The organism is Pedobacter nutrimenti, from assembly GCF_003208655.1.
Taxonomy (GTDB): domain Bacteria; phylum Bacteroidota; class Bacteroidia; order Sphingobacteriales; family Sphingobacteriaceae; genus Pedobacter; species Pedobacter nutrimenti.
The window spans coordinates 126285-241627 of sequence record NZ_QKLU01000002.1; the positions used below are offsets into that span (position 1 = coordinate 126285).

Consider the following 115343-nt stretch of genomic DNA (forward strand, 5'->3'; position numbering starts at 1 on the left):
CGCAGGTTTCATGGTTCGTCTATTGTTTTTTAATTGCTATGAAGCCGCTTACGGCTTAACCCCTATTTTAAAAAGCCATGAAGCTACAAAAAAACTTCATGAATCAAAATAAATATATAATTCAGTTTCAATTCTTTAAATTGAAATCCCTCGATACAATTTTATGTGGCCCCAATCCAGACTTCAGTACAATTAATTGTCCGCGCTGGCTTACCAACCAATTTGCAAAACCTGTGCCTAAACCCTCTTTACCCTCTGCATTTATAATATAAATATTCCGGAGAAAAGGATAAACGCCACTGATCAGGTTTTCCTGTACAGGTTTGTAATAAGCATCATCCCCTTTTTTTCCTTTCACATTCTTTACGCCCAGCATCTTTATGTTTTCTGTATGGTCAGCTGGTTCACTGTAACGTTTAATCAGCCAGTTGATGCCCACTACCCCGATATAACCTTTATTTTCCGAAACATACTTAATTACATCCTTATTGGTATTCAAGGTATACACCCCTTTCTTAGGAATCTCCTTTACCTGGGCCAGATCTTTAAAGTACCGGATGGTGCTCGAGTAAGCATTATCAAAGACCAGGTTCTTTACACCTGTGGAATTTCCCTTCATAATGGAGATAATCTCATCAGCTGTAATGGTGGAGTCTGCATTTTCCTTACTTGTAATCAAGGCAATCCCGTCTATGGCAAACCTGGACGTGTAAACCGGAATACTTTTTTTGGTATAGACCTTTTCTTCATCTGCCGTTAACATCCTTGACAACACCATGACCCGCACACTATCTTTTAAAAAGGTAGGGAGTATCTTATTCTCATTACCCGGGATTACCGTAAAATGGGCATCCGGATAATCAGAAGTAAAGATCTCAATCTGGTCTGCAATAATGTTATTGAAAGATTCATCCACCAGGATATCTGTATGCCCGGTTGTCCTGGACTGAACGGATTCAGCCTGCGGCGTTTTTTTATTTTTGCAGGAAGCAAAAACGACCAGCAACATCAATATAAACCCCAGGTGTTTCATGTAGATCTCTTAATTGTCTTTTTGATTAATTAAACGGTAAAAGCGGATTACGGCATAAACCATAAGTAATAATCCAAGTAATATTCTGTACTTACGGGATATTACTTCCTCGTTGATTGGAAATTCTTTCCAGAAAATCAGGGAGGCTCCTAAAATGATGTAGAACAGGAACATAACCAGCCCTAAAATAAACAGAAATCGCTGTTGAGGCGATTTCTGTTTAAAAAAATTGAAGTCAATCATTTATAAATACTATTGACCTGATAAAGTAAAGCTGATTGGAATGTTGTATTTAACACGAACCGGTTTACCATTCTGAATACCAGGAGTCCAACGTGGACTTGCCTTTAATACCCTTACGGCTTCCTCATCCGTACCACCGCCTAATTTACGGTCAACATGGATGTCAGTTAAATCACCATTTTTTTCTACCACAAAAGATAAGAATACTTTACCCTGAATGTTGTTTTCAGCAGCCATCGGAGGATATTTTACCGCTTTACGCAGATAAGCGTAAAACTTGTCCATACCGCCCGGGAAGCCTGGCTGAGTTTCAATACTTACGAAGTCATAAACTTTAGTATCTTCTACTACAGCTGCTTGTTTCGGACCATTTCCAACAGGGGCTGCAACAACGATGTCTGCATCCGGATCTCCGGCTATGGTTTTCTGACCAGGGTCAGCTTTTTTCAAATCTTCAATCTGAGGTGGTTGTTCATCACGCACCAGGTTATCCGGCTTTACAATAGGAGGAGGAAACTTAACCTGATCCTGTTTTGGCGGCGGAGGCTCTACCGGTGGCGGCGGAGGGGTATCCGGGTTTACCGGTGGTGGTGGAGCAACTGTTACCTCTACTTGTTTAACAACCTCTTCCTCAGGAAGCGCACCTTTTATCAAAGAGATAATTTTAGGCGACACGAACAGTAAGATAAATACTGCTGAGGCATAGAATAAAGACTTGGTTGTGTTTGAAGAGTTTTGCCTGCGAAGCTGGTAAGCCCCGTAGCTTTTGTTTTTCTGATCAAAAACAACATCAAGCCATTCCTTCCTGAATAAATCTATTTTAGAACCGAACATTGCTTTAATGTTTTAATGTTAAAATTATATTATAAAATTCCATTTTTCTTCATGAAATCTTTTTCTGCATCCGTGATGTTTTCATCATCAATTGCTGGTGCTGCAGTAATCTTGGTGATGTTTAACTCATCCATAATATTAACAAAGTTTTCATAACTCGCACCTGATGTAGGTTTAATTACGACAACCAGTGTTTTCTTAGGATCGTTATTATTCATATCCGCTACTTTCTTTTTATTGGCAAGTATGGATTTTCTAATGTCACCATAACCTTCAATATTAGGTTGGCTTTTTCCAGCCTCCCCCATATACCAGGCCACTTTGTTGTTTTTACCCAGCAGGATGGTCATGGTCTGGGAAGCACGCAGTTCAAGCCTGTTCTCATCCTTAACATCCTTATCCGGCTTTGCAATGTCCATTGCAATTGGCTTCGAAAGGGAAGTGGTAAGCATGAAGAAGGTAATCAGCAGGAAGGCAAGATCCACCATCGCAGTTAAATCTACTTTGGTACTGGCTTTCTTACTTCTGACTTTACCGCTTCCTTTTTTACCGCCCCCGCTGGAGGTATCTAATTCTGCCATTGTCTATTTTATTTAGCACCGCCTGCGGCAGTTGTAATTAAACTAAATTTGTTAATTTTTTGTTTTTGAAGAATATCAACAATTTTTTTGATTACTGGATACTCTTCTTTAGCATCACCTTTGATACTCACACGCATTGCAGTGGAATGCAATTCCGCTACCGCTTTACGGGAGTTCAGGATCCAGTCAGCCAGCTGATTGTTCAGGGAATCCGTAGGGATACCTGTTTGCAGACCTGATTTATCCCTGGTGGCCTGATCGTTCATCATGATGAACTGTTTAAGGTTCTGGATTGGAACACCAAAGGATTGGATAACGCCAAAACGTTCTCTTTCCTGTGGGGTAAAGCTGATTTTATACTGCTCTCCCATTTTGTCCAGCGTAAGCATTTTTACGTCTTTTCCAGCGACCTCATAAAAGACCTTGCCTCTACCGATCGACAGCTTTGCAATGTCCACATCCGGAACCGGGATCTTATAGCTCGAAGCCGGAAGTTTTATATCCAAAGGATCAGGCTGGCGTGCTGTTGCTGTTAATATAAAGAAAGTCAGTAATAGGAAAGCTACGTCGCACATGGCGGTCATATCAATCGAAGTACTCTTTCTTTTAACCTTTGCTCTTGGCATAATTTTTAAAATTACTTATGTTTTATACTAATGATGTTAATTCTTCCGGTTTTCCATAAAGCCGGTAAAAAAAAATTCATTATTTCTTATTTATGCGTAGAAGCATAAGTTTGGATGATGCTGAAACCGGCTTCATCAATTGCATAAGTCAATTTATCAATTTTAGAAGTTAAGATATTGTACATGATGATCGCAATAGTAGAAGTACAGATACCAGTGGCCGTGTTGATAAGGGCCTCAGAGATACCACTTGCTAATGCTGCCTGATCCGGAGCTCCAGATGTAGCCAAACCACCGAAGGCCTTGATCATACCTGTTACTGTACCCAACAGACCTGTTAATGTACCTACAGAAACTAATGTTGCAACTACTGTTAAGTTTTGCTCTAACATAGGCATCTCTAAAGTTGTTGCTTCTTCAATGTCTTTCTGAATTGCTAAACATTTCTGATCTGTATCCATGTTCGCTTCAACTTCCATCTCACGGTATTTTTTCAAACCAGATTTGATTACGTTGGCAACTGAACCTTTTTGTTTATCACACTCAGCCATAGCAGCTTCGATGTTGTTACCGCTTAAAAGGCTTTGGATTTTTTTGATGAAAGCATCAAGGCTACCTGATCCTGTCGCTTTGCTGATCACAATAAAACGTTCTACAGAGAATACAAATACCATTAAAAGCATACCCATAAGGATCGGTACGATAACCCCACCTTTGTATGCCATACCTGCGTAATTACCTACTTTAGGAACAGTGGTGTGCAAATCAGGATCTGCTCCGTCAACGAAATTTCCCCTATCACCCAATACAAATTTGTAAAGGCATATCCCGATAATAATACAAATAGGGATCACTAAAGTCGCGAATAAATTAGAAGCTGAAGAGCTTTCTTTTGTAACTGTTGTTGGTTTTGGTGCGTTTGCCATTTTTTGTTAGTTTTTTAGTTCTTAGTACTTTGTTTTTTTTTAAAATTAGATAATTATTCTATAATACACACAACGACTAATATACACAATTGTTGCTGTAGCAAATTTATAACTTTGAATCTTAATTCAACATTAAATTATCAATACCTATAAATTCGTTACGCTTGCGTATTTCCCCTTTAGCAGAAGCATATATTAAAAAAGATTGCCCCTATTAAGAGACAATCTTTCACAATTAAAACTAAAAAAAAAATCAAATGCAAATTTTTAACTAAAAAAAATGCTTTAAACCGTTATTTCAGTGATTTTTGGTAGCGAACTACGCATTTCTTCATTTGCATCCTTTTCAAACTGCTTAAAATTATCAATAAAAGCCTGGGCAAGTTCATTGGCTTTTACATCATAATTTTGTCCGTTCCGCCAGGTATTTCTTGGATTTAAAATTTCTGCAGGAACGCCGGGACAGTTCAATGGCATTTTTAACCCAAAGACCGGATGTTCAGCAAATTCGGCCTGTTCCAATTGGCCATTCAGGGCAGCAGTGATCATTGCTCTGGTATAAGCCAGTTTCATTCTTTTTCCGGTACCATAAGCGCCACCGCTCCATCCGGTGTTCACCAACCATACATTAACCTTGTGCTGCTTCATCTTTTCACCCAGCAATGCCGCATAACGGGTCGGGTGTAATGGAAGAAAGGCTTTACCAAAACAAGCAGAAAAAGTAAGCTGAGGCTCTGTTACCCCTGCCTCTGTTCCTGCAACTTTTGCCGTATAGCCTGAAATAAAATGGAACATCGCCTGTCCGGTATTCAGTTTTGAAATCGGAGGCAATACCCCAAAAGCATCTGCAGTCAGGAAAAATATATTTTTGGGTGTACCTGCAATAGATGGAAGCACCGCATTATCTATATAATGTATAGGATAGGCCACCCGGGTATTTTCGGTTTTATCAATATTGGCAAAATCAACTTCCCGTCCGCCTGGAAAATAGTTGATGTTCTCCAGAAGAGAACCAAATTTAATCGCATTAAAAATCTGAGGTTCTTTTTCTGCGGTAAGGTCCACGCATTTGGCATAACAGCCGCCTTCAAAGTTAAAAACGCTGTCTTTACCCCAGCCATGTTCATCATCTCCGATCAGGCCCCTGTTGGGATCTGCGGATAAAGTGGTCTTTCCAGTTCCGGAAAGCCCAAAGAAAATTGCGGTATCCCCTTCTTTGCCCACATTGGCAGAGCAATGCATTGACAAGGTTTGGCGCTGCTGAGGCAACACAAAGTTCAGTACAGAAAAGATTCCTTTTTTAATCTCTCCGGTGTACGCGGTACCACCAATCAGAATGATTTTTTTTGTAAAATTCAGGATTGAAAAATTAGACTGCCTGGTCCCGTCCCTTTCAGGATCTGCTAAAAAACCCGGTGCGGCTATAATGGTCCACTCCGGTTGTTCTCCCAGCGCTTCTTTCCCGGGCCGGAGGAAAAGATTGTTTGCAAATAAATTCTGAAAAGCTTTTTCTGTGACCACCCGAATACTGGTTTTATAGGTTTCGTCTGCACAGGCATAAGCATCTCTGACATAAATTTGTTTACCATGAAGATAGCTGGTCACTCTATCATATAAAGCGTTGAAATTTTCTTCACTGAACTGGATATTAATGTCTCCCCACCAAACCGCATCCCTGGTTACCTCATCACAAACGATAAATCTGTCTTTAGGAGAACGACCGGTAAATTTTCCGGTATCAATGGCCAGTGCGCCGGTATCGGCAAGGGTTCCTTCCCCATTTTTCAGGGCTTCTTCAACCAATTCTGCTACCTCAAGTTGGTAGAAGGCATTATCGGAACTTAGGTTCAAATAGCTTAAGTCCGGTTTTTGCAAAAAAGCTTTGCTCATAAATAAATAAAGTTAGTTCGACAAAGTTAGTCAGATAAAAAGGGATTAGGTACCCTTTTTACGGAAAAATTTTACTTATTGTTCCGCTTACACTAACAACCAACAAACTGAATTACAGCAAGTTAAAAAGAAAATAAAAGGTTTTTTAACCCCCAGATTTTTTCGCCTTAAATCCCTCTTTGAGCAAGATATCCAGCACTTTATCTCTAAAATCTCCCTGGATCAGAATCTCCCCCTCTTTAGAGGCTCCGCCAACACCACATTTGGTTTTTAGCATTTTTGTCAGTTTTTCCAGCTCTTGTTCAGGTCCTGAAAAACCGGTAATCAACGTAACGGCTTTCCCCCCCCGGTTTTTCCGGTCGAGCATCACCCGAAGGTTCTGTTGATTTGCAGGAAGGCTTTCGCTGGCGACCTCTTCCTGGGGATAGACAAAAGAAGGGTCTGTAGAATACATGATCCCTCCAAAATCATTCAGTGTTTTCTTTTTACTCTTCATTTTTCGTCTGATTTAATTCTTTGGGAACCGGCTTCCTTATATACCGGCAGGCACAATAATATTTAAAGATAAGGGCTTCACAGAAATATCAATATCCTTGCCCATAAAAAAGGGTTCACCATCTATATGAATGGCATCTTCTTTGGGCCTGCTGATGTGAATCTGTTTTCCCTGTATAATTTCAACCATATCCGTTCGGTGGGTATTGGCGGTCATCATATGATAAGCCAGCAAAGGCAGTTTGTATAAAGGAAAATTTCTGACCACACAAACATCCAGCAAGCCATCGCTTACTGAAGCAAGAGGTGAAATATGCGCATTGTTTCCGTATTGTGAAGAATTTGCGATGCTGACCACAAAGGCGGTTCTGGTAAAGACTTTTCCATCTACAGTGATGGTATAAGTTGCCGGTTTGTAACTGAGCATTTCCTGCAGCCCAAGCTTTACATAACCCGAAAGGCCCCTGGTTTTATGACCAGCAAAGATGGAACTGATGTGCGCATCGAACCCCATTCCAGCCATATTAAAGTAGACCTTATCGTTAAAGGTTGCCGTATCAATCTGTTTAATATTTAGTTCATTGATCACTTTTATGGCTTTTACCGGGCTCATTGGTATTTTGAGAAACCTGGCCAGGCCATTTCCTGAGCCAAAAGGAATAATGCCCAAAACCTTATTTTGAAGGATCACCTTAGAGCCGATCTCATTAATGGTGCCATCCCCTCCTACTGCAACGATAATATCAAAATTTTTGTTTGCAGCCTCTTCCGCTATTTCTGCCGCATGCCCAACATATTCTGTGACAGAATAGTTAGGGTTAAACTTAGATCGGTCCAGATTTGCATCGATCAGTGCCGGTATTTTTAATTTATCCTTACCTCCCGAAATCGGATTGATAATAAATAATATATTAGATTTTGCCAAAAGTCATGTATTAATGATTCTACAAAATAATCGATATTTTTTGACTATTTTAAATATATGTAGTAATTTTGCAGCATTAAAGTGGACTGATTTGCGATGTTACACCAAAAGTAACGGGATTGCAACCACGTAAAAAAAAGTGCTAACCTATTATACACTTCCTTTTACTGTCTGTCAGCAGGATCATATTCCATTTTACATAATTGTTAAGTATTTAAATTAATTATTTAAAATGTCTTATTTATTTACATCCGAATCTGTTTCTGAGGGTCACCCGGATAAAATAGCAGATCAAATTTCTGATGCTCTAATTGATAACTTCCTTGCCTTTGATGCCGATTCAAAAGTAGCATGTGAAACTTTAGTGACTACTGGACAGGTGATCCTGGCTGGTGAAGTAAAATCCAAAACCTATCTGGATGTACAGCAAATTGCCCGTGATGTCATTAAAAGAATTGGCTATACAAAAAGTGAATATATGTTTGAAGCGAATTCCTGTGGAATTCTTTCTGCAATTCATGAACAGTCACAGGACATCAACCAGGGTGTAGACCGTTCCAGTAAGGAAGAGCAAGGCGCAGGAGATCAGGGAATGATGTTCGGTTATGCCACCAGCGAAACTGAAAACTATATGCCACTGGCACTGGACCTGTCCCATACCCTGTTACAGGAACTGGCCATTTTAAGAAGAGAGAACAAGGAGATCACCTACCTGCGTCCAGATGCAAAATCGCAGGTCACCCTGGAATACGATGACAACAACAAGCCTGTGCGTATTGATGCCATTGTAATTTCCACACAACATGACGATTTTGATGAGGAAGGCAAAATGCTGGCAAAAATCAAAAAAGATCTGGTAGACATCCTGGTACCAAGAATCATTACCAAATATCCTCAGTATGCCCATTTGTTTAATGACAAAATCCAATACCACATTAACCCAACCGGTAAATTTGTTATTGGCGGACCCCACGGAGACACCGGCCTGACCGGCAGAAAGATCATTGTGGATACTTATGGTGGTAAAGGTGCTCACGGTGGTGGTGCATTTTCAGGAAAAGATCCAAGCAAGGTAGACCGCAGCGCAGCTTATGCGACCCGTCACATTGCAAAAAACCTGGTTGCTGCCGGTGTTGCAGATGAAATCCTGGTACAGGTAAGTTACGCCATTGGTGTAGCTCAGCCAATGGGTATTTATATCAATACTTACGGAACCGCAAAAGTGAACAAAACAGACGGTGAGATTGCAAAAATCGTAGAAAGCATTTTTGATATGCGTCCTTACTTCATTGAGCAAAGATTAAAACTAAGAAATCCTATTTATAGCGAAACTGCAGCTTATGGCCATATGGGCCGTAAACCAGAAACCGTAACTAAAACCTTCAGAACACCTAATGGTGAAGAAAAAGTGGTTACCGTAGAGCTGTTTACCTGGGAAAAACTAGACTTTGTTGATCAGGTAAAAAAAGCCTTCTCTTTGTAAGGCAGTTCACCATAAACAGCTGCTTGCTGTACGAAAAAGGGCTGAGTGTAATCATTCAGCCCTTTTTCTTTGTCCATAATTTATGTGCAGTTTTATTATTGTTCAGGGAATACCCAAAAATTACAGGAAGGTCTCCCGGTTTTTACCCGGACATTACTCGAATATCCTCCGGGTAATGTCCGTGCCAAGTCCCTGTAATGTCCCTGTAAAGTCCCTGTTATCTGTAAAGAATTCCATGGCTATCCCTGCTTCTGGAGATAGGTTATTTCTTCCTTAAAAAATTGAGTATCTTCTATCGCATAAGATCTGATTCCCGAAATATTCATTTCATCGAGAACATTGACCAGGTTTTCATATTTCGACCCTGCAGCGGGCTTCAGGATCACAATCATAAATTTTCCGGGATCCTGGTGGTGCAATGCAAAAACAGCTTTCTGTTGCTGCATCAGCAATTTGCGGATGGTTTTAAAATCGGCGGTCCGCAGTACTGCTTTTGAAGCCTCTCCCATGTACCAGAAAATCTGATCATTTTTCCCCAGCAGCAGTGTCATAGTCCTGGAAGCCGGATAAGCCGCCGGGACCGGACTTTCAACAGGCTTTGCGACTTCCATCTGGTTGAATTTAGACAAGGAGGTCGTGAGCATAAAAAAAGTAATCAGTAAAAAGGCCAGGTCTACCATTGCGGTCAAATCTACTGAAGGGGCTGCCTGCCTGGTTCTCCCATATCTGGCCTTGCCATTTTGGGGAAGATTGAGTGTTGCCATATGCTTGTCTGTTTACATCAGGATGTAAAAAACCTGCTGAATCCATAAGCTTTGAAAAACTCCTTTTAATTTTTAGTTTTTTTCTGTTGAAACCATTTCCTGCTGGTACTGTTTTATAAGTATAAAATCGACCAGTTATGAAAACGCATGTAGATATGAACACCCTGAGCCAGATTCTGGAAAAGTTAAGACAGAAAGGGCTGGACAACGAAATAAAAATGACTGACCATGGCAAAATGCAGGGGGTTGGCCAAAACAAGATTTATAACCCTGATGACCTGACCATCATTAAAACTTATCGCTTCGAAGGAGATTCAGATCCGGCCGATAACTCGGTCCTCTATCTTCTTGAAGACAAAGAGGGGCAGATTGGCTATATCCTGGATGCTTATGGAATGTACAGCTCTCAGGAAATCGCCGGATTTGATGATTTTCTAAAAAAAATCCCTACCGCCGACAGGGATATGCAGGAATTATTCAGTTAAAAATGAGGCCCATAAATTACGGGCCTCATTTTTTTTGACACGCTCCGCCCTTCAAAGGCCCATCCGTTTAAGCAGATATTTTTTTAGTAAAAGTATTCATCAATGCAAACCTAATTGATTAATTTTTTATTAAATTCGTTTTAAATATCTAACCAATTGTGAACGCTGATCATTCGAAACAGGACGAAGAACTCATCTGTCTCCTTAAAACAGGGAATGAATCTGCTTTTACAGAAATTTACAACCGCTATTGGGATAAGCTTTACTACATTGCCCATAAGCTACTCAAAGACACGGAAGCCTCAGAAGAAATTGTCCAGGAGGTTTTCCTGGTCCTTTGGAAAAAAAGGCAAAACTTAAACATCCTTTCTTTAACGCAGTACCTGTCGGCCATGACCAGGTATGCCGTTTACCGGCACATCGCCAAAGAGAAAAAATACAGTAAACAGGAGAATTCAGAAAACCTCCTGCAGACCGAGGCTGCAGATGAAATAGACCTGGACAATAAAATACTGCTGGAAATTATTACCAAATTATCCAATAAGTTACCGGAAAAATGCAGGCTTGTATTCCAGTACAATAAAATCCAGGACCAATCCTTGCAGGAAGTTGCCCAGCAGCTAAACATTACTCAAAAGACAGCAGAGGCACATCTGACCAAGGCCCTAAGGGTCATTCGGGCAAATTTTGGTGATGTAACCCACTTGGGCTATGTCCTGATTTCCTTTCTGTTCCTAAAAAAATAAGCTTTCCAATCTTTTTAAAAAAATCTTCCTTTTACACTAAGGGTATTCTGTCCTGCTTTGACTCTATAGAGATATACGGCCAAATAAAACATGAACAAACAAGAACTGCAGCTTTTAGCGCAAAAGTACCTGGAAGGAAAAGCCTCTGAAGAAGAAAAGCGTTTGCTGAATCAATGGTACGACACCACAAATGATGGTTGGGTAGAATATGTAAACACCAATACGCCGGAAACAGAAGAAGAGGTCAGACAACGTATTCTAAACAGCATAAAGCAACAAATGCCGGTGGGGGAAGCAAAGAAATCTTTTGTTGCTTTTAAAAGGCTATTCACCGGCAGCATTTCTGCAGCCGCTGCGGTGTTACTTGTTTTTTTTGGCTGGCAGCTGTTTCTTAAAGAGAAGAGCAGTACACCTCAACTGGTCGAGGTACCTTCGAGTAAAATTGTAGAAATTATTTTGCCAGACAGCTCTAAAGTTTGGCTCAATGAAGGCTCTGTTTTTAAATATCCTAAAAAATTCCATGCTCAGAACCGTACGGTTGAATTACTGGAGGGCAGGGCTTATTTTGAAATCAAGCATCAGGCAAAACAACCCTTTATTGTAAAAACCAATACGTTAAATGTAACTGTATTGGGCACCTCCTTTGATGTCAGGGCCTATCATAATGAAGGCAAAACCAAAGTCAGTGTAGTTACAGGGAAGGTAGGCATCACCCTTAAAGAAGACGCCAAAACTCCGGCAGTAATGCTCCTTCCGCGTCAGGAAGCCACGCTGAACAAATTAAGCAATCAATTAATAAAAGCCCCTGTTAAAGAAATAGCCGTTAACGCATGGTGTAAAAGTCAGCTGGTGTTTGAACAGGAAGATTTAGGAAATATTTTTAAAGTCCTGGAAAAAAAATACAATACCAAAATATCCGTCAACAATAAAAAACTGCTTAATGAACACATTTCCATTACCCTGGGCAACCAACCCCTGGATTCGGTCATGCGCATCTTAAGTTTCACCAAACATTTTAAATATCAAATGGCCAATGACAGCATTTCTGTAATAAGATAACCTAAACCCGACTTAGCAGCTAAGGGAGGAAAATAACCGGGAACACCAGGTGCCCCCGGAAATGATTTAGCCACTGTGTATATGCTTGAGACCCATAAACAGCAGGCTACAGTTTAACCGAATTAAACCTATAACAAATATGATAAATTTTTACGGCAAAGCATTGCCTATATTCCGAAAATGCATGCGCATTTCTACAATTATAATTGGCATACAGATGTGTTTTACAACACTATTGGCAGCTAAGGCTACAAAAGCCCAGGAAATGAACTTTAGATTAACCAAGGCAAGTGTTAAACAAATTTTTAAAAAAATTGAACAACAGGCCAATGTTACCTTTGTTTATGATGAGCAGGTCATTAATGAATTGCCATCCCTTAGTTTAAATGTAAGAAAACAACCCCTTTCTGAAGTACTCAGCCAACTGCAGGGCAAAACCTCGCTGCAGTTTAAATTGGTAGGGAATTATATTGGTGTTGCACAAAATAATGAAAGTATGCCTTCGTTAACGGCTAATGTTAATTTCATCAGCATTAACGGAACGGTTAACGATGCCAGTGGCAAATCGCTTCCTGGAGTAACCATATTTGTCAAGGGAACAAAAGTTGGCACACAAACAGATGCAAACGGCCGTTTCAGCTTACAGGCAAACATAGGCGATATTTTAGTCCTTACCTATATTGGCTACGCGACAAAAGAAGTTCCTGTAAGTTCTTCTAGTATGAGCATTACACTTACCGAAGACTCCAAATTACTTGGTGAGGTTGTCGTTACCGCATTAGGCATAAAAAAATCAGAGAAATCCATTACCTATTCCACCCAGCAAATCTCCGGATCAGAACTGACCCGCGCTAAAAGTGATAACCTGATGAATTCTTTAAACGGTAAAATTGCCGGGGTCACTATTTCTCCAAGTGCATCAGGCGTAGGTGGCTCAGCAAAAGTAATCCTCAGGGGTAATAAATCTGCGGGGGGAAACAACCAACCCCTATACGTTATTGACGGGGTTCCAATTTCGAATGGCTCCAATGCCAATGGTCAGCCCAACACCACTTTTGGAAGTAATGTTGGCCAGGGCCCCATTAACGGTCAGGTCAGTCCAAGCCAGGATGGTGGAGATGGGATATCTAACCTAAACCCGGACGACATCGAAAGCATTACAGTGTTAAAAGGAGCTTCTGCAGCGGCACTTTATGGTAGTCAGGCGCAAAACGGGGTTATTTTAATCACTACAAAAAAAGGAAAGGCCGGAAAAACCCAAATTAACTTTTCCTCCTCTTTAACCATAGATAAAATTGCCTACAAACCCGCTTTTCAAAACAGTTACGGACAAACCCCAAAAGGAGCGGATTCCTGGGGAGCCAACATAAATTCCCCTCAGGATAATGTTTCCAATTTTTTCCAGACCGGAAGAAATTTTACCAATTCCATTAATCTTTCCGGCGGTACCGAGATTGCCCAGTCTTATTTCTCCTATGCAAATACGACTGCCAGAGGTGTGCAGCCAGGCAATAAATTATCACGCCACAATGTAAACTTCCGGGAAACCGGGCATTTTCTGGACAATAAATTAACCGTTGATGCCAACGTCAATTACATTACACAAAAAATAGATAACAGTCCGGGCCTGGGATTTTATTTAAATCCACTGACCGGGTTATATTTATTTCCAAGAGGAAGAGACATTAGCCCATACAAAGATCAGTTTGAACTTCCTCCTGTAAAATTTGGGAACGGGGCACCTATACAGAACTGGCCATTCAATGAAGACATCCAACAAAATCCATGGTGGGTGACCAATAGAAATGTCAACCAGGCAAAACGCAACCGGATCTTATTAAATGCGAGCATTAAATATGAAATCACCCCGTGGCTGAATGTTCAGGCAAGGGGAAATATCGATCGTTTTACAGATGTATATGAGCAAGACCTCTATGCAAGTACCAGCGCTGTTCTGGCAAAAGCAAACGGGCAATTGCTGCTGAGCAACCAGACCACGGAACAAAAATATGCAGATTTGTTGTTAACCTTTACCGTTCCCAATAAATCAGATATAAAAATTGACGGTGTCCTGGGAAGCAGCATTACAGATGCCAGCACCTACGGACAGCTCATTGGTCCAGATGCCAGCAATAATTATTCACAACCAGGTTTAACTGTACCAAATGTATTCTTACCGGAAAACATTGCAACTGTTAACGGAGGCCCGCCGATTACGACCCTGCCCAATAATCATAACCAGATCCAGTCTGTATTTGCAAACGGAAATATTTCCTATAAAACCTGGGCTTTTTTAACCCTGACCGCAAGAAATGACTGGTCTTCTAACCTGGCCTTCACTCCGAACAACTCTTATTTCTATCCTTCGGCCGGTTTATCTTTTATTTTAAACCAAATGTTCACCCTTCCTAAAGCCATCTCTTATGCAAAAATCAGAGGTACTTATGCCCAGGTTGGTAACACCGTGCCAAATTATGTGACCAATCCATTGACCCATCTGGGAATTGGCGGAGGGGTTGTTTTAAATTCTGTAGCACCCTTCCCGGAACTAAAACCCGAGAAAACAACTTCTTTTGAGCTCGGAACCGATCTCCGTTTTCTGGAAGATAAACTTAGCCTGAGCTTCACTTATTATAAATCCAACACTAAAAACCAATTTATACAGATCATCCCTTCTACTGTGACCACATTTTCACAGGGCTATGTAAATGCTGGAAATATTCAAAACTCTGGTATTGAATTTATGCTGGGTTATGATGTCATCAAAAATTCGACATTTACCTGGACAAGCTCCATAAACGGTTCTGCAAATAAAAACAAGGTAATTGATGTCGATTCAAAAGATGGCATCAACAAGTTTATCATTACCCCTAACCGGAACAATACCTATGAATCTGTATTAGCGACAGGAGGCTCTTTTGGTGATATTTATGGGGTCACTTTTCAACGGGATGCTCAAAACAGAATTTTAATTGGCAGCAACGGAACACCACTGGTAAATGACGGATACCATTATATTGGAAACCCAAATCCGAAGTTCCAACTCGGCTGGAACAACAGCTTCGAATACAAAGGGTTCAGGTTCAGCTTCCTGGTCGATGGAAAATTTGGAGGACAGGTTTTATCCTTAACTCAGGCAGTGATGGATAAATACGGTGTTTCTAAGGTAACAGGTGAAGCGAGAGACCAGGGAAGTGTGCTCATCAATGGCGTAAATGCAACTACAGGTGAAGCCATCAATAGTGTTGATCCAAAAAAATGGTATACCAGTGTTGGTGGCCGGGATGGAATTACAGAAAATTATATTTATAGTGCAACGGTAGTCCGTTTAAGAGAAGCTTCTTTGGGTTATACTTTTCCAGTAAAAAAAGGAGCCTTTAAAAGTGTAAGACTCTCTTTAATTGGAAGGAACCTTTTATACTTCCACAAGAAAGCACCATTTGATCCTGAAGTAACGATGTCAACAGGAAACGGGCTTTCAGGAGTCGATGTTTTCAGCCAGCCTGCCACACGTAATTTTGGCTTCAATCTGAATGTTACGCTATAAGTATTCACCCTCAAAAAAAAAATCGATGAAAACTCACTATATAATGTCCCTTCAGAATGGATACAAACACCTTCTGATTGTACTAATGGCTTTGTTTATATGTACCTTTACCGCCTGCAAAAAGGACTTTGAAAAATACAATACAGACAATACAGGGCTAAAAAACGGCCAGTTTCAGATTGGCCTGGTTTACCCGAACATCCAGGCTTCAATTTTTGGTCTGGAAGGCCCTTACCAACTTGCGCAAAACCTAAGTGCAGATTGTTATTCAGGCTATATGATGTCTCCAAATCCTTTTCGGGGAAACATTAATAACCTCAATTATAGTCTGGTCGATGGATGGAATTCCAGAAGTTTTATAGATTCCTATACCACAACCCTGTTTTCCATCAACGCCATTGCAAAAGCTGGCACCAGGACTTCAGCTCCTGACTTCTGGGGCATTGCACTTATCTTAAAAGTAGAAGCTTTCCACAGAATGACTGACAAATTTGGCCCCATCGCTTATTCTGCCGCAGGAAATACGATTGTAAATACGCCTTATGATAGCCAGCAAAATGTTTACCAGCAGTTCTTTCTGCAACTGGACACCGCGGTGAACAACCTTAACACTTTTATAAAGGCCAATCCCGGCAAAACACCTTTTGCTGCTTATGATCTGGTTTATAGTGGAGATTATACCAGATGGGTAAAATTCGCCAACTCCCTGAGGCTAAGGCTGGCCATGCATATTGTAAAAGCAGATGCCCCGACCGCACAGGCACAGGCCCAAAAAGCAATTGATCCGACAAATGGTGGTGTAATGACTGTAAATTCAGATAATGCAGGCATTTCAGGCGGAGGTTATCACAATCCGCTGAATGTTATTACCACCAGTTGGACAGACATTAGCGCCGGTGCCGCCCTTGAGTCTTATCTGGTGGGTTATCAGGACCCCAGAACCTCTGCTTATCTGTTGCCCGCAACAGATCCAAAATTTACCGGACAATATAAAGGCATCCGAATTGGGTCTAATGTGACAGCGAAACCTGGTTACAATGGTTTTTCTACGTTAAATTTTAACACCATTGTTGGTTTAAATTCACCAATGATGATGATGAATGCTGCAGAAGTCTGGTTCCTGAAAGCAGAAGCTGCATTGCGCGGATGGACGGGATTTGGGGATCCTCAAAGTAATTACAATACCGGTATACAAACTTCAATGAACCAATGGGGCGCCAGTGGCAGCACTTATATTAATGATGCCAGCAGCCTTCCAACGGGTTATGTAGATCCTTTAAATTCAGACAACAACTCCAATCCGGTATCCACCATTACCATAAAATGGAACAGTGCGGCCACTCCTGAGGTAAACCTGGAACGCATCATCACACAAAAATGGCTCGCTATGTTTCCTGAAGGCCAGGAAGCCTGGACTGAATACCGCAGGACCGGTTACCCTAAATTGTTCCCTGTGGTGAACAACAACAGCAACAACACCATCAGCACTACTATACAGATCCGCAGGTTGCCTTATCCTTCCGATGAGTATTCAACCAATGGTACGGAAGTGAAAAAGGCGGTACAACTGCTGGGAGGAAATGATAATGGAGGAACAAGGGTATGGTGGGATGTCAATAAACCTAATTTTTAATTGTATGACGCTCGAAGATCCCTGCTCCGGCGGGGATTTTTTTTATCTTTCCTAAAATCATTTGTTATGCCCAGGACCTTTTGTTTATTTTTTTTGCTTTTGGCTTTTAAATTCCAAAGTTTTGCCCAGTTTACCGGGAAAACCTTAAACCAACTTCACATCCGATGGGAAATTCTGGAGAATGGCTATAAAAATGAAGCCCAAACCAGGTCTGTACTCCATATCAGTACCTCAAAAAACTGGAAACTCCCTGCAAAGGGTTGGAAAATCTATTTCAATTTTGCCAGACCAATAAAACAGCAGCTGCAAACCTCTGGGCTAAATATCAAACACCTGAACGGTGATTTTTTTGCCCTGGAACCTGGTGCAGATTTTAAAGGGCTGGCCCGGGGTGCTTCTTTAAAAATTGAATTTGTTTCAGGGGATTGGGTGGTTAGTGCCACAGATGCCCCCTCTGGTTTTTATTTAGTCCTGGACAATTGGCCGGAACGGACCTTTAGTATTCCCGATGTAAAAGCCATCCCCTCTGTCCAGAAAAAACAAATTGCACGCACAGCCCAGGACCAGGTCCCTTTTACAAATGCTTCCATCCTTTATGCGCAAAACAGTCAGATCAAAGATCTGGAGCCTGTGGTAAAAATTTTTCCCACACCTGTAAGCTACACCCTGGGCACAGGCGCTTTCAATCTGGATGCTTCAGTAAATATTCATGCCGATCCATCCTTCGGCCTCGAAAAAAAACAGCTGGAAACTTTTATCTCCTCTGCTTTCCTTCCAGGCAAAAAAAAGCAGCCGCATGGCCCGGACATACAACTTCTGCAGAAACAAATGCCTGAAGAAGCCTATGAGCTTCAGGTGAGCAGCACCGGGATCCGGATTTCTGCCGCCTCCGCTACGGGAATCTTTTACGGAATTCAATCCCTGAAAACACTCCTGCCGCCTGTACTTTTTAAAAAGCCACAGAAAAAAGTTCAACTGCAGGCACTAAATGTATATGATGAGCCCCGTTTTGGGCACCGTGCATTTATGCTCGATGTGGCCCGGAACTTTCAGCAGAAAAAACAAGTGCTCAAATTACTGGACCTGATGGCCCTGTACAAACTCAATGTGCTACATTTTCACCTTAATGATGATGAGGGTTGGAGACTCGAAATTCCTGCCTTGCCAGAGCTGACTTCTTATGGAAGCAAAAGAGGCCATGATGTAAAGGAAAAAAATCACCTTCAGCCCAGCTTAGGTTCAGGACCGGATGCAAATAACCCTTATGGAAGTGGTTATTACAGCAAAGCGGACTTCATTGAGATTTTAAAATATGCCAATGAAAGACACATACGGGTTATTCCTGAAATCGAAAGCCCAGGTCATGCCCGGGCAGCAGTTAAGGCGATGGAAGCCAGAAATGACCCAAAATACCTGCTCAGTGAAAAAGACGACCTTTCAGCTTACCGTTCTGTACAGTACTGGAATGACAATGTGATGAATGTTGCCCTACCCTCTGTATATAATTTTATCGAAACCATTACCACCGAAATACAAGCAATGTATAGGACTGCAGGCGCTCCTTTAAAAACCATTCATTATGGTGGGGATGAAGTTCCTACCGGGGTTTGGGAAAAATCACCTGCTGTGAAAGCATTAATGAAACAGGACAGCACAATTAAAACAGCAGATGACCTTTGGGGCTATTACTATGGCAAAGTCAATAACATTCTGCAAAAACATGGCCTCTACCTAAGCGCCTGGGAAGAAGCCGGCACCCGTAAAATAGACAAAGATGGTAAAAAAGAAACCATTTTTAATGAAGCTTTACTGGGCCAGAACCTACACCTGGAGGTTTGGAACAATATGATGGGCTGGGGTGCTGAAGACCTCGCCTACCGTTTGGCCAATAAAGGCTATAAGGTGATTTTTGCCGGGGTTACCAACTTATACTTTGACATGGCTTATTACAAATCTTTTGACGAGCCAGGTTATTACTGGGGTGGTTATGTCGATGTGGACAAACCTTTCAGCCTGATCCCTTACGATTACTACAAAAACACAAGCACTGACCGAATGGGCAATACCCTGCCGGACGGTTTTTTTAAAGACAAGCAGCGGCTGACCGAAGAAGGACGCAAAAACATTGTTGGCTTGCAGGGCGCTCTTTTCAGCGAGGTAAGCAAGGGACCGGTCGTAATGGAATACCTGATTCTGCCAAAAATGCTTGGACTGGCAGAAAGGGCATGGGCAAAAGATCCAGACTGGGCAAAGGAAAAAGATGCAGAAAAATCTTCGAAACTCTACCAGCAAAGCTGGTCTGAATTTCTTGGCATCCTGGGCAAAAGGGAACTGCCAAGACTTGATTATTATGCCGGCGGCTTCCAATACAGGATCCCGCTTCCCGGCGCAATAATAAAAGACGGTGCTGTACAGGCCAATGTACAAATACCGGGCTTACAAATACGCTATACCACTGACGGCTCTGCACCTACCGCAAAAAGCAAGCGTTATACTACACCCCTAAAAGTTAAAGGAAAGATTACACTGGCGGCCTTTAATCAAAATGGAAGGTCAGGAAAAAGCATCAGCATCCTGAACCCTTAAACAAACAAGGCCCCGGATTAGTGGGGCCTTGTTTGTTATCTGTATTCCATCATTAATTTTCTGTTGAGCATTTCCCGAAGTGTCCTTATGGTCGCATCTTTGATCTGACGGACACGTTCCCTGGAAATTTTCATCATTTTTGCAATGTCGTCCATACCCATGGATTCCCTACCATCCAATCCGTAATAAAGACGGATGATCTCTGCCTGACGCGCCTGCAAACGGCCGAGCATCCTGGCCAGTTCCTGGGAAAGGGATCTCCCTTCCACCACTTCATCTGCCGCAGGGCTGTTTTTATTTGCATAAGTATCCATCAGGGTAATTTCACTTTCCTCTGAAGGGCTGCTGTCCAGAGAAAGTGACAAACCCGCATGCTCCAGGTAATCAATCACTTTGTCTACGGTCAGTTCTGTATAATCGGACAACTCTTCCGGGGTCGGAAGGCGTTCAAACTGCTGCTCAAGTGTAGTAATCGCTTTATTGACCAACATAATTCCGTTCACCTGGTTTAAAGGCAGGCGTATAATTCTTTTCTGATCGGCAATAGCCTGTAGCATGGCCTGCCTGATCCACCATACGGCAAAAGAGATAAATTTAAACCCCTTGGTATGATCAAACCGCTGTGCCGCCTTAATCAGCCCAAGGTTTCCTTCGTTGACCAGATCACCAAGGGTCAGCCCCTGGTTCTGGTATTTTTTTGCTACCGAAACCACAAACCTCAGGTTGGCTTTAACCAGTCTTTCCAGTGCAGCCTGATCACCTTCTTTTATTTTGGCTGCAAGTAAAACTTCTTCAGGTACATTGACCAGGTCTATTTTACTGATATCTGTAAAATAGCGGTTTAAAGAATCAGCATCGCGGTTGGTTATTGACCTTTCAATTTTAAGATCTCTCATGTTCAGTTCAGATAATATAGTTCCGGCGGTGATTTGAAGTGCCAGAAGCTACCTGGTTTTATTTGCCTCGTCTAATTAATAACAGAACAAATCTGCAGGGTTTGGAACATATTGCCTAGTAAATCAATAACTTTAGAAAAAATGACTTTTTATGCAAAACAAAACCAAATAATGTTTCTTTTAACATTGGTTAAAGATTAAAGACAAAACATTATTTCCTTGTACTCTAGAGACATTGTCTTATATTTAAGCCGGGAGTACGTACACTATCTGCCAGAAAAAAAGACTGAAATAAAAATGTAAAAAACTTGAAATTTTAAAGGCTTAATCCAAGTTTTTATATATTTGAATGTTCATTATTAACCTGGCATCCTTTGTAAAAATTACACTAACTAAAAAAACAAAATAGGTTTTTATGAATATTCCTGCGCTTGATGAAACCGATAAAGGCATTTTAAACCTGCTTCAGAAAGATGCCCATTTAACGATTGACCAGCTTGCCAAACAGCTCAAAAAGTCAAAAACCCCCATCTTTCAGCGCATCAAAAGGCTGAAAGAACAAGGTTATATTAAAGCCTTTGTTGCCCTGCTGGACCAGCAAAAAATCAGCCCGCTGTTCATTGCCTTTCCGCACATTCACCTGACCAGTCATTCAGAAGCGGTACTCCGTCAGTTCCAGGACCAGGTGAGCCAGTTTCCGGAGGTTATGGAATGTTACCACCTGACCGGAGATGTTGATTTTATGCTAAAGATCGTCCTTCCGGATATGCAGGCCTATAATAATTTTTTGAGGGAAAAACTGGCCAGCCTTCCAAACATAGGCAATGTGCACAGCTACCTGGTTTTATCACAGGCAAAACACGACACCGCCTTAATACTTTGATTTAGCCTTTGGGGGCAATGGTCACTTTGATGCCCCGGTCTTCCAGGATTTCAACCATCGAGGCGCTGATCCCCTCATCGGTAACAATGTGATGGATCTGGTCCAGACCACAAATTTTGCCCAAGCCCCGCTTACCAAACTTGGAACTGTCGGCCAGCACCACAGTAACCTGCGCCGCACCGATCATTTGCTGGTTCAGCCGGGCCTCCATCAGGCTTGTAGTGGTCAATCCAGTTTCCAGATCGATCCCGTCTACGCCCAGAAACAAAATACTGCAGGATACATCTTTTAAAATTTGCTCTGCATAAGGCCCCATCACTGAAGATGAATTCTGTCTGAGCTGCCCCCCTAACTGCAAAACATCCACATGCTGATGTTGTGATAATTCAAGTGCAACATTCAAGGCCGACGTGATCACTGTCAGGTGTTTTTCAGGGTGGATGGACCGGGCCAATGCCAGCATCGTGGTACCAGAAGCGATAATGATAGAGTCGTTATGTCCGATCATTTCCGCAGCCGCTTTGGCCAGTTGCTTTTTTTCCTCGGCATGAAGCTGTTCTTTTTCTGCAACAGGCTTGTCATTGGTATAGGGATTGTTTTTTGAACCACCCCCATGGGTACGGAAAAGCAGACCTTTATCTTCCAGCAATTTCAGATCTTTCCGTATGGTTACTTCCGAAACTTTCATTTGTGCACTGAGTTCCTGCACATTTACATGCCCGGTTTCTCCGAGTTTTTTAAGGATCAGCTGGTGCCTTTGGGTTATGGTTTTCATCTGGGGCTTTTCGTTTTCATCTCAAAATTAAATAAATCAAACCTAATACATTGGTTTTTATTTCATATTTCTTTCGTTTTTATTGTTTTTTATTTCGAATGGAAGTAAACAGCTAAATAAAACGTAACAAAACCGGTGAACAGATCAAAAAAGGTTTTGATTGTTTTTTATTTGTTTTGAATTGTTTTATTTTTAGATTTGATATAAAGAAAACGAAAGCATCTAAAACACCTAAGAAAATCAAAAATGAGCACCAACAGAAAAGAAATCACAGAAAGGATTACCGATCCGGACAAAGTCTGGGATGTAATTGTCGTTGGAGGGGGCGCAACAGGCCTTGGCGCAGCACTGGATGCCGTAAGCCGGGGTTATCAGACCTTGTTACTAGAGCAGGCGGACTTTGCCAAGGGCACTTCCAGCAGGAGTACCAAATTGGTCCATGGTGGGGTCAGGTATCTGGCCCAGGGTGACATCGGACTGGTCAGGGAGGCCCTGCATGAAAGAGGATTGTTGTTAAAAAATGCAGCACACCTGGTTAAAAACGAATCTTTCATTATCCCGAATTACGAGTGGTGGGGAGGTGCTTTTTACACCATAGGGCTTACACTGTACGACCTGCTGGCCGGAAAACTTGGTTTTGGCAGAACAAAACACATTTCCAGAAAAAAGGTTGTGGAAAGGCTTCCGACCATTGAACAAAAAAAATTATATGGCGGGGTGGTTTATCACGATGGTCAGTTTGATGACTCCCGGCTGGCCGTAAACCTTGCACAGACCAGTCTGGAACTTGGGGCCACCATACTGAATTACTTCAAAGTGACCGGCCTAGTCAAAGACCAAAAGGGTAAAATTTCTGGCGTAACTGCCACCGACATAGAAACGGGGCAGACCTATATTTTACAGGGCAAAACCGTTATTAATGCGACGGGTGTATTTGTGGATGACCTTTTACAAATGGATAAACCCGAAAAAAAACCTCTGGTCAGGTCCAGTCAGGGTGTACACCTGGTCCTTGACCGCTCTTTTATGTCTGGTGAAGACGCCATCATGATCCCAAAAACAGATGATGGACGGGTACTTTTTGTTGTACCATGGCACGATAAACTGGTGGTAGGAACAACCGACACGCCACTTGACCAGCACAGTCTGGAACCCGTTGCACTGGAAGAAGAAATTAACTTTATCCTAAACACCGCTTCCAGGTATCTGAGCAAAGCCCCAGAGCGAAAAGATGTCCTGAGCGTTTTTGCCGGCCTGCGTCCCCTGGCAGCCCCAGAAGACGGCTCTTCAAAAACCAAAGAGATTTCCCGAAGTCATAAATTAATCGTTACTGAATCCGGCTTGATCACCATTACCGGGGGGAAATGGACCACCTACAGAAAAATGGGTGAAGATACCATCGATAAAGCGATAGAAATTGGTCAACTAAAAGCTGTTCCAAGCCAGACAAAAAACCTGTCTATACATGGCAATAAAAAGGATGTGGACCGCAGCAACCATTTGTACATTTATGGAAGTGATCAGGATGCCCTTACTGCCCTGGGAAAGGCACATCCGCAGTGGGCTGAAAAGTTGCACCCCCGCCTGCCATTCTTAAAAACCGAAGTCATTTGGGGCATCAGGCAGGAGATGGCCAGAACCGTGGAAGACATTCTGGCCAGAAGGGTCCGTGCGTTATTTCTGGATGCCCGGGCAGCTATAGATGCCGCGCCTGAGGTGGCCCGGCTCATGGCAGCAGAATTGGGCAAAGACCAGACCTGGCAACAAGAACAGGTTCTTCAGTTCAGGACCCTTGCCCAGTCTTATTTACTGGAGCCTTATACCCCTTAAAACAGCTGTTCATTTTTTAACCGATATAAACCTAACACCATGGATGAATATATTTTAGCCTTAGACCAGGGCACAACAAGCTCCAGGGCTATTATCTTTGATCGTAACGGACAAATCAGGTCCATCGCACAAAAAGAATTTAAGCAGATATTTCCAAAGTCAGGCTGGGTTGAACACGACCCGAATGAAATATGGGCAAGCCAGGCCAGCGTTGCCGCTGAAGCCACCGTTAAAATGGGCCTCAATGGCACCAATATCAAGGCCATTGGCATTACCAATCAAAGGGAAACCACCATCGTATGGGACAGAAAGACCGGAGAACCCATATACAATGCGATCGTCTGGCAGGACAGGCGTACAGCTGATTTTTGTGATGAATTAAGAAAAAAAGGCAAAACAGAGCTGATCCGCTCTAAAACAGGGCTGGTTCTGGATGCTTATTTTTCCGGCTCCAAAATAAAATGGATCCTGGATCATGTAAAAGGCGCGCGTGAAAAGGCCAATGCCGGAGAACTGGCCTTTGGAACCGTAGACAGCTGGCTGGTCTGGAAATTTACCAGGGGCCGTGTGCATGTAACCGACATTACCAATGCCAGCCGGACCATGCTCTTTAACATCATTACCCAGCAATGGGACCCGGAGCTGCTCGGCTTACTGGACATCCCTGAAAGTATGCTGCCGGAAGTCAAACAATCGAGTGAAATTTACGGAGAAACCACAACCACCATTTTTGCCTCAAAAATCCCTATTGCGGGCATTGCCGGCGACCAGCATGCCGCCCTGTTTGGGCAGATGTGTACAGAAAAGGCAATGGTGAAAAACACCTACGGAACCGGCTGTTTTATGCTGATGAATATTGGAAAAGAATTTATTGCCTCCAAAAACAACCTGCTCACCACGGTTGCCTGGAAAATCAACGGACAAATTCAATATGCTTTTGAAGGCAGTATATTTATTGCCGGAGCAGCTGTGCAATGGTTACGGGACGGACTTGGTATTATTCAAACCTCTGCCGATGTAGAGCGGCTGGCCTTAAGTGTAGAAGACACGCAAGGCGTGTATTTTGTCCCTGCTTTTGCCGGCCTGGGTGCCCCTTACTGGCAGCCGGATGTCAGGGGAACATTTGTGGGCCTAAGCAGGGGGACCAACAAAGGCCATATTGCCAGGGCAGCCATTGAGGCCATTGCCTATCAAACCATGGATGTTTTAAATGCCATGCAGGCAGATGCCGGAATGGAAATTAAAGAACTCCGGGTAGATGGTGGTGCTACTGCAAATGACTTGCTCATGCAGTTCCAGTCAGATCTTTTGAACTGTAAGGTGATCCGTCCAACCGTGGTGGAAACCACTGCCCTTGGTGCTGCCTACCTTGCCGGACTGGCCACCGGTTACTGGAAAAATGTCGAGGAGATCCAGCAATTGTGGAAAGCTGAAAAAGAATTTATTCCGGCCGGAGACCAGGCGGTGATAAAAAACGGCATAAAAAACTGGAAAAGGGCCATTCACGCTGCCCAGGCCTGGAACGATAAGTTACCTGAGTAAAAACGCTTAACATTTTCAAAATGACACCATTTTTAGCCGAATTTATAGGAACCGCCTTACTCATTTTATTGGGTGATGGTGTGGTAGCCAATGTTGTTTTAAATGAAACCAAAGGAAATAACAGTGGCTGGATGGTCATTACCACCGCCTGGGCCCTTGCTGTTTTTGTTGGGGTTACTGTTGCCGGCCCGGTAAGCGGGGCGCATCTCAATCCAGCGGTAACCCTTGGCCTTGCCCTCACCGGGCAGTTTGCCTGGTCAAAGGTATTGGCCTATATCCTCGCCCAGCTTTTGGGGGCGGCAATGGGTGCCTTTCTGGTTTGGTTGATGTACCGGGACCACTTTAACCGGAACAACCCACCTGCCGCGATACTGGCTGTTTTTAGTACCGGTCCGGCCATCCGGAACTACAGCTCCAATCTAATCAGTGAAATGATCGGAACTTTTGTGCTCGTTTTTACTGTGTTTTATATTTCAGGTGCTGAAATTATTCCTACCAAAACACCCATTGGACTGGGAACAGTAGGGGCTATACCTGTTGCATTTTTAGTATGGGTTATTGGCCTTTCCCTGGGCGGCACTACAGGTTATGCGATTAACCCTGTCAGGGATCTTGGGCCAAGGATTATGCATGCCCTGCTTCCCATTAAAGGAAAAGGAAGCAGCGACTGGGCTTATGCCTGGATACCCATTATAGGCCCGCTTGCGGGAGCTGCATTGGCGGCCTTGGTGTACAACAGCATTCATTAACATCCACCTGGTTACATGGATGTTAAATAAAAAGTGCTCAAACGACAAGAAAATAATCAGGTCAGAAACCATCCGGTTTAAAACCGATTCTTTTTCTTGGTGGGTTAGCTTGTTCTTGCTTTTCCAACAGTTCATCCAGATAACGAAATACGATTTCCATATTCTTATCCTGATTGTCCAGCTTCGTTTTAATTTTCTCAACCTCTAAACGTAAGTCCGTATTATCTGCCAGCATATGGCGCATGCGGGTAAAAATCCGCATAATCTGAATATTGACAGCTATGGCTATATTACTAGACAACACACCCGACAACATAGCCACCCCTTGTTCAGTAAAGGCACTAGGCGCTTGTCGTCTTCCACCCCATCTCGCTATTCCATTTTGGAAGAGCAAGTTTTTAAATTCCTCATCAGTTAAACGAAACATGAAATCGTCAGGGAACCGCTTAATATTCCTGATAACCGCCTTATTTAAGTTACCTGTGGTTATTTGATATAATCTTGCCAAATCTTCATCCAGCATAACCTTATGACCACGAATGAAATAAATCTGGTTCATTATAATTTCGTCCGGGACAATCAGCGTCTTAGTTTCTTCACTCATATTATGATGTGTTATTAAATCCAGCGACAATAAAGCCGCCAGTTAAATTACTTCTGATTTTTAAATAAGTGTTAATTTATTTCTTAATAACGACACGCCCCCTATTCATAACCAGAGATAACTCATTATTTTAGCGGCATTTTGAGTTATACGCTAAAAGACTCGCATATGAGGTCAGAAAAATTAAATATTCAGCCTGACCTGAAAACGAAAAAGCCTTCAAATTGAATAATTTGAAGGCTTTTAGCTTAAAACTTGCGGACCGGACGGGACTCGAACCCGCGACCTCCGCCGTGACAGGGCGGCATTCTAACCAGCTGAACTACCGGTCCGTTTCCCTTTCGGGATTGCAAATATAAAGACTAAATTTACTTTCCTGCTATTCTGAATCATATTTTCAAATAACTATAGCGTAACCCATTGAATTTCATCCAAAATAAATACCATTAAGTAATGTAAGCTCCATTTCGACCATTTACTTCCTAAGCCTTTTCTTGTTTTTTGATCAGATAAACAAACATTTCCTTTCTAACCCTAAAACCAAGTGATCCGTAGATTTCGATGGCCCGTTCATTATCTGCCGCAACATGCAAAAAGGGAATCTCTCCGGCTGCAGTGATCCGCCTAACCTGACTCAACACCAACTGCGCTGCATAACCACGCCCCGTATAACCCGGGAGTGTGCAAACGGCACTGACCTCGGCATAAGGAGCCGCGTGCATGCGCTGACCCGCCATGGCAACCAGGGTTCCGCTGTCAAAAATCCCCTGGTAATGTCCAAAATCTATCGTGCGTTCCCTAAATGGACCAGGCTTGGTGAGTTTGGTCAGGCTCAGCATTTCAGGGATGTGCGCCTCAGAAAGCTCAACAACATCTATTGTTGTGGGGACGCGGAAAACAGGCTGTTCACAAATCATCTGCCGCAGCGGAACACAGCGAAGCAGCGTCCATGGTTTAGGCAGGCTAATTTCTACAGGGGAAACCAGCCAAAAAACATCACCATAGCCTTGGCTAAATTCATACAACTCTGACAAGTTCTCCTTTGAGTTTTCTTTGAGTCCTGCAAAAGGGGCAATGTCCTGCCGATAAAACTTTACGTTGCCGGTTCCCTCCGCAATATTTTTGTTCCCGGTATTAAGCGCATTGTAGACTGGGTTATCAAGTAGATGTTGCATCCTCATTTTTAAAAATTAATACTGTTTTTAATTTAATTCCGCTTTTCCAAAACCTATCGTATCCCTATACATCTGCGGCGAGATGTCGGTATTGATTTTGAAGAATCGGCTAAAGTAATGCTCATCGGCATAACCCAATAGCCATGCAATTTCCTTTACAGATTTATTTGTAAGATAGAGTTCCCTTTTAGCTTCGATAATGATTCTTTCTGTAATCAGACCGGTAAGTGTTTTATTAAAATAGGCTTTCACAATTTTTGCCAATGCATTGGGCGATATATTCAATAGATCTGCATAATCACTTGCAGAGTGCTTCTTCTTGTAATTTTCCTCAATAGCAGCTTTTAACTTCCGCAGGATAAAAGGAATTTGCGTTTCTGTGAATTCCGGAGCCGAAGCTTTTAGCCGGACTTTTTCCCTGGCAATAGTTACTAAAAATATAATCAGGTTCGGTATGAGCAGTTTGTATTCCACATGCCCCTGCTCATCAAATTCTGCTTTCAACTGCTCAATGACCAGATCCAGCTTTCTTGCAGTGCTTGTATCAATAGCAATCGAGGGCTCCTGATAAATATTATTAAAAACCAGTTCGTCGCAGTTGGTTTCCTTTGGAATTTTGTGGATGCAATAAAAATCGGGATGAAACTGAATGGCGACCCCCTTAAATTCCTGATCCGTTGAAAACATAAAGGGCTGATAAGGCGAAAAGGCAAAAATTGTACCTTCATTAAAAAGATATTCTGAACAGTCGACCCTTAAAAGGCCACTGCCATCTTTTATCCAGACGACTGAATAAAAATTATTGTGTTGTAAATGATCAAAACTGCTGTTGTCCTCAAAATAGAATAGTTTAAAGGCCAGATTACCATTCTGCTGATCAATAAGCGTAAAAACATGATCTTTTTTCATAAAGTAAAATTAAAACATTGTTCCCCATATTTAAGCGGCTTGAACTTATGCTTAGTAATGTCCTACCATCCTAGCACTTATCAGCTTTACAAAGGTGTCCAGGCAATTTTTTTCTAAGAATGGAGAATCAGAGCTTTAAGATGGATAATTTTATCTCCGGGCCGGACTGTTATAATGATATAGGAAACGTTGCAATCACGCTGAATTCGCTGATTTACCTCTTATTTTGGTCAATCAAGAATATTCTTTTACAACAAAAAAGCCCTAACTTTTTCAAGTTAAGGCTTTCTGCGGACCGGACGGGACTCGAACCCGCGACCTCCGCCGTGACAGGGCGGCATTCTAACCAGCTGAACTACCGGTCCGTTGTTCCCTTTCTGGATTGCAAATATAGGGTCTTTATTTATATTCGCAAACTATTTTTTAAAATAATTGTAAGTCCTTAAATAACAGAACCTTCCTTCATTTTTTCTGCATTCTCTGCAAACTGAAGCGCATCAATCAGCTCCTGAACACCACCATCCATCACCCCGTTAAGGTTGTAAAGGGTCAAGCCGATGCGGTGATCAGTTACCCTGCCCTGAGGATAATTATAGGTTCTGATCTTTGCAGAACGGTCACCGGTAGATACCATCGTCTTACGTCTGGCTGCAATGTCTCCGTTCTTTTTTTGCAATTCAATGTCATAAAGTTTACTCCGCAGCATTTCCATGGCGATCACCCGGTTACCCAACTGGGAGCGCTCCTGCTGGCAAACCACCACAATACCAGAAGGCTTATGGGTTAACTGTACTTTGGTTTCCACCTTGTTTACGTTCTGTCCACCAGCACCACCAGAACGGGAGGTCTGCAATTCAATATCTGCAGGATTGATGTAAAGATCAATTTCCTCTGCTTCGGGCAATACCGCAACAGAAGCAGCCGAAGTGTGCACACGTCCCTGGGTTTCTGTATCCGGAACACGCTGAACCCGGTGTACACCCGATTCATATTTCAACTGCCCGTAAACGTCTTCTCCGCTCACTTTAAGAATCACCTCCTTATAGCCTCCTGCTGTTCCTTCGGTCACATCCACCGTTTCTACTCTCCACCCCTTTTGCTCAAAGAAGCGGGTATACATCCGGTAAAGGTCTCCGGCAAATAAGGCCGCTTCATCACCACCGGTACCACCCCTGATTTCAAAGACTGCATTTTTACCGTCTTCAGGATCCACAGGGATCAGCATTACACGGACTTTATCTTCCAGCTCTTCCTGTTGTTTCAGCAGCAGGTCCAATTCTTCTTTGGCCATTTCACGCATCTCCTGATCTTTTTCTGTGCTCAGAATTTCTTTATTGGCCTCGATATTACTCATCACGTTTTTGTAGATCTTATATTGCTCTACAATTTTGCTTAAGTCTTTGTACTCTTTGTTTAACTGTGCGAAACGCTTCATATCCTGAACCGTATCAGGATTGCTCAACTGCTCTTCTACATCTTCCCAACGCAGTTTAATTGCTTCTAATTTTTCTAACATATCTTTCTTCAGAAAATTAAATTTCACTTTTCATCAGCAAAACGACCTGTTCTATGCAGGAAAACTGATGTTGTGTTATTTATTTGGACCGCAAAAATACGATTTTTCAGTCAATTATTTGCTTTCAAAATATTTAAGGCTTAGCTCATTGCCATCAAAAACAGCATAGGAATTAAATTTGAGCCATTCCCCAAGGTTTACATAACGGCTTTTATCATTGAGCTGCAGGTCCAGAGGAAGGTGTCTGTGCCCAAAAATAAAATAATCGTAATGCGTTTTTTGAAGCTGCTCTTTTGCATAAATGGCCAGCCATTCTTTGTCTTCACCCCAAAAGGTCTCTTCTGAGCTGTTCGCAGCCCTGCTTCCGGATGACCAGGCATTGGCAATGCCCAAACCTATTCTTGGTGGAACCAGGGAAAACAACCACTGGCAAACCGGGTTCCTGAAGATTTTCCTCAGGAATTTATATTTTTTATCACCAGGCCCAAGTCCGTCACCGTGGTGCAGGTAAAATTTTTTGCCATTTCTTTCCATCACCAGTTCATCGCTGACCACCTGAATGCCCATCTCTTTGGAAAAATAATCCTTTACCCACATGTCGTGGTTACCTTTAAAGAAATAGATTTTTATTCCGTTATCAGACATCTGCGCCAGTTTACCCTGCAGGCGGACAAAACCTTTTGGTACAACAGTATGGTATTCAAACCAGAAATCGAAAATATCGCCCATCAGAAAGAGTTCTGCACAAGAGGGTTCAATTTCATTCAGCCAGCGCAGAATACGTTTTTCACGAATGCTGCTTACCTCCTGATTGGGTGCCCCAAGATGAAAATCAGAGGCAAAATAGATGTTCTTAGCCATGGATATGGACAAAGATAAACAAATTTCAATCGCTCTTTTGTCAAAAAGTACGACAACTTATCTAGATTATTTCTTAATAGCCCTATTATTAAAACAAAAGTTTGTAAATTCGCCACAAATTTTAAATACATGATTTCTACAGATATAGCCATCATTGGCGCCGGCCCCGTAGGTTTATTTGCAATTTTTGAAGCAGGACTACTTAAAATGCGCTGCCATTTAATTGATTATCTTCCACAGGTTGGCGGTCAGTTATCCGAAATATACCCTAAAAAACCAATTTATGACATTCCTGGTTACCCAACTGTTTTGGCTCAGGAGCTGATTGACAATTTAATGGAACAAGGTAAGCCTTTCCATCCTGGTTTTACTTTAGGAGAGCGTATTGAGGGTCTGGAGAAACGTGGGGAAGCAGATTTTGTTCTGACCACCAACATGGGGACCATTATAGAATCAAAAGTTGTGGTGATTGCCGGTGGACTGGGTTGTTTTGAACCCCGTAAACCAGCCGTAGCCGGATTAGAGCAATTTGAAAATGGCCGTGGGGTCAATTATATGATCCTTGATCCGGAACAATATCGTGGTCAGAAAATGGTTATTGCGGGCGGTGGCGACTCTGCCCTGGACTGGACCATCTTTTTGGCAGATGTTGTTGAAGAACTGACCCTGGTTCACCGAAGCGAAAGCTTCCGCGGTGCCCCTGATTCTGTCAACAAAGTAATGGCCCTGGCAGAAAGCGGACGCATTAACCTGATCCTGAACAGCAACTTAAATTCAGTGTCCGGTTCAGGAAAACTGGAAAATGTAGAAATCATTCACAATAAAACATTGGAACCGACAAATGTTGCGGCCGATCACCTGATTCCCTTATTTGGATTGAGCCCGAAATTAGGTCCTATTGAACAATGGAACCTGAACATCAGCAAAAGTGCCATAGAGGTCAATACAGATGATTATTCAACCAACATTCCGGGTATATATGCGATTGGTGACATCAATACCTACACCAATAAATTAAAACTGATTCTTTGCGGTTTCCATGAAGCAGCTTTAATGAGTCACAGCGCTTATCAGTACATGAACCCTGGTGTTAAGTATACCATGAAATATACAACGGTAAATGGTGTAACTGAATTCTAAACATGGATCCGAACAATATCAATATACACGTACAGAACCCCGATGGTTCTTTAACCTCACTTGAAGCCCCTGTAGACATGGGGCTTAGCTTAATGGAATTTCTAAAGGCTTGTGAATACGACATTCTTGCCACCTGTGGTGGTATGGCACTTTGTGCCACCTGCTGCGTGGATGTCCTGGAAGGTGAGGAAAAATTAAACGAGATGTCAGATGACGAATATGCCATGCTCGATACCCTTCCGGATTTGCTGCCCAATTCCAGACTGGCCTGCCAGCTGCAATTAAACCCGGCAATGGAAGGATTAAAAATCAAACTTCACGACGGGATTGCTTAATTGTCCATCGCCGGGCTTTTTTTAGCCGGATCACCGATGGTTTTGTATTCCCCGTCTCCCTTTAAAATTACAAGCATTTTCGCTTTATTGTTCAGGATTGCTTTAGCAGCATCCAGTTCTTTATCGTACTGAAATGCTTGTAATACTTTTCCTTTTTCAAAATAGTAGCGGCTCACAATCTGCGTTTCCAAAAATCTTTTGATCTCCTCCTTATGCGTAAAGAGGTCTTCTTTTTTTGCAGTCAGCATTTTTGCCCTCAGGTCTTCAAGGTCTGCCTTAACAACATCCAGCTTATTTTCTTTTTCTGCTTCTGTTTTTAAGTCCGTCAGCAAACGTTCTGTATTGGAAGTATACTTATAGTCCTTATTGGCAAGAGAGGCCGCAAAACGACTGTAATCGGGATCGGATAGTTTAAATTCAGCAGCCGGGGCAATTTCTTTATGTTCCTTTTTATAGCTGTTGGCAAAATCAAAAAACAACACCTTATTGATCAGTGAAATGGTTACCGGGCTGTACTTTCTGGCTGTCACATAAACATCGGGGTATACACCATTTCCATTATACACATTACGTCCTGCCCTGGTATTGAATTTTGTAATTAAGGAATCTGCAATTTTTATCCGCTTCCCGTTTACACTTTTTTGCGAATAATCAACCGCCTGAATACATCTTCCCGATGGGGTATAGTATTTGGCAACAGTCACTTTAACCAGGCTGTTGTAAGGAAGGTTAAAGGTTTGCTGAACCAGTCCTTTTCCATAACTCCGCTGACCAACAATCACCGCCCTGTCTAAATCCTGTAAGGCACCTGCAACGATCTCCGAGGCAGAGGCAGAAGAACCGCTCACCAAAACCACCAGGGGCAAATCGGGAACCAGGGGATCACTAACGGTTTTGTAGGTAATCGTCTTTTCCGGATTACGACCTTTTTGGGTAACAATTAATACGCCTTTATTGACAAACAGGTTCACAATTTTTACCGCTTCCTGCAAAATACCTCCACCATTATAGCGCAGATCGAGCACAAAGCCTTTAGGCTGGTTTTTTCCCAGACCAACTACCGCATCTTTAACTTCCTGGGCAGAATTCTCCAGAAATTTATCCAGCCGGATGTAGGCAATATCGTTCACCATTCCCGAATAGCTTACGTTTGGAAGTTTGATTTCTTCCCGCACCAGCGTTTTATTTAAAACCGCACCGTCCCGGACAACAACCAGATCAAGGGAAGAGCCTTTGGGTCCGCGCAAAAGTTGGGTAATCTGGCTTCTTTCCTTTCCCTTTACATCTATGCCGGATATCTTCACAAATTGATCCCCAGGCCTGATGTCCTGTTTATTTGCGGGGCAACCTTCTGTTACCTCATTGACAAAAAGCTTGCCTTCAATGAAAACGGTACTTGCTCCTATTCCGCCAAACTGTGTGCTTACATATTTGAGTTTATAGTCTTCTATTTCAGATTCCGGAATGTACTCGGTATAGGGGTCAAGGCTATCCAACATCGCATCTACCCCTGTTTTCATGAGCGTAGAAGGATTGGTTTCATCCACATAGTTGATGCTGATTTCCTTATACAGGGAAGCAAAAATATCCAGGTTTTTGGATACCTGAAAAAGATCTTCTTTAAAGGACCAGGTTAAAGCGGCTGCAGAAAACAGCGCGACAGCAATAAAGGTTTTTTTTATCATAAGCGGTTACCATCTGGATCGGCTAAAGCCTTATTGATGGTAAATTCAACATATTTTCTGTCCCTGTTAGTCAGTTCCATTAAGCGTGTAACCAGTTCTTCTTCATGACCCGGTGTAAAAGGAATTTCTTCCTGTACCAGTTCACGGTATTTTCTTAAAAACTTGATCTTAACTTTTTGCGCAGTTTCAGGGGTCAGTGTAAAATTTGCCATATGCAAAAATATAAATAATTGTAATAAGGTAAATTTATTTGTGGTCCGGAACCCCTTTTATATTTAAATCTTTAATCTTCTCCCTGATGCGCTTCATAAAATCCCTCCCAGGGTCTGTTTTTTCAGTGCGGTAGGAAGAATCTGATTCTTTCCATAAATCTGTCTCCCTGAAAAGATTATACTCATAATGCCCAATGACATACTCAATGGGGTATTTAAGTTTAAGATACCGGATCAATTGCTCATTTGCCAGCAGCTGGGCCTCCGTTAAGGGATATTGATCACTGCCAATGTTTTCTACACCAATAGCACAATAATTAAGTCCTATAACGTGCCGGGCCATTACAGTGTCAGGTAAAAGCTGATAAACCGTTCCATCACGGTCAATCACATATTGCGAGGAAACATTAAGCGCACTTGCGGAAGCAATTTCCTTTCTGGCACCGGGTAAAGTGGATCTGTTAAAGACGTCAAAGGTTTTTTCCAGGCTCATAATGTCTGTCCAATGCAACACGACCATCAATGGATGAATGGTCGGTTCGCTTTGTTTTAAACCATGTCTTTTTTCCAGATAGTCTAAGGTAAGCTGTCTTCTTTCTGCATCAAAAATAATGGGTTTACTCACTATACGAAACGCGGTTTGCGCTTTGAGCGAACACAGGGTAGAAAGCAATAAAAGTGCAAAGAAGAGCAGTTTGGTTGCGAAATTTTTGTACATGATTTAAAATTAAAAGCAGAAGCCCTCCAGGGGCTTCTGCTGCTTACAAATTTATTAGTTTTTATCCCACCACAATGGTGTCAGCAAACGATATTTTTCGGAGTTGTCACCAACATTGTCGGGATTGCGGGTCTGCTCATTTGTTTCGTAGCACATTCCCCTGATCCATTGGTTTGCATTCGCGGCATCAAACACAACTGTATTCAGGTTCAATGGTCTTTGAAGTGATGGCCCGTAAATGGCCTGACTAAAATCTGATCTGCGCATATCTACCCAGGTTTCCGGGTTCAGGCAAAGCGTAATGTACTTTTGTCTCATGATGTGGCTTAAACCTTGGGTCAGGTTTGCAAAATGGGCATTTAAACCATCCGCCAACTGGGCCGTCCAGTAGGTATTAATTTCATTGGTGCTCACGCCAAGCTTACGCATGTTTGCTTTAACCCCTTCTTCATAAGCAGCCAAGGCACCTCCTGTATCCCCTGAACGCAGACGCGCTTCTGCCTCGATGAACTTCACTTCAGAATACGTGATGAAAGGAAAAGGAGACGTTTGTTTGGTGTAAAACCCGCTATTGCTAAACCTGCCATAGTCATTGCCATTGGTTTTGGTTGCATCACCATTCTGACCATTTGCAAGGATTCCCTGTCCACCGGCCAGGCCTCCTCCTGATCTTAAACCACGGTACTGTCCATCGGAAGTTGCGGGTACCATAATCCGGCTAATACGGGGGTCCTGCAGAGCCGTATTGGTGACCGGTAAAGAGGTAAGCATGTTTACAAAAAATTGGCTCCAGGAAAAATATCTTGGATTATACAAAGCGCTGTTTGGATCTGTTGAAGTGACCACGAAGCCCCCCCAGCTGAACCAGGGATTTTCATCAGTTTGCAAGCCTCCGGCCAAATACGGAAACTCGGCATCCATCCCATCGGCATTAAATGCTTTGCTGCAGGCATCCAGAATTTTTGTGGTATTGTACAAGCTTCCTTTTTTGGACAAATGGTTCAGGTACCTCGCTTTTAATGCCCAGGCAAAACGCTTCCATTTGGAAACATCTCCCTGAAATAAAATATCCCCCCCGGCAGCGTTTAATGTTGTTTTGTTTGTCGGATTATCAAATGCCGCAAGAGCCTCATCCAAAAGTTGATCTATACGACTATAAACCGTCTGCTGGTCCTGCATTTTTGGTGTTAGCGACAACTGTACTTTTCCATTGTAAAATTCATCTACGACAATCGCACCATACTGATCGGTCAGCAATCCGAAGTTTAAAGCCATTAAGGTTTTGCCTGCCCCAACAAAACAAGGGCTACCTTCCTCTTCACCGAGATTAATCATATCTATGCTATTGGGCATCGTATACACATAAGTATTTTGCCAAAGAAAATACGAAGCCGTAAAACGCCAGGTCTCTGCATTAAGGTTTGTTCCTGTGGTTAATTTGGTTACCCCATATTGGGTTAATCCGGCAATCTCTCTCGAGCCACGCCATAAAGCTGCCCCGTTAGATGTCGTTATTGCCCCAACCAGCCGGTTGGCCGCGGATACTTTTGTCGGATTATTAGGATCATTATTTACATCCAGAAATTTTTTGCAGGAACTTACGGAAAGCAAGCTGAGCACAGCCATGCAGGTAATTCCTTTTTTGTATATCGTTTTCATAATCAGTCCTTGAGTTAAAATGTTAATTTTAGACCTAAATCAAAGCCTTTTGTAGCCGGAACGCCCAGGTTATCAAAGCCAAAGGACCCAGATCCGCCAACACCTGCACCGCTTCCGGACACCTCAGGATCTACTCCGGAATATTTGGTAATTAAAATCAGGTTACGGCCTGTTGCAGTAAAGGACAATCCTTTTATTTTTATTTTCCCTAAGTAACGGGTTGGCATGTTATAGGTCAGGCTGGCATACCTTAATCTGGTCCAGCCCCCATCTTCTACAAAATCATAACCCTGGTTGGCATAAATGGTCTGATAATAATTTTGATTCAGCGGAACAGCAATCGTATTTACAGCACCTGTAGACTCTATAATGCCATCAAATACTTTTGTTCCCCTGTCCAGGGTTTTTGTACTTAAACCAGAGCGGACCAAAGAATTTTCTGTGGCGTTAAACACCTTTCCACCCACCCGGACATCAACCATAAAAGAAAGTGTAAAAGCTTTATAATTAAACGTATTGGTAATTCCTGCCGTAAATTTTGGATTCCGGTCACCAATATTGGCCAGGGCAGTCTGTACCTGAGGATAGCCGTTATTGGCAAGTAAAAGTTGTCCCTGGGCGTTTCGCTTCCAAACATTCCCATTGATTCCAAACAAGCTGCCCCCTAAAAATGCAGCTCCTTGTGCCACGTTCGCTGCAGCCCATGCGTCTGAAATTTCTATGCGGTCTAGTTTACCTGGTAATTCTTTGACTGTAGAGCTATTGTGTGCAAAGTTCACGTCTACAGACCATTTGAAATGCTCATTTACGATGGGCTTAGCATTAAGGACAACCTCAACTCCTCGGTTTCTGATTGATCCGCCATTCAAATAAGCCAGAAAAGAACCCGAAGAAGGTGGCATCCGTGTGAGCAAAATCTGATTGTCGGATTTACTGCTGTAATAAGTGATGTCCAGTCCAAAACGATTGTTGATGAACCGAAGGTCTGCTCCCATTTCAAAGGCCCTGGTAAACTCTGGTACCAGACCAGGATTTCCAAAAGGGTTATTTGAATTGATGATAAAACCCCTTGGATTAATGGTAAAATCATTGGTCAATGTAGCCAAACTTGTGGTCAGTGAATACGGAGCAGCATCTTTTCCAACATTGGAATATGCAGCCCTGATTTTTCCATACGAGAATATCCGGTCATCTGATTTCAAACCCATTTCTTTAAGCAAGTCTGTTAAAATCACGGCCGTGCTTACAGAAGGATAAAAAAATGACCTGTCTTTAGGCGGTAAAGTTGAAGACCAGTCATTTCTGGCCTTAAAGTTTACGTAGGCAATTCCCTTCCAGTCCAGATTAAAGTCCCCAAACCAGCTAAAAATCCGCCTTCTTTGAAGAAATTCAGATGTGGTCCTGTCTTTAGGCAATGTATTATTAATGCTGGGAAAACTCGGATCTATAAAGTTTGCTGCAGTGGAGCCTTCATTTTGAATAGAAGTCATTTCAATATTATTTCCCACAGACAGGCTTAAGTTAAAATCTTTTGCTATCGTTTTCTTGCCAGTCAAAATAGCGGTAGAAGTGGTAATCTGATTGGTGGCTAAGGATTGTGTAATCGCTCCCTTTGTTGCTCCGACTTCCAAAGTCCCCGGCATTCTAACCGATTTAAAATTTTCGCTGTAGTAATCCGTACCCAATCTATAGGTAAAGTTTAAAAAGCTAAAGGGGTTGTAGTCCAGGTTAACCTGACCAATAAGGCGGTTAACATTACTTGTAAAGGGCTTATTTTGGATAGTCCAATAGGGATTATCTGTTCCACTCGCATTGATGATTTTCTGAGAACCATCTGGATTCAAATAATCTTTCATATCCAGATTGCGGGGCCAGTATAAGGCACCCATAATTCCATTTGCACTTCCCTGAGACAAATAGGTCCGGTCTGTTCTGATGTAATTGGCATTTCCTCCAATCGTTAGCTTATCTCCTACCTTCGTATCTGCATTGATGCGGAACGATTTCTTTTTAAAAGTAGAGTTATCTACAATTGATCCCTGATCAACCATTGAAGCAGAAGTATAGTAATGCGTCAAATCTGAACTTCCACTTACCGAAAGATCATGCGTTTGCGCAAAAGCAGTTTTAAAGAATGTTCCTAGGTTGTCGTAAACCGTTTCACCGGATGCAAATGCAGGCCCAAATGAGTTTAAAGAGCTTGGACTGTATACACCCTGATCTCCTTGCTTATATTGAGATTGTAATTTAGGAAGCTTATTTACCCGGTCAAAAGAAAAACTATTCTGATAGGTTACCCTTGCTGCGCCCCCTGCTCCCTTTTTTGTGGTAATTACAATTGCCCCGGAAGCCGCCCGTATTCCATATAATGCTGCCGCAGCAGGCCCCTTTAATACCGTAATGGTTTCAATATCCTCGGGATTAATGTCTATAGCCCTGTTGGATGCCGGTCCAACTGAGGCGGCCAGGCCTCCCTGTCCAACCGGCGTACTGTTGTCTACAGGAATACCATCAAGGATAAATAAAGGCTGATTACTGCCACTTAAAGAAGTTCCCCCCCGGATCATAATATTTGCAGAAGCTCCTGCTGCCCCACTGGAGTTCGTGATCTGTACTCCGGCAACCTTTCCCTGTAAAGCATTTACAATATTCGGCTGTTGTGAATCTACGATTTCCTGGGCTTTGACATTTTGCGTGGAAAAGCCCAGGCTTCGGACTTCCTGTTTCACTCCAAAAGCTGTTACAGCAACTTCATTAAGGGTTTTACTGTCTTGTTTTAGTTTGACATTGATGACTTTTGCTTCAGCGACCAGCACTTCCTGGGGCGTGGTACCAATAAAGCTAAACACTAAAGTCTCGCCACTTTCTGTTCTGATGGAATAGCGGCCTTCGGCATCTGTACTGATCCCTCCTGCTTTTCCTTTGATTTTAACGGAAACACCGGGTAATGGCAAGCCATCATCTGCCGATGTGACTTTACCTGTTACTGTTATCTGCTGGGCCATGACTTGTGTGGTCAACAAAATCAATGAGCAGAATAACACAAGTAGTTTTCTTTTCATAATGAATTGGTTTAGGTTAAGGTTTGTTTATTATTTTCTTTTTACATAAGCAGGCTATTTTTGGATGGTAATTAAGCCGTAGAGAATTCGAAAAAATTCGCCCGTACTTGCTTTAGATTTCATTAAACACAGCACAACATGCGTTTTTGTGCGTTTTTTCGCCCAAAAATTAGCATTTAGCACATACTAAAATGGGGCACACTTAAAATTATGTAATAAAAATCAAAAATTTGAGGGTTTTCTCAATTTAAAAATGCGGGAATACGCGGGAATTACTGTTTTTCTTTAAAACATACAGCAACTTAAACAACAAAGGCCCTTTAAGGGCCTTTGTAAACTAAAAAGTATTGCTTCTCAAACCAATTAGAAAGTCGGGTCTGTTGGCGTATTGGTATTATTGTCTCTTTCTGCAAATGGATAAGGAAGAAAATTTCTTTTCCTGTCGGTAAGTGGCAGGTTAAAACGCCTCATGTCTTCGAGCTTGAGGCCAGACATAAACAGCTCTATACACCTGTTCTGATAAATCTTGGTCAGCAACTCACTCTGGGTATAGGTTCCTGTCAAAGCAGGGAGGTCTGCCCCTAAACCAAACCTGGTATCGTCTGCTGGTTTTCGGGTTAAAACTTTATTCAACTCTGTTTTTGCATTATCCAGGTCTGGCTGACGGGCATAAACCTCGGCTTTAATGAGCGTAATTTCTCCCGGAAGGTATACCGGAATAGAAACTGTGGTTGCCGTCCAAAAACCCTTTAAACGGGCAACAGGAGCCGTTGCAGCCGGAACAGTATAAAAAGCAAGTCTTTTATCTGCAGGATCTGGTATATAAACCCCTCCCAATCCCAGATTGGCGTTACTTGGCTGAAATACATTGTTCGTTGAGGTTGCGATATCATAAATCGGATTAGGTGTCAGTGCATCATAATCAAAAGTCGAATACTTTGTCAGGTCAACCAGATTCGCTGCAGTCATGGCCAAACCATAGTTTCCAACAAACAAAGCATAACGTGCTTTGAGTGCATACAATGTATTCTGGATATTTATTCCCGCAGGCACATTAGAACTAAAGCTTGCACTAAGCGGATTGGCAGCCAAAACACCAAGGGCATTGTCAATGACCGCAATAGCCTTATTATAGCCCTCTGCCCTGGTTATAAAACTTACATTTTTACCTGTTCCTGATGGGATTTTTTCCCAATATTCTGAAAGATTGCCAATGGCCAGGGCTTTAAAAATGCTCGTATAGGCAATCAGTCCTGAGGCATAGTTTTTATCGGCCAGATTCATTGCGCCATTAATCACATTATCTGCATCAAAAATGATTTTATTGGAACTTGACCATAAAAACCCAAGGGTGGTATTTGTCCCGTCGACACTACTGCCCCCTGTAAAAAACTGCAGTTCAGGAATGTTCCCTGAATTTGAAAGCAAGAGTTCATTGGTCAAAAAGCCATTTGCCTCCACCGCACTAAAATAAACGCTGGCACGGCCAGCAGAATATAGTTTCTGCAAACCTACAGCAACACCGGTCAGTCCTCTTGCCGAGGCAAGTACATCTGTAGACAAAGCGCCATTGGGGTCTTTATATTCCTTTTTACAGGAAACAGCAGTCAGCATCAAACAGACAACTGTTGTCAGTTTAACTATGCAAAACTTATTTATATAATTTTTCATCTGTCTATAATTTGTTTGTTAATCGTAATGAAACGACCAGGATCTCAATCATTTTCATGGTTTGATTTGAAAGATCATGATGGATTCCTATCTGAACTTTTGAAATTAAAATTTAACCTGTAACCCTAAACTAAAGCTGCGCGGAATCGGAACAGAACCGAAATCTATATTTCTTAAAAGTGTAGATTGCCCTCCGGAATTTAGTTCCGGATCGTATCCTTTATATTTATCCCAGGAAATCAGGTTTCTTCCGCTCAGATTAATGGTCAGGTCGTTAAGAAATTTCACCTTTCCAACATTATAACTTAAGGATACTTCCCTAAGTTTAACAAAAGAACCATTATCTATTCTCCATTCTTCTATTGCATAAACGCCTGCAACATATCCCCTTGGCAATTTCCCTTCCTGCTCCTGTTCTGCAACCTTACCATTTCCTACTCCCTGACGCGTACGCCAGTCGGCATTCCAGACATCTCCGCCATGGACCGCATCCAGCTGAATGTGCAGGCTTAATTTTTTATAGGTAAAATCATTGACAAAAGAAGCGGTATATTTAGGGTTGGGGTCACCAAGAACTTTACGCAATGGGGTACCCGTAGGTAAACCATTTGCATCCCTTTGAGGCGTAAAAGTAGTTGCCGAGGTTTGAATACCCCTTTCGGTTAAAGGAATTCCTGCCGAATTGGTCAATAAACTTCCATCTGGATTTCTGGCAAAAAAGGTTCCATAAAAAACACCAATTGGCTGCCCGTCAATAATCGCTACCGGTGCCCCGGCATTGGTTGTAATTAACCTCAAGGCGCCGCTGCCTACAGCCTTATTTCTGTTCCGGTTAAAGATAAAAGTGGTATTCCATTTGAAATCTTTGCTAGAAACAGGCACTCCTGTAAGTAAAAGCTCTATCCCTTTGTTCGATAGTCCTCCATTATTATCCAGTAAACTTGTGTAACCGACCGTTGGTGCGATCACCACTGGCAAAAGCAGGTCTTTAACTTTTTTATGATACCAGTTAAAAGTTAAACCTAAACGATTAGAGAAAAAGGACATGTCTGTACCCAACTCCAATTCACGCTGACGTTCTGGTTTTACATTTTCATTGGCCAGCGTTGAATTTCCGGAAAAGGTTACTTTTCCCAAAAGTGGGTTAGAGTAATATTCGTTAAAACGGTCATAAGCTCCAATTCCTGTTAAGTTTCCAGATTCTCCATAAGCTGCCCTTACCTTAAAGGCACTCCACCAGTTGGATATGGACAACTTTTTCCAGTACTCCGCTGAAGAAAGTACATAACTGACATTTCCTTTCAGGTAAGCCTGGGTTCTGTTGTTGCTTCCAAACACAGAAGACTGGTCTACCCGGAGCGCACCGGTCACAAACAAATGATCCTTATATTTAAAATTCTGCTGCAAATAAGCGCCGCTGATCGTAAATTCTGATCTCCTGTCCATATTTGGCAAAACAGTACTTGCCCCGTTCACGGTTTCAATAAAAGGCGCCAGCCCTCTTCCGTTTAACAGGGAGTACAAATCTTTCTGATATTGAAAAGAACCACCAAGCTGCGTTGTAGAAGCCAGTTTCTCTGATATATGAGCGTCATAAGTCAGGTTCAGTTCATTATTAAACAGGGTTGTTGTTGCATTGGCCGCGCTGGCATAACCATTTTGTCCGGCATCCAGAGTTGGCCCGCCACCATAAAAACCTGTACTTACATTATATGCAAAAGGGGGAATATAAGTCGTCCCGTTCTGAATGGTGTTGTCCACACCCATGGTATAATCTATCGTCAGGTTTTTTACAGGATTTAATTTTAATCCCGTATTGGCCATAATCCGGTTGGTATACTGTCTTTGCTTAATGTCTTCAATGACAGAAACCGGATTTACCCTTCCTCTTTCTCCTACGGCCTTAAGGTTTCCAAGGGCATCTCTTGTAAAAATATCATGAAAATTACCAATAATGGTCACTGAATTCATTGGCGAAAAGAAAGAGTTTCCATCTGGTTTTTCATTCGCGTCACTGTGAACATAATTGAAGCCGGCCGTCACTTTTGCCCAGTCATTAATTTTTTGATCCAGATTGGCCCTGAAATTATACCTTTTAAAGTTGGTGTTTTTAATAATCCCTTCATTAGAGAAATAACCGGCAGAGGTATAGAATTTGGTATTATCACTTCCTCCTGAAACAGAAACATTGTTGTCTGTACCTGTAGCGGTATGAAAAATATAGTCCTGATAATTATAACGGGTAACCGGAGTCGTATTGGTTAACAATACCCCTGGGTTCCCAACCAGCTGAATCACATCCTGGGTAAAGGTATCCGGAGATCCTCCAAATTTAACTGGCGACTGATTTACTTCTACCTGTTTTCTCAGTTTACTCACCATCAGACTGGTTGAAAAACTCACTACCGGTTTTCCGCTGATTCCCCGTTTTGTAAAAATCTGGATTACCCCTGAGTTTGCCCTGGAACCGTAAATAGCCGCAGCAGCTGCGCCATTCAACACCTCAATATGATCAATGTCATTTGGATTGATGTCTACCATTCTGTTCTGCCCTACGCTTCCCACAAAGTTTCCATTTTGTCCAATTGGGCTTCCAGAATTATTACCTCCGTCGTAGTTGGCAGAGGTATTGGTTACCCGGGTGGTTGAATTGTTTACAATTACCCCATCAATAATGTAAAGGGGTTCGGAGGAGGAATTTACTGAACTTACGCCCCTTAATCTTACCGACATCCCTCCTGCCGGATCACCGGAGTTTTGGCTGATTTGCGCGCCAGCCGTTTTACCTTGCAAAGAAGACAACACATTTCCGCTTGGGGCCTTGTTCAGGTCATCGCCTTTAACGGTACTGACATAACTTCCAAGCTGCTTCCGGGTGGTTCCCTGTGAAGTACCGGTCACGATCACTTCGTCCAGGCCCACCGCATCTGTAGTCAGTTCGGCACTGATCTTTACGTTTTCTTCCGTGCCCAGAACGACCGTTTTACTTGCAGTTTTAAAGCCGATATAGGAAAAAGTTACCTGATAGGTACCCGGGGCAATATTGGCCGTAAGGTTAAAATTACCTTCATTATTGGTGGCAATAGCAAAGGTTGTAGATTGGATCTTAACGACAGCTCCCGGAATGGTTTGCTTCGTATTCGCATCCAATACTTTACCACTGAGGATAAAGCGTTTGGTTTGTGCCCTTGCTGCAACCGGGAGCAGGCAAAACAAGAGCGGTATCCACAGGGCCATAATCAGCCCAAAACACCTTGTTGTGTAGGTTTTTCTCATAATGAATGGGTTTAGTTGGATTTTTTGTTTTTGGTAATAATTTACATAAAAAAGCAGTTAAAATAAATTTAATATATACTTTAATCAAAAAAGGCAGCATGGTGATCCTGCTGCCTTTTTTGATTAAAAAAAATGCCTTTATTGTACTTTTAAAGTTACAGTAGATGGCCCTTTTTTACTCAGGGTATTCTTATTGACCACCTCTACTTCCAGAACAATGGAAGTCCCTGCTGCCAATCCTGTGGGTACCTGATATGGAATCAGCAATGAATCCGTACGGCTCACTGTGGAATAAGCTTTTTGATAAGGTGTTGTAGAAACCAATTGCTGGGCGGTACTACCTACGGTAGCCCTTAAATTGATTTTATCAATGGGATCATCCGACCAGTACCTCAGGTCAAGCACCGCCGGGCTTCCTCCTGGGACAGTAGTTGTTGCGGGCGATTTCAAAGTAAAACTGGCAATTACGGGTACTTTCCCGATAATGGTTATGTTATCCTGCAGCCACTGATCTGGAGCATTCTTTTTACAAGCGGATATCAGCAGAGTGACGGCAAAAAGTCCCCCGATTATTTTTGATATGTTCTTTTTCATCATCATTTCTATTAATTAAACAACCAAAGTTTTACAGCCTGATTGGCAACCTGTGGTACATTAGGATTTCTGCCGGGCTCATTGTCCGGATATTTACCTCGCTGTACGTATACGCCTGGTCCCAAAAGATCTTTAAACGGCGCTTTCAGTCCAGGGTAAATGTTTACATCATATTGGTATCTTCTCATATCTGTCCAGGTTTCCATCTGCAGGAAAAGCGCAATATACTTTTGCAGCATAATGTCTGTTAGTGTAATATTACCTCCTTTGGTCACCACAGGATTGGTGGTATAAGTAAGAATATCAGCATCTGCAACACCCAGTTTTTGCATGTTCCCTTTTATGCCGTTTATATAGGCAGTATAGGCAGACGGCTTATCTGTTCCTATTAAGGCTTCTGCCCTGATGAACTGGATTTCAGCATAAGTCAGGATAGGCACAGCCGAGGTACGGGCGCCATAAAAAGTTTTATCTGTTACATCTGCATTGGCCAGATTGGCCCCCTGTTCTGTACTCAAAGCACCCACTGGTCTGCCTACATAAGTTGCCGCACCATTGTTATCAAATATCTTAGGCATTCTTGGATCAATTACCCCATTAAAATAACCGGTACCGTTCATCAGGTTAACCAGAAAATAAGAAGGTCGACCTTGTTTTGCAGTAATTGCCGGCTGACCTAAATTGGTATACCATGGGCTTGGTCTGTCTTGTGTATACTTAAGCTGCAAATCAATTGCCCCTTTCTGATCATCAATGGCCGCACCTGCATCAGCAAGCGCTTTAGCCATATTGGAAGGGTCCTTTTTTGATAAATGAAGATAATAACGTGCCCTGGCTCCATAAGCTACTTTTTGCCAGTTTGCGATTACCCCGCCAAATATCAGGTCCGTAGATGCTCCAACTTTTAAGGAGGCGGCCGCCGGAACCGGCTTGGCCAGGTCTGCAATAGCACCATCCAACAATTGTTTCAGAGCGGTATTGTAAATATCCTGCTGCGCATCATATTTTGGGCTCGGTACACTAGGGCCTTTAAACGCATCGCTATAAGGCAAGTCTCCCCAAATGTCTGTACTCTGCATTAAAGTTAAGGCAAATAACACTTTCCCGATACCGGAATACTGAGGCGCCCCTAATGTTTCGGCTCTGGAAATCATATCCTTTAGATTTGGCAGGGCATCCCGGTAAGCAGATTCCCAAATGTTATCAAATCCATAGGGATTATAAGAATCGATATTTGCTTCATAGGTATTAAAGCCTGCCAGGTATTGAGGATAAGAATTCCCATACTGGCCGGCATTAAAAAATGAGCTTGACGTAAATTGAATCGTAGCAGCCAGCTGGCCTGCAAGATTGACCTGATCGGGTGTTAACCTCGAAGGGTCGTTATTAATGTCCAGGGCCTTTTTACAGGAACCGAAAAGGGTAGCTCCTAAAAGGACCAGGCCAAAGACTTTTATTTTTAAGTTTTTCATAACTAAATTCTAAAAATTAACATTCAGACCAAAATAGATGCTCCTGGTTGAAGGCACGCCCGTTCCGACATAACCCACAGAGTTGGATCCTGCTCCATAGGCGCTTGCTTCAGGGTCAAACCCGATAAAGGAAGTGCTCAACCACAAGTTATTTGCTGTCACTGAAAGAGATGCAGATTTAATAAATGTTCTTGTCAGCCATTTTTTTGGCAGGTCATAAGACAGGGAAACATTCTGTAAGCGAATCCAGGAAGCATCCTGAAAACCATTATTCTCCGGAGCCAGTTTATAAGGGAAACTGTTCGCATAAAAACTTTGGTCAATGAGTGCAGCCTTATCATTTGGTACATATACCGGCTTATCTGCAGTTCCCACATTTTTAACCCCTTTAAAAACAACCATTGCATTTCTAAGCTGGGTTTCAGCACCTACACCCGTAGAGAAACGCTGGGTTTTAGGGATATCAAAAACATCTCCTCCTTTTTTAAAGCTAAACAGGAAAGAGAACGTGAAACCTTTGTAACTCATGGTACTACCCAAGCCACCAACCCAATCCGGGTAAGCATTGCCGATCAGGTAATTATTTGAAAGCGGCTGTGGAATAATCGGATAACCATCTGCCCCGATAACCAGTTGTCCATTGTATTCACTGCTCGGGTCTGTTACCCGGGTATATGGCCAGCCATACCAGTCCCCTGGTCTGCCGCCGGTTTTAATAATTTGTTTTACCCATGGACTTTCCGGATTGAACTGGATTTCACTTACTCCTGGAGGCATGGTCAATACTCTTCCTTTTGTTTGCGACCAGTTCGCATTAAGGTCCAGTTTAAACTCCCTGGAGTTGATCAGATTTGCTGTCAGTAAAAACTCCAGTGATTTATTACGGATTTTTCCGGCATTGGTGACAAAGATATCATAACCAGAGGCATAACTGATTGGAACCGGAACAATCTGATCTATACTGTTCAAGATGGCATAGTTGGCATCTAAAGTAATCTTGTTTTTTAGAAAGTGAAACTCCCCACCGAACTCCAGACCTTTTGTTCTTTCCGGTCTTAGGGATTCTGAGCCAACTTTAATGTCTCTCCTTATGCCACTACCACCGTTAAATGACTGCATTGTGGAATAATACTGACCAATCTGATATGGATCTGCATCCTTACCCACCTCGGCATAAGAAGCCCTTAACTTTCCATAATTAAAAATCGGGTTATCCTGCATACCGAGCGATTCGGTAAAAATATAAGACAAACTGGTTGAAGGATAAAAGAAAGAACGGTTCTGAGCCGGCAAAGTAGAAGACCAGTCATTTCTTCCGGTAACATTAAGGAAGACCGTATTGTCATAACTTACCGTCAAATCACCAAATACACCGATGATGTTTTTCTTACCTGGATACGTTGTGGTGGTGTACACATTGTAATTGTTAATGCTTTCTACATTGGGAACAACCGCCTGCTGACCGTTTAAAGACAAATTAGTACGGTTGATGTGGGTAAAGGAATGTCCCAATAAAAACGTTGCATTCCATTTTTCACCAAACTGTTTGGTTGCCCGGGCAAAAAAGTTTGAGTTGATCTCGTTATAGCTGATGTGTTGTTCGGTCATTGAACCAAGGGGACTGATGAGCAACCCAAACTCGTTATAAATTGACCTGAAATCGGTATAATGGTCCAAACCAGCTTTATAGTTAAAGGTCAGCCAGTCGGTCGCTTTATACTCTACACCCAAATTTCCCAAAAGCCTGTTGACATTATCCTTCATAAATGCATTTTCTGTAAAATAGAAAGGATTATTGATAGAGGCATTATAGGTTTTTTCACTGCCATCCGGGTTCAGGTAATCGCGCGGATCGACTGTATTGGTATGACGCATTAAATAGAAAATCGTTCCCGAGCTGACCCCTGTTCTTGGATTTTTACCACCAGAGTTGATGTAGTTTGCAGAACCTTCAAATTTAACTTTATCAGAAGCCTTTAGGGTTCCGGCAAGTTTAATAGAGGTTTTACCATAATTGGAATTAGGAACTACGCCATTTTGAGTAGAATTTGAAATGGAAGTGAAATAGGTTGCACTTTCGTTCCCTCCACTGAATGTAAAGGAGTTCTGGGCCTGATGACCCGTTTTAAAGAACAGGTCGTAAGGATTATAAGTTGGTAAACCTTCTATTTTTGGCCCCCAGCTATTTATACTTGACACATAAGCACCATTATTACCATTTCCATAAGTAGTTTGGATAGGTGGTTTTTTGGTCACATCATCAAAACTATAAGTTGTTTTAAAGCTAAAAGATGGTTTTCCGCTTTTACCGGATTTTGTGGTAATGATTACCGCCCCATTGGCAGCCCTCAATCCATATAATACCGAAGCAGCAGGACCTTTTAAGATGGTCATTGACTCAATATCGTCCGGATTGATATCGGCCGCACGATTGGTGTTCTGGAAACTGTCACTATTGGTTGCAATCGGATCTGTACTGTTAGAGATCGGGATACCGTCTACCACAAATAAAGGCTGATTATCCGCAGAAGGGTTCAGGGAATTGATTCCTCTGATCTGTATCCTGGAACCTGCACCCGCGGCCCCGCCTGCACTTGTGATCTGCACGCCTGAGGCCTTTCCTTTCAAGGCATTCACAAGGTTGGACTGATTGGTATTTGTAATGTCCGCAGCCTTAATTTCCTGTGTCGCATAGCCCAATGAACGCTTTTGCTGTTTCACACCCAAAGCCGTTACAACCACCTCATTCAGGTTGTTTGAACTTGGTTTAAGTACGACATTAAGCTTTGGGTTAGTCCCCACCGGAACCTCCTGGGAGATCATTCCGATGTAACTGAAAATCAGCACTTCAGAAGAGGCCGCTTTAATCGAATAAATACCATCCGTATTGGTCTGGACCACAGTGGTACTTCCTTTAATTTTTACGGAAACACCCGGAATAGGAAGTCCGTCATCCGAAGATGTGACCTTTCCGGACACTGCAATTTGCTGGGCCACTGCCTGAGCCGCCAGCAAAAAGGTTCCCCACAATAATAGGAGTAGTTTTTTTTTCATAATAACTTGGTTAGAAATAAATTTTCAACTCTCTTTTATGCCCATGAGGGAAATACAGAATGTACCCTACCCTGTGTTTTAATCGTGTGTAATTTATAATGATACTGGATGACTGACCGGTTAGAGAGCGCGAAATAATACCCGGATTTCTGTTTTTCTAATCACATAAACTCAACAATAAAAAAAACGCATTAACACGCACAAAAAAGAATTTCCAAGTAAAGATTGAAAATGTTTTTTACTTAATAAAGAAAAGAATCAACTATTTGTGTTACACCACAAAATAATAGACGCAGAAACCTGCACAAATACGCAGGCCTTTTAGCCTAAAAATCAACACCATTTTAGATACAAAATAAAAGAGGGGGATATCAGAATCTGATATCCCCCTCTTTTTACACCTATACTTTACCTAATAAAAAGTAGTATAGGATGTTGCGGCAAATGGATAAGTCGTATTCCCCATAACCCCACGGAGATATATGGTATAGGCCCTGCCTTTTGAAAAGGAAATAGTCGCTGCCGTAGCCACAATCGGCACCCCTGTTGCAGCGTTGTTAAAGAGAAACTTATTACTTGGCGTAGGGCCGGAACCAGGATTGGGCAACTCCATCCAATTCGACACAGTTCCATAGGCAACATTAGAAACCACCTTAGCTCCGGTTGCGACATCCCTGACCATATCTACATTTGGTCCACCATTATACAAATTTATAAGACGGATAAAGATTTTTGAGGTATCCAGTGCCGGGCTAACATCCTCAATAACCAAGGGAGCTGGTATTTTCTTCGTGGAAGTATACTGCCCGGTTGTAAATATAGTATAGTACTTTCCTGCTGCAGGGGTAATTTGTGCATTGAGCACTTCTAAATTAGGATCTGGCAGCGAAGGTATTATTCTTCCTGTAAATGTATGTGTAGTTGGTGCTGTAATGGCATAACCTAAATCAGGGAATAACCCATTATAAGCATACCCTGCATTCTCAATACCAAGTGTCGAATATCCTGCAGAAAATTTTGTGCCGTCCATATAGAAGTTAAGCGCCGGGCTTCCTGGAGTCAGATTCAAAATTTTAATATAGGCGTATTTCGGATCGCCGGGACTGATCTTTTCATAAGCCGTATTTTCTACAAGCGTCCCTTTTTTACATGCAGCAAATAAGCCTATAAAAGCTGCAATTATATATAGTATCTTTTTCATTCTACTTTAATTAAATGGTCATCTATGGTTGGGAAAACCACATTTTATAGGTGTGGTAATCATTTTTATCTGCACCGATTTTTTTAAGTGCCTCTATATTCCAGACATACTCGGAAGCATATCTTGGACGATAACGCTGGGCAGGTTTCCCTCCATTGTCAGCAAAAAAAGATGTAGGAAACACATATGCCCCCAAATAAGGATTGTTACCTTTAGCATCCCCTTCGTAATAGTTGAACTTGCGCAGGTCACACCAGGTTTCTACGAAACCGTAAGCATACAAGGCAAGGTATTTTTGCAGCATAATATCACGCATAGTCAACAGTGATGCATTTTGTCTTACCGCAGCGCTAGCCATATAGGCATTTTTATCGGTAGCCGATATGGCAGTACCAAGTGCGCTTACAAAATCTATGCTTGCACCAATCCCATTTAGATAGGCCTGATAAGCCAAGGGTGCATTCCCCATTCTAAATGCCGCTTCTGCTTTAATAAACTGCATTTCGGCATAAGTCATAATTGGAAAGCCTGCATTATCTTTAAACAAATACTTACCCTGATTAGGCCCTGGGTTTCCGGAAGCCAGAACTCCCCAAGGATTGGGAATCTGATTTTTAGCCGCAACAGTACCCGGATCACCACTACCAGGGTTGGTTCCTCTAAAAACATTATCCACCGATGGGCTAATCATATTGTTGCGCCGGGGATCAATCACTGATCCGCTTGTTCCCGTAAAATAAGTTCCATCTAATAAGCCAACTATAATTCTGGTTTGGCGATAAGCCCCCAAATTCGCTCTGAGCGGCCCAAAGAAGTTACTGTTGATTGCCGTGGTGCCTGTATTGGGAACGATAAAGTTATCGGCATTACTCGACAACGCCTTATCCACATACACAATAACCTTTGCCGGATCATAACTCGCCTTGTTGACCAGGTTATTTGCATTTCTGGCAAGAATGCCATAGTTAAACTTAATCCACTTTGTGCTGTCACCGGCATAAATCAGGTCTCCAGGAACCAATTTGGCTACCGTACCGTTTCCATCAGTTCTGGAAAAAGATTTAATGGACTCATTTGCCAAACGAACAACTTCAGTATACACATCCTGCTGAGGGTCATAATCATAAACATACCTGCTAATGTCAAAGGCTTGTTTTAAAATGATTTCCCCATGATAGTCAGTAGTAGTTTGCCAGCTCCAGGCTTTGACAGCCTGCGCCAGACCAACATAATTGTACTCTTGCTTTTTATTGGAATCATCAATAATCAGGTTCAGGTTTGGACCCAATGCAAAGTAATTACTTCTCCAAATTTCACCCATAGCGTCACTACCTGCAATCCATCCATGGGTTTCGCCCACATTGACGTTCCCTCCAAAATATTGGATCAATCCTCCAAGATATCGGGCATCATACTGAATTCCCCTCTCCATACCGGCAAACAGCGGCGGAGTTAACGTCCTACTTGCCGGCGTCTGTGGTGTAGCCGGATCAGCGTTCACATCCAAATACTTTTTACAGCCTGAACAAAAGGTGATCAGTGCTATTACTGTACTTAATAAGTATATTTTTTTCATCTCTTTAATTATTAAAAGCCAATTCTCACCCCTAAATTATAACCTCTTGGAAGGCCTACAGAACCGAAATCAATTCCTGTACCTCCTAAACCACCGGAGGCTGCACTCAAACCATTAACAGAAGGATCAACACCTTTATAGTTTGTGATTAACAGCAAATCTGTTCCGGTAAAAAACACATTCATGTTTTTAATCACCCTACTATTGGCAAAAACACTTTTTGGCAAATTGTAACTCAAGGTAATGTCCTTTAATCTGATCCAATTCACATTCTTTTGCAGAAAATCTGCGGTATTATAATAAGTAGAATAATAAGAAGTGGTGATGTATGGAATAACAACAATATTATTTTTAGTCGGATTTGCCGAATTTTCCAGTCCGTCCCTTAAAACCCCTTGAATCACCCGAGGAACTTCCCGGTCAAGGCTCAGTTTTGACAAACCTCTTGCGTACAGATACAATTCTGTTGCATTATAGATATCTCCTCCCTTTCTGATATCCAATAAAAAGGACAAGTTAAAATTTTTGTAGGTAAAACTATTTGTAAGACCCATAGTTACACTGGGCGCCCTGTCGCCCATTGGCGTAAAGTTCACATCCTTTATAGGCATCCCGTTTGTTGGGTTAATGAGCAGCTGTCCGTCTTTATTACGCAGAAAATCAATTCCGGCAAATGAAGAAACCGAGCCACCAAGCGAGTACTGGGCCCTTACGTTGTCATAAAGCCAGGTATCAGAGACATAAAAAGCATCCTGATTTGCAGGAAGAGATAAAATATAGCCTTTAACCCTTGCCACGTTTGCAGAAATATCCCAGCTAAAGTTTTTTGTTTTTACCGGGTTGCCTTTGACCATCAACTCAAATCCTCTGTGGCGAATTTTACCACTATTAATGTATTGAAGTACGGACCCCGAAGCATAACTTAAACGAGGGGCCACAATTTGTTTATCAGAAAGCTGTTGGTAGTATGAAAAATCAAATGATAAGCGATTATTAAAAAAGCCCATCTCCATACCAATTTCTTTAGAGGTTGTAAATTCAGCTTCCAGATCTGGATTCCCGGCAGTCGTATCCATCGCATAACCTCCTCCTGTTGTGGTTTGTGCAATGAGTTTATTGCTTGTAATATAGGCTACTCTTGCATCTTTTCCAGACTGACCCCATGAAGCCCTTAATTTTCCGAAAGACAACCAATTCATTTTCTTAAATGCAGGAAGTTCGGAAAACACAAAACTTAAAGAAGTTGCCGGATAAAAGAAACTATAATTTTTTTGAGGGAGGGTCGAGCTCATATCCTGTCTGCCGGTTAAGGTTAAATAGAGATAGTTATCATAACCAAATTCCGCACTGGCAAAGAAACCCACTTTCCGTTTTAATTCGTCTGTATAGGCAACCCGCTGTGTGGTCGGATCCACATTATTCATACTAAAAAAGTTCGCCTGATAAAACCTCGTTCCAAATTGGGAATTTACCTGATAGGAATCATCTTTTATGTCTCCTCCGATTCTTAAAATAGGCTTGAACTTACCAAAGTCTTTTTTTGCCGTCGCAATAAATGAGGCGTTGATTAAACGTTCGTTCGCATTATAGGTATTAAGCCCGCCTCCGGAGTTGGTCGTAGCGGATTTATTCGCTTCATAAGACTGGATGTCATAAGCCGACAATCCTACTTGTGAAAAAATATCTGCACCAGCCCTTGCCGACATAAATAACCACTCTGCTGGTTTATAATCAATTACGATATTTCCAAGGACACGATTCATTTTATCCCAGTTCGGATTTCTATCAACACCCCAGTAAGGATTATCCAGTTCTCCACCGAAGGAAGTCCCCAGAATTCTCCGTTCCCCGGCCGGAGTCAGGTAGTTCCTCATGTCATCTGTTCTGGGCCAGGACAAAGCACTAAGCATCGGACTGCTCACCCCTTTATATGTTTTATCCGTTTTGGATGAAATTAAATTAAGGGAAGCGTTCATACTGATCTTTTCACTTATTTTAGAAGCCCCACTAATTTTACCATTAAAATTAACATAACCAGTACCAGGCACAACTCCTGTTTGATTGGTATAGCTTACTCCAGTCCTAAACGAAAGTTTTTCCGAGCCTCCTTCTATAGATGCATTATGCTTCTGGGTAAAACCGGTTTTATAAAAGTTAGCAATATTATTATATAAGGTCTTGTTGGCCGGGTATTTTGAGCCAAAGTAAGTACGCGTACGCTGTTCTTCGTCAAATATTCCACCGGCACCGCCAGCATATACAGTCTGGACTTCAGGATACCTGTAGGTCTGTTCAATCCTGAAGGAATTACTATAATTTACCCTCGCTACCCCTGCTTTTGCTTTTTTGGTGGTGATGATTACCGCGCCGGAAGCTCCTTCAGTTCCATACAAAGCCGAGGCCTCTGGTCCTTTCAGGATTGTGATGGACTCAATTTCTTCCGGATTTATATCCATCGCCCTGTTTCCATAATCGTTCTGACGATTAAAAGAACCTTGTCCTACAAGATTATATTCGCTAAACGTCCTGTTCGAAATTGGAAGTCCGTCAACCACAAAAAGAGGCTGGTTATCTCCATCCAAAGACACTGCTCCCCGAATGATCATCGTAGAGGATGCTCCTGGCGTACCTGTGGTTGGGGTAATCGTTGCCCCGGCAACCCGGCCTTGTAAAGCATTCAAAAAATTGTCCCGTTGTGTTTGAGCAATATCACTGCCCTGGAGTGTTTGAGCAGAATATCCAAGCGCTTTTTTATTTCTTGTAATTCCCATGGCCGTTACAACAACTTCATTAAGCGCGTTGTTATTTTCAGCCAGTGCGACATTAATAATCGTATTCTCCCCGACAGTTTTCTCTTGCTCCAACATGCCGATATAGGAATAGACAAGTATGTCCCCTTTTTTAGCCTTAATGGAATAACTTCCTGCAACAGAAGTTTGGGCTCCCGTTTGGCTTCCTTTTATTTTAACAGACACTCCAGGTATTGGTTGTCCGTCCTGTAAAGATGTAACTCTGCCTGTTACACTAATTTGTTGTGCGGCCACATGAGTAGCCAACAAAATAATGCCCCACAGCAACATGAGTATTTTTTTGTTCATAAATGGTTAATTGTTTGGTTTGTTTATTTGTTTATTTATTATTGCATACCGCAATATCCCGCAAATTATACATTGTAATTTAAATATCATAATTATATTTAGCCATTAAACACTAATAAACAAGCATTTATAAAATCGACTTGATTAATTATGCGCAAAAACACGCAAAAACACGCATTATTTTTATCTCTTCATATATTTATTACATTAGCATAAATTTCACAGAATGTTAAAAAAGGAAAGACATGATCTGATCATGAGACAAATTAATCTGCACAACAGGGTCCTTACCTCCGACCTGGTGCAGTTGTTAAACGTATCTGAAGACACCATCCGAAGGGACCTGCAGGAACTGGCGGATAACAACCAGCTGATTAAAGTTCATGGAGGGGCACTCTCCACCTCTTATCAGTCGTCTTTCAATGATCAGAATGTTTATGCCAGGGACGCTAAAATCTGCATTGCCAAGAAAACCATCCCACTGATTAAAGATGGCATGGTTATTCTTACCGGGGGCGGAACAACCATTATTGAGCTGGTTAAACAACTTCCGGAAAACCTCCAGGCCACTTTTTTTACCATCAGCCCCTTTGTAGCCATAGAACTTGCCAAATACGCGAAAATAGAAGTGATCCTTATAGGAGGCCTGTTTTCAAAAAATTCTCAGGTCACCTACGGAGGGCATGTTATTACCCAGTTATCGGAAATCAATGCAGACCTATGCCTGCTCGGAACAAGCGCCATGCACCCGGTAAATGGCCTGACAGATACCGACTGGGAGATCAACCAGCTAAAAAAGACCATGCTGAATTCCTGCAAATTCGCTGCGGTCCTTTGCATTTCTGAAAAACTCAATACCACGCAAAGACTCAAAGTCGCCCCCCTGGAAAACATACATTATCTGGTTACCGAACTCGATGGCACCAGTGCAGAACTTGATCCTTACCGGATAAAAAGCCTCATGATTCTCTAAAAAGGTTAACAGCAGCAACATTATTAACGATCTGGCATTTTTGAACCGCCCTGAGGCTGCTTCTTTAAAGAAACAGCCTTTTTTATGGGTTAAAATTACCAAGTTAACAAAGTTCTGCCAGCCGTACCGGCCAGAAAGCATTCTTCTGCTGACCCCTGACCAAACAAACCTGATTTATCTCTAGAATTTATAAAAACAGAGTCCTATATTTACTGCTCCGTACCAATTTTAACAACCTAATAAATGGCTAGATTAAATCTATTAGAAGAGACGCGCTTTGAAAAATTGCCCGTTTCTGTCTTTGACAATCCGAATGCAGCATCCTTAAGTGTTGCACACCGTATTGCGAACCTTATTAAGAAAAAACAAGAACAAAATGAGATGGCCGTTCTTGGATTAGCAACGGGGGCCACACCAATTGCAGTTTATGCAGAACTTGTGCGTTTGCACAAGGAAGAAGGACTAAGCTTTAAAAATGTAATTACATTTAACCTGGATGAATACTATCCTATGCTGCCAACAGCAGCACAAAGCTATGTTACCTTCATGAATGAAAACCTGTTTGACCACATTGATATCGACAGGAAAAATGTAAACATTCCCGACGGCACACTGAGCCTGGAAGAAATTCCGGCATTTTGTCTCGAATATGAAAAAAAGATCGGGCAGCTGGGAGGACTTGACATACAAATCCTTGGGATTGGCCGGACTGGTCACATTGGGTTCAATGAGCCAGGCTCCGCTCCAAATTCAGGAACAAGACTGGTTACCCTGGACGACCTGACCAGGCGCGATGCGGCAAGAGATTTCGGTGGTAAATCATTTGTTCCGACCAAGGCCATTACAATGGGTATTGGAACCATTTTCAAAGCCCGGGAAATCATCCTGATGGCATGGAACAGAAAAAAGGCATCCATCATTAAAAAAGCAGTTGAAGGGGAAATTTCAAGTGAAGTACCTGCCACCTACCTTCAACTTTCCGATAATGTAGAGTTTATTCTTGACAAAGAAGCCGCTTCTGACCTTACCCGCTTTAACACACCATGGCTGGTAAAAGATTGTGTTTGGGACGAAAGACTAACCCGTAAAGCAGTCATCTGGCTGGCCAACACCTTAAAAAAACCAGTGCTGAAGCTTACAGAGGATGACTTCAACAATAACGGTATGGCACAACTTGCCGTTGAAAAAGGTCCGGTGTATAACATCAACATTAATATTTTCAATAAACTCCAGCATACCATTACCGGATGGCCGGGAGGAAAACCAAATGCAGATGACTCCCAGAGACCAGAACGTGCAGAACCAGCAAAAAAAAGGGTCATTATTTTCTCTCCGCATCCAGATGATGATGTAATCTCTATGGGAGGTACATTTATTCGACTTGTAGATCAGCAGCACGATGTACACGTTGCCTACCAGACTTCAGGGAATACTGCAGTTTGGGATGACGATGCCCTGCGTTTTGTTGAATTCAGCATAGACTTTGCAGAAAAAATGGGTCTGGGACAAGAAGCGCTCCAGGAAAAATACGACAACATGCGTAAATTCATTAGCCAGAAGCGTCCCAACCAGATAGACACGCCTGAAATTCAAACTGTAAAGGGATTGATCAGAAAGGGCGAAGCCATTGCAGGTGCCCGTTATTGCGGACTTCAGGACGACCACATACATTTTATGGCCTTACCTTTTTATGAAACAGGTAAAAACCAAAAAAATCCGGTAACCAGTAAGGATATAGAATTAACGATAGAGCTTTTACAAAAAGTTAAGCCGCAGCAGGTTTTTGCAGCCGGCGACTTTGAAGACCCTCATGGAACGCATATTGTTTGCTTTAACATTATTCTTGCAGCTTTAACAGAACTTCGCAAAACAGAAAGCTGGGCACAGGATTGCTGGTTGTGGATGTACAGGGGTGCATGGCTTGAATTTGAAACATACGAAATTGAAATGGCAGTCCCGTTGAGTCCTCAGGAACTTGAGAAGAAAAAGTACGCCATATTCAAACACCAGTCACAAAAAGACCGCGCAGTTTTCCCTGGAGATGATGCCCGTGAATTCTGGCAACGTGCAGAAGACAGGAACCGGGAGACCGCCAAAGCTTATGACGAATTAGGTCTGGCCGAATACGAAGCCATGGAGGCCTTTGTCCGCTGGAAATTCTAAGACATGGAAAAGAGCCCACAAAGGTTATTATCTCTGGATTTTTTCAGAGGTGCAACCGTAGCAGCAATGATCCTGGTGAATAATCCGGGAGATTGGGGAAACATTTATGCTCCCCTGGAGCATGCAAGCTGGAATGGCTGTACGCCAACAGACCTGATCTTTCCTTTTTTCCTGTTTATTGTTGGGGTCTCTGTTGCTTATGCAATGGGAAGCAAAAAAACAGATCCCGCTCAGCATGGCCAAACCATATTAAGAGCCCTTAAACGGGCTCTTATTCTCTTTGGACTGGGTTTATTCCTTTCAGTGTACCCAAAAATTTTCACAGAGCCACTGGAAGCCTTAAAAATAGTCCGGATTCCTGGGGTATTGCAGCGCATTGCTGTCGTGTTTTTTATATCCTCTGTTATTTTTTTAAAAAATTCCGAGAAGAATATACTGCGGATCCTGCTGGGCCTGCTGGTTGTTTACTGGGCGCTGCTTACTTTTGTGCCCGTTCCTCATGTGGGTTATCCAAACTTAGAAAAAGAGACCAATTTAGGGGCCTGGTTAGACAGGACATTACTGGGTGAGGCCCATTTATGGAAGTCTGCAAAAACCTGGGACCCTGAAGGCATTCTAAGCACAGTTCCAGCCATATCATCTGGCTTGTTTGGTGTCCTGGTTGGCATCTATTTAAAACGGAAGGACCTGGAGGCCGCAACAAAAATAGCCTGGTTATTTTCAATTGGCTTTATGGCTACAGCAACCGGTTTGCTTTGGGACCTGGAATTTCCAATCAACAAGTCCTTGTGGACCAGCTCTTATGTCTTATATGCCGGTGGACTGGCAACCGTTATACTTGCTTTAAGTTATTGGATCATTGATGTCCAGAAATACAGCCGTTTTACAACTCCTTTCGTTGTCTATGGCGTAAATGCAATTACCGTTTTCTTTCTTTCGGGCCTAATTCCCAGAACATTGAACCTGATCCGGGTACATATGCCCGATGGTACGGAGAAAGGTGCCCAATCCTGGCTTTACCAAAGTTATTACAGTCCTCATTTCTCTCCTGTAAATGCTTCACTGGCCTGGGCTGTTACTCAAATTTTATTCTGGTTTGTGATCCTTTGGATTATGTACAAGAAAAAGATTTTTATTAAAGTATAATAAAAAAAGCCCCGGAGAAAATGTTTCCGGGGCTTTTTTATGCAACTCCATAAGGTTTAAACCTAAATTCCCACCTCTTTTTGCTTCATCTCTCCTTTTGAGCATCCCCTTCTGGTTCGATTTTTGCTGTTTTCAGGACATTATTGTTGAGGGAAGCATAAGATCTTATCGTATAAAGCAGAAATCCGGGCTAACACTTATACTACTGGGAATCTGCCGGTTACTGTATCAAGAATCAAAAAAACGCCTCCCGAAGCGGTTTAAACCACTTTTAGCCTCCTTTAATTTGATGCTTTTTTTGCTAGTTATTATATTTTTATCTTATGTTAGATTTTTTTTTAGGATAGCTAAAGAAGAATCAACACATAGAATTGAACTTTAATTTAAAATGTTAGACCAAAGAATCTCCGGGAACAAAGGCGACCATAATAAAATTTATTTTCTCATAGTAGTCATCGCGGCCCTGATAGGAACAAACGCTTATCTTTATTTAAAGGACAAACATGAAAGTGAACGTTTTGTTTCTGTCAATACCGAAAAAGACAGGCTAAAACTGGAGGTTGAAAAAATTGAAGTTGAACTCGACAAAGTGAATGCAATTAACCTTTCACTAAGTGACAAACTGATTAAAGAGCAAAGTCTGGCCAGAGAGAAAATAGCCGCATTGAAATTAGCCCTTCAAAAAGGTGAACTTACTCAACAGGAACTTAATGCCGCCCAGAAAGAAATAAAAAATTTAAGAACTTTTGTTAAAAACTATAATGATGAAATTTCAAAACTTCATCAGGAAAACGAGCTGTTAAAAACGCAACGGGATAGTCTGGCAAAGTCTGCAGACAGGGAAAGCCAGCGCGCCGATAAACTTGCCCTGAAAAACTCAGAACTCAATGATAAGGTAAAAACAGGTGCAGCTTTAAAAGCATTTAATGTCAACGTAAGCGCTTTTAAAGTAAGAAACAATGGCAAACAAATTCAGGTCAGTAGTGCCGGTTCCGCCAAAAAACTGGTCATTTCTTTCGGCATTGCCCCCAACCCTCTTGCCGAAAAGAATTACCACAAAATCTATCTTAGGGTATTTGATCCTGCCGGTAACCTGATTATTTCCGATGAGAACAATTTGTTCGATGCAGATAAACAGCAGATGCAGTTCAGTGAGATGATCACCATCTCTTACAATGACGACAACACCGGATACACCATCCAATGGGTAAATCCAAAAGAGTTCATTAAAGGAACTTACGCTGTAATTTTATATGCAGATGGTTTTACCATGGGCAAGTCATCGATTACGCTTAAATAATCAGGCAAGCGGAAAACTCAGAAAAAACACTGTTCCGGTATCCACTGCAGATTTAAAATCTACGGTTCCGCCTGCATTCTCTACAGCTTGTTTAACAAAAGCAAGGCCCAAACCGGTACCTGAAGATTTAGTGGTAAAATTGGGTGCAAAAATTTTAGTATGCAGGTATTCATCAATACCCTTTCCATTATCAGCCACTTCTACCCAAACCTTTTTCTGATCATTCCAGATCCTGATGTAAACCATACACGCCTCCTGGCCACCAGATGCTTCTATAGCATTTTTCAGCAGGTTATTGAAGGTTCGCAGCAACTGGTCCTTATCACCCATTATAAGGACTTCTAAGCTCGTTTGATCAGAAATACCTATCTCGACATCTTTAGTGTTGGCAAATACGTCCCTGGCCTGCTGAATGATCGGCAACAGCAATAGCTTTTGCAGTTTTGTATCTGGCATTTTTGCAAAATTCGAAAACTCAGAAGCAATAGTCGCCAGGCTGTCAATTTGTTCGATAAATGATTTATTAAATCGATCAAATTTCTTCTCAAAATTGGCATCTTTTTCTTTCCAGGCTTTTTCCAACAGCTGTACACCCAGCTTCAAGGGGGTAAGCGGGTTTTTAATTTCATGAGCGACCTGTTTTGCCATTTCCCTCCATGCACTTTCCCGTTCGGATTTAGCGAGCTTTATAGCACTTTCCTCCAGCGCAGCAATCATTTTATTATATTCCTTGATCAATGAACCGATCTCATCGTGCCGTGACCATAAAATAGGCTGATTTTTTTGTCCCAGTTTTGTTTTCCTTATACTGTCCTGAATAAAGGTAAGCGGGCTTGTAATCTGATTGGCAAGAAAAACAGCAAGTATTCCTATGGCCACAAAAACCAAGGCATAAATATTAATCAAGGTATTAATAAACACACCTATTTTGGATTGATAATCTCCCTCATTTCCATAATAAGGCAGTCCTATGTAGGCTACGGTTTGGTTTTGAGAATTTCTAATGGGTGCATAAGCCGCAGAATAGGAAAAATCACCAATTTTCTCATTTGGATCCAGGTACTCTGAAAGCTGCATTCTGCTCAAATAAATAAAAGCTTTGGTTCCCATTTTTGTACCCAGAAAGCCATAGTCATAAATCTTGGGAATAGAAGTATAAAGTAAATTACCCTGTCTGTCAAACAAATTGAGGTAAGCCCCGTTCATGTCAGAAAACTGATTAAACTCCTCATTAGACTGATCAGAAACCGATGGAATGCCGTTTGTATGGATCATCTTTTCATAAGACAACTGTACCTTTCTTAGTTTGTCTTTGATAAAGTCGTCTTGCTGCCTGCGGTACTCCGAACTAATGTAATAAAATGTGGTCCAGCCTACAATTAGCAAAGTCGCAACAACCGAAAGAACGATAGAAAACTGAATCCGGGTTTTATACAAGATCTTATTTGCATTAATCATTAATGAGCGGTTGATGTTGAACCATCCGCCCCAGGTATCGTCAATATTTTTAACAACCCAGATCAAAATATAGAGAAGAATGGAAAACATGATAAACACCAGGAAGAAAAACGATAAGACAGCAAGCCTGGTTACATAAGAAACCTTTTCCTTACTAACAACAACTGTTTTAAAGCTGCTGGGCATATAAATCATATGATTATAACCCGTCCTGTCGTCATTTACAAATATGGCCTCTCCCTTTCTCCCTTTGAAATCCTGATTATTGAGCTTATAGGTAAATTTTCCCGCCTGCTTAATTAGTTTTCCGTAGTTGTAAAAAGCAAAAGAATAATCTTTAAGATCTTCATCACCTTTTACTTTCAAATCAACCAGAAGGTCCGGAAATTGATTACTATAATCATATTGCTGGGATTTTAATTCTAAAACCAGCGTACCCAATATGTGTTTGTTGTAAAAAACAGGGATAATTCCAAAATAGCTTTGATAACCAAAGGTGTCATTCAGGCGGTAAAAGAAATTGGATACTTTAACAGATCCCGACCTGACCAGGTCTTTATAATGGACCAGATGTACCGCATCATCAGAATTTAATGTCGAATCAAGACTATTAAAAGCATATAAACTATATTCAAACTGGGCAAGATAGCTATCCAGGTATTTCTTATCAATCAGTTTCTCCAGCTCTACGTGCTTATGCAAAGCAGGGGCTTTAAAATAATTTAATACAGAATGATCTGAGGCTATTCCGTTTTCAAGACTTTCAATAGAGCTGATGACCCTGGGGTTATCGGTAGACTGTACTTCTTCAGCAACCCGGTACCTCTTATTTCTTTCCTTTATGTCCTTATATTTTACATACTTTATCGAAGATATTAAAGCCAGTGAGAAAAAAAGCAAAGCATATATCCCTATGGAAAAGCGATGTTTTTGTGTATAAATATTTAAGGCAAGAATGAAGATAAAAAAGGCATAAATGATAAAAAAGGCCGTAAAATCGGTTGTAAGCCTGTAGATAACATATCCTGCGAATGCTGCCAGAAATAAAACAAGGCGCTCTTTATTACTTACATTGAGTTTTATACTCAATAGTAAAGCAACACTACAAAACAAATAAAGGTTAAACCAAACCAGGCACAGAATTACAATACCAACCCAGCTCGCCCAACCCAGGTTAACAATATTGGTGATGTCAAAATTGATTTTAGAATTATAGATCAGACCGGAGAAGACATGGTCCAGCATAAAAGCAAGGCCCCCTAAAAGAACAAGAAGCAACAGATGAAGGGCAATCCCCATTACTTTACTACGGCTTAACCAGGCCGGCAGCGTATACTTATCTTTATAAGTATAAATAAAAAGCAGCAACCAGGTTATTGAAATAACATTTAAGAGAAAATCCCCAAGAGAAGGAAGGAAAAAACTCTCGGCATAAATTTTAGGATCAAAAATATCCAGGTTAAACTGATGATTGAACCAGCCATATTCCAGATCGGTAATCCGAATCAGCAGAAAAAAGCACGCAAGAAGTAATGTCGACAACACGAGCCGGCCCTTTTTTGCCTGCCAGGAACAAAATGCATTAAAAAAAAGAGAAAAACTAAACAGTCCGATGACCCACAACCAGACTTCTATGGTAGAATAGATATTTCTTGGGCTAACCGAGTTTAATTTGACTTCAAACAGCAGCTTTCCATTAATGGATTTAATGCCATAAACCTGGTCATCGGTAAAGGAAGCTAAAGTCAGGGCATTTGAAGAGATCAGTTCCTTTGAGAATTCATTTCTCAGGTACTTATTTTCAATTAAAAATTGATTTTTAACATCTATATAAAATATAAAGCTAAAAGCCCCGGTTGTTTTTTTGATCACTTCATACCAACCGTTAGAAAGGGGTATAAAAGAAACCCCTTCCTTAATCTGGTCGACTTCGGGAGGGGTGATTTTATAAGAACTCCAAAACTTGAGTGTTTTATCCTGATAGGTTAAAATGTTAATCCCTTTTGGCCGGTAAGTATTGATAAAATTTAAAGCGAGATCTTCATTCAGATGAAACTTCTTTGCTTTTTCTACCTCTTCTTTGTGCGCCAAAAAATTGCCAATGAGTTTTTCGCTATTCCAAAGGTTCTGTTGCAATTTAGAGGCTTCATGCCTCAACAGGTCCTTGGAGCTAATGGAATGCTTTAAGGATATGGCTGTAAGAATACAGCATACACCCATTATCAGTAAAAGAAATCTGATTCTGCCCCCTAAGCTCACGACGATTAAATTATGGATTCATTTTAGCCTGTAATTAAAGCTGAACTGGTTTTGACTTCTCTGCTTACTTTTTTTACAAGACCCTGTAAAACATTTCCAGGACCAACCTCGATAAAGTCATTGGCACCGTCTGCAAGCATATTTTCAATAGTTTGCGTCCATCTGACCGCTCCGGTCAATTGCGTGATCAAATTTAACTTGATCTGCTCCGGATTGGTGTTTGCCCTTGGGTCTACATTCTGATAAATAGGACATACAGGTGTCTGGATATTTGTGGCCTCAATAGCCTGCTGTAATTCCAGCCTTGCAGGTTCCATCATCGGAGAATGAAATGCACCTCCAACGTTTAATTTCAAAGCTCTTTTAGCCCCCGCTTCTGTTAATTTCTGACAGGCCTCATCTATTCCTGCAATGCTCCCTGAAATTACCAGTTGGCCTGGACAATTGTAATTGGCAGGCACAACCACTTCCTGGATCTGCGCACAAATTTTCTCTACGACATCATCTCCCAAACCTAAAATAGCGGCCATAGTTGAAGGCTCAATTTCACAAGCTTTTTGCATGGCATTTGCACGGGCAATGACCAGCTTTAAGCCATCTTCAAATGACAGGGCTGAAGCAGCAACCAGGGCCGAGAATTCACCTAAAGAGTGTCCGGCAACCATATCTGGTTTGAATTCGTTACCGAGCGATTTTGCCAGGATAACGGAATGCAAAAAAATTGCAGGCTGGGTCACTTTGGTTTGTTTTAATTCTTCATCAGAACCCGAAAACATGATATCGCTAATGCGGAAACCAATAATTTCGTTTGCCTTTTCAAATAAATCTTTAGCAGCAGCCAGCTGATAAAGTTCTTTTCCCATTCCGGAAAATTGTGCCCCCTGACCGGGAAATATATAAGCTTTCATCTATTCTATTTATTGTTATTCATTTGCCAGATGGATCCTTAGAGGATAAAAACAATCATCGTACCTCTTTTTAATGATTCTTTTTATCCTGTCGGATTCATCTATTCTATTTATTGTTATTCATTTGCCAGATGGATCCTTAGAGGATAAAAACAATCATCGTACCTGTTTTTAATGATTCTTTTTATCCTGTCGGATTCATCTATTCTATTTATTGTTATTCATTTGCCAGATGGATCCTTAGAGGATTCACCGTTGTGATTTGTTTAGTGTAAACTTGCTGTAATTAACCTTAAAAACTCGGCCCTTGTTTTATCCTTGGCAAATTCACCTGTAAACGCCGATGTGGTTGTCACTGAATTTTGCTTTTGTATACCCCGCATGGCCATACACAAATGCTTGCATTCCATAACCACAGCAACCCCTGCCGGATTTAAAGTTTCTTGTATACAATCCCTGATTTCATTGGTCAATCGCTCCTGAACCTGCAGGCGGCGCGCAAAAGCGTCAACAACCCTTGGTATTTTACTTAAGCCAACGATGTGGCCATTAGGAATATAAGCAATATGGGCTTTTCCAAAAAAAGGCAGCATATGGTGTTCGCACATAGAGAAGACCTCTATGTCTTTTACAACAACCATTTGACTGTAGTCTTCTTTAAACATGGCCGACCTCAAAATTTCTTCCGGTTTTGTATCATAACCATGTGTAAGATACTGCAATGCCTTGGCAACACGCTCCGGGGTTTTAAGCAAACCCTCTCTGGCCGGGTTTTCTCCCAGCTGTTCCAGTATGTCTTTATAATGAGTCGCTATGGAAGCAATTTTCCCTTCGTTGTAACGGTCGATCTTAATATATCCTTCGTTTTCTTCCTCGGTAAATTTCTGTGTCTGATTATCCATTTATGTTTAATTATTATCCGAAGTATTCAACAAAGTTATTTTCGGTTTCATAAATTTTTATACTGTGCAATTGTACACCTTCTTTTTCTATGTGTGGTAATAATTCTTCCCATACCGCAATGACAAGATTTTCGGTTGAGGCCAGTTTTCCCTTCATAAAATCCACATCAAGGTTAAGGTTGCGGTGATCGATCTTTTCAACAACATATTCGTTTACAACCTCTTTCAACCACTTCAAATCAACCAAAAAACCGGTTTCCGGATTAACCTCCCCCTTCACGGTAACATACAACTGATAATTGTGTCCATGCCAATTCGGATTAGCACATTTTCCATAAACCTCGGTGTTTTTATCTTCAGACCAATCTGGTCTTGATAATTTATGTGCGGCATTAAAAGATGCCTTGCGTGTTATGTAAATCATTTTTTCTAAATTGATTACAAATATACGCAGAAAGCGCTTTACGAACTTCTTTAAATTTAATTACCTTCGATTAATGAAGATACTTGTTGTTGCAGCGACCATTCCGGAAATAACAGGAATTTATAATCACTTCGGATTAAACCCGCTTACATTTACCTCCTCAGCAAAATTTGACTTGCTGGTCACAGGGGTAGGTATGACTGCCACAGCATATGCCATGGGGCAACATCTCTGCTCCTCTTACGACCTTGTTTTAAATCTTGGAATCGCAGGCTGCTTTGATACTTCAGTTCCTTTGGGAAGCCTGGTTCGTGTGCAGACAGATGAATTTTCCGAATTAGGAGCACAAGATAAAAATGTTTTTCTGCCCATCGACGAGCTCGGCTTTGGAAAAAGCAAACACAACGGATCTTATCTGACTTACGAAAACCCTGCACTAAAGGGTCTGACCTATCAGGGGGCAGGCATCACCGTGAATACCGTTCATGGCAATAAAGAAAGTATTTCAGCAATAAGGGCCCGCTTAAATCCACTCACAGAGAGTATGGAAGGGGCAGCTGTCTTTTATGCTTGTGAACAAGCGTCGGTTTCCTGTATTCAGATCAGAAGTATTTCTAATTATGTAGAAGAACGCAATAAAGCAGCCTGGAAAATCGGGCTGGCCATTGCTAAACTCAACGAGTGGGCGATTGAATTTTTGACAAATGCTTAACCAATGCCCGTAGTTTGTTTGTTAATTTTACTTTCGTAAATCCCATCAGTCAGCTTCAGCTGTCTGTCTGCAGGATAAAAACTTTAAATACAAATCAATGAAACTTAGCTTAGGATTTTCTCCCTGCCCAAATGATACTTTTATTTTTGACGCCCTGATTCATCATAAAATAGACACCGAAGGACTCGATTTTGAAGTTTCCTTTGACGATGTGGAAACACTCAATCAAAAAGCATTAAAGGGAGAACTTGACATCACCAAATTAAGTTTTCATGCAATGGCCTATGTGCTGGACCGTTATGCGCTTTTAGATTCGGGAAGCGCCCTTGGTTTTGGCGTAGGCCCCTTACTGATTTGCAGCAATAAAGAGCTTCTGGAACTACAAAGTCCTGACCCTGGCTTAACTGTGGGCATTCCAGGCAAACTGACCACCGCTAATTTTCTTCTGGGCATTGCCTATCCCGGACTTGTACATAAAAAAGTAATGGTCTTTTCGGAAATAGAAGAGGCCCTGCTTAAAAACGAGATTGATCTGGGGCTGATTATCCATGAAAACCGTTTCACTTATATGGACAAAGGTTTACATAAAATTGTAGATCTTGGGAGCTTCTGGGAAAACCTCACCGGCTGTGCGATTCCTTTAGGAGGAATTGTTATTAACCGCAACCTCTCCCCCCAGGTTCAGCAAAAATTTAACCGGGTCTTAAGAAAATCTGTTGAATATGCCTTTGAAAACCCCAAATCAGGAATTGATTTCATCAGGCAGCATGCTCAGGAAATGGACGAGACCGTTATGTATAAACACATTGAACTGTATGTAAACAAATATTCACTGGAATTAGGTCAGGAAGGCAGAAAAGCGATTGACACCTTATTTGAAATGGCTCAGTCAAAAGGCATCATTCCCGAAATATCACACCCTGTTTATGTAAATACCTATTGATTACAGGGCCCGTCCGGGATCTCTTTAGTAATTTTGATCAGCTTGGTCACCACCAGGGTAGAATCAAAATCTGCAGAAACAGTCAGACTGTCAGATTTTATAATGTGTCCTTCTACTTCAATATATACAGGAAAAGGTTTTTCAAGATTTAATTCACTATAAGCAAGCTCTAATGTTTTAGCGCTATCGGCAACCCAGTATTCACGTCCTTCATCGCAATCGGTAAAAGATTTCAGCTCAGGACCAAAGCTGTAAAGCCCCTTAATTACCCTCACATCACTCTGCTTCTGGTCGGCTGAATTCCGGTTACAAGCCGTGATCGCCAGAGCAAGGATAAAAGAGAGGAGCATTATTTGTTTGATCAGTTTCATGATTAAAAATCTTGATTAATATGGTTTATCTTCTTCACACTTAAATTGGCTGACAAAGCTGATGCCACAAAGGAAAACAGACTAACTGTCACAAATACCAATAAAAAATCTGTCCATTTAAAAGCCACAGGATAGGCATTCATCAGTGTTTCCTGAGACATTTTTACTATATTATATTTTTGCTGGGCCAGACAAAAAACAAATCCGATTAAAATGCCAAAGATACACCCTGACAGGGTAATCATCATGCCTTCAAGTAAAAATATTCTTTTAATTAATTTTTTGCCAGCCCCCAAGCTGCTTAAAATGGCTATATCCTTTTGCTTGTCGAGTACAAGCATAGTTAACGAGCCCATAACATTAAATATAGCGATTATTAATATAAAAGTAAGGATAATATAAACAGCCCATTTCTCAGTGCCCAAAATATTATACAGCACCTTGTTTTGCTGCAGACGGTCCTTTATTTCAAAATTAGGACCAGCGAGTTTTTCTATTTCCTTTTTAAATACTGCCGCATCTGTACCCTTATTCAAATTGATCTCTACATAAGAAATGTTGTGTGCTTCCTGCAGCAGTGTTCTTGCAAAACTAAGGGGTACAATGGTTACATTATCAAAATCCTGCTGCACTTCAAAAACACCCGAAACCGGAATGGACATTACCGTAAAGTCTTCTGCGGGGTTTATGGAGTTCTGTCCGGAACCTTTCTTTGGTGAAAAGACCTGAAGCGGCGTAAAAGGGTCTTCCGTGTTGATCATCAGGTAATTCTGTATCGCAGAACCGGTCACCGCAAGAGGCCCTGTTTCATTTTTAAGTACAAACTTTCCCAGAACAGTAATGCTATCCAGACTTGAATTTTTAAGAAATTCATCACTTACCCCCTTAATGAGCCCTACAGATTGCCGGTCCCGATACCTTAACAGGGCATTTTCAGCAAGGACTTCTGTATAGGAATAGATCCGCTTATCTTTTTTAATCTGCTCAAGAACAGATTGGTCCGGATTAAAAGTCTTACCCTGAGCAGGGGCAATAACGATTTGGGGGGTAAAAGTATTATACATTTTAAGGACCACCTCCTCAAACCCATTAAAAACAGAAAGGATAATCAGCAACGCCGCGCTTCCAACCAATACCCCCAATACAGAAATGGTCGAAATTATATTTATAGCATGAGTCGACTTTTTTGCAAAAAGGTACCTGCGTGCTATATAAAATGGCGTATTCAATGTTTATGTATTAAAAAAATGGATTATTCGCTTTTTCAAAACCGATCAGGGTTGACCTCCCGTGTCCCGGATAAACGGTACAATCATCGGGTAAGGTAAATAATTTTTCCCTAATACTACTGAGCAGTTGTTGATGGTTCCCACCAGGAAGATCCGTCCGGCCAATACTTCCGTAAAACAATGCATCACCCCCAATCACAAAATTTGCTTTTTTGGAATAGAAACACAAATGCGCCGGAGAATGCCCTGGTGTAAACAAAAGTTCAAGGCTGGTATTCCCAAAACTAACAGTTCCGGACTCTCCTAAAAAAATCTCGGGCTCAGGGGACAACTCATAATGAAAGCCCATTTGAGGGGCATAAGAAGGTACTGCCTGCAGGATGTAAAGCTCCCCCTTGTTAAATTGTGGTTTCAAAGACCAGTTGTCAAATACAAATTTATTCCCAAAAACATGATCAAGATGACAATGTGTATTCAGCAAAAGAACCGGTTTAAGCTTATTGTCCCTTATAAAAGCAACCAGTTCATTTTGTTCCTCCCCGCTATACATTCCAGGATCAATAATTGCCGCTTCACCTGTTTGGTCATAAACCACATAAGTGTTTTCCTGATAGGCATTAAATGTAAACTGATGGATTTTAATCATAAAATTCTTATTAATACAAAAAAAGTGGCTAAGGTTTCCAGCGGAAAGACCGGATCATAACATCTATGTCTTTTTTAATAAAGTTAACGACAGGAGCAATAGAATCATATTGCGGCCGCTCATAAAAATACAAAGCCCCCCTAAAGTAATGCTTTGCACTATCTGTTAAGAAAAATTGTACAGAAGAAGCTGTATTTCCCTGTATCAGATAGCAAACACCATAAACCTTTTTATCCGGGAAATTGATGAGTTTCTGATCAATTGAATTCGCTTTGACTGTATGCTTAAAGGCAAGCTCTCTTGCGTACTCTGTTAATTTAACCACTTCATTTTTGGAGTGGACCTCATGATAGGTCAAATGGATTTTACCATTAAAAGCAGGAAAACTTAAATTACTCCAGCAAGGCTGTGCATTTTTTTCTGTATCCGCACTGATGTTGGCATATACCGGATAGTCAAAACTAAATGGACAGGAACTTACATAATGCTGGTATTTTTTCTCCGGAAAATCTATCCTGAAATAGCCTTTTGGTTTAGGAGTGTAACTGTCGTTGTGACAAGCTGTCCCAAGCAGGGCAAGCATCAGAAGAAAAAACAACCTGTACCTCATCACGATTGATTCCAGATAAACCAGGAACGCTCCGCCTGAAGATACAGCATTTCCATCCCATTTTTTGTTGCTGCGCCCATCTCCCTGGATTTTCTTAAAAATTCCGTTTCTTCGGGGTTATAGACCAGGTCATAAACCAAATGCTGCGGTGTTAAAAATCCATAATTTATTCCGGGGCTGGACGAAACATCAGGAGACATTCCCAATGGCGTTGTATTGACCAATACCGTATGTTCCTTCAGAAGATCCGCCGTCACATCTTCATACAGAATGTTATCCTTAGCCATTTTTCTGCTGACAGACAAAAAGCTGATCCCCAATTTTCCCAGAACATATTTCACTGCTTTAGCAGCCCCTCCGTCACCAAAAATCAAGGCCTTTTGGTGATGTTCTCCAAGCAGGGGTTTCAAAGACTCCTCGAAACCATAGGCATCTGTATTGTATCCTTTCAGATGGCGCTGTCCATCTTTATGGCTAATGTCAATGCAATTTACAGCACCTATAAAAGCGGCGGCCTCATCAATTTCATTTAAAAAAGGAAGCACCTGAACTTTATAAGGGATGGTCACATTTAAGCCAGAAATACCGGGGCCTTCTTCCAAAAGTTTTTCAAGAAGGTTAATTTCAGCAATAGGGAACAATTCATATACGCAGTCGCCAATATGATCCCGTTCAAACTGTTCTGTAAAATATTTCTTTGAAAAAGAATGTGACAGCGGATAACCTATCAGTCCAAATGTTCTCATTCTGCAGAAATTAGGAATGTAAACCGTTTTTCCTCATCATAAGGTTTCTGCTTACTTATTTAAATTAAGAAAATGATCAAAAGTATCCCCTCTAAGGCCAAGTCTGATGGTTTCCAGTGGAATTACTTCTGCTGGCGCAATGTTCCCTAAATTCACATTGGTTCCGATGAGTTTAATAAACCAAACCTGTTGCTCTTTTTGCGGGGCTTCCCAAATGATCGTTTCTTCCGGTATCTGGGTCAGGATCTCATCCACCAATCCTTCACGTACCTCTCCTGAATCCCTGTAAATCCCCACATTTCCACCTTCTCTTGCTTCTGCAATCACTTTCCATGATCCGGCTTCAATTTCCGCATTCATGAGTTTGATCCATTTATAAGGGGCAAATATTTTTTTTGCGTCCTTTGAACCAACTTCAGAGATGACAGTAACTTGTTTTGCTAATTTATTGATGAACTCGCATTTCTCTTCATGTTCTATCGTGATAGAGCCATCCGAAACTTCCGCGTATTCCATTCCAAACTGATCGAGCACCCTGCAGTAATCATCAAACTGATTTCTGATCACAAAAGCTTCAAACAAAGTTCCTCCAAAATAAGTAGGAATTCCTGCGCTTTTATAAATTGCCAGTTTCTCTTTCAGGTTGGGTGTAACAAAAGAAGTAGCCCAGCCCAGTTTAACGATATCAGTATGCACACCGGCAACCTCAATAAAATCTTCCGTTTGCCTTAAGCTTAAACCTTTGTCCATTACCATCGTTATGCCTTTTTGACGGGGCTTAACAGGACGCTCAGGTATGTTATTTAAAGGATAGTTCATATATCTTGCAAAGGTTAAAAAAAATTAGACTGCTTTTATCAGCTTTATCTAATAAAAGGGTATTTTTTTTAACGGGATATTACTTTACGTATTTACTAATGACTTCAAGTATCATTCCATTGTCCTGTAACTGGGGCAGATACTCAAATAAGATATAATGTTTTTCGGGGTCGGTATTTAAAGCTGTTTCAAGATACACCAAAGCCTCTTTATGCTGGCCCAATGCAAAAAGATAAGCCACCATTCTATAGTAAAGTTCAGCGGCATCCGGATTATTTTTAATGCCTTCAGAAATCGTTTCTGATGCCTCGTACAACTTGCCTTGTTCATAAAGTACCGTAGAAAAATCAAGCCAGGCCTCTACATCCAGCGGATTATATTCTAAAACTTTATCGTAGGCATCAATCGAATTGTCAATCTGACCAAGTTTATAATAAGCATCTGCCATGGCAAACCAGAAATCCGGATTTTCCTCATCCAATTCCAGGGCTTTTTTATAAAAATGCAGCGATTCGAAATACCGTTCCTCAAAGTTCAGGGTAACCCCAATTCCAAACCAGGCATCAGCCATCTTCATGTCCATTTTCACAGACTTTTTGTAATAAGACCTTGCCTCGTCCATACGTTCCAGCTTCTCGTAGCACTCTCCTATTGCACAATAGGTATCTGCATTAGGTTTTTCGTACTCAAAAGTCTGTTTGTATACTTCAATTGCTTCCGCATACCGATCGACCTGCACAAGGGCATTTCCCTTATTGTAATAAGCCGAAGCAAAATTATCCTTGATCAATATCGCATAGTCATAGGCATCAATGGCTTTTTCGAACAAGTCCAGTTTATGATAAGAGTTCGCAAGATTGTACCAGGCCGCATAAGAATAAGGGTCATTATCAATATATTCCTTATAAAACTGGATACTCTCTTCCTGTTTATCTAAAATATCGTAGCAAAAGGCCAGTTCATATAAACCGTCTTTATTTTCCATATTTTGCTCCAGGCTTTGCTTGATGTAAACAATTGCATGCTCATAATCCAGCATGTTCTGATATACGTAAGCAATCTGCAACAGAATTTCATCGGTGGTTTCTGCAAAATCCAGGGCTTTTTGAAAATTCTCCAAAGCTTCATGGTAACGTTCCAGACTGTTGTAGATATTCCCCCGAAGAATATAAATTTCTGCTTCCGAGGCCTCCAGCATTTCTGCCTTTTCCAAAGCAAGAAAAGCCCGCTCTATCTGATCGGTAATAAAAAGCAGTTGGGCCTGTTTCACAAGAAAAACGGCGGCATAAGGATGCTGGTTTAAGGCGTATTCTATGACCTGAAGTGCTTTAACCGGGTCACTCTTCTCTATATAATAATCAATGATGTTTTCAAAAGCCTGGGCATCAAAAAAATACTGATCCTGGTTCCGTATCATCTCCTCGTAACGCTCAACCGAACGTTGTGCGTCGTCGCTAAAATCAAAGTAAAATTCCTCTTCCATGTATTGAATAATTAAAGAACAGATCCCTTTTTTTTAAATACATTATAAGTTTACGCTATTTAAACGTAGATAAAGCGAAATAATTTTCAACATTCACACACTTAAATGTATAATCCACTGATAAATTTACAGTTAGCAACAGATTGGGAGGATGGACAAAAAGCATTAAATTTCTTTTTGTTTGTTCAGAAGTTCAATGCAAAGGAACAAAACAAAATTTTAAAGCCCGTAATCCTGCTGTCAAGAAATAAGCATTTCTCTATTTTTTTATAAAGCGCAAAAGAGCATCTTTGTTCTGGGCCATTCAAGGCTTGACATTATTTTTATACAAACCATTATTCATTAAACATGCAAAAAGATATCAGTATTGTATTAAAAAATTTAGGCATCCTGGACATCAACCCGGCTTACAGCACCGGAAAAATATGGGGACCTGATTCAGGAGCCGCAACGATAGAGAGCTTTTCACCTGTTAACGGAAAAAAAATTGCTTCAGTCCAGGTCGCAACTGCTGATGATTATGAAAATGTAATGAAAACCGCCGAGCAGGCTTTTTTGACCTGGAGAAACATCCCCGCCCCCAAAAGAGGTGATGTGGTCAGGCAATTAGGTGATGCTTTACGGGCAAACAAAGAAGATCTTGGAACCCTTGTTTCCTACGAAATGGGTAAAAGCCTGCAGGAAGGATTTGGAGAAGTGCAGGAGATGATCGACATCTGTGATTTTGCAGTCGGCCTGTCCAGACAATTGTATGGCCTGACCATGCACTCTGAAAGACCAAGCCACAGGATGTACGAACAATGGCATCCAATGGGCATTGTAAGCATTATCTCTGCTTTCAATTTCCCTGTGGCAGTATGGAGCTGGAATGCAGCCCTGGCACTTGTATGCGGAAATGTCTGTGTTTGGAAACCTTCTTCTAAAACCCCGCTTTGTGCAGTAGCCTGTCAGCATATCCTTGCCAATGTGCTTCAAGCAAATGACCTGCCTGAAGGGATCAGCGCTCTTCTGATTGGTAATGCTGTTGGTGACATGATGAATCATGATAAACGTATTCCACTGGTTTCTTTTACAGGTTCTACCCGTATCGGGCGCCATGTATCTGCTGCCGTTGCAGGCCGATTTGGTCAGACTATACTTGAACTTGGGGGAAACAATGCCATTATTATTTCCAAAGACGCAGACCTGGACATGTCTATTATCGGAGCTGTATTTGGTGCCGTAGGTACTGCCGGGCAACGCTGTACTTCCACCAGAAGGCTTATTATCCACGAAGATATTTATGATGCTTTTACAGCTAAACTGGTTAAGGCTTATGGGCAATTGAGAATCGGCGATCCTTTGGACCAGCACAACCATGTTGGGCCGCTTATTGATACTGCCGCTGTGGATATGTATCTGAAAGCCATTGAAAAAGGTAAATCCGAAGGTGCAAAGTTTGTCGTTGAGGGTGGCGTTCTTGAAGGTGGCAACTATACTTCTGGCTGTTATGTTAAACCATGCGTAGCAGAAGTAAAAAATCATTATGAAATTGTTCAGGAAGAAACTTTTGCCCCAATACTTTATTTGATCAAATACAAAACACTTGACCAGGCCATAGCCTTACAAAACGGTGTACCTCAAGGTCTTTCTTCTGCCATCATGACCCTAAATCTACGGGAAGCAGAACAGTTTTTATCTGTTAACGGTTCAGATTGTGGTATAGCAAATGTTAATATCGGGACCTCTGGCGCGGAAATCGGTGGTGCTTTTGGCGGTGAAAAAGAAACCGGCGGGGGCCGGGAAAGTGGCTCAGATGCCTGGAAGGGTTATATGCGCAGGCAAACCAACACCATTAATTACTCCAATACACTTCCTCTTGCCCAGGGAATCAAATTTGACTTGTAAGTTATTCTTCAACATCATTATTTCGGGGGCTGCTGGCATGAGCAGCCCTCTTTTTTACAGCTTTTTTTTCGCAGGATTTTCTTTCTGAAGTTCCCTTTCAGATTCCTCTTTATTTTTCTGAAAAAATTGCACTCATTCAATAATCCTGCTTTGAAAGCCAGTCAATTTGATGTATGTTTAAAGATTTTTATTTGCTTACGTTCCCTTAGTTTTAACTTTTATATATGTTACGCGTCGATAGCTCAAAACCATGCAAAATTGTTTATTCCTTGTGCAAGCATGAGTTTCTAGGCTATGTAATTGAGCCCCATATTGTCCAGTTAAACCCTCAGGGCGATTTTTCCCTTACCTATCAACGGCTTTTTAGCCATACGGCAAAAGAATTTGCAAAACACCTTAGTGAAACTGATTTAAAAATCATAAAAGTCCTGGACGAAACCGAGCAGGATTTCATCATCAAAAAGTACCATAAGAAACAGACCCGCCCGCTGGAGTTTTTCAGCAAGTTTTTTGATGATAAATTCTATGATACCGTTCGTCCTAAAATTGAAAAAAAACTGGCGGAAGTATTGTCCATTCTGGCCATAACCGATTCTCTTTACCTGATGGGCAAAGATGGCTGGCCAGCCGACCGGAAAATTGAGATTGCAGCAGAACCGGCTACCATCCTGTTTCATTTTAGAAGAAATGAAACTGAAACCAGGTATTTTCCTACCCTAAAATACCAGGGCCTTCGGATAGACTTCATGTTTAAGGACGCACAGATTGTCAGTAACCAGCCCGCCTGGATGCTGCTGAACGATACCCTCTATTTTTTCGAGCAGGATATAGAAGGAAAAAAATTACAGCCCTTTTTAAACAAACGCTTCATTACCATTCCGAAAGCAACTGAAGAAGCTTATTTTGAAAAATTTGTAGCGCCACTTATTGAGAAGTATCATGTGTATGCTGAAGGCTTTGAAATAAAAACCGAGAAATATGACCCCGTAGCGGTCATTAAGGTAATTTATGTAGAAAATGGGATTTCACAGTTGCAACTTTATTTCAGATACGGATCGTATGTTTTTGCAATGGATAATGAACGAAAGGTCACCGTAAGAATTCTTAAAAATGAAAACAACTATACTTTCACCAGAATTAAGCGCAATACGGACTGGGAAAAAAGCAAATTCAATGAATTGCTCCGATCGGGCCTGAAAAAAACCAGTGCATTATTCCATCACCTGGAACTCAGCCCTGAACACGAAGAACAGGACAGGTCTTATGGGGTAATCAACTGGATCAATGAACATTTGGAGGAACTGGAGGCAAAAGGGTACGAAATAGAACAAAGCACCGGTAGCAAACGTTTTCTGTTTGCAACCAGCAAAATAGATTTCCAGATCAGTGAAAACAATGACTGGTTTGACATTAATGCCATTGTTTACTTTGGCAGCCATCCGATTCCTTTTCTTTCCTTAAAACAACATATCCTTCAAAAGAAAAGGGAATTTATTCTTCCCGACGGCTCTATTGCCATTATCCCGGACCAATGGTTAACCAAGTATGGTAGTCTTTTCAATTTATCAGAGGGTGCCAAAACCTTAAAACTAAAGAAACATCATATCGGCCTGATCAATGACCTTGCTGAAGACAGCATTGCCAATGTTACCCTGAGCAGAAAACTTCAGAAGTTAAATGATTTTGAAAATATTGCAGATGTTCAGATGCCCCTCCATTTTAAAGGGGACCTGAGAAGCTATCAAAAAGCAGGCTATAACTGGTTCAGTTTTCTCAGAGAATACAATTTTGGCGGTTGTCTTGCGGATGATATGGGTTTGGGAAAAACCATACAGACCCTGGCTTTATTGCAAAAGCTCAAAGAAGAGAACGAGCAAAATGCCACACATGGCACTTCATTGATCATCATGCCAACTTCTTTGATTTACAATTGGCTGAGCGAGGCCAAAAAATTCACTCCAAAACTTCGCATTTATGCGCATACAGGAAGTTCCAGGAATAAAGACGTCAGCCAATTTATCCGTTATGATGTGATCATTACCACTTATGGCATTACAAGAGTTGACATCTCCCTGATGAAGGATTTTTATTTCAATTATGTCATTCTGGATGAAAGTCAGAACATAAAAAACCCATCCTCAAAATCTTTTAAGTCTGTAAAGGCATTAAAATCCAGGCACCGGCTGATTTTAAGTGGTACACCTGTTGAAAATTCGGTAGGAGACCTCTGGACACAGCTTACTTTTCTCAATCCCGGCTTATTGGGGACGCAAACTTTTTTTAATGAAGAGTATGTACAAGCCATTGAGAAGAAAAAAGATGAAGAAAAAGCCAGAAAATTACAAGCCATCATTAAACCCTTTGTATTAAGAAGAACGAAGGAACAGGTCGCTGAAGAACTTCCGGCAAAAACCGAACAGATTTTCTATTGTGATATGAGTGAGGACCAGGCTGCCTATTACGAAAAAACAAAATCTGCCTACAGAAACGATCTTCTGAGCAGCATGGATGACGGAACCTATGCAAAAAAACAGGTACAACTGCTGCAGGGACTTACTGCGCTGAGGCAACTGGCCAATCACCCCATGATGATCGATGAAGCTTATGGCTCTGATTCAGGTAAATTTGAAAACGTCGTGCATACACTGGACAACGTTCTTAAAGGCGGCCATAAAGTCCTGATCTTTTCGCAGTTCGTAAAACATCTTAGCATTTTTAAAAGTCACCTGGACAAAGAAGAAGTCCCATACGCCTATTTAGATGGGACCACAAAAAAAAGAGGGGAAATTGTTGCCGACTTTCAGCAAAACCCCGACCTGAAAGTATTTTTGATTTCTATTAAGGCTGGTGGCGTTGGGTTAAACCTTACCCAGGCAGATTATGTATTTATTTTAGATCCATGGTGGAACCCCGCTGTAGAACAACAGGCAATAGACAGGACACACCGCATTGGTCAGGACAAAAAAGTTTTCATTTATAAGTTTATCACCAAAGACACGGTGGAAGAAAAGATCCTATCTCTTCAAAACCGGAAAAAGAGACTGGCAAATGCGCTGATTACCACCGAGGAGAGCTTTTTCAAGTCACTTAGCAAAGACGACATCCGGGAGCTTTTAAATTAATTATCTTTTTCTGAGCAATTGCAGATAATGCGCTCTGCTGATCATTTCGGCACCAAGACTTAATAAATGATCATTGGGAAGCTGACAATCTACCATATCGGGCCTTTTTTCCTGAACAAGCCATATTAAAGCCTGCTTGGAGGCGTTGCTGACCAGACTAAACATACTCTCCCCACAAAAAACACGGTTAACCCAAATCCCATACAGCCCGCCAACCAAATGACCGGACTGCCATACTTCAATACTATGGGCATAACCTTTTTTATGAAGATTAATATAAGCATCCTGCATCTGCTGCGTAATCCAGGTACCATCCTGATCTTTTCTAAAAACAGCTGCACAATGACCGATTACCTCTTCAAACGCCTGGTCTTCTGTCACTTCAAACACCCCGTCCCTGATGATTTTCTTCATACTCTTACTTATTTTTAATCCATCAGGAAGGATAACGCAGCGCTCATGTGGAGAAAACCAGCAAATGGGGTCTCCTTCGCTAAACCAGGGAAAAATGCCATTTTGGTAAGCCAGTAAAAGCCTGTCCATACTCAAATCCCCTCCTATAGCCAGCAAACCATCAGGATCGGCAAGAGAAGGATCGGGGAATACGATTTCATTTTCCGGTAATCTGAAAACCATATCCAAAATTACAAACTAATCCTTAAACCTATTTGTCAATTCAGAGTCATACAAAAGTTTTAACCTGAATCTTTATGACCAAAGAAGATAATTTCAGTAACGTCAAACACCTTTTTAACCGGGCCGGTTTTGGGATCTCCTATCCCGAGCTGCAGGAACTAGGGAACAAAAAACTACACAAATCCGTTCAGGAGCTCTTTTCCAAAGCAAAAGAAGTTTCTGACATCGCTTTTGTGGACAGCAACGACAATCGCCAGCGCCTGCTCATGCAGGCCGGTCTTGCAGCAAAAAAAGACCTCAGTCCTGAAGAAAAAATGCAACGGCAGCAAATTATCCGTGAGCAAAATCTTAAAAGCCGTGACCTGAATATAGAATGGCTTCAAAAAATGATCAACACCAGCGCTCCCTTGCTGGAAAAAATGACCCTATTTTGGCATGGTCATTTTGCCTGCAGGAGCAATAACCCATATTATGCCCAGCAATTGAACAACATTCAACGGAAAAATGCATTGGGCAATTTTAAGACGCTGGTCATGGAGGTCTCCAAATCTCCGGCGATGCTTCAATACCTTAACAACCAACAAAACAGAAAGAACCATCCCAACGAAAATTTTGCACGGGAGCTGATGGAGCTTTTTACACTTGGCAGGGGAAATTATACAGAACAGGACATCAAAGAATCTGCACGGGCCTTTACCGGCTGGACGTATAACAAAGATGGTGAATTTCAATTCCGGCCGGCACTGCACGATGCAGAGCGAAAAAGTTTTTTTGGAAAAACAGGAAATTTTGATGGCGAAGACATCATAGACATCATTCTGGAGAAACCTGCAACCGCAGAATTCATTTGTCGTAAGCTGTATGTCTTTTTTGTCAATGACAATCCAAACGAAAGCCATGTAAAAGAATTAGCGGCTCATTTTTACCAGCAGGGTTATGATATTGCTGCTGTGATGAAAAAAATATTTGAATCGGACTGGTTTTACGATCCCCAAAACATGGGGAATAAAATCAAGTCTCCCGTTGAATTTTTAACGGGCCTGAGCCGGCAGTTTTTTGTTACCTACAACAAACCGCAGGTGCTCATTCAATTGCAAAGCAGCCTGGGACAATACCTTTTTAATCCCCCAAATGTTGCCGGCTGGCCTGGTGGAAAAAGCTGGATAGACAGTTCTTCACTCATGTTAAGAATGAGAATCCCCTCCCTGGTTCTGAACGACGGCATCATTGACTTTAGCGGTAAAGCAGATCCTGAAGACGAAGCAATTATTGCTTTGGGCAGTAAAAACAACAAAGCGAAACTGGTCAGGTCTTACATCAATGCACAGGCAGACTGGGCTAAATTCCTGGGCACTTTGCCCGCAACCTGTAAGCCACCAGAGCTGGCCGCTTTTTTATTGCAACCCCCATTAAATGAAAAGATCCGGTCTTTGCTGAGTAACGGAAAAGACTTGAAAAATGCAGCGATAGAGATTACCAGTACACCTGAATACCAATTGTGTTAAACATTCCTAAGGAAGAGATCATGAAAAGAAGAGATTTTTTAAGAAACTCCATATTTACCGCAGCAGGCGCCATCGCTGTTCCTGCCTTTATGAAACCCTTTGAGGCACTGGCACTAGATGAACTGAGCCTATACAAAAACCTGGTCGTCATTCAGCTGTCTGGTGGAAATGATGGCCTGAATACCATAATTCCTTATGGAAATGACATTTATTATCAGAAAAGAAAGGGTATTGCCATTAAACCCGAAGACCTGATCCGGTTGAACGATATGCAAGGGTTTAATCCAAACATGACAGCTCTGAAAGAAATTTACGATCAGGGCTGGATGACCATTATTAATGATGTTGGTTACCCGAATCCCGACCGTTCGCACTTCCGCTCCATGGACATCTGGCAAACGGCCAGTGATTCCAACCAATTCCTTTCGACCGGCTGGATCGGGCGTTATCTGGATTCCAATTGTCAGACCTGTAAGTTTCCTTACACCGCAATTGAAGTTGACGATAGCCTTTCTCTTGCCATGAAAGGCAACACCAAAAAAGGCATTGCCCTAAAAGATCCTGGTGCTTTATACAGAAACACCAATGAGCCTTTTTTTAAAGAAATGATCAACCGAGAGAAAGCCCATCTGGATGAGGACAATCTGGGATACCTCTATAAAACGATGATAGAAACTTCCTCTTCTGCAGATTATATTCAAAATACCTCTAAAATCTATCAGAATAAATTTACCTACCCGGCAACACCATTTGCCAGCCAACTGAAAACCGTATCCAAATTCATCTCATCGGGCCTCAAAACAAGGGTGTATTATGTTTCCCTTAGTGGCTTTGATACTCACGTAAACCAAAATCAACAACAAGGGAACCTGCTGAAACAGTATTCAGAGGGCATCAATGCATTCCTGAAAGACTTGAAGCAAAACAACAAACTGGACGATACCCTGGTCATTACTTTTTCTGAATTTGGAAGAAGGGTAGAACAAAATGCAAGTAACGGAACTGACCATGGGACGGCAAACAATATGCTGATCTTCGGTGGCCGCCTGAAAAAACAAGGCATTTACAACAACGCCCCCGACCTGGAGAACCTGGATTCAGGAGACCTGAAGTATCAGATCGATTTCAGACAGGTTTACGGGACCCTGCTGGACAAATGGCTGGATGTAAACAATGCCCAGATCCTGAACAAAAGGTTCAATACCCTGGACTTCATTTAGACCAGATCAGGCCAATGTGTTCGGAGTGCCTGATGGCCTCCTGACTGTTTTGAAACAGGCAGGTACTAATACCGTTTAATTCGGCCTGTTGTAGCATCTCCAAAGTCTGGGCCGTATTTTTCGAAACAATATTCCGGATATAGATCGCTTTAACCTGAGCAGGATATTTTGCTGCAATAGTCACATAGATTTCCGGGTCACGCTGGGAATTGTCCCCTAAAAAAACAAACTTCTGATTGGGGAAAGCCTTCAGGATCCGCATGACCCTGATTAATTTTCCTTCATGCCCGGTCCTTCCTGTCCGGATCAGGCTTTTCCATCTTTTTATCTGATTCAGTAAAAATGCCCCTTCCGGAAGACCGTTAAAACGAAAGGTCTCTAACAGGTAATCATACAAATTCCATTCGCTGCTGGACACATAGAAAAACGGATTGGGCTGCTCTTGCTCAGTATGGGATAAAGCCAGTAATTCATAATGCTCCTGCGTATCCCGAAAAGTTTTCCTGGTGTGCGGATTTTTGATCAACAGCTCCCTTAACCTTCTGCCAAAACGGACAGAATGCGAAACCATCACGGTATCGTCAATGTCCGAAATAAAAGCATACTGCGTCACATGGGGAACATAGATTTTTCCCCAGCTTTCAGCCAGGAGCTCCTGGTCCTTTCCTATGGCCTGAACCCTTACCCGGTGCCATCCTGCACCGATGTTCCGCCTGGCAGCCCATTCAAATTTAAAAAAACCATCGTATTCTGTTTTCTGCTCCACAACATCCCCTTCAAATGTAAGCCGGACTTTCACAAAGGGGTAAGGCTTCAGGACAAATAGCTTCAACAAGTGGAGGATGTTCACAAAGAAATTATTGCTGAACAGCTGTTCTGTTTTTGCCCGGTACTTAAATACATGGCCATAAACCACCAAATCGTGTGTATGACCGTAACCATGATATACCTTTACGCTTACAGAATTATTCATCTTAATTAAAACAGTGTAAGGGACAGGTTGTTTGTGCTCATAGATGAATGATCAGATGAGCGCACATAAATTACTCTTTATTGTAAATCCCGGTGCGGGTAACCATAAAATGGATTTAAGTGCAATGATCCGTCAAAACCCCGCCGTACAAAAACATTCATTCGAGATTTTTGAATTGCAAAAAAACGACACCGTCGGCAAAATAAAAGAGTTGATTTCCAAGTCCCGTGCAGGGCGGGTCATTGCCGCCGGAGGAGACGGGACACTAAAACTCGTCGCTGAATGCCTTTTAAAAAGCGGTACAGCCATTGGCCTGATTCCTGCGGGTTCGGCAAACGGAATGGCCAAAGAACTCGGCATACCTACGGATTTCCAGCGGGCGCTGGAACTGGCCCTTTACGGATCTGCAAAAACCATTCATGCCATCAGGATCAACGGAGCACTTTGCGTCCATCTGTCGGATATTGGTTTTAATGCTTATGTGGTTAAAAAATTTGATGACCTTCCCCAAAGGGGGATGTGGGCCTATGCAAAAGCAGCATGGCAGGCCCTTTGGCGTCATTATAAGATGGATGTCTTTATTAGTACCCAGGCAAAAGAAATCCGTTCAAAAGCGGCCATGGTTGTCATTGCGAATGCCACCATGTATGGTACGGGTGTAAAAATCAATCCGGCAGGCCAGCTCAGTGACGAACTTTTCGAAGTCATACTAATCAGGGAATATGCTGTTATGGAAATTCTGAAAATCCGCTTCACCAATCTGGCTTTTGATCCTGAAAAGATCCAGGTTTTTCAAACCAGGAAACTGAAAATCAGGACCAGATACAAAGCCCATTTCCAAGTGGATGGAGAGTATCTTGGAAAAACCAGGCAAATAGAGGCTGAGATTATTCCTGCAGCCATCCAGATCATTTTTTAAGAAATACTATTTTTCAGCCAGGGAGGATCAGTTGCAGTACTTTTTCAACAGTTCATCTGCAAGGTCAAAACCCATATTTTTGACAAACAAAAGATCCTCACAAGCGCCTTGCTTATCTTTTTGTTTTAGTTTTTTCATTGCATCTTTAATTTTCTGCTGCATAAAATCTTCCGTATAGCCCAATTCAGCTCTCAATGCAACCATTTTTGGCTCTTCCTCTTTATTGTAATTGCCCTTTTCCTTGTTTTTATAGAAATTCTGGATCACATTACTCATCCCTTCGCTTGCTTTGTACGCAATAATCGCCCGCTGAATTTCTGCTTTGTTTTTATACTCGCAGTTATAACCTTCCAGTTTAAAATTTACTGGCACCAGCAACAAGGCTGCCGTATCGGTGCCTTCAGGGACAATCCAATGTCCACTGCTCATCCGGATCAAACGCAGGGCCTCATCGTCCAGATCTGTTCCTATTCCGGATTTGACCGCAGAAAAAAACACTTCTCCGGCTTTATTCAGTTTAAAACCAACCCTAACTGTTCCCTGAATACAATTGGCTAAAGAATAAGGGGGATAAACTGTATTGTCTTTTATAAAGGTTTCCAGGCCCCCTTTAATTGAGGGCTGGGCAGCAGCGGAAAATCCGATAAACAGCGATACAAAAAATAACCGTCCCATACCCTAATTTACGAATTTAAATCTGTTTTGATTTAAAAGTATGTTTTAATATAAATCCCGGATCAGGGCTATTGGTCAGGTAGGGTTCCCTTTCCGAAAAACGGCAAACCCCTGGGTAATCCCCTTTTAGTCCTTTCATACTGAACATCAGCTGAAAATGAAGGTGCGGTGGCCAGTGGCCATTTTCTTCGGGCGCTCCAAACCAGGCAAAAAGCTCTCCCTTTCTGATCAGTTTTCCTTCCTCAAGTCCTTCCAACGACTTTAAACTCAGATGACCGTACAATCCATAAACGGCCAGATCATCCAGCAAGTATTTGAGTATAACGGTCGCTCCATAATCCCCAAAAAAATTATTGAACTTAAAACTATGTACCTCCGCTTCATGAAAGTTATAAACAGGTGTACCGGCGGGTCCCCAGATGTCTACGCCCAGATGAAGCCGCCTCGGTTCTTCAGTTCCATCAAACCGGGCACTTCTGGCATAAATGGTCCGATGTTCATTATAACCACCAATACCATATCTGCAATGCGCTGAACTGAGTTTCTGTCTTACCCAGGCAGAGAACAGATCCGTATCTGCAACAAGTTCGGCATTCAGATCTGTATTGTTCGCTGTAAAATCAAATGGGTAAAGCTCATCCTCAAACTCCTCAAAATCCACTACTTTACCCACCAAAACATCATTTCTATTGAAGTAATTTTCAAACTTCTCTGTAAGGGTCATGCGTTAATGTGTATTGTTCAACAGAGGTTACCCTTCCTGATCCGTATCTTTTCTGTCTTTGGAAATCTTGTCAAAGATTTTATCCATATGCTCCACATACTCATTTGTATCATCAACAAAAAAACTAAGTGTTGGGACAATTCTTGCCTGATGGCGGATCCTTGAGCCCAGCTTATAACGGATTTCTCCTGCATGAGCATTTACGGTTGCCACCGATAAAGAGGTATTGTTTGTGTTTAAAAAGCTCAGATAAACCTTTGCTACAGCAAGATCAGAAGAAACCCTGACTTTGGTTATGGTCACCAGTGTATTTGGCAAATAAGCCGCTCCTTCCCGTTGAAAAATTGCTGCAAGCTCTTCCTGCAGCACGCCTGCAAATTTCTGTTGTCGTTTACTTTCCATATCGTCCTGATCTAAATGTTAATATAACAGCTTATCATAAGGATAACGCTGCGTGTGAAGCTCAATTACCTTATCATAAAGTAATTGTTTAAATTCTTCCAGATTTTCTTTGTGTAGCGCTGAAATAAATAAGGCAGGGGCATTATGATGTGCCATCCAGCTCTTTTTAAATTCGGCAAGGGTAAAGGGAGATTTTTCCTCCTCTGTTTCTGCAATTTCAGGGCTCACATAGGCGTCAATCTTATTGAACACCATAATGGTTTCTTTATCTCTTGCTCCAAGGTCCTTGAGTGTTTCGTTAACCACATGGATCTGGTCTTCAAAACTGCTGTGCGAAACATCCACCACATGGATAAGTATGTCTGCTTCCCTAACCTCATCCAATGTGGATTTAAAGCATTCCACCAGGTGGTGTGGCAGTTTCCGGATAAAACCTACAGTATCTGACAGCAAAAAAGGAAGATTATCGATCACCACTTTCCTGACAGTTGTATCCAGGGTTGCAAATAGTTTATTTTCTGCAAATACCTCTGACTTGCTCAGCATATTCATGATCGTTGATTTACCAACATTGGTATAACCCACCAGTGCCACACGAATCAGCTGCCCCCTATTCTTTCTTTGGGTCTCATTTTGTTTGTCGATCAGTTTCAGGCGGTTTTTCAGTAAAGAGATCTTTTCCAGGATCATCCTTCTGTCACTCTCGATCTGGGTTTCCCCCGGGCCACGCATACCGATACCCCCTTTTTGACGTTCCAGGTGGGTCCATAAACGGGTCAAGCGTGGCAACAAATATTGTAGCTGCGCCAGTTCAACCTGGGTTTTCGCCTGGGCGGTTTGTGCTCTTCCGGCAAAAATATCCAGAATCAGATTACTTCTGTCCAGAATCTTCACCTGAAGTTCCCTTTCAATGTTCCTGAGCTGAGAAGGTGAAAGTTCATCATCAAACACCACCATATCTATCTCTTCAGACTTTACATAAGCCTGTATTTCTTCCAGTTTACCAGTTCCTACGAAGGTGGCACGTTCCGGCCTGAGCATTTTTTGTGTAAACACCTGCTCTACCTTTCCTCCTGCAGTATCCACCAAAAAAGCCAGTTCGTCCAAATATTCTTTGGTTTCTTCGGGACTCTCCCCTGGTCTGATTACACCCACAAGAACGGCGCGTTCCTGTTTAAGTGCGGTGTCATAAAATTTTTGTTTTCCCATGTATCTTTGCAAAGATACAAAAGTTATACCGAGATTAAATCCCTGGCAAACTGACGTATGGCCTGGCCGGGGTCTCCTGTTTTCATAAAATTCTCCCCAATCAGAAAACCTTTAAAACCAACTGATTTCAAGCGCCTTATCGTTTCCACATCGCTAATTGCACTTTCAGATATCTTCACAAAATCATCAGGGATCTGATCTGCAAGATCAAAAGAGGTCTGAATATTCACAGAAAAATCACCCAGGTTCCTGTTATTTACCCCAATTGCATCCAGTTCAGGACAAACACTCCGTTGCAATTCTTCCAGGTTGTGCACTTCCATAAGTACATTCAGACCCAGTCTTTTTGCAAAACCGGCCAGTGAACGGATTTCCCCGGGTGTCAAAATAGCTGCGATCAGCAAAATAACATCTGCTCCCCAGGCTTTGGCCTCCAGAAGCTGATATTCATCAATGATAAAATCTTTTCTTAAAACAGGAATCTGATTGACTGACCTCGCTTTGACCAGGTCATCCGGACTTCCTCCAAAAAAATCCCTGTCCGTTAGCACAGATAAAGCAGAAGCGCCCGCAGCAGCATAAGCTGCAGTAACCGTTTCGACTTTTACCTGGTCATTAATTACACCTTTGGACGGGGATCTCCTTTTGAACTCGGCAATGATCCCGTTCCGCTGTCCGTCCAGTAAAAAATCCCGGAAAGAATGTGTGGCCCTCCCGAAGGAAGCTGCAGATTCAAGCAGCCTGGCAGGGACATTTAGTTTTGCGTGTTCAACTTCTTCACGTTTTCGTAAAACGATCTTATCCAGAATATTCATCTTCTAACCAGTTTTTTATCATTTGTTTACCATATTCAGTCAATACACTTTCGGGATGGAACTGCACCCCTCTTACATCCAGATCCTTATGTCTGATGGCCATAATCTGTCCTTGTTGATCTTTTGCTGTGACCTGAAAACAATCCGGCAAGCCTGCTGTATCCACCACCCAGGAGTGGTAACGACCTACATTAATGGTCTGGGGACAGTCTTTAAATGTCAGTTCTTTTTCATCCAATACCGTAATGGGTGTTGCAATTCCATGCATAGGTCTTCCCAGATTTAAAAGTTTTCCACCAAAGGCCTGCGCAATAGCCTGCTGTCCCAAACATACTCCAAATATACTTTTTGTAGCCGCATAAGTTTTAATCACCTCCATTAGCAAACCAGATTCCTCCGGTAAACCCGGCCCTGGCGACAAAAGCACCTTATGGTAAGCTTCTACATCGGCCAGGTTAAATTTATCATTTCTCCAAACCACTGCCTCATAATTCAGTTCATTAATCAGATGAACCAGGTTATACGTAAAGGAATCATAGTTATCTATCACCAATACTTTCTTTTGCATATTCTTTATCAATTAAATACTTTCAGCCATTTCCATCGCCTTACGCAAGGCCGCAATTTTACTATTCACTTCATTGAGTTCACTTTCCGGAACAGAATCTATCACAATTCCCGCTCCTGCCCGATAATGAAGTGCATTGTTTTTACTCATAAAAGTCCTGATCATAATGGCATGATTAAAGCTTTCATCAAAACTCATATAACCAATGGCCCCTGCATAAAAATTACGCGCAAGACCTTCGTACTGGTCAATCAGCTGCATGGCCTTATATTTCGGGGCACCACTCAGGGTTCCGGCAGGATAGGTGTCTGCTACAATTTTAAAGGCAGCAGTCTGGTCCTGTAAACGGCCGCTCACTTTGGAAACCAAATGGATCAAATGGGAATAATACTGTACTTCTTTAAATGATTTGACTTCTACCTCTTTACAATGCCTGCTCAAATCATTTCTGGCCAGATCTACGAGCATAACATGCTCGGCACTTTCTTTGGGATCCTGTTCCAGTCTTCTGGCAATTTCTGCATCTTCCTCGTCATTTCCTGTCCGTTTAAAGGTCCCCGCTATGGGAAAAATATTGGCCGTTCCGTTTTTAATTGTAATCTGTGCCTCCGGAGAAGAACCAAAAAGTTTAAAATCACCATAATCAAAATAAAAAAGGTAGGGAGAAGGATTAATAGAACGCAGACAGCGGTACACATTAAATTCATCTCCCGTAAAATGCTGTTTAAATGCCCTGGAGGGCACAATTTGAAAAACATCTCCCCTTAAAATATGCTCCTGCATTTTCACCACAATTTGCATAAACTGCTCATCAGTCAGGTTAGAGCTTTCTGCGCCTTCCTTTTTGAAACTATATTCAGGGAAATTTTTATTCTGGATGAGGTATTCGATTTTTTCCAGATCGGTATTTTCTGTTCCGTCAAAACTGTTGTTAAACAAGGTCACCTCGTTGCGGAAATGGTCAATCGCAATAATATACCGGTATACATGGTATTGCATTAAAGGAATACGGTCTTCTTCCGGGGTTTGGGCCTTAAAAGAAATGTCTTCAAAATGCTCCACTGCATTCCAGGTAAAATAACCAAACAGACCCGAGGAAATGTAACGCTGCTGCTGTGCCTGTTCATGTTTAAATCTGGATTTGAAGGCCTGGATCTCCTCAAGGAGGTCGAACTGCGTTTTACTTTCCTTTATTCCATTCGGGAAATAGGAAGACAACAGGCCTTCTTTTAGCAAAATACCAGCTACAGGATCAGCACAAACATAACTTACCGAATTTTCCCGGCTGTGGTAGTCGGAGCTTTCCAGTAAAATGGTATTTGGAAATACATCCCTGAGCCTAAGGTAGATACTCACAGGAGTTGTGGTATCGGCAAGCCTCTTTTTAAAGGTAGTACGGACGATGATTTTTTCTTCCATCTATTTTATTTTAAATATTTAAAAAACGCTCAAACACAAAAAAACCCGACGTTGTGTAACGTCGGGTTAGAAATGTGGTTTGGTTTAGGTTGATAAACTATAAGGTACACAAAGCAGCGACGAAACTCTTTTCAGAATTACCACGCCATTGCCAAGTATGTATATTGTTGATCATGAGCAACAAAAATATAAATAAATCTTATAATGCAAAATGTTTTTCAAAAAATTAAGATATACCAAATAAAGAACGGGAAGGATCTGCCTTGGTCATCGTATAAATAGCCGCCACTATTACCAGCAGGGCAAGGGTAAAATAAATGGCTATGGTTTTATGTTTAGCCACCGCGCTGTCAAATCTTTTTGAACGCGCATTGCCCACGGTAATCAGTATTATGGCAAAAATCATCATACTGATGTGCTCCATTTTCCAGTAGCGCCCCATGGGTATGGAACTGTCCACTTTGTACCAGTTGTTCATAAAATATAACGCCAATCCAAGAACCAGTTGTATATGTGCACTGATCAGGGTAAAAACATTGAGTTTTCTGTTCCCTTCAGTATAAGGTTTTTTACCCAGCCATCCTGAAAAAGCATTTGCGATGGCAAGCAGCAACAGAACCAATACCAGATAACGCCAGCCAGAGTGCGCACTTTTTAATATTTCACTAAATCCCATAATTTTTTTCTTTCAAACTTAATGAATTACTTTCTTTTTTATAAAAGGGTGTCTTCATAAATGAAATTTAAAATCATTATGAATTGATCCCCTAAGCAGGCCACTATTGTAATTCCATATGCAATATCGGATATGGATTTCCCGCACCGTCCAATGCCGAACGTCCAATCGTTTTGAATCCGAAGTGCGCATAGAAACCTGCGGCCTCCACATTATCCTCATTGACATCCACCAGATTTACACCCTGATTTTCAATCGCATGCAGTAATAATTTTTTACCAACCCCTTCATTTCTGTAATCCGGATGAACAAATAACATTTCCAGTTTTCCCTCTGCTGTCCCCGAAAAGCCCATCATTCGGCCAGACTCATTTCGCATACAGCACAGCGCAACCTCCTGCAGGTAACCACCAAGAATTAAAGATTTGTAAAATGCGATATCAGATTCTTTTAAAAAGTGATGGGTGGCCCGTACCGAGGCCTCCCATAAACTCACCAATTCGGGGTAGTCCTGTTCGGGGATTTCTGCTGAAAAATACATCATTGTTATATTAAAACCCCAAAACTAGTTATTAATTTATATTTATTTTCGAATAACAAATTTCCGAGCGGCCATGGCTATCCCGTATCCAGGCCACCAGTACATCTTTATCCAGATCACTGAGCACTGCATGGTGATCTGCATATTGTCCGTTGCTGATATTTACAGAAGGCAATACCACAGGCCCTCCTAAAATTCTCAACACGATTTTTGCAGGTGCAGCCGGCATCATCGCCATACTCATTTTCCCTCCGGAATGGTTCATATGCTGCATCGCGCTTTCCGCTCCCCCGGTGCTTTCTTCACAAACGGCTGCCAAACGGCCATCTGTCAGGGCAACCATTTGTGGATGCCTGCCCTGGGCAGTCATTAACTGACGGCCACGGAAATCGGCTCCTTGTGGTGCTGTCGTAAAGTACAAACCTGGATGCCCGCCAGCGGTAAACCAAAGGGCATTTATTCCATTTTTACTTTCTGCCAGACTGGGCCCAGAATGTGGGCAGCCTTCAATCTCCCAATTGTCCTTACTAATGGTTTTTGCGGCACTGAATGTTTTACCATTATCTGTGGAAATTTTATACACCATATCCCTGACCTGTTTGCCCGACAGTGCAGAAGGGAATTGTATACTTCTGTAAGCCAAATGGATGTTTCCAGACTGGTCGCAGAGTATATCCGTCCGGCAGCATTCACAGGTACCTTTATCCAGACAGGTATCCAGACCAAAGCCTTTTCCTTTTTCTGTCCGGCTAAAAAACAAGGCCGAACCTTTTATACTCTTGCCATAACGGCCATCCAGCCAAATGGCTGCCAGTTCCCCGTCTTTTAAAGTGCTTACATCAAAAAAACTTCTTCCGTAAGCATGCGAAGTATCCGAATGTAAAAACTGCGCTTTGGACCAGTTTTTACCATCATCAGCCGAAAAGCTATAATAAATTGCACCTGCATAAGGATTCTTTTCTTTTGGAAAACGCTTTGCAAAAACTGCCATAACCATTCCATCTGCCTTAAAAGCGATTTTCCCCATGCTTTCAGCAGAGGTACTGCTTCCAGCCGAGGCAGCAACAGTCACCACGGCATTAAAAGCCTCCGTTTTTCTATTGTAAACAGCATATTTTAACCTGTACAGGGAATCTTTAGCATCCTGTTCTGTCCAGCACAAAACCGGATTTCCTTTATTGTCCTTTGTCAGATAAGGTCCGACAGCAGAAATTCCTTCCATTTTCAAAACAGAAGCAAGGGGCTCAGCGGGCTTTTTTGAACAACTGCAAAACAGTAAAAGCCCGGAAAGAAGCATAAATAAAGTCTTATTCATGGTCATCATTATTTAGAAAATATATTTAAGATTTAAACCCGCATAACCGTTTCGTTTCGGGGAAGGGTTAAAATAAGCTGGCTGAGCACCCCCATAACCAACTGCATTCAAAGAAACAATAGAACTATAGCTCTTATTCAGAATATTGTCCAACCCTCCATAAACATTTGCTTCCAGGCACTTAAGCAACATTTTTTTATAGCCTATTTTTGCATTTAGTACCTGATATGAAGGATTAAAAGCAGAATTGGCATCATTTAAAGGCAAGGCATCGCTGTAAAAATAACTGCCATAAAAATACACCCCGCTCCGGGTCTCAAGGTCCAGTCCGGCATTAAATACCCAGGGCGCAATACCAGTTAACTGATGACCATCGTAAGTTGCAGTCACCTGATTTTGTGCATTTAGAATCTTATAATCTTTAAATTTAAAATCTGAATAAGTCACCGCCACAAAAGGCCGAAGGCTTAAAATCTGCTGCTGGTCTTCGGCTTTGAGCAATTGATAGGACAAGGACAATTCTGCTCCATTGTGACTGGTTTTTCCTGCATTGTTATAAATCGTAATTCCCTGCTGGACAGACTGGCCAATCAGCTCCCCTTTCATATCCATTTTAAATAAAGCAAGATCGTACTCCAAACGCGATTTCAGCAAATTTCCCTTTGCATTAAGTTCATAATTCAGGGCTTTTTCTGCCTGTAAAGTAGGGTTAATAGAACCATCTACATTTTTGATCTCTGAACTCGAGGGCGGAGAAAAGCCAGAACTTACACTGGCATGAAGGCTTAAGGCATCACTAAAGTTATGACTCAAAGCAATACGGGGACTGGCCTGCGGGTCGAATTTTTTAAGCCCGCTCTGATTCTGCTTTAAATAATCCTTCACATCATAGCGCAGGCTGTTATAGCTCAATCCCAGGGTCAAGGTTGTTTTAGGGCCTAGTGCAGTCTCCGATTGATAAAACAGGGAATACTGTGTGTTCTGGTAATCAACATTTGAATTGACAGCGCCTTCGGTTCCATGGTTATTCACATACTGGGTTCCCTTGGTCAATCCTTCGTTAAACTCTGCCCCGATGGTAAACCTGGTTGGCAGGGTTTTAAATTCCGGGTCATAACTAAAACGGGTGCGGCCGCCATAACTCTGATAATAATTTCGGATATAAGCATAAGGAAGCGGATGGTTCAGGTCATAAAAATAGGTAAAGACACTGGTTGTATTTGAAAATTGATCGTTAAAACGGTACTGCTGCCCCAGACCTATCCTGGTCCAGTTCTGATACCTGCCCGCAGCCTTATCCAAATTAGTGGCATTGGCCTGCAATGGATTTGTATTGACCTGGTCCAGGGTCAGCGAACCCGGAATCTGTGAATGCTGGGTTGTCCTGTTGATCAAAAGGGTAATGATCCTTTTATCACTTGGAAAAAGCTGGAAGTTACCCGTCAGAAAACGCCTCATGTCTGTACTGTGCTCCCTATAGCCATTATATTCCTGCCAGCCATAAGAGACATAGCTATTTACTTTATCTCCTCCGCTCCTGTAGGTGGTTGCAAGACGGTGTAATCCATTTGCCCCAATGAGCCCGGATGCCTCCAGGCTTTGTTCCTGATAAGGGGAGCGTTGCAATTGAAAATTAATGACCCCTGCGGTACCTGCGCCATAAATGCTGGAAGCCGGACCTTTAATCACTTCCGCCCGGCCAATAGAATTGACATCCAGGGCTTCAATTCTGGTGGTTCCATCGGCCTCGGTAACAGGAATTTCATTGAGGTAAATTTTGACGTTCCGTATGCCATAAGAAGCCCTGACCCCATTACCACGAATAGAGATCCTGGCTTCGGACAGCGTACTCTGGTCCATGCGGACGCCCGGAATCCCATTTAATGCAGATTGGAAAGAAACTGCATTTCCACGGTTAATATCTCTGGCAGTAATCAGGGCAATTCCTCCGGCAGTTTCCTTATTGGTCTTATTGCCATTGTAACTTTCCACCCTGACTTCATTTAAGCTGACAGCGTCAGCTTCCATCTGAACGTTCAGTTCGCTTTCGTCCGCCCGAAGCTTAATCAATTGAAATTTGTAGCCCCTCAAGCTGGCTTTCACCTGTCCTTCAGCAGAACTTGTTCCCAGTTCGAAATAACCTTTAACATCAGATTTGGCAATGGTCTGTCCGTCTGAATTGACTATAATAACCCCAGCCAAGGGCTGCCTAGTTTGAGAATCGTAAATATGGCCTTTAAAAAGGCGGTTTTGTGCCTTCACCTGTATAAAAAACAGGAGTAGGCCAATAGATAACATTAGATATCTTAATGACTTCATTATCGGTAAAATTTTATAAAAATGCCCTGGCGGTCAATGCCAGGCAAATCCGTTTAGTCCTATGGATCATCTTCAAAAAGATAAACCACAGGGACAACACTGTTTCATTTAAATCAGGGCATAACAAACCCTTGGGTCATGAAATCAGACTTGCGGAGGATGAAAAATAGAAGATGAATGAAGTGGGAGTGCGAAAGGAAGTTCTGAGGGCCTTAGTACTTTCGGCAATTGTATTGAAAAATCAAATTTGGTTTTCTGTACAATCAGGGCCTCCTGAAATTGATTCTTTTGGGATGCCCGGTTCTGGCCCTTTTCTTTTTCTTCAGCCTGTTTGAGTTTTTTCATCAGGTAACATTTTCCATTGCAATGCAGCATAGGCTTATCCCTGTTTTCACAAAGTGTGGATGCGATGTAATTTCTGTTCAACTCAAAACCAGCATAGATAAAGAAGCGGCTAAAATTAGCGCCCAGCAGGAAAAAAATTAAAGAAAAGGCAATCAGGCTCCTGAACATATCCGGGCGCAAAGGTAAGGCTTAGATCTTATTCTGCAAGATCAATTTTTTAAAGCCTTCATGCCAAGGGTATGTATGGCAAAATTTTCAGTCTCTTTTTCAACGGCTGCGACATCCTTAGAAAGCAATGGAGAAGCAATAACATGGTTACCCGCATCCGGAATGGCTTTTTTCTGTTTCAACTTTGCTGGCGTGCCCAGTTCATCAAACATCCTGAGCATTCCGGAAACCTTTGCTGTGGCATCCTGGTGGGTTTCATCTTTATAATAATAAAGCATCAGCACCGGTTGCTTTATTTTTGCAAAAGCTTCAGCAGTGTTGGATGTTTCCAAAAGCTCCTGTAACTGAGGTAAAGCTTCCAGACGGTACTGGTTGTACCAATATTGCAATACTTTTGGATCTGTATCTGTTGTTTTTTTTGAATACTGACCACCCATTACAGCTCGGGTAATCTGTAAGCCCCAGGGATTATTCATCAACCAGGCTTTATCGTTATTGATCTCTATATTAGGAGAATACAAAATTAAACCATAAATTTCAGGATAAGTTTCTGCCAATTTTAAAGCCAGGGTCCCTCCCGTGGATGTACCCACCAGGATCACCTTTTTACCCAATTTTTTTCCTATGGAATAGGCTTCCTTTGCCGAAGCCCATAAATTATCTACGGTAAAATCCAGCATGGCGTCTGGCCCTTTCAATCCATGTCCTGCCAGCCTGGCCAAATATAAATTACATCCAAATTTCTTTGCAAAATTCCGGTGAACCGGATCTCCCTCCCCCTGACTTGCTGTAAAGCCATGTAAATAGACCACCGCATATTCAGTTTGTGTTTTATTTGTACTGTCTGCCCAAACAATTCTGGCCTGGTTATCAGGTTTCAAAGGAAGACTCTTTTCGGTATTGTTTAGTAAAACCTCTATTTTAGCAAGGCTGTCTGGTAAAGCAGGCAGCTCTACCTGATATAAAGGGGCAGAAGGTTTTGGTCCCAAAAAATAAACCACCACCAGCAACACAAGCAAAACCGCTATACCTAAAAATATTCGTTTAATCCAATGCATAACCGTATTTTAAATTTTTAAACTGTAAATTCAGAACAACTTAACCCTCATCCTCCCTGCCCTAATGGTCAAGTTTACTGTCGGGCAATATACATAATAATGAATTTTGATATCAAAATCATTTAATTAAGTTTGTTTACAATTAATGTTAAACAAAACTAATACTTCTCTGACCATCTGACTATGAATCAAAAACCATCAAACGCATTTATTGGGGCTTCCTGGGCCGCGCTCATTGTAGGCTTTGCCGCTTACAATATAGGATTATTCAATGCCACCATGCAGCTAAACGAAAAAGGATATTATTTCACCATACTCATGTTTGGTGTATTTTCGGCCATATCAGTACAGAAATGTGTCCGCGACCGCCTCGAAGGCATCCCTGTAACCAGCATTTATTACAGCATCAGCTGGTTCTGTACGATCCTGTGCCTGGTTCTTTTAACGGTGGGCCTCTGGAACGCAACATTGGCCCTTAGTGAAAAAGGATTTTATGCCATGTCTTTTGTACTGACCATTTTTTCTGCAATTGCAGTTCAGAAGAACACCCGTGACAGCATTTCCACTGATCACAAGAGCCCTCAGGACAATTAAATCGGCTATTTTTAAAAATCTAATCAAAAGGGGCTGGTAAAACCAGCCCCTTTTACAATCCAGTTTTATACATATTCCTGTATTTAGACGCTTCTTTTTTTGAAAGAACCTGAGCGTCAAATACCACAGGGCTTACAGGAAGATCATTTTGAGTAGGCACCTGGTTAATGGCATCCGCCACTTCCATTCCATCAATCACTTCACCAAAAACGGTATAATCCCCATCCAGGTGAGGTGTTCCTCCAATCTTTTTGTAAATTTCCCTTTGTCTTGCGGTAAAATGAATTCCTTTCTTTTGCTCCAGGGCATCCAGCTGTGCGTCCGTTTGTTTTTTACCTGCGACCAGATAGATTTGGGAAAAGTAAGAAGCTTTTTCCGGGTTATCGTCCCTCCCTGCTCCCAATGCACCCTTTTTATGAAAAAGACCCGGTTTAATTTCGGCAGCAAAACGCTTTAGAGATTCCGGATGGGCTTTTTCACGGTTCAGGATGGTATCATCCAATTCTCCGGCCTGACTCACAAAAGCTTTAATCACCCTGTTGAACAACGCTTCTTTATAGGCGCCTTCTGCAATCATTTTTAAAAACATATCCCGGTGCTTAGGGGTCTGGTCATACAACATCAGAATAATGTTTCCCTTATTGGTTTTCAAACGAACAAAGGAGGTCTGTGCATTGACCCAAAAAGCTGAAACAGTTAAAAATAAAGTCAGGAGAATCCTTTTCATTGGTCGGTTAATCGGTTTGATCACAAATATAAAAAATACAAGTCAATACTTTATAGTTACAATACCTTGATCATCAGATGACTTGGATGCTGTGCAGAAGTATACACACGATGTACAGACGCTTTAAAATCTGTATCCTGAGCTTTCATAATGTCCTGAAACTGCTGGGTGTTCCGGTCTATGAGCGGAAACCAGGTACTCTGCAGCTGAACCATTAGCCGGTGACCTTTTTTAAAAGTATGGAGCACATCCTGAAGCTCAAAATTCACCGGACTGACCCTTCCTGGAACAAATGCTACCGGCCGGTCAAAACCTCTTCTGAATTTCCCCCTCATGGCCTCACTGCGGACCATTTGCTGATACCCCGCCATCTGCACCTGTTTTGCTGTCCACTTATTATTTTGTGCCGTATCGGGATAAACATCAATAATTTTCACCACCCAGTCTGCATCAGTCCCAGTTGTTGAAACCTTCAAATGGGCCCAAATATTCCCCGCCAGGGTCAGGTCCTCTGTAAGCACCTCTGTCTGATAGGTAAGCACATCGGGCATCGCAGAAGCAAAACGCTGGTCTGCTGTCATGTAATCCCGGTCCATATCCATGGTCACCCGGTTGATAAAAGGAACCGGTTTATTCGGGTCCGAATTGAACTCACTGTAGCTGTCTTTTTTTGGGACAGGAGGGTTAAAGGATAATTTTCCACCATCCTGAAAATACAACCGTTTTTCTTTAACCTCTGCCGGTGGCCAGGTTTTATAGTTTTTCCATGCATTCAAACCGGTTTGAAATACAGAAACCGCAGGCAGATCCAGAGAGGTCCCTTTCAAATAATGACTGAAAAAAGCAAATTCAATTTTTTCCCTGTAGAAAGGTCCGGTCGGACCACCAAAGTCCACATCACCCAAATGGTCCCCATCGCCCCTTGCCCATCCGCCATGGACCCAGGGACCCATTGCAAAATAAACCGGCGTAGAGGGGTTTTTAGCCCGAAGTACTTTATAGGTATTGATTGCCCCATATAAATCTTCAGCGTCATACCAGCCCCCGGTCACCAGGGTAGGTGTTTTAATGTCATGCAAATGAGGAAGTACATTTCTGTCCTTCCAGTGCTGATCATAATTCGGATGGTTCATCATTTCGTTCCATAAACGAATGCTATCCTGGTAGTATTTGACATTTGAATTGCGTAAAGAACCCATTTTCAAAAAGAAATCATAACCATCATTCGTTCCTGCCTCAAATCGTTTACCAGGTCTTTGGGTAGGTTTGTCGTCCTGTCTGTTGGTAAAGGAAGGGTAAAAACCAAAGTTGGCCGTAAGCATAAATGCTCCGTTGTGAAACGCATCGTCCCTGTAAAGGTCTGCAATAGGTGCCTGCGGAGATGCCGCAGCCAATGCCGGATGTCTGCTCAACAGTGCTGTGGTGGTATAAAAACCGGGATAGGAAATACCCCAAACCCCTACTTTCCCATTATTATTGGGAATATTTTTAAGCAGCCAGTCGATCGTATCGTAAGTATCTGTGCCTTCATCAACATCGTTATTGCTTTTGTGCTCTTCGAGTTCGGGCGTCATTTCTTCATAAATCCCTTCACTCATCCAGCGTCCCCGGACATCCTGGTAAACAAAAATATAGCCGTCCCGTAAAAATAAAGAAGAAGGACCCAGGGAAGAACGGTAGTTCGCAGCCCCATAAGGCGCCACGCTATAACAAGTCCGGTCCATCATAAAGGGATAAGATTTAGACTGGTCCTTTGGCACATAAACCGCAGTAAACAGTTTTTTCCCGTCCCTCATTGGCACCTGGTATTCATATTTCTGATAATTTTCTTTTACATAAGCCCCATCCGGCGAAGCAACCTGGGCAAAAGTACCAAGACTAAAAAAAAGAAAAAGAAGGGTTAGAGTTTTCATGAAAGCTTTGTTTTTAAGCCTTTCGGGTGAAGTACGCCAAAAGCCTCACGAATATAGCCATAAAAATATTTTCAGCACAGGGATTAAGTTCCCGATTCTTTCCTTAATTCTTCTCCATACTGTAGCAACACTTCAATGACAGGGATTGCACGGATTCCCTTTTCGGTTAAGGAATACTCCACTTTTGGAGGAACGACCGGATAAACCACCCTTCTGATCAGCGCATTTTCCTCCAGTTCACGGAGTTGGGCAGCGAGCATTTTATCGGTAATGCCAGGCAGATTTTTTTTCAGTTGACCATACCTTAATATGTTTCCACTCAGCCTCCATAAGATGGGCATTTTCCAGGGCCCACCGAGGTGTTTTAAAGCAAGTTCAATAGGAATATCAAAAGAATATTCCTGATCAATTGGCATTTTCATTTTTTATATAGCTGATAATCAATTTTCTTTCTTTTTTTACCATATAGAATTTCACAAACTATATGGATTAAATTTACAATGAAGATTTTAAAGCTCAAAAGAATTTAACACAATCCTTAAATTATATTTATCGAGCCTGAAATCAGATCTTTCTTTTCCCATAAAAAAGTCAAACCCAAGAGAAAAACAAATACAAATTTTAAAGTGATTTAAGAGGCATTTCGATTTAAATCTTTTTGGGTCTGAGACACCAATACAGTACTGGTTACGCAAACCAAGAAAAAGAAAAGACAGGGTAAAAGCATACGAAAAGCTCAATCGAATAAGCACTGATGCTGGACAGGGTGTCCAAAAAGAAAATGGAATTATTCCTTCGGCCGGAGAACAACCTCCTGGGCCAAAGGAATAATTCACAAAATATATTTTAAGGGCGTTTATTGAACAACTTTAACCTCTACCCTTCTGTTGAGCTGTCTGCCAGCCTCTGTATCATTGGATGTCAGGGGGCGGGTTGCACCAAAACCTTTAATACTTAAGCGGGATGCACTTATACCTGCATTGACCAGATAAGATTTTACTGCATTTGCGCGATCAACGGATAAAGACATATTGTGCTCTACTGTACCTTCGGCAGAAGAATTTCCATTTAAAACAAAATTAATGGACGTGTCTTTTTTCATTTCTGCTGCAGCCTGGTCCAGGATCGAAAAAGATGCCGTTTTTAATACATCTGAATTAAACTCAAATTGCACATTGTTAAAGTTAAAATTTGGTTTTTCAGGAGCAGCAGGTTTTTCTTCCTGTACCGGTGCCGGATCAGGCTTCTTTTCCTCCACTGGTTTTTCAGCTACTTTTTCTACAGGCGCTGGTTTTGCTACGATTTTTTTTGTCTTACATGAATACATGCTAATGGACAGAAGTCCGAGAACGGCTGATACTAAAAAAGGTTTTAAAGATTTCATTTGTTTGTTGTTGTTTTTTTGTTTCGTAAACATAAATAATATTTAATATTAATTTAAATACTACTGCAACTATAACGTATTTTAAAACAAGAACTTATGTAAACCAACCTCTTTAATCACAAAAAAACAGGATATATCCTTCTTAAATCCTCAGATCAAGGACTTCATCATACAAACGCTGTTTTCTACCCCTTCATATTGCCCGTAATTAGGGATAAAACGGTACCCAGCCTTTTGATAAAGGCTTATCGCTTCAGGCTGCTTTTTTCCTGTTTCCAGTACACAGCTTTCTGCTCCGGTTTCTGCCGCCCATTTTTCCAGTTCAGAAAGTATTTTCAGTGCAATTCCCCGGCCTCTTGACTCTTCCTTCACAAACATTCTTTTAACCTCCACTTTTCCTTCCCCAAAAGGTTTTATGGCTCCGCAACCCCGGGCAACCCCTTCTTCAAATGCCAAAACGACTTCATTGATTTTATCAACCCGATTAAATTGCGCATAAAAATCATGGTCCTCACCATCTCTGATCCTAAGATCTTTATCCAATAAAATAACCAGTGCCCTAAAATCCGGGTCCATAGAATTTGTCCTGATCAGCTCTATCATATCTCTGGATTGTTTTTTGCTAAAATATCTATATTTATGATAAATCTACCTTAACCCATGATCAAATCTGCTGTTTTTTATCTCTGCCTGACACTACTGGTCCTGAGCTGCAAACCTTCCAAAACCAGCAAGCTGGTCCTGGACACCATCCCCGATCCCAAAACCCTTGGAGAAAGTTATGTCAGTAATCCGGACAACCTGCTTTCCGACGCAACAGTATCCACCCTGAACAGGGACCTGAGCGCACTGGACCAGGAAGGTACCGCACACATTGATGTCGTGTTTGTAAAAAGTATCGGAGACAATGTTCCAAAAGACATTGCACACGAGCTTTTCAGGAAATGGAAAATAGGTGACCAAAAAAGCAATAACGGACTATTGATCTTTATGGTAAAAGATCAGAAAAGGATAGAGTTTGAAACCGGTTATGGCCTGGAGGGCAGTCTTCCGGACATGATTTGCAGAAGGATCCAGGAAGATTACATGATTCCCTATGCCAGGAACAATGATTTCGACAATGCCGTTCTTAAAGGAGTCGACGCGACCATAAGCCACCTTAAAGGCAACGCTTCATCTCCGGCAGAACCAGAAGTCCAGGTGGTCTCTCCGCTCCCCGATCAGGCAACCGCTCCCGGCCCGGTCCCAGTCATGGATCCCGGAGCGATGCGTCCCGACCCCCGACCAGCTACCATTTCAGGAGAAAACCAGGTACAGCCTCCGGTCAGTAGCACTGAAAAAACCGGCCCCTCAGGCAATCCGGGAGGCTTACTTTCTATTTTGATCTTTGTATTTTACATGATCTTTGCAATTATCCTTGGCCGTAAAATGACCGCTTACAAATTTAAACGGGCATGGCTAAATCCCTTCATTTATTTAATGGTACTGGGTCCGGCCGCTTTGATCATTTATTTAAATCTATATTATCCAACGTCTTTTTATGACCTGCGGGCATTTTTTGTCCTTTGTTTTTTGCTCTGGTTCTTTGTTAACGCTCATTTTCTGATTCTAGGGGCAATACTAAAAGCAAGTCTGAAAGAAAAAAGCAGACATGAACAATACCTGGCCTGGAGAGAAAGACATGAGCCAATGGAAAAAATAGTCTTGAAACTTTTCTCTTTTCCATTTCTGAAAGCATACTGGGAAACCTATACAGAAAGATTAAAACGATTGCGGTACGACCCAATGGATTGTGATCATTGTAAAAGTACAATGACCCTTCTTGACGACAAAAAAGAGGACGCCTATTTATCTAAAGGACAGCTTACTGAAGAACAGATAGATGCTATAGATTATGACGTATGGCTTTGTACTTTCTGCAATGCGACCCTGGTACTGGACTATAAAAACCTTCAGTCAACAGCAAAACCCTGCAGCCAATGTCATTTCCAGACCATGGAGTTCAAAAAAAGAAAAATAATGAAACGGGCAAGCAGTTCCGATGATGGTTATGGTTATGAATATTATGTCTGTGCCAACTGCCTGTTTGAAGAAAGTATTAAATTCATTATCCCTCAAATTTCCAGTTCCAGTGACAGTTCTTCTTCTTTTTCAGACAGCAGCAGCTCTTCCTCTGACAGCTCTTCCTCCAGCAGCGGAGGAGATTCTGGGGGAGGCGGAGCAGGCAGCAACTGGTAACAAAAAAAGAGCGGCCAATCCTGGACCGCTCAATTAACTAACTTATTATTCATAAAAAAACTGGCTGTTGGGGAAGGAGTCGAACCTTCAAGGGGAAGTTAGCCGCAGTTCAAAATTAATTTGTGGTCAACCCATAAACTGTGTTTATCCCATGATCCCCACCACCGAGACAAGAAGGTGTGTCTGCCAATTTCACCACCCAACATGATATTTAAGAACTCCATTTAAACAGTAAGTTTTTGGTTTAGGTTGATTTTTTCTACCTTACTGTTTAAAAGCTGTAGGGGAAGGAGTCGAACCTTCAAGGAGTAGTTAGCCCTTTCGGGTTTTCCATATTCTCCACCACCGAGACAAGGAGGGGTGTCTGCCAGTTCCACCACCCTACAGTGTGCAGCAAATGTTAAAGAACTTATTTTTTTATCGTTTGCTTGATACAAATGTAATAAGAGCCTCAATATGTTGCAAATATTTTAAACAATTATTTTTATTTTTATAAATTCAATAATTATATTTGAATTTCATTATCAAATTAAAAATTCATGATAAAAAAAGAAAGCCAAAATTCAGAAATTGATAACCTCGATATAGACATCCTGAAACAACTGATGCAGGATGCCACCAAACCCTACACCGAAATCGCTAAAGACCTCATCGTATCGGGGGGGACCATTCACGTGAGAATGAAAAAATTACAGGAAATGGGCATCATCAGGGGTTCACACCTGATCATTGACCCCCAAAAAGCCGGATATGACATTTGTGCCTTTCTGGGAATTTACCTGGAAAAAGGAATCCAATATAAAGATGCAGTTGCCCAGCTGAGCCAAATCAAAGAAGTTGTGGAACTTCACTATACCACTGGTGCATACAGCATGTTTGCCAAAATCATTTGCAGGGATACCAGTCACCTCAGACACGTACTGAACGAAGAAATACAGGCCGTACCAGGCATACAACGAACAGAGACCCTGATTTCATTGGAGGAGAGCATCAGAAGGCAGATTGAACTGTAAGTCCAATCTGCTTTTTAAATTTACCCATCAGTCTTTATTCATTCTTACAATCCTGGGCATAAACCTACCCTCTACATCCACCAGCGCGGTCTGCGCCTGCATGACCCGCTCAATGTCCTTATAAGCCATAGGATGTTCTTCAATACTGCCACCAATTAAAGTAACCCCCGCTGTTCCCAGTATTTTCTTTAAAGCAGAAACCGTAGAACTGTTTCGGGCCTTTTGCCTGCTCATGGCCCTTCCTGCACCATGGGAAGCAGAATTCAGCGAGGCCGCCACCCCCTTTCCTTTCACCAGATAAGCAGCAGTACTCATACTGCCCGGAATGATCCCCATAGCACCCTGGTGGGCAGGCGTTGCACCTTTACGGTGTACCACCGCCTCAAGGCCGTCTTCCAGCAGTTCCTTCCAGGCAAAATTATGGTGGTTTTCTACTTTTGCCAGCGCCTGTAGTCCAAGGGACTTCAGCAGGCTCGAGTGAATCACATCATGACAGGCTTTTGCATAATCCCCGGCAAGATTCATACTCAACCAGTATTCCTGACCTGCCTGTGTATCCATGTCAAGCCAGGCCAGGCTTGACACTGGTTTTGGCAGCTTACAGGTTTCCATAGCAATCCGGGTATAGTACTGCGCCACATTTGCCCCTAAAGCCCTGCTGCCGGAATGGCTCAACAGGGCCAGGTATTTTTTGGAGGGAAGGCCCATTGAATTCCCTTCAAATAATTCCAGTTCTCCAAATTCCACAAAATGATTTCCGCCACCAGAACTACCGAGTTGCCTGGCCGCCTTTCCCTGTAGCTTTTTCAAGAGCTCCGTCTGATGAAATACAGGACTATCCATAATTTCATGTTCCGGCTGCACATCCAGCATTCCTTCCATTCCAAAATGTGTAAATTGTTTCATCGAAACTTTTATCTGGTGACTGTAACGTTTAAAAAAGCTATCGCTTTCATCAATAATGGTCATGGCCATCCGGCAACCAATATCTACGCCCACTGCGTAGGGTATAACCGCATTTCTTGTGGCCAGTACCCCTCCTATAGGCAACCCATAACCGGCATGTGCATCCGGCATTAAGGCACCTTGCAGCACCACGGGCAGGGACATAGAAAGTTCCATTTGTTTCTTTGCCCCGGCCTCAATGTCCCGGCCTCCATAAATTTTAAGCTGGCCGGTTTCCTGAAGCAGGGAATAGCTCTTAAAAGCAAGTGGTTTTGGCCTGTCCATAAAGGTTTCGGCAATCTTGCACAGGAACTGGTCATCTATAAAATCTTGGGGATATTCCCTGATTTGATGGAGTAGCGCTATAATTTCACTTTTTGAATGGTGTTTGTAGTTCCTGGCCATGATATTGATCACCAGGCTTCTCGCTTTATCATTCGTATAACCTATTTTACTAAGTTCTTTTGTTTTTAAAATGCTCATTGTTTTATGCTTTTATCTTCCCGGTCTGTGTTTATACCGGAAATCCCCAATGGAAAATTGATGGTTATCCATTGAATTTGCAGTACCCATATTTGAATACAGATACCTTAAAAAATTAATTGTTATTGAATTTGTATAATCGATCCTTAGAAAAGGACACACTCCTTCCAGACTCCGGAAAATCCTCAAATTACAGCAGACGTGATTCGCTAAACAGCAAAAATTTTAAACGGGCAGCGTTATGCCAATAAAATATATGATGAACAGAATTGCGCCTGCCCTTAATGGGTAGCGGAAGAAAGGGGCGATATGTAAATATATTCTGTCATGATTCCAGAAGTTAAAAGGTTAACACCAAAAGGAATTGACCCAAAGATAGGTTATTTCATCTGATTTCGGCAAATGCAAAACACCTTAAATGACAAAGGGCCCCTAAAGGCCCTTGTCGAATGTTATTTAAATTTATCTTTTAAAGCAGCGAGCTTCATTTGAAGATCGCCTTCCGGAAGGGCTTTTTCCTTTCTGGGTTCGTGCTTTTTAGCTGTTGGCCTGGAAGGACCTGGCTTCGATACATGCTTTGGCCTGGCCTGTTTTACTTTAGGTTTATCGCTTTTGGGTGAAGGTCCTTTTTTCATGGAAAGCGAAATGCGTTTGCGTTCCACATCTACTTCCATTACCGTTACCTCCACCTTCTGGTGCACTTTAACCAGATCATTTGGATTGGCAATGAATTTATCCGACATCTGGCTGGTATGTACCAGTCCGTCCTGATGAACACCAATGTCTACAAAAGCACCGAAATTGGTAATGTTTGTCACAATTCCAGGCAATTTCATCCCCACTTTCAGGTCTGCAATTTCATTTACCCCATCGGTAAAACTAAAGACCTCAAACTGCTCCCGGGGATCCCTGCCAGGTTTTGCCAGCTCGTTCATGATGTCATTTAAAGTTGGCAAACCTACCTGGTCACTCACATACTGCTGCAACTTGATCTGTTTTTGTTTCTGTACATCTTTAAGTAATTCTTCTACAGAACAACCGCTATCGGTTGCCATTTTATGGATCAAAGCATAGCGCTCCGGATGGACCCCACTTGCATCCAACAACTCCGCACCATTTCTGATCCGCAGAAAACCTGCAGCCTGTTCAAATGCTTTATCGCCCAAACGCGGTACCTTTTTCAGGCTTTCTCTGTTTTTAAAGGCCCCGTTTTCATTGCGGTAATTGATGATATTTTGTGCCAGCTGAGGGCCCAGGCCCGAAACATAGGCCAAAACCTGTTTAGAAGCCGTATTCAGTTCTACACCCACGGCATTCACACAACTCATTACAGTATCATCCAGTGCCGCCTGCAATTTGTTCTGGTCCACATCATGCTGATACTGCCCCACACCAATAGACTTGGGGTCAATTTTAACCAGTTCGGCCAACGGGTCCATTAAACGTCGTCCAATGGAAACCGCTCCCCTTACGGTAATGTCATGGTCCGGGAATTCTTCACGGGCCACTTCAGAAGCAGAATAGATAGATGCTCCGTTTTCATTCACCATCACCACAGCGACTTCCGGTAAAGCCAGACTCCGGATAAAAAGTTCAGTTTCCCTTCCTGCTGTTCCGTTACCAATTGCTATCGCCTCTATTTCATGTTTGGCCACCAGTTTTTGAATGCTCTCTGTTGCATTTCTGATGTTGCCTTGCCCGGTGTGCGGAAAAATTGTCGTATTCTCTAACAATTTACCCTGTTTGTCCAGGCAAACGACCTTACAGCCCGTCCGGAAACCCGGGTCAATAGCCAGAACATTTTTTTGCCCCATTGGTGCGGCCAGAAGCAGCTGTCTTGCATTTTCTGCAAAAACCCGGATGGCCTCTTCATCGGCTTTTTCTTTTGAAAAGCCCCGGAGCTCATTTTCCATAGAAGGGGCCAAAAGACGCTTATAGCCATCCTGAATCGCCAGTTCCACCTGTTTTGCGTTCGCATTGGCTGCTTTGACAAATTGTCTCTCCAGCAAAGCGATCGCTCCATCTTCTGCAGGAACGAGTTCCAGTTTTAAAACAGACTCGTTTTCACCTCTTCGCATGGCAAGTACCCGGTGTGAAGGGGTCGATTTAACCGGCTCATCCCAGTTAAAATAATCTTTATATTTTACCCCGCCTTCTTCTTTTCCGGCAACAACCACAGATTTGAATTTGGCCTGTTGCTGGTAATAATTTCTCATGATGGTACGGGCCTCTGCATTTTCATTGATCATTTCGGCAATGATGTCCCTTGCCCCGGCAAGCGCCTCTTCCACCGTATGTACCCCCAACTCTTCATTCAGAAAAGACTGGCCTTCCTGTTCTGGGTCTCCGGCAGCCTGCTCCAGCAGTCTTAATGCCAAAGGCTCCAATCCTTTTTTCCTGGCCTCAGAGGCCCTGGTTTTACGTTTAGGTTTATATGGCAGATAAATATCCTCAATTTCTGTAATCGTTGCCGCAGCATTGATCTGAACTTCCAGCTCAGGGGTTAATTTACCCAATGCCGTTAAAGCTTTTAAAATCGCTTCTCTTCTTTTATCCAGGTCCCGAAGCTGCTGGAAACGGTCGCGGATACCGGCGACCTGAACCTCGTCGAGGCTTCCGGTCATTTCTTTACGGTAACGGGAAATGAAAGGGACAGTAGCGCCCTCATCCAGTAATTCAATGGTGGCAAGGATTTGTTTTTCTGCTACACCTAATTCAGCAGCAATGATTTTCGAGTGATTACTCATTTGACTGTTTTTTTAAAATAAAAAATCCCGAAGGGCATCAGCCATCGGGATTGTATTTTTAAGATTATCTTTAATAGCTTATTTTGCTACGTACAATACTTCTTTCACGGCTTTCACCACGCGCTCTGCATTTGGCAGACTTGCTGCGATCAATGTAGGGGCATATGGAAGCGGAACATCTGCGCAGGTAATACGCAATACCGGGGCATCCAGGTGGTCAAAAGCATTTTTCTGAACATTGAATGCAATTTCAGAAGAAATGGAAGCCAATGGCCATGCTTCTTCTACAATCACCAGGCGGTTGGTTTTTTTAACCGACTCGATAATGGTGGCATAATCGATAGGACGTACTGTACGCAAATCAATCACCTCTGCATTGATGCCTTCTTTAGTCAGCTCTTCTACTGCAGGGTTAACCACACGGGTAAGCATTTTACCAAAAGTCACAATGGTTACATCTGTACCTTGCTTAACAACATTGGCTTTGCCCAGAGGAATGTAATATTCTTCTTCAGGCACCTCGCCTTTATCGCCATACATCACCTCAGATTCCATAAAAATTACAGGATCCGGATCCAGGATAGACTGTTTTAAAAGACCTTTTGCTTCGTAAGGGGTTGAAGGGACCACAACTTTTAAACCAGGGCAGTTTGCATACCAGTTTTCAAAGTTCTGAGAGTGCTGCGCACCCAATTGTCCGGCATTACCGGTTGGTCCGCGGAACACAATAGGAACAGAAAATTGTCCTCCACTCATGGATAACATTTTTGCTGCACCGTTAATAATCTGATCAATAGCAACCAAAGAGAAGTTAAATGTCATAAACTCTACGATTGGAATTAATCCGTTCATTGCTGCCCCTATACCTATACCGGCAAATCCAAGCTCAGCAATAGGGGTATCAATAATGCGTTTGTCGCCAAACTCATCCAGCATACCCTGACTAACCTTGTATGCACCGTTGTATTGCGCAACTTCTTCACCCATCATGAACACGTTTTCGTTTTTACGCATTTCTTCGCTCAGGGCTTCACGCAGGGCTTCTCTAAATTGAATCTCTCTCATTGTATATTCAAATATTAACTGTGGGCAAATATAAGTATTGTAATCTAATTATAAAGTTTGTTTTAACCGGACAATGATTCTCCAAAATGCAGGATATTACCATTGTTGTCTAATATGGAAAACTGTCTCATTTCCCATGGCATATCTGCCAATCCGCCTTCCGGATGGATCACGCCTTCCGCCTTATATTGCGCAAACAGCGCATCCACTTCTGTAACATTGATGTAGCAGCCTGTGGCTTTTGGGATCTGAGGATCTGTTGTGGTCCAGAAATGCAGGAAAACATCATCCTTACCAAAAATCAGGTAGCCCTCCCATTCCGAATGAAAGGTAAAACCCAGTTTCTTTGTATAAAAGTCAATAGTACTTTGTGTATCCAGGGAGGCCAGAATAGGTACTGCCGATGTTAACATTTGTTCCGAATTAAAGTCCGCATAAAGTTAAGTAGGGCGAATATAGAAATCCTGCTTCATTTTCCGTTGGCAAAAATGGCATACTTTCGTCAAAAAGTTCTGACAATTTGATCCGCAGCAATTCCAGGAATTCGGTTTTAATACTTTCCAGCCTTTCCCCGTTCAGTTTTGTCTTCTCCTTTCCTTCCATAAACCAGGTGCCTTCGTTGCGGATGTTACGGGTACTGTAAAGATTGGGTTCTACCCCCTTCAAGCCATTTGCCTGCTCAAATACATATGTATAAAACAGGGTCTGGACCAGGGCCTTGTTTTGTTTATTTCCATTGGTATCAAAAACATCTTCCAGGTTACTGAACCTCAGGTTATCGCTGCCGGTTTTATAATCGACGATCCTTGTCGTGCCATTTTTCCGGTCAATCCGGTCAATAATCCCATGCAGTTTGATTTTGTATGGTTTTCCTTTCCGTTCAAAAGCAAACTCCACCTGGTCCCGCTGTTCCAATGCCAGGATCTCAAAAGGGGCCTGTTGCTCATCATAATCCAGAATCAGTCCGGCATATTCTTCAGCGATGGCCAAAACCACTTTCTGCATCCCATTATGGACCACCTGATGCGATTCATTGTCAAACATTACCTTGGCAAAGCCCCGCACGGCAAGTTCAGGAATCTCTTTTCTTTTTGCGGCAATGGCTTCTTTAGACACGACCGGATCTGAATTTCTGAGTTCGCCATAAAAGGTTTCCATAACATAATGCAAAATGGACCCGATGTAATTCGCCTCCAGATTCTCCGTAATTTCTTCCGGCTCTTCTATTTTCGCAACGTATTTATAAAAAAACTGCAAAGGGCAATTGATGTATGTGGTTAAAGCGGAAGCCGACAAAGCAATTTCTCCTTCCAGATATTTGTTCAGTACAGCCATCACTGCTGCATCTTTTTCAACCTTAACCGCTTTTTTCATTTCAGTCCGGATGCTTTGTTTATGCTCCAGATAATGGAAGGTATAGCCGCTTTCATACTCCAGCTGTCTTAAAAAGCGACTGGGCTCTCCTGTATTGGTCTCATCGGCCTGCGCATTATACACCAGGCTCACCTGCTCGGAGCGCTGCAACAAACGGTAAAACATATAGGCCGAAATGGCATCCTGGTTTTCCAATACCGGCAAGCCATAGGCCCTGCGGATACCATCAGGAATAAAACTCGGGGAAGCACTGCTTTGCGGCAGCAGGCCTTCATTGGTCCCCAATATATAAATTCTTTCAAAATCGAGGTTCCTGCTTTCCAGCAAACCCATCACCTGTATGCCCTGTAAAGGTTCACCACTTAGAGGAACAGAAATTCCCTGTATGGCTTTCTGGATCAATGACAATACAAAAGACAAATCCCCGCTTTGCTGTAACTGGGGCAAATATGCTTTTAAAGAATCATGAAGGCGGTTGAGCTCCTTAATTGCTGCAACAAAAAGATCGGCCTCTGTTTGTCTAAGGCTTTTATCGGCCAGCTGTTGCTCGAGTATCCGCTTAAAAATGGCCTGCAAAATCCCGGTAGCTTCCTCTGCTGAATTCACTTTCCTGAAAAACAATTCCAGTAAACCTTTCTGGCCCTGAAGCCGGCTTAAGGGCACCTCCGCGAGCTGTTCACCCAATAGTTTGTGCTGAATTTTCCCTCTTTGCTTTTCATTAATCCCGGTTAAAGGATGAGACAAAAAAGCCTCTACTTCACGATAATAAACGGTTTCTTTTGCGCCCTGGATCAGTTGCGCCTGGATACTGAGCCAAAGGTCGGCCAAACCAAAAATAGAAGAAGCCGCCAGAGGATAACCCATGGTCACATTCAGGTGAAGTATTTTGCTTTGCCCATCCAGCTCATAATGTGTTGGTATGGTCTGTAATACCGGCAAAAGCAAACTTTCATCCGCAAGGATCAAAGCAAGCCGGCCCGCATTGTCCGGGTGATCCAGTAAGGGATAATCTTTTTGCAAAGCCCCTTCCAAAACTTTTGCCTGTGCCACCTGACCTTGTGTTTTGTAAACGTTTACCGTTTTTGGATTGGAGCGGATTTTGTCTTTGACCTGCTCAAAAACATTTTTTAACCCGGTTTGCTGCAAATTTTTTCGCAGAAACAATCCGGCCTCCTGCAAAGGGTCATCCAGGTAATAAGGATCCGCATCAAAATAAAACAGCGCTTTACCTGCTTCCTGCCAGCGGCTAAAAACCTTTGCTTCGGCCCTGCTCAAAGCATTAAACCCTACAAATACCAGCTTCGCCCTGTCAAAATCCTTAATAAAGTCAGGGTTTCCGCTTTTTCCCTCAGCCAGTTGCCGGTAAACATTACCGATAGTACTCAGTCCTTTCTTTTCCAGTTCCAGGTGAAAATTCTGGTACAATTCTGGCATTCTCTGCCACATTTTAATAAACTGCTCCTGTTGTTTTTTATGTTTTCCTTCTGAATAAGACGTCCAGAACCCCTTTAAAAAGTCTTGTTGCTCCTGGGTAAGGTAATCGAATTCATAATCTACAATGGCAAAATCTTCTAGTTGCCGGAAAATTGTTCCGGCATCGACCAGGTCATTGTCGATCTGCGCAAAATCACTTAAAATAATTCTTGCCGCCGGATAGAACCTGGCCGGCTCCATAATTTCTTCCCCGTAGCTTCGGGCCAGTTCATTATAACATTGATATAAAGTGAAGAACTGGGAAAACCCATCTGCAATTTTAAAAGTAGAAGACAATGCAAAAAACTCCTGGATGGTAAAAAAGGAAGGGCTCCAGAATGGTTTTTGAATCAACCTGGCCAAATGGTTCTGCATATAGGCCACCGGCCTTTTATTGTTAAAAATAATTGCCGTATACTGCAGGTCCTCTCCAAAACGCTCCAGCAGATCTTCGGCGACCTCTGTTAAAAATGCTTTCATCTGTTTACACTTCTTTTAACTGTCCGCTAAGCGCATAAAACAAATAAGTCCTGACCTTTGAATAGCCCATGGCCTGCAATAAGCTCCGGTAATGATCTATTTGTTCAATGTGTCTGTTGCTTTCCTGCTGCGTAAATTTATAATCAATTACCGTGACCTCTGCGCCATTCAACAGCACTTTGTCCGGCCGGAAGCTTTTTCCATGCGCATCTATAATGCTGCGCTCGTTTAGACTTTTTCCTGTTCCGGCAAGCAATTGCTGCAAACCGGGATGCTGTAAAACAGACAGGGCCTGATTTTTCAGGAAGGGATATTCCTCCTCCTTAAAAAAACCTTCCAACAGCAGGTTTTTCAATATGGGTTCCACCGCTCCGGCCTCTGTTGCCTGGGCCAGTACTTCATGCAGAATTGTTCCCCATCGACCGGCATCTTCTCCGGTGAGCAAATTGATTTCCCGTCTTTTCAGGTTTGCATCAAAAACCTGGGTTAACCTGTCCGAAAGTGGGTAGTGGTCCAGTTCTATTTCCGGATCCCTCGCCTGTTTTTGTGGAACCGTAGGTACGATTTCATCCAGCAGGTATTGACCCTGATCGGAAAGCTGGTCGGCAAAAACTTTACAAAGCAGGTCCCCTATATTGGTGATCGTATCTGTTTTTTTACCCATGGTACTGATGTACAGATACTCTTTAGATCGTGTAGTGGCTACATACAGCATATTCAGGGCGTCCATATTGTTATACAACAGCTCTTCAAAATAAGGCTTTGCCACCGTAGAACGGCCCAGCTCCTTATTGTATTTTAAGGGTATACTGTGCAAATGATGGTAAGGCGTACCCTGTGCAGAGACCCAGAACACGCCATTTGTCTTACCGTTGATATCCCAGTTACAGAAAGGCAGCATTACGGCCCTAAAAGCCAAACCTTTAGACTTGTGAATGGTCATGACCTGCACCGCATCTGTATTTTCTGA

The 115343-nt window shown here is 42.1% G+C and carries 93 protein-coding genes and 4 tRNA genes (1 of these 97 only partly in view); 27 read left to right on the forward strand and 70 right to left on the reverse strand.

Features of this window, described 5'->3' with window-relative positions; all coding sequences use genetic code 11:
- Window positions 1-127: 127 nt before the first annotated feature.
- From B0O44_RS05245 to B0O44_RS05285, 8 genes are all read right to left on the reverse strand, one after another.
- Window positions 128-1033, reverse strand: a complete 906-nt coding sequence (locus tag B0O44_RS05245) for a PstS family phosphate ABC transporter substrate-binding protein (RefSeq protein ID WP_110827847.1) — start codon at window positions 1031-1033, stop codon at window positions 128-130.
- A gap of 252 nt (window positions 1034-1285) precedes the next feature.
- A complete protein-coding gene (locus tag B0O44_RS05255) occupies window positions 1286-2110 on the reverse strand; it encodes an energy transducer TonB (protein WP_110827858.1) in 825 nt (274 codons plus the stop codon).
- A 29-nt stretch (window positions 2111-2139) separates the two neighbouring features.
- A complete protein-coding gene (locus tag B0O44_RS05260; protein ID WP_110827860.1) occupies window positions 2140-2691 on the reverse strand; it encodes an ExbD/TolR family protein in 552 nt (183 codons plus the stop codon).
- Between the two features lie 8 nt (window positions 2692-2699).
- Window positions 2700-3317, reverse strand: a complete 618-nt coding sequence (locus B0O44_RS05265) for an ExbD/TolR family protein (protein ID WP_110827862.1) — start codon at window positions 3315-3317, stop codon at window positions 2700-2702.
- 86 nt (window positions 3318-3403) lie between these two features.
- A complete protein-coding gene (locus B0O44_RS05270; RefSeq protein WP_110827864.1) occupies window positions 3404-4243 on the reverse strand; it encodes a MotA/TolQ/ExbB proton channel family protein in 840 nt (279 codons plus the stop codon).
- A 285-nt stretch (window positions 4244-4528) separates the two neighbouring features.
- On the reverse strand, window positions 4529-6133 hold the full coding sequence (gene pckA, locus B0O44_RS05275; RefSeq protein WP_110827867.1) for a phosphoenolpyruvate carboxykinase (ATP): 1605 nt from the start codon (window positions 6131-6133) through the stop codon (window positions 4529-4531).
- A 145-nt stretch (window positions 6134-6278) separates the two neighbouring features.
- Window positions 6279-6629, reverse strand: coding sequence for a translation initiation factor (locus B0O44_RS05280; protein WP_110827869.1), 351 nt, complete (start codon window positions 6627-6629; stop codon window positions 6279-6281).
- 36 nt (window positions 6630-6665) lie between these two features.
- Window positions 6666-7553, reverse strand: coding sequence for a diacylglycerol/lipid kinase family protein (locus B0O44_RS05285; protein WP_110827871.1), 888 nt, complete (start codon window positions 7551-7553; stop codon window positions 6666-6668).
- A 232-nt stretch (window positions 7554-7785) separates the two neighbouring features.
- On the opposite strand from B0O44_RS05285, the gene metK reads away from it, so the two are divergent.
- The gene (gene metK, locus B0O44_RS05290) at window positions 7786-9036 is read left to right on the forward strand and encodes a methionine adenosyltransferase (protein ID WP_110827873.1); all 1251 of its coding nucleotides are present in this window, start codon (window positions 7786-7788) and stop codon (window positions 9034-9036) included.
- Between the two features lie 239 nt (window positions 9037-9275).
- Here metK and B0O44_RS05295 read toward each other — a convergent pair whose 3' ends face one another.
- Complete coding sequence (locus B0O44_RS05295) at window positions 9276-9800, reverse strand: ExbD/TolR family protein (RefSeq protein WP_110827875.1); 525 nt, start codon at window positions 9798-9800, stop codon at window positions 9276-9278.
- A gap of 137 nt (window positions 9801-9937) precedes the next feature.
- Between B0O44_RS05295 and B0O44_RS05300 the strand changes: the two genes are divergently transcribed.
- From B0O44_RS05300 to B0O44_RS05325, 6 genes are all read left to right on the forward strand, one after another.
- Window positions 9938-10285: a hypothetical protein gene (locus B0O44_RS05300; RefSeq protein ID WP_110827877.1), complete on the forward strand. Its 348-nt coding sequence runs from the start codon at window positions 9938-9940 to the stop codon at window positions 10283-10285.
- A gap of 158 nt (window positions 10286-10443) precedes the next feature.
- Window positions 10444-11031 carry an RNA polymerase sigma factor gene (locus B0O44_RS05305; protein WP_110827880.1) on the forward strand — a complete coding sequence of 196 codons (588 nt, stop codon included), beginning with the start codon at window positions 10444-10446 and terminating at the stop codon, window positions 11029-11031.
- Window positions 11032-11121: 90 nt separating this feature from the next.
- A complete protein-coding gene (locus tag B0O44_RS05310) occupies window positions 11122-12090 on the forward strand; it encodes a FecR family protein (protein WP_110827882.1) in 969 nt (322 codons plus the stop codon).
- A gap of 265 nt (window positions 12091-12355) precedes the next feature.
- Complete coding sequence (locus B0O44_RS05315; RefSeq protein WP_245943596.1) at window positions 12356-15637, forward strand: SusC/RagA family TonB-linked outer membrane protein; 3282 nt, start codon at window positions 12356-12358, stop codon at window positions 15635-15637.
- 25 nt (window positions 15638-15662) lie between these two features.
- The gene (locus B0O44_RS05320) at window positions 15663-17270 is read left to right on the forward strand and encodes a SusD/RagB family nutrient-binding outer membrane lipoprotein (protein WP_110829135.1); all 1608 of its coding nucleotides are present in this window, start codon (window positions 15663-15665) and stop codon (window positions 17268-17270) included.
- A 66-nt stretch (window positions 17271-17336) separates the two neighbouring features.
- The gene (locus B0O44_RS05325; protein WP_110827884.1) at window positions 17337-19856 is read left to right on the forward strand and encodes a family 20 glycosylhydrolase; all 2520 of its coding nucleotides are present in this window, start codon (window positions 17337-17339) and stop codon (window positions 19854-19856) included.
- Window positions 19857-19891: 35 nt separating this feature from the next.
- Here the strand turns inward: B0O44_RS05325 and B0O44_RS05330 are convergent, their stop codons facing one another.
- A complete protein-coding gene (locus tag B0O44_RS05330) occupies window positions 19892-20752 on the reverse strand; it encodes a sigma-70 family RNA polymerase sigma factor (RefSeq protein ID WP_110827886.1) in 861 nt (286 codons plus the stop codon).
- Window positions 20753-21167: 415 nt separating this feature from the next.
- Here B0O44_RS05330 and B0O44_RS05335 point away from each other — a divergent pair, with 415 nt between their 5' ends.
- The gene (locus B0O44_RS05335; RefSeq protein WP_110827888.1) at window positions 21168-21635 is read left to right on the forward strand and encodes an Lrp/AsnC family transcriptional regulator; all 468 of its coding nucleotides are present in this window, start codon (window positions 21168-21170) and stop codon (window positions 21633-21635) included.
- Window position 21636: 1 nt separating this feature from the next.
- Here B0O44_RS05335 and B0O44_RS05340 read toward each other — a convergent pair whose 3' ends face one another.
- Entirely contained in the window at window positions 21637-22410 is a 774-nt protein-coding gene (locus B0O44_RS05340; protein WP_110827890.1) for a DeoR/GlpR family DNA-binding transcription regulator, read from the reverse strand.
- 246 nt (window positions 22411-22656) lie between these two features.
- Here B0O44_RS05340 and B0O44_RS05345 point away from each other — a divergent pair, with 246 nt between their 5' ends.
- Genes B0O44_RS05345 through B0O44_RS05355 form a run of 3 tightly spaced genes read left to right on the forward strand, consistent with a single transcriptional unit; the run spans window position 22657 to window position 26531 of the window.
- Window positions 22657-24240 carry a glycerol-3-phosphate dehydrogenase/oxidase gene (locus tag B0O44_RS05345; protein WP_110827892.1) on the forward strand — a complete coding sequence of 528 codons (1584 nt, stop codon included), beginning with the start codon at window positions 22657-22659 and terminating at the stop codon, window positions 24238-24240.
- Window positions 24241-24279: 39 nt separating this feature from the next.
- Window positions 24280-25782 (forward strand): glycerol kinase GlpK, encoded by a 1503-nt coding sequence (gene glpK / locus B0O44_RS05350; RefSeq protein WP_110827895.1) that lies wholly within the window; start codon window positions 24280-24282, stop codon window positions 25780-25782.
- 20 nt (window positions 25783-25802) lie between these two features.
- On the forward strand, window positions 25803-26531 hold the full coding sequence (locus B0O44_RS05355; protein WP_110827898.1) for an MIP/aquaporin family protein: 729 nt from the start codon (window positions 25803-25805) through the stop codon (window positions 26529-26531).
- A gap of 61 nt (window positions 26532-26592) precedes the next feature.
- Here the strand turns inward: B0O44_RS05355 and B0O44_RS05360 are convergent, their stop codons facing one another.
- The 7 genes from B0O44_RS05360 to B0O44_RS05390 form a co-directional block, all read right to left on the reverse strand.
- On the reverse strand, window positions 26593-27135 hold the full coding sequence (locus tag B0O44_RS05360) for an ORF6N domain-containing protein (protein ID WP_110827900.1): 543 nt from the start codon (window positions 27133-27135) through the stop codon (window positions 26593-26595).
- A gap of 258 nt (window positions 27136-27393) precedes the next feature.
- Window positions 27394-27467 (reverse strand) — tRNA-Asp (locus tag B0O44_RS05365).
- A gap of 150 nt (window positions 27468-27617) precedes the next feature.
- Window positions 27618-28310 (reverse strand): GNAT family N-acetyltransferase, encoded by a 693-nt coding sequence (locus B0O44_RS05370; protein ID WP_170123280.1) that lies wholly within the window; start codon window positions 28308-28310, stop codon window positions 27618-27620.
- A 27-nt stretch (window positions 28311-28337) separates the two neighbouring features.
- The gene (locus B0O44_RS05375; protein ID WP_110827905.1) at window positions 28338-29219 is read right to left on the reverse strand and encodes a helix-turn-helix domain-containing protein; all 882 of its coding nucleotides are present in this window, start codon (window positions 29217-29219) and stop codon (window positions 28338-28340) included.
- Between the two features lie 291 nt (window positions 29220-29510).
- Window positions 29511-29584 (reverse strand) — tRNA-Asp (locus B0O44_RS05380).
- A 77-nt stretch (window positions 29585-29661) separates the two neighbouring features.
- Window positions 29662-30735, reverse strand: a complete 1074-nt coding sequence (gene prfA, locus B0O44_RS05385) for a peptide chain release factor 1 (RefSeq protein WP_110829138.1) — start codon at window positions 30733-30735, stop codon at window positions 29662-29664.
- A gap of 114 nt (window positions 30736-30849) precedes the next feature.
- Entirely contained in the window at window positions 30850-31596 is a 747-nt protein-coding gene (locus B0O44_RS05390; RefSeq protein ID WP_110827907.1) for a UDP-2,3-diacylglucosamine diphosphatase, read from the reverse strand.
- A gap of 129 nt (window positions 31597-31725) precedes the next feature.
- Between B0O44_RS05390 and B0O44_RS05395 the strand changes: the two genes are divergently transcribed.
- Entirely contained in the window at window positions 31726-32736 is a 1011-nt protein-coding gene (locus B0O44_RS05395; protein WP_110827910.1) for an NAD(P)/FAD-dependent oxidoreductase, read from the forward strand.
- 2 nt (window positions 32737-32738) lie between these two features.
- Complete coding sequence (locus B0O44_RS05400; protein ID WP_110827912.1) at window positions 32739-33071, forward strand: 2Fe-2S iron-sulfur cluster-binding protein; 333 nt, start codon at window positions 32739-32741, stop codon at window positions 33069-33071.
- Here the strand turns inward: B0O44_RS05400 and B0O44_RS05405 are convergent.
- The 13 genes from B0O44_RS05405 to B0O44_RS05465 form a co-directional block, all read right to left on the reverse strand.
- The gene (locus B0O44_RS05405; RefSeq protein WP_110827915.1) at window positions 33068-34756 is read right to left on the reverse strand and encodes a S41 family peptidase; all 1689 of its coding nucleotides are present in this window, start codon (window positions 34754-34756) and stop codon (window positions 33068-33070) included. The genes B0O44_RS05400 and B0O44_RS05405 overlap by 4 nt on opposite strands.
- The gene (locus B0O44_RS05410; protein WP_110827917.1) at window positions 34753-34968 is read right to left on the reverse strand and encodes a hypothetical protein; all 216 of its coding nucleotides are present in this window, start codon (window positions 34966-34968) and stop codon (window positions 34753-34755) included. Before B0O44_RS05410 ends, B0O44_RS05405 begins: the two co-directional genes overlap by 4 nt.
- Window positions 34969-35002: 34 nt before the next feature.
- Window positions 35003-35686, reverse strand: coding sequence for an N-acetylmuramoyl-L-alanine amidase (locus tag B0O44_RS05415; RefSeq protein ID WP_110827919.1), 684 nt, complete (start codon window positions 35684-35686; stop codon window positions 35003-35005).
- A gap of 54 nt (window positions 35687-35740) precedes the next feature.
- On the reverse strand, window positions 35741-37345 hold the full coding sequence (locus tag B0O44_RS05420) for a SusD/RagB family nutrient-binding outer membrane lipoprotein (RefSeq protein ID WP_110827921.1): 1605 nt from the start codon (window positions 37343-37345) through the stop codon (window positions 35741-35743).
- A gap of 14 nt (window positions 37346-37359) precedes the next feature.
- Window positions 37360-40407, reverse strand: a complete 3048-nt coding sequence (locus tag B0O44_RS05425; RefSeq protein ID WP_110827923.1) for a SusC/RagA family TonB-linked outer membrane protein — start codon at window positions 40405-40407, stop codon at window positions 37360-37362.
- Between the two features lie 363 nt (window positions 40408-40770).
- A complete protein-coding gene (locus B0O44_RS05430; protein ID WP_110827925.1) occupies window positions 40771-42078 on the reverse strand; it encodes a RagB/SusD family nutrient uptake outer membrane protein in 1308 nt (435 codons plus the stop codon).
- 105 nt (window positions 42079-42183) lie between these two features.
- A complete protein-coding gene (locus B0O44_RS05435) occupies window positions 42184-45354 on the reverse strand; it encodes a SusC/RagA family TonB-linked outer membrane protein (RefSeq protein WP_245943597.1) in 3171 nt (1056 codons plus the stop codon).
- Between the two features lie 138 nt (window positions 45355-45492).
- Window positions 45493-45948, reverse strand: a complete 456-nt coding sequence (locus B0O44_RS05440) for a hypothetical protein (RefSeq protein ID WP_146229776.1) — start codon at window positions 45946-45948, stop codon at window positions 45493-45495.
- 11 nt (window positions 45949-45959) lie between these two features.
- On the reverse strand, window positions 45960-47420 hold the full coding sequence (locus B0O44_RS05445; protein WP_110827928.1) for a SusD/RagB family nutrient-binding outer membrane lipoprotein: 1461 nt from the start codon (window positions 47418-47420) through the stop codon (window positions 45960-45962).
- A gap of 9 nt (window positions 47421-47429) precedes the next feature.
- A complete protein-coding gene (locus B0O44_RS05450) occupies window positions 47430-50474 on the reverse strand; it encodes a SusC/RagA family TonB-linked outer membrane protein (protein ID WP_110827930.1) in 3045 nt (1014 codons plus the stop codon).
- 412 nt (window positions 50475-50886) lie between these two features.
- Window positions 50887-51675: a DUF4397 domain-containing protein gene (locus tag B0O44_RS05455; RefSeq protein ID WP_110827932.1), complete on the reverse strand. Its 789-nt coding sequence runs from the start codon at window positions 51673-51675 to the stop codon at window positions 50887-50889.
- A gap of 22 nt (window positions 51676-51697) precedes the next feature.
- Window positions 51698-53251, reverse strand: coding sequence for a SusD/RagB family nutrient-binding outer membrane lipoprotein (locus tag B0O44_RS05460; protein ID WP_110827934.1), 1554 nt, complete (start codon window positions 53249-53251; stop codon window positions 51698-51700).
- Window positions 53252-53262: 11 nt separating this feature from the next.
- On the reverse strand, window positions 53263-56349 hold the full coding sequence (locus tag B0O44_RS05465) for a SusC/RagA family TonB-linked outer membrane protein (protein WP_110827936.1): 3087 nt from the start codon (window positions 56347-56349) through the stop codon (window positions 53263-53265).
- Window positions 56350-56575: 226 nt separating this feature from the next.
- Between B0O44_RS05465 and B0O44_RS05470 the strand changes: the two genes are divergently transcribed.
- The 4 genes from B0O44_RS05470 (at window position 56576) to B0O44_RS05485 (ending at window position 61931) form a co-directional block, all read left to right on the forward strand.
- Window positions 56576-57322 carry a DeoR/GlpR family DNA-binding transcription regulator gene (locus B0O44_RS05470; protein ID WP_110827938.1) on the forward strand — a complete coding sequence of 249 codons (747 nt, stop codon included), beginning with the start codon at window positions 56576-56578 and terminating at the stop codon, window positions 57320-57322.
- A gap of 243 nt (window positions 57323-57565) precedes the next feature.
- The gene (gene nagB, locus B0O44_RS05475; RefSeq protein WP_110827940.1) at window positions 57566-59485 is read left to right on the forward strand and encodes a glucosamine-6-phosphate deaminase; all 1920 of its coding nucleotides are present in this window, start codon (window positions 57566-57568) and stop codon (window positions 59483-59485) included.
- A 3-nt stretch (window positions 59486-59488) separates the two neighbouring features.
- The gene (locus B0O44_RS05480; RefSeq protein WP_110827942.1) at window positions 59489-60631 is read left to right on the forward strand and encodes an acyltransferase family protein; all 1143 of its coding nucleotides are present in this window, start codon (window positions 59489-59491) and stop codon (window positions 60629-60631) included.
- Between the two features lie 388 nt (window positions 60632-61019).
- Window positions 61020-61931: a hypothetical protein gene (locus B0O44_RS05485; RefSeq protein WP_110827944.1), complete on the forward strand. Its 912-nt coding sequence runs from the start codon at window positions 61020-61022 to the stop codon at window positions 61929-61931.
- Here the strand turns inward: B0O44_RS05485 and B0O44_RS05490 are convergent, their stop codons facing one another.
- The 4 genes from B0O44_RS05490 to B0O44_RS05505 all read right to left on the reverse strand — a co-directional run bounded on the left by B0O44_RS05490 (window position 61932) and on the right by B0O44_RS05505 (window position 67882).
- Window positions 61932-65609 (reverse strand): sensor histidine kinase, encoded by a 3678-nt coding sequence (locus B0O44_RS05490; protein WP_245943598.1) that lies wholly within the window; start codon window positions 65607-65609, stop codon window positions 61932-61934.
- A gap of 62 nt (window positions 65610-65671) precedes the next feature.
- On the reverse strand, window positions 65672-66556 hold the full coding sequence (gene fabD, locus B0O44_RS05495; RefSeq protein ID WP_110827947.1) for an ACP S-malonyltransferase: 885 nt from the start codon (window positions 66554-66556) through the stop codon (window positions 65672-65674).
- 266 nt (window positions 66557-66822) lie between these two features.
- Window positions 66823-67458: a GTP cyclohydrolase I FolE gene (gene folE, locus B0O44_RS05500; RefSeq protein WP_110827949.1), complete on the reverse strand. Its 636-nt coding sequence runs from the start codon at window positions 67456-67458 to the stop codon at window positions 66823-66825.
- Between the two features lie 13 nt (window positions 67459-67471).
- The gene (locus B0O44_RS05505) at window positions 67472-67882 is read right to left on the reverse strand and encodes a 6-pyruvoyl trahydropterin synthase family protein (RefSeq protein ID WP_110827951.1); all 411 of its coding nucleotides are present in this window, start codon (window positions 67880-67882) and stop codon (window positions 67472-67474) included.
- A gap of 73 nt (window positions 67883-67955) precedes the next feature.
- On the opposite strand from B0O44_RS05505, the gene mqnB reads away from it, so the two are divergent.
- Window positions 67956-68594, forward strand: a complete 639-nt coding sequence (mqnB, locus tag B0O44_RS05510) for a futalosine hydrolase (protein ID WP_110827953.1) — start codon at window positions 67956-67958, stop codon at window positions 68592-68594.
- A 97-nt stretch (window positions 68595-68691) separates the two neighbouring features.
- Window positions 68692-69537: a menaquinone biosynthesis family protein gene (locus tag B0O44_RS05515; protein WP_110827956.1), complete on the forward strand. Its 846-nt coding sequence runs from the start codon at window positions 68692-68694 to the stop codon at window positions 69535-69537.
- On the opposite strand, the gene B0O44_RS05520 is transcribed toward B0O44_RS05515, so the two are convergent.
- From B0O44_RS05520 to B0O44_RS05550, 7 genes are all read right to left on the reverse strand, one after another.
- Complete coding sequence (locus B0O44_RS05520; protein ID WP_110827958.1) at window positions 69531-69908, reverse strand: hypothetical protein; 378 nt, start codon at window positions 69906-69908, stop codon at window positions 69531-69533. The two genes, B0O44_RS05515 and B0O44_RS05520, sit on opposite strands and share 7 nt — an antisense overlap.
- Before the next feature lie 2 nt (window positions 69909-69910).
- On the reverse strand, window positions 69911-71137 hold the full coding sequence (locus B0O44_RS05525) for an FtsX-like permease family protein (RefSeq protein WP_110827960.1): 1227 nt from the start codon (window positions 71135-71137) through the stop codon (window positions 69911-69913).
- A gap of 10 nt (window positions 71138-71147) precedes the next feature.
- Window positions 71148-71783 (reverse strand): MBL fold metallo-hydrolase, encoded by a 636-nt coding sequence (locus B0O44_RS05530; protein ID WP_110827962.1) that lies wholly within the window; start codon window positions 71781-71783, stop codon window positions 71148-71150.
- A 28-nt stretch (window positions 71784-71811) separates the two neighbouring features.
- Complete coding sequence (gene gldD, locus B0O44_RS05535) at window positions 71812-72393, reverse strand: gliding motility lipoprotein GldD (RefSeq protein ID WP_110827965.1); 582 nt, start codon at window positions 72391-72393, stop codon at window positions 71812-71814.
- Window positions 72393-73139 carry a shikimate dehydrogenase family protein gene (locus B0O44_RS05540; RefSeq protein WP_110827968.1) on the reverse strand — a complete coding sequence of 249 codons (747 nt, stop codon included), beginning with the start codon at window positions 73137-73139 and terminating at the stop codon, window positions 72393-72395. The genes gldD and B0O44_RS05540 overlap by 1 nt, the downstream gene beginning before the upstream one ends.
- Before the next feature lie 51 nt (window positions 73140-73190).
- Window positions 73191-73958, reverse strand: a complete 768-nt coding sequence (locus B0O44_RS05545; protein ID WP_110827970.1) for a phosphosulfolactate synthase — start codon at window positions 73956-73958, stop codon at window positions 73191-73193.
- A 79-nt stretch (window positions 73959-74037) separates the two neighbouring features.
- Window positions 74038-75441: a tetratricopeptide repeat protein gene (locus B0O44_RS05550; protein ID WP_110827972.1), complete on the reverse strand. Its 1404-nt coding sequence runs from the start codon at window positions 75439-75441 to the stop codon at window positions 74038-74040.
- Between the two features lie 348 nt (window positions 75442-75789).
- Here B0O44_RS05550 and amaB point away from each other — a divergent pair, with 348 nt between their 5' ends.
- Window positions 75790-77328, forward strand: a complete 1539-nt coding sequence (gene amaB, locus B0O44_RS05555; RefSeq protein ID WP_110827974.1) for an L-piperidine-6-carboxylate dehydrogenase — start codon at window positions 75790-75792, stop codon at window positions 77326-77328.
- A gap of 224 nt (window positions 77329-77552) precedes the next feature.
- A complete protein-coding gene (locus tag B0O44_RS05560; RefSeq protein ID WP_110827976.1) occupies window positions 77553-80450 on the forward strand; it encodes a DEAD/DEAH box helicase in 2898 nt (965 codons plus the stop codon).
- Here B0O44_RS05560 and aat read toward each other — a convergent pair whose 3' ends face one another.
- Window positions 80451-81086, reverse strand: a complete 636-nt coding sequence (gene aat, locus B0O44_RS05565) for a leucyl/phenylalanyl-tRNA--protein transferase (RefSeq protein ID WP_110827978.1) — start codon at window positions 81084-81086, stop codon at window positions 80451-80453. It lies immediately after the preceding gene.
- A 74-nt stretch (window positions 81087-81160) separates the two neighbouring features.
- Here aat and B0O44_RS05570 point away from each other — a divergent pair, with 74 nt between their 5' ends.
- Window positions 81161-82591 (forward strand): DUF1800 domain-containing protein, encoded by a 1431-nt coding sequence (locus B0O44_RS05570; RefSeq protein ID WP_245943599.1) that lies wholly within the window; start codon window positions 81161-81163, stop codon window positions 82589-82591.
- Between the two features lie 20 nt (window positions 82592-82611).
- Window positions 82612-83811, forward strand: a complete 1200-nt coding sequence (locus tag B0O44_RS05575; RefSeq protein ID WP_110827982.1) for a DUF1501 domain-containing protein — start codon at window positions 82612-82614, stop codon at window positions 83809-83811.
- Here B0O44_RS05575 and B0O44_RS05580 read toward each other — a convergent pair.
- Window positions 83804-84784, reverse strand: a complete 981-nt coding sequence (locus tag B0O44_RS05580; RefSeq protein ID WP_110827984.1) for an App1 family protein — start codon at window positions 84782-84784, stop codon at window positions 83804-83806. The genes B0O44_RS05575 and B0O44_RS05580 overlap by 8 nt on opposite strands.
- Before the next feature lie 55 nt (window positions 84785-84839).
- On the opposite strand from B0O44_RS05580, the gene B0O44_RS05585 reads away from it, so the two are divergent.
- Window positions 84840-85703, forward strand: coding sequence for a diacylglycerol/lipid kinase family protein (locus tag B0O44_RS05585; RefSeq protein ID WP_245943600.1), 864 nt, complete (start codon window positions 84840-84842; stop codon window positions 85701-85703).
- A gap of 27 nt (window positions 85704-85730) precedes the next feature.
- On the opposite strand, the gene B0O44_RS05590 is transcribed toward B0O44_RS05585, so the two are convergent.
- The 13 genes from B0O44_RS05590 to B0O44_RS05655 all read right to left on the reverse strand — a co-directional run bounded on the left by B0O44_RS05590 (window position 85731) and on the right by B0O44_RS05655 (window position 97937).
- Window positions 85731-86378: an energy transducer TonB gene (locus B0O44_RS05590; protein WP_110827988.1), complete on the reverse strand. Its 648-nt coding sequence runs from the start codon at window positions 86376-86378 to the stop codon at window positions 85731-85733.
- Window positions 86379-86394: 16 nt separating this feature from the next.
- A complete protein-coding gene (locus B0O44_RS05595; protein ID WP_110827990.1) occupies window positions 86395-87102 on the reverse strand; it encodes a peptidoglycan DD-metalloendopeptidase family protein in 708 nt (235 codons plus the stop codon).
- 27 nt (window positions 87103-87129) lie between these two features.
- Entirely contained in the window at window positions 87130-87504 is a 375-nt protein-coding gene (rbfA, locus tag B0O44_RS05600) for a 30S ribosome-binding factor RbfA (protein WP_110827993.1), read from the reverse strand.
- Window positions 87505-87522: 18 nt separating this feature from the next.
- Window positions 87523-88713, reverse strand: a complete 1191-nt coding sequence (gene hflX, locus B0O44_RS05605; protein ID WP_110827995.1) for a GTPase HflX — start codon at window positions 88711-88713, stop codon at window positions 87523-87525.
- Window positions 88714-88736: 23 nt separating this feature from the next.
- Window positions 88737-89528 carry an indole-3-glycerol phosphate synthase TrpC gene (gene trpC / locus B0O44_RS05610; protein ID WP_110827997.1) on the reverse strand — a complete coding sequence of 264 codons (792 nt, stop codon included), beginning with the start codon at window positions 89526-89528 and terminating at the stop codon, window positions 88737-88739.
- On the reverse strand, window positions 89512-90096 hold the full coding sequence (locus B0O44_RS05615; protein ID WP_110827999.1) for an anthranilate synthase component II: 585 nt from the start codon (window positions 90094-90096) through the stop codon (window positions 89512-89514). The genes trpC and B0O44_RS05615 overlap by 17 nt, the downstream gene beginning before the upstream one ends.
- Before the next feature lie 12 nt (window positions 90097-90108).
- Window positions 90109-91515 (reverse strand): anthranilate synthase component I family protein, encoded by a 1407-nt coding sequence (locus B0O44_RS05620; protein WP_110828002.1) that lies wholly within the window; start codon window positions 91513-91515, stop codon window positions 90109-90111.
- A 226-nt stretch (window positions 91516-91741) separates the two neighbouring features.
- A complete protein-coding gene (locus tag B0O44_RS05625) occupies window positions 91742-92191 on the reverse strand; it encodes a cytochrome B (RefSeq protein ID WP_110828004.1) in 450 nt (149 codons plus the stop codon).
- A 103-nt stretch (window positions 92192-92294) separates the two neighbouring features.
- Complete coding sequence (locus tag B0O44_RS05630) at window positions 92295-92735, reverse strand: GNAT family N-acetyltransferase (protein WP_110828007.1); 441 nt, start codon at window positions 92733-92735, stop codon at window positions 92295-92297.
- A 28-nt stretch (window positions 92736-92763) separates the two neighbouring features.
- A complete protein-coding gene (locus tag B0O44_RS05635) occupies window positions 92764-94047 on the reverse strand; it encodes a sialidase family protein (RefSeq protein WP_146229777.1) in 1284 nt (427 codons plus the stop codon).
- Window positions 94048-94059: 12 nt separating this feature from the next.
- On the reverse strand, window positions 94060-96366 hold the full coding sequence (locus B0O44_RS05640) for a TonB-dependent receptor domain-containing protein (protein WP_110828012.1): 2307 nt from the start codon (window positions 96364-96366) through the stop codon (window positions 94060-94062).
- Between the two features lie 144 nt (window positions 96367-96510).
- Entirely contained in the window at window positions 96511-96879 is a 369-nt protein-coding gene (locus B0O44_RS05650) for a hypothetical protein (protein ID WP_110828016.1), read from the reverse strand.
- A gap of 41 nt (window positions 96880-96920) precedes the next feature.
- Window positions 96921-97937, reverse strand: coding sequence for an alpha/beta hydrolase (locus B0O44_RS05655; protein WP_110828018.1), 1017 nt, complete (start codon window positions 97935-97937; stop codon window positions 96921-96923).
- A 183-nt stretch (window positions 97938-98120) separates the two neighbouring features.
- Here B0O44_RS05655 and yiaA point away from each other — a divergent pair, with 183 nt between their 5' ends.
- Complete coding sequence (gene yiaA, locus B0O44_RS05660; protein WP_110828021.1) at window positions 98121-98531, forward strand: inner membrane protein YiaA; 411 nt, start codon at window positions 98121-98123, stop codon at window positions 98529-98531.
- 52 nt (window positions 98532-98583) lie between these two features.
- On the opposite strand, the gene B0O44_RS05665 is transcribed toward yiaA, so the two are convergent.
- From B0O44_RS05665 to B0O44_RS05685, 5 genes are all read right to left on the reverse strand, one after another.
- Complete coding sequence (locus tag B0O44_RS05665) at window positions 98584-99258, reverse strand: peptidylprolyl isomerase (protein ID WP_110828024.1); 675 nt, start codon at window positions 99256-99258, stop codon at window positions 98584-98586.
- A gap of 56 nt (window positions 99259-99314) precedes the next feature.
- Window positions 99315-101171, reverse strand: coding sequence for a CocE/NonD family hydrolase (locus B0O44_RS05670; protein WP_110828026.1), 1857 nt, complete (start codon window positions 101169-101171; stop codon window positions 99315-99317).
- Between the two features lie 83 nt (window positions 101172-101254).
- Entirely contained in the window at window positions 101255-101593 is a 339-nt protein-coding gene (locus B0O44_RS05675; RefSeq protein ID WP_245943601.1) for a winged helix-turn-helix transcriptional regulator, read from the reverse strand.
- 434 nt (window positions 101594-102027) lie between these two features.
- Window positions 102028-102588, reverse strand: coding sequence for an OmpA family protein (locus B0O44_RS05680; RefSeq protein WP_245943602.1), 561 nt, complete (start codon window positions 102586-102588; stop codon window positions 102028-102030).
- A 117-nt stretch (window positions 102589-102705) separates the two neighbouring features.
- Window positions 102706-103158, reverse strand: coding sequence for a GNAT family N-acetyltransferase (locus B0O44_RS05685; RefSeq protein WP_110828028.1), 453 nt, complete (start codon window positions 103156-103158; stop codon window positions 102706-102708).
- Between the two features lie 57 nt (window positions 103159-103215).
- Here B0O44_RS05685 and B0O44_RS05690 point away from each other — a divergent pair, with 57 nt between their 5' ends.
- Window positions 103216-104793 (forward strand): TPM domain-containing protein, encoded by a 1578-nt coding sequence (locus B0O44_RS05690; RefSeq protein ID WP_110828031.1) that lies wholly within the window; start codon window positions 103216-103218, stop codon window positions 104791-104793.
- 61 nt (window positions 104794-104854) lie between these two features.
- Here B0O44_RS05690 and B0O44_RS24930 read toward each other — a convergent pair.
- A tRNA-Asp gene (locus B0O44_RS24930) sits at window positions 104855-104998 on the reverse strand.
- Window positions 104999-105071: 73 nt separating this feature from the next.
- A tRNA-Asp gene (locus B0O44_RS24935) sits at window positions 105072-105179 on the reverse strand.
- Window positions 105180-105332: 153 nt separating this feature from the next.
- On the opposite strand from B0O44_RS24935, the gene B0O44_RS05700 reads away from it, so the two are divergent.
- The gene (locus B0O44_RS05700; protein ID WP_110828035.1) at window positions 105333-105806 is read left to right on the forward strand and encodes an Lrp/AsnC ligand binding domain-containing protein; all 474 of its coding nucleotides are present in this window, start codon (window positions 105333-105335) and stop codon (window positions 105804-105806) included.
- A gap of 27 nt (window positions 105807-105833) precedes the next feature.
- Here B0O44_RS05700 and B0O44_RS05705 read toward each other — a convergent pair whose 3' ends face one another.
- The 6 genes from B0O44_RS05705 to B0O44_RS05735 all read right to left on the reverse strand — a co-directional run.
- A complete protein-coding gene (locus B0O44_RS05705) occupies window positions 105834-107234 on the reverse strand; it encodes an RtcB family protein (protein WP_110828037.1) in 1401 nt (466 codons plus the stop codon).
- A 452-nt stretch (window positions 107235-107686) separates the two neighbouring features.
- Complete coding sequence (locus tag B0O44_RS05715) at window positions 107687-109981, reverse strand: Tex family protein (protein ID WP_110828039.1); 2295 nt, start codon at window positions 109979-109981, stop codon at window positions 107687-107689.
- Window positions 109982-110059: 78 nt separating this feature from the next.
- The gene (locus B0O44_RS05720; RefSeq protein WP_110828041.1) at window positions 110060-111046 is read right to left on the reverse strand and encodes a pyruvate dehydrogenase complex E1 component subunit beta; all 987 of its coding nucleotides are present in this window, start codon (window positions 111044-111046) and stop codon (window positions 110060-110062) included.
- Between the two features lie 62 nt (window positions 111047-111108).
- Window positions 111109-111459, reverse strand: a complete 351-nt coding sequence (locus B0O44_RS05725) for a bleomycin resistance protein (RefSeq protein ID WP_110828043.1) — start codon at window positions 111457-111459, stop codon at window positions 111109-111111.
- 10 nt (window positions 111460-111469) lie between these two features.
- Window positions 111470-114373, reverse strand: a complete 2904-nt coding sequence (locus B0O44_RS05730; protein ID WP_110828045.1) for a PD-(D/E)XK nuclease family protein — start codon at window positions 114371-114373, stop codon at window positions 111470-111472.
- A gap of 4 nt (window positions 114374-114377) precedes the next feature.
- On the reverse strand, window positions 114378-115343 hold the final stretch of the coding sequence (locus B0O44_RS05735) for a UvrD-helicase domain-containing protein (RefSeq protein WP_211321322.1). It continues 2268 nt past the right edge of the window; 966 of the gene's 3234 nt are visible here — the last part of the coding sequence; its start codon lies beyond the right edge, outside the window — the gene reads right to left on this strand; it ends in the stop codon at window positions 114378-114380.

Bases quoted from the DNA above. Each gene is read 5' to 3' on its own strand.
- B0O44_RS05245 (WP_110827847.1), bottom strand. From the start codon at position 1,033: ATGAAACACCTGGGGTTTATATTGATGTTGCTGGTCGTTTTTGCTTCC.
- B0O44_RS05255 (WP_110827858.1), bottom strand. From the start codon at position 2,110: ATGTTCGGTTCTAAAATAGATTTATTCAGGAAGGAATGGCTTGATGTT.
- B0O44_RS05260 (WP_110827860.1), bottom strand. From the start codon at position 2,691: ATGGCAGAATTAGATACCTCCAGCGGGGGCGGTAAAAAAGGAAGCGGT.
- B0O44_RS05265 (WP_110827862.1), bottom strand. From the start codon at position 3,317: ATGCCAAGAGCAAAGGTTAAAAGAAAGAGTACTTCGATTGATATGACC.
- B0O44_RS05270 (WP_110827864.1), bottom strand. From the start codon at position 4,243: ATGGCAAACGCACCAAAACCAACAACAGTTACAAAAGAAAGCTCTTCA.
- pckA (WP_110827867.1), bottom strand. From the start codon at position 6,133: ATGAGCAAAGCTTTTTTGCAAAAACCGGACTTAAGCTATTTGAACCTA.
- B0O44_RS05280 (WP_110827869.1), bottom strand. From the start codon at position 6,629: ATGAAGAGTAAAAAGAAAACACTGAATGATTTTGGAGGGATCATGTAT.
- metK (WP_110827873.1), top strand. From the start codon at position 7,786: ATGTCTTATTTATTTACATCCGAATCTGTTTCTGAGGGTCACCCGGAT.
- B0O44_RS05295 (WP_110827875.1), bottom strand. From the start codon at position 9,800: ATGGCAACACTCAATCTTCCCCAAAATGGCAAGGCCAGATATGGGAGA.
- B0O44_RS05300 (WP_110827877.1), top strand. From the start codon at position 9,938: ATGAAAACGCATGTAGATATGAACACCCTGAGCCAGATTCTGGAAAAG.
- B0O44_RS05310 (WP_110827882.1), top strand. From the start codon at position 11,122: ATGAACAAACAAGAACTGCAGCTTTTAGCGCAAAAGTACCTGGAAGGA.
- B0O44_RS05315 (WP_245943596.1), top strand. From the start codon at position 12,356: ATGAACTTTAGATTAACCAAGGCAAGTGTTAAACAAATTTTTAAAAAA.
- B0O44_RS05320 (WP_110829135.1), top strand. From the start codon at position 15,663: ATGAAAACTCACTATATAATGTCCCTTCAGAATGGATACAAACACCTT.
- B0O44_RS05325 (WP_110827884.1), top strand. From the start codon at position 17,337: ATGCCCAGGACCTTTTGTTTATTTTTTTTGCTTTTGGCTTTTAAATTC.
- B0O44_RS05330 (WP_110827886.1), bottom strand. From the start codon at position 20,752: ATGAGAGATCTTAAAATTGAAAGGTCAATAACCAACCGCGATGCTGAT.
- B0O44_RS05335 (WP_110827888.1), top strand. From the start codon at position 21,168: ATGAATATTCCTGCGCTTGATGAAACCGATAAAGGCATTTTAAACCTG.
- B0O44_RS05340 (WP_110827890.1), bottom strand. From the start codon at position 22,410: ATGAAAACCATAACCCAAAGGCACCAGCTGATCCTTAAAAAACTCGGA.
- B0O44_RS05345 (WP_110827892.1), top strand. From the start codon at position 22,657: ATGAGCACCAACAGAAAAGAAATCACAGAAAGGATTACCGATCCGGAC.
- glpK (WP_110827895.1), top strand. From the start codon at position 24,280: ATGGATGAATATATTTTAGCCTTAGACCAGGGCACAACAAGCTCCAGG.
- B0O44_RS05355 (WP_110827898.1), top strand. From the start codon at position 25,803: ATGACACCATTTTTAGCCGAATTTATAGGAACCGCCTTACTCATTTTA.
- B0O44_RS05360 (WP_110827900.1), bottom strand. From the start codon at position 27,135: ATGAGTGAAGAAACTAAGACGCTGATTGTCCCGGACGAAATTATAATG.
- B0O44_RS05370 (WP_170123280.1), bottom strand. From the start codon at position 28,310: ATGCAACATCTACTTGATAACCCAGTCTACAATGCGCTTAATACCGGG.
- B0O44_RS05375 (WP_110827905.1), bottom strand. From the start codon at position 29,219: ATGAAAAAAGATCATGTTTTTACGCTTATTGATCAGCAGAATGGTAAT.
- prfA (WP_110829138.1), bottom strand. From the start codon at position 30,735: ATGTTAGAAAAATTAGAAGCAATTAAACTGCGTTGGGAAGATGTAGAA.
- B0O44_RS05390 (WP_110827907.1), bottom strand. From the start codon at position 31,596: ATGGCTAAGAACATCTATTTTGCCTCTGATTTTCATCTTGGGGCACCC.
- B0O44_RS05395 (WP_110827910.1), top strand. From the start codon at position 31,726: ATGATTTCTACAGATATAGCCATCATTGGCGCCGGCCCCGTAGGTTTA.
- B0O44_RS05400 (WP_110827912.1), top strand. From the start codon at position 32,739: ATGGATCCGAACAATATCAATATACACGTACAGAACCCCGATGGTTCT.
- B0O44_RS05405 (WP_110827915.1), bottom strand. From the start codon at position 34,756: ATGATAAAAAAAACCTTTATTGCTGTCGCGCTGTTTTCTGCAGCCGCT.
- B0O44_RS05410 (WP_110827917.1), bottom strand. From the start codon at position 34,968: ATGGCAAATTTTACACTGACCCCTGAAACTGCGCAAAAAGTTAAGATC.
- B0O44_RS05415 (WP_110827919.1), bottom strand. From the start codon at position 35,686: ATGTACAAAAATTTCGCAACCAAACTGCTCTTCTTTGCACTTTTATTG.
- B0O44_RS05420 (WP_110827921.1), bottom strand. From the start codon at position 37,345: ATGAAAACGATATACAAAAAAGGAATTACCTGCATGGCTGTGCTCAGC.
- B0O44_RS05425 (WP_110827923.1), bottom strand. From the start codon at position 40,407: ATGAAAAGAAAACTACTTGTGTTATTCTGCTCATTGATTTTGTTGACC.
- B0O44_RS05430 (WP_110827925.1), bottom strand. From the start codon at position 42,078: ATGAAAAATTATATAAATAAGTTTTGCATAGTTAAACTGACAACAGTT.
- B0O44_RS05435 (WP_245943597.1), bottom strand. From the start codon at position 45,354: ATGAGAAAAACCTACACAACAAGGTGTTTTGGGCTGATTATGGCCCTG.
- B0O44_RS05440 (WP_146229776.1), bottom strand. From the start codon at position 45,948: ATGAAAAAGAACATATCAAAAATAATCGGGGGACTTTTTGCCGTCACT.
- B0O44_RS05445 (WP_110827928.1), bottom strand. From the start codon at position 47,420: ATGAAAAACTTAAAAATAAAAGTCTTTGGCCTGGTCCTTTTAGGAGCT.
- B0O44_RS05450 (WP_110827930.1), bottom strand. From the start codon at position 50,474: ATGAAAAAAAAACTACTCCTATTATTGTGGGGAACCTTTTTGCTGGCG.
- B0O44_RS05455 (WP_110827932.1), bottom strand. From the start codon at position 51,675: ATGAAAAAGATACTATATATAATTGCAGCTTTTATAGGCTTATTTGCT.
- B0O44_RS05460 (WP_110827934.1), bottom strand. From the start codon at position 53,251: ATGAAAAAAATATACTTATTAAGTACAGTAATAGCACTGATCACCTTT.
- B0O44_RS05465 (WP_110827936.1), bottom strand. From the start codon at position 56,349: ATGAACAAAAAAATACTCATGTTGCTGTGGGGCATTATTTTGTTGGCT.
- B0O44_RS05470 (WP_110827938.1), top strand. From the start codon at position 56,576: ATGTTAAAAAAGGAAAGACATGATCTGATCATGAGACAAATTAATCTG.
- nagB (WP_110827940.1), top strand. From the start codon at position 57,566: ATGGCTAGATTAAATCTATTAGAAGAGACGCGCTTTGAAAAATTGCCC.
- B0O44_RS05480 (WP_110827942.1), top strand. From the start codon at position 59,489: ATGGAAAAGAGCCCACAAAGGTTATTATCTCTGGATTTTTTCAGAGGT.
- B0O44_RS05485 (WP_110827944.1), top strand. From the start codon at position 61,020: ATGTTAGACCAAAGAATCTCCGGGAACAAAGGCGACCATAATAAAATT.
- B0O44_RS05490 (WP_245943598.1), bottom strand. From the start codon at position 65,609: ATGGGTGTATGCTGTATTCTTACAGCCATATCCTTAAAGCATTCCATT.
- fabD (WP_110827947.1), bottom strand. From the start codon at position 66,556: ATGAAAGCTTATATATTTCCCGGTCAGGGGGCACAATTTTCCGGAATG.
- folE (WP_110827949.1), bottom strand. From the start codon at position 67,458: ATGGATAATCAGACACAGAAATTTACCGAGGAAGAAAACGAAGGATAT.
- B0O44_RS05505 (WP_110827951.1), bottom strand. From the start codon at position 67,882: ATGATTTACATAACACGCAAGGCATCTTTTAATGCCGCACATAAATTA.
- mqnB (WP_110827953.1), top strand. From the start codon at position 67,956: ATGAAGATACTTGTTGTTGCAGCGACCATTCCGGAAATAACAGGAATT.
- B0O44_RS05515 (WP_110827956.1), top strand. From the start codon at position 68,692: ATGAAACTTAGCTTAGGATTTTCTCCCTGCCCAAATGATACTTTTATT.
- B0O44_RS05520 (WP_110827958.1), bottom strand. From the start codon at position 69,908: ATGAAACTGATCAAACAAATAATGCTCCTCTCTTTTATCCTTGCTCTG.
- B0O44_RS05530 (WP_110827962.1), bottom strand. From the start codon at position 71,783: ATGATTAAAATCCATCAGTTTACATTTAATGCCTATCAGGAAAACACT.
- gldD (WP_110827965.1), bottom strand. From the start codon at position 72,393: ATGAGGTACAGGTTGTTTTTTCTTCTGATGCTTGCCCTGCTTGGGACA.
- B0O44_RS05540 (WP_110827968.1), bottom strand. From the start codon at position 73,139: ATGAGAACATTTGGACTGATAGGTTATCCGCTGTCACATTCTTTTTCA.
- B0O44_RS05545 (WP_110827970.1), bottom strand. From the start codon at position 73,958: ATGAACTATCCTTTAAATAACATACCTGAGCGTCCTGTTAAGCCCCGT.
- B0O44_RS05550 (WP_110827972.1), bottom strand. From the start codon at position 75,441: ATGGAAGAGGAATTTTACTTTGATTTTAGCGACGACGCACAACGTTCG.
- amaB (WP_110827974.1), top strand. From the start codon at position 75,790: ATGCAAAAAGATATCAGTATTGTATTAAAAAATTTAGGCATCCTGGAC.
- B0O44_RS05560 (WP_110827976.1), top strand. From the start codon at position 77,553: ATGTTACGCGTCGATAGCTCAAAACCATGCAAAATTGTTTATTCCTTG.
- aat (WP_110827978.1), bottom strand. From the start codon at position 81,086: ATGGTTTTCAGATTACCGGAAAATGAAATCGTATTCCCCGATCCTTCT.
- B0O44_RS05570 (WP_245943599.1), top strand. From the start codon at position 81,161: ATGACCAAAGAAGATAATTTCAGTAACGTCAAACACCTTTTTAACCGG.
- B0O44_RS05575 (WP_110827982.1), top strand. From the start codon at position 82,612: ATGAAAAGAAGAGATTTTTTAAGAAACTCCATATTTACCGCAGCAGGC.
- B0O44_RS05580 (WP_110827984.1), bottom strand. From the start codon at position 84,784: ATGAATAATTCTGTAAGCGTAAAGGTATATCATGGTTACGGTCATACA.
- B0O44_RS05585 (WP_245943600.1), top strand. From the start codon at position 84,840: ATGAGCGCACATAAATTACTCTTTATTGTAAATCCCGGTGCGGGTAAC.
- B0O44_RS05590 (WP_110827988.1), bottom strand. From the start codon at position 86,378: ATGGGACGGTTATTTTTTGTATCGCTGTTTATCGGATTTTCCGCTGCT.
- B0O44_RS05595 (WP_110827990.1), bottom strand. From the start codon at position 87,102: ATGACCCTTACAGAGAAGTTTGAAAATTACTTCAATAGAAATGATGTT.
- rbfA (WP_110827993.1), bottom strand. From the start codon at position 87,504: ATGGAAAGTAAACGACAACAGAAATTTGCAGGCGTGCTGCAGGAAGAG.
- hflX (WP_110827995.1), bottom strand. From the start codon at position 88,713: ATGGGAAAACAAAAATTTTATGACACCGCACTTAAACAGGAACGCGCC.
- trpC (WP_110827997.1), bottom strand. From the start codon at position 89,528: ATGAATATTCTGGATAAGATCGTTTTACGAAAACGTGAAGAAGTTGAA.
- B0O44_RS05615 (WP_110827999.1), bottom strand. From the start codon at position 90,096: ATGCAAAAGAAAGTATTGGTGATAGATAACTATGATTCCTTTACGTAT.
- B0O44_RS05620 (WP_110828002.1), bottom strand. From the start codon at position 91,515: ATGGAAGAAAAAATCATCGTCCGTACTACCTTTAAAAAGAGGCTTGCC.
- B0O44_RS05625 (WP_110828004.1), bottom strand. From the start codon at position 92,191: ATGGGATTTAGTGAAATATTAAAAAGTGCGCACTCTGGCTGGCGTTAT.
- B0O44_RS05630 (WP_110828007.1), bottom strand. From the start codon at position 92,735: ATGATGTATTTTTCAGCAGAAATCCCCGAACAGGACTACCCCGAATTG.
- B0O44_RS05635 (WP_146229777.1), bottom strand. From the start codon at position 94,047: ATGAATAAGACTTTATTTATGCTTCTTTCCGGGCTTTTACTGTTTTGC.
- B0O44_RS05640 (WP_110828012.1), bottom strand. From the start codon at position 96,366: ATGAAGTCATTAAGATATCTAATGTTATCTATTGGCCTACTCCTGTTT.
- B0O44_RS05650 (WP_110828016.1), bottom strand. From the start codon at position 96,879: ATGTTCAGGAGCCTGATTGCCTTTTCTTTAATTTTTTTCCTGCTGGGC.
- B0O44_RS05655 (WP_110828018.1), bottom strand. From the start codon at position 97,937: ATGCATTGGATTAAACGAATATTTTTAGGTATAGCGGTTTTGCTTGTG.
- yiaA (WP_110828021.1), top strand. From the start codon at position 98,121: ATGAATCAAAAACCATCAAACGCATTTATTGGGGCTTCCTGGGCCGCG.
- B0O44_RS05665 (WP_110828024.1), bottom strand. From the start codon at position 99,258: ATGAAAAGGATTCTCCTGACTTTATTTTTAACTGTTTCAGCTTTTTGG.
- B0O44_RS05670 (WP_110828026.1), bottom strand. From the start codon at position 101,171: ATGAAAACTCTAACCCTTCTTTTTCTTTTTTTTAGTCTTGGTACTTTT.
- B0O44_RS05675 (WP_245943601.1), bottom strand. From the start codon at position 101,593: ATGAAAATGCCAATTGATCAGGAATATTCTTTTGATATTCCTATTGAA.
- B0O44_RS05680 (WP_245943602.1), bottom strand. From the start codon at position 102,588: ATGTTTACGAAACAAAAAAACAACAACAAACAAATGAAATCTTTAAAA.
- B0O44_RS05685 (WP_110828028.1), bottom strand. From the start codon at position 103,158: ATGATAGAGCTGATCAGGACAAATTCTATGGACCCGGATTTTAGGGCA.
- B0O44_RS05690 (WP_110828031.1), top strand. From the start codon at position 103,216: ATGATCAAATCTGCTGTTTTTTATCTCTGCCTGACACTACTGGTCCTG.
- B0O44_RS05700 (WP_110828035.1), top strand. From the start codon at position 105,333: ATGATAAAAAAAGAAAGCCAAAATTCAGAAATTGATAACCTCGATATA.
- B0O44_RS05705 (WP_110828037.1), bottom strand. From the start codon at position 107,234: ATGAGCATTTTAAAAACAAAAGAACTTAGTAAAATAGGTTATACGAAT.
- B0O44_RS05715 (WP_110828039.1), bottom strand. From the start codon at position 109,981: ATGAGTAATCACTCGAAAATCATTGCTGCTGAATTAGGTGTAGCAGAA.
- B0O44_RS05720 (WP_110828041.1), bottom strand. From the start codon at position 111,046: ATGAGAGAGATTCAATTTAGAGAAGCCCTGCGTGAAGCCCTGAGCGAA.
- B0O44_RS05725 (WP_110828043.1), bottom strand. From the start codon at position 111,459: ATGTTAACATCGGCAGTACCTATTCTGGCCTCCCTGGATACACAAAGT.
- B0O44_RS05730 (WP_110828045.1), bottom strand. From the start codon at position 114,373: ATGAAAGCATTTTTAACAGAGGTCGCCGAAGATCTGCTGGAGCGTTTT.